The sequence below is a fragment of the Micromonospora halotolerans genome, from assembly GCF_032108445.1.
Classification (GTDB): Bacteria; Actinomycetota; Actinomycetes; order Mycobacteriales; family Micromonosporaceae; genus Micromonospora; species Micromonospora halotolerans.
Genome location: NZ_CP134876.1, coordinates 5,318,392 through 5,433,734 on the forward strand (window position 1 = coordinate 5,318,392; position 115,343 = coordinate 5,433,734).

Below are 115,343 nucleotides of genomic sequence, written 5' to 3' on the forward strand. Positions count from 1 at the left end.
AGAACGACTCCGGTGACCTGGTCACCGACCTCGACCTGGCCGCCGAACGGCTGATCGTCGACCGGATCCGCGCCCGCTGGCCGGAGCACGGGGTGATCGCCGAGGAGGGCGGCGAGTACGCCGCCGACAACACCTGGGCCTGGCTGGTCGACCCGCTCGACGGCACCAACAACGTGGCGATCGGGCTGGCCGCGTACGTGGTGGGGATCGCCCTCTGCGACCGCGGCTCGCCGGTGCTCGGCGTGGTGCACGACCCGGTAGCCGGCCGCACCTGGTCCGCCGTGCGGGGGCAGGGCGCCTTCGTGCACGAGTCCGGCCCGGCCGCCCGCCCGCTGCACGCGCCCCGCCGGCCGGTGCCGACCGCGCCGGTGCTGGCCTGGACCCAGGGGCACGGGGTGGCCCGCGACGACAGCACCGCCCGCGCCCTGAAGGTGGTGCTCGACACCACCGCGCGGCGGGTGCTGCAACTGTGGGCGCCGCTGCTGTCCTGGGTGATGCTGGCCCGCGGCGACATCGACGGCATCGTCGGCTACCGCCCCGAGGCGGTCGACCTGCCGGCCGGGATGCTGCTCGCCGCCGAGGCCGGCATGGCGGTCCGGGCCCTCGACGGGGGCTCCTTCGACGACCGCTACGGCTGCCCGGCCGACCGGCGCAGCTTCTTGGCCGGCCCGCCGGAGACCATCGACCGGCTGGTCAAGCTGGTCACCGCCGCACAGTGGATCGAGCCGCAGGTCCGCCAGCTCACCCCCATCAGCCTCACCACCGTCGGCTGGTGAGCCTCGGCGGGCGCAGCGCGAGAGCCGCCACCCGCCACCGGATCGTCAGAGGCTGCGCTGCCCAGCCGTGCTCGGCGTAAACGGCCAGACCCCGGTGCCCTCGCTGCGTCCCGCGATTCTCGTCGGTGTCTGCCATGCTCGGGGCGATGACGACCGGGCAGCCATCCAGACGCCGTGACCGGCGGCGCGCGGTGCGCGTCGGGCTCGCGGTCGGCGCGGTCGCGGCCGTACTCGCCCTCGCCGTGCTCGTCGTGCCGCTGCTGTTGCCGCCGGGCCCGCGCCCGCCGTTCCAGCTCCCCGTGTCGTGCGGCGAGACCTGGCGGCTGGGCACCTATCCCGGCCACGACGACTTCGACGTCGACCTGTTTCCCACAGCGGGCGAGGCGTGGGGGCGGCCGGTGCTCGCGTCGCATGACGGCACGGTCACCGTGGCGGGGATCAACGGGTCGCTGGGTGGGCGTACCCCGGAGAACCCGAAGGGTCCGCGCGGTCGGGGCGGAGGCTACTGGGTGAAGATCGACCACGGCGGCAAATGGGAGACGCAGTACCTGCACCTGCTCGAACCGCCGCTGGTCCGGGCCGGACAGCGGGTCGCCCGTGGTGAGCAGCTCGGGCGGGTGGGCAGCACCGGCGACTCCGGCGCGCCACACCTGCACTACGAGCAGCACCGGGGCTGGGAGAAGGTCGAAACCTGGTTCGACGGCTCACCTTCGGGCATCACCCAGGACGACACCGAGTACAGCGTCACGCTGACGAGCAACAACTGCCCCGCCCGCCAGCGATGAAAATCGCTGTCCGGTTGCCGGAGCGCGGTGCTAGACAGCCGGGGTGGACAAGCCCCTGGAGTTTCCCGATCTCCTGCGGCTGATCGACGAGCGGTCGACCGCCTTCTGAGCCGCGGTCGCCGCCGCGCCCGACCTCGACGTGCCGGTGCCGACCGGCCCTGAGTGGACGCCTGGTTCTCGCCCTGTACGGCCGCATTCCGGTGGACTCCCTGAAGCTAGACGGCGGCCCGCGTCTCTTCGACCTGCTCATCGGACTGGATGTGGTAGCCGTAGGGCGGGCCGTCCGCGGAGCGCCAGTCGTCCGGATCGGGCCGGGTCAGGCCTTCGGCGGTCATCTCCTCCACCACGATCGGCTCGACGCGTTCAGCCGGGCACGGACTCAGGACGCTCACGGCTGTTCCACCACAGGCGAGGAGTAGACAGCACCCCACCTCGCCGCGCCACCCCTTGTGATAGCTTCTGCGTCGCTGTGCGCTACTGCGAACTGAGGAGGTGAGACCGATCAACGCTGTGACAGGTCGGGGCTCCCTCCCTTGCATGGCCTAGGGAGTGCCCGCAGAAGGCATTCCGAAAGGCTTGGAAACGCTGTGCGCTTCACTTCTGAAACGTCGTTCGACGGCATCTCCGAACAGCTCTTCACCCTCGGCGACATTCCCGGCGTGCTGTGGACGCCGGAAGGTGCCACCGGCGCCCGTCCCCTCATCCTGATGGGGCACGGCGGCGGTCAGCACAAGAAGGCCCCCGGCATTCTGGCCCGTGCACGCCGCTTCGTCGCGGATCGTGGTTTCGCGGTTGCGGCGGTGGATGTGCCCGGCCACGGTGACCGGCCGAAGGACGACGAGCTCAACCGGATCGCGACCGAGAACCAGGCTCGCGCGGATGCCGGCGAGGACCTGGCCCCGCTGATCGCGGGTTTCCAGGCGCTCGTGGCCCGCCGGACCGTCCCGGAATGGCGCGCGGTCCTGGACGCGGTCCAGCATCTCGAGTACGTGGGCCCCGGTCCGGTGGGCTACTGGGGTGTGTCGTTGGGTTGCGGGCTGGGGGTTCCGTTCGTCGCCGCCGAACCGCGGGTCCGTGCCGCGGTGCTCGGTCTGGGCGGGGCGCTGGCCTCGGCGGAGGCCGCCGCGCGGATCACCGTCCCGGTGGAGTTCCTGCTGCAGTGGGACGACGAGCGGGTGCCGCGGGCCCAGGCCCTGGCGCTGTTCGACGCCCTGGCGTCGACCGAGAAGAGCCTGCACGCCAACCCCGGTAGACACGGGGAGATCCCGGCCTTCGAGCTGGACAGCACGCTGCGGTTCTTCGCCCGGCACCTGGGCTGACATCGGAGATCCGCGCTGCGCCGATCGGGATCCCGGTCCCGATCGGCGCGGTCAGCGGACCGGTCAGCCGCGAACACCGGCCGCCGTCTGCCCCAGCCGCTCGGCCAGGAACGCCTCCCAGGTGCGCACGCCGAGGGTGGCGTCGGGGCGGGCCAGGTTGTCCCCGTTCCGGTACGCCCGGCCAGCCTTGCCCGGCAGGCGGACCGGCAGCCGCAGCCGCCGCCGGCCCACGGTCGCCAGGTAACCGGTGACCAGCTCGTCCAGGCCGTACACGCGAGGGCCAGCCAGTTCGGGCACCAGGCCGGCCGGTGCACCCAGCGTCAGCGCGACCATCCGTTCCGCCACCTCGCGGGCGTCGACCGGCTGCAGCCGCAGCCCGCCGGGGACCGGTACGACCGGCAGCTTCGCCATCTTCTCCACCATCGTCAGCACCAGGTCGTGGAACTGGGCGGCGCGGATCGTCGTCCACGGCACGCCCGACGCGGCGACAGCCCGCTCGGCGTCCCGCTTGGACCGCAGCCAGGCCAGCGGCACCCGGTCCGCCCCGATTGCCGAGATGTGCACGAGGTGCCCCACGCCGGCGCGCCGGGCGGCGTCGACCAGGTGGCGGGTGGCCACGTCGTCGCCCTTCGGGCCGCCGGCCAGGTGCAGCACGGTGCCGACTCCGCGTACCGCCGGATCGATGCCCTCGCCGGTGAGCAGGTCGGCGGTCACGTGCGTGACGCCGTCGCCGGGCCGGCCCCCGTGGCGGCTGAGCACGCGCACCGGGTGGCCGGCCTCGCGCAGCAGGGGCACGACCAGCCGGCCGAGGGTGCCGGTGCCGCCGGTGACCAGGATGGGTGCGTTCATGTCGTCCTCCGTGTCGAAGAGCCGCTTCGTTTCGGCTTCACCGGCTCGACCCGCGGGAGGCGGCAGGTGTGACCGGAGTGAGCGGCGTCACCTCCGGTCACACGGGCGGGCCGGCCGGGGTCGGTCAACCGGAACCCGCGAGGAAGGATGGGGACATGGGCGAGGACACCTGGCTGGCCGAACGGTTCGAGCAGCAGCGGCCGCAGTTGCGGGCGGTGGCCTACCGGATGCTCGGCTCGGTGAGCGAGGCCGAGGACGCCGTGCAGGAGACGTGGTTGCGGCTCGCCCGCGCCGACACCGCCGACGTCGACAACCTGGCCGCCTGGTTGACCACGGTGGTCGCCCGGGTCTGCCTGAACACCCTGCGGGCGCGCGCCGCCCGCCGCGAGGACCCCCTCGACGTACGCCTGCCCGACCCGGTCGTCGAGGTCACCGGGGCGGACGGCGATCCGGCGCACGCCGCGGTGCTGGCCGACTCGGTCGGGCTGGCGCTGCTGGTGGTCCTGGACACCCTCACCCCGAGCGAGCGGCTCGCCTTCGTGCTCCACGACATGTTCGGCGTGCCCTTCGAGGAGATCGGCGCGCTGGTCGACCGGTCGCCGGCCGCCGCCCGGCAGCTCGCCAGCCGTGCCCGCCGCCGGGTCCGCGGCCAGGCGCCCGCGCCCGACCCGGACCTGGCTCGCCAGCGGGAGGTGGTCGACGCGTTCCTGGCCGCCGCCCGGGAGGGTGACTTCGACGGGCTGGTGGCCGTGCTGCACCCCGACGTGGTGCTGCGCTCCGACGGCGGGACCGCCCGGGCCCGGCACTCCACCGTGCTCACCGGCGCGCGGGTGGTCGCCGCGCAGGCCACCACGTTCGGCCGGTTCTCGCCGTTCGCCCGGCCGGTGCTGGTCAACGGCGCCGCCGGGGTGCTGGTCAGCGCGGCCGGCCGGCCGCTGTCGGTGATGGCGTTCACGGTGACCGGTGGGCGGATCGCCGCCATCGACGTGATCGCCGACCCGGAGCGACTGGCCGCTCTCGACCTCGCCGGCTGATCCCGGTGCCGACGGCCGACCCCGGTGCGCGGAGCCGGCCGGCCCGGGTCGGCGTCAGGGGACGATGACCAGGTTGGCCATGTCGACCACGGGCCGGAAGCCGAGCTTGGCGTAGATCCGGTTCGAGGTCGGGTTGGCCTGGTCGGTGAACAGGCACACCCGCGCCCCCTCGGCCCGCAAAAGCCCGGACACCTCGGCCACGGCGTTGCTGGCCCAGCCGTGCCCGCGCTGCTCCGGCGGGGTGTACACCGGGCCGATGCGCGCCACGCCGAACGACGGCGGGTTGGCGGCGGTGAGGTGCACCCGCCGACCCGCCTCGTCGGTCCAGAACCACAGCCGTCCGCCGCGGATCCGGCGCAGCAGCTCGGCGTGGTCGGGGGTCTCGTGCGCGCTGACCCCGCGCGGGCGGCCCGCCTGCTCGTCGGCGTCGGCCATGAACGCCTCGAACCACTCGGCGGCCAGGTCGACGTCGTCCTCGGTCGCGACGGCCAGGGAGCCGGGTACCCGCGCCGGTGCCACCAGCTCACCCAGCTCGTGCAGCCGGGTGTGCTGCGCGACCTCGACCCGACCGCCACCGAGCCGGGCCACCTCCGCCGCGCACCGCCGCACCGCGGGCAGCGCGCCGTTGACGGCGCGTACCTCCTCCCCGCGCTCGTGCCACTCCCGGGCCAGCGCCACGGCCGCCTCGTCGGGCATCGGCAGGAGGTAGGGCGGGCGCGGCGCGAAGGGCGCCGCCCGCATGCCGGCCCCGACGACCTCGCCGGAGGCGTCCCGGACCACCAGCCACCAGTCGTCCTCGGGCGGCGCGATCCCGTCGGCCCGCCGGGCCATCTGCCGATGCGCGACGGTGGCCACCACCGTGCCGACCACGGGGTTCGCCGCCAGGTGGTCACCGGCCGCCGCAAGGAACTCGGCCGGGTCGGTGTGGAAGTGCAGGGTCGGTGCGTCGCTCATCCGCGCACGGTAGCCCGCTCCCCGGGCGCGGCCGTACCGGATTTCCGGCGGCCATTTTCGTCTTCGCCGCCGGGCCCGCCGCCGGCCCGGTGATGCCAGCCTGGTACGCGGGCGGCGTGCCGGAGCGGGCCAAGCGCGAGCAGCAGGCGCAGCCGTCGGCTGATCAGCCGACGGCGGTTGGCCGGTGGTTCGACGCGAGAACACGGCTGAGGCGCCCGCATGACGCCGGCTGAGAAGGGCCGCGCGGGGGTGGCCTGCCGGCTCAGCCGAGGGCGAGCCTGCCGGTGATCCCCGCGGTGCCGCCGACCCGCACCAGCGTACCGTTCCGGCCGGTTCGGGCAGTGGCGATCACGGTTGAGGGTTGGCCGAGCGCGTCGCCCATGTCCACCGCCAGCGCGGACCCGCGGTGCTCGGCGAGGTGGGCGGCCAGGCAGGCCGTGCTGTTGGCGTTGGCGATGTCCTCCGGCACCCCGATCGAGGGGGCGAACATCCGGGCCGCGGCCCGCCCGTCACCGTCCGGCGTGCTGAACACGTAGCAGCCCAGCAGGCCCAGCCGCTCGCACGCCTCCCTCAGGCGGGTCAGGTCCGGGACCAGTTCCGCCAGGGCGGCGCGGTCGGGGACCTGCACCAGCAGCCGTGGCCGGCCCACCGAGGCGACCCGGCACGGCGCGTCGGCGCGGATGCCCAGGGCGGACAGCACCGCTGCGCGCTCGGTCGGGGTGGGGCTGCGCAGCTCGACCGGGCCGGGGTCGAAGGTGGCCTCGTAGCAGCCGGCGCTCCGGGTGGCCCGGCCGAGGAAGGTCCGGTCGCCGGACCGCAGGACGGTCTCGTACGCCCGGGTGTCGGCCCGGTCGGCGAGCACCGCCAGCGCCGCCACCGTGCCGTGCCCGCAGGCCGGCAGCTCCCCGGCGGCGGTGAAGAACCGCAGCGACACCGCCCCGTCGCTGCCCGTGCCGAGGAACACCGCGTGCGAGGTGCCGGCCGCGACCGGCACCGCGCGACGTTCGGCGTCGGTCAACGACGCCTCGTCCACCACCGCCGTCGGGCTCCCACCCCGCCCCGCCCGTCGGCAGGCGTGGACGATGGTGACCGCGAGGGTCACGGACCCACCAGCAGGGCGGCCACCGTGGCCGCGGTGGCCAGCACGGCGAGCGCGGCGCTGGTGGCCACGAACCGGCCCAGCGGCACGGACACCCCGGCGGCCCGGCAGCGCTCGTACCAGATCAGTGTCGCCAGCGAGGCCCACGGCGTGGCGAGCGGGCCGACGTTGGTGCCGACCAGCAGGGCGAGCAGCTGGGTGTGCCGGTCGGCGGCGATGACCGCCTCGCCGGCCACGTACGCGGGCAGGTTGTTGACCACGTTGGCGAAGAGCGCGCCGACGCCGCCGGCCCGCAGCGCGCCCTCCGCGCCCGGGTCGGCGCCGATCAGCGTGCCCATCACGGTGTCCAGGCCGTGCCGGCCGATGGTCTGCACCACGAGGAACAGCCCGGTCACGAAGACCAGCAGCCGCCACGGCACCAGCGCGAGCCGGAGGCTGCCCCGGGCGCGCACCGCGAACCCGGCGACCAGGATCGCGGCCGCCACCCCGGAGGCGAGTCCGATCTCGACCCCGGCCAGGATCCCGGCGACGAAGAGCAGGCAGGCGGCGAGCGCGGTGCGGTATAGCGCCCGGTCCGGCGGCACGTGCGGCGGCGGTGGGACGAACGGGTCGGCGCCCGCGCGGGCCGGCCGCCAGTACCACCACCACAGCAGCAGCATCGTGATCACGATGGCGACCAGCTGCGGCCACCACATCCGGGCCGCCCAGGGCACCGGCTCGAGGCCGATCCGGTCGCTGGCCAGGATGTTGGTCAGGTTGGACACCGGCAGCAGCAGGCTGGCCGTGTTGGCCAGCCACACGGTGGTCATCGCCAGCGGGGTCGGCGGCACGCCCAGCTTGCGGGCCAGGGCGATCATCACCGGGGTGAGCAGGACGGCGGTGGTGTCCAGGTTGAGCGCGATGGTGGTCACCGAGGCGAACCCGACGCACAGCCAGAACAGCGCCCGGTAGCTGCCCCGGGCGGTGATCGCCACCCGGGCGGCGAGCGCGTCGAACACCCCGGCCACCGCGGTCAGCTCGGCCAGCACCACCACCGTGCCGAGGAAGATCAGGATGGGCACGATCCGGCGTACGGTGGCCTCGGCGTCGGCCCGGGGGAGGAGTCCGGTCAGGACGCAGACGACGCCCACCACGGCCAGGCCCAGCGCGATCCAGTCCAGGACGTGCAGCCGGCCCCAGCGGGATCGGTCCGGTGCGGCGGACGGCGGCTCGCCCACGGTCTCCACGAGCGATGATCCTCGCACACCCCCGCCCGGCCGGACCGGCCCGACGCGAGCGGCCCGGCGGCTGCCGTGGGTGTCCACGGATTGACGGTCAGTGGCCATAATGATCGGGTGGCTGTAGGCGCGCACCCGACCCGGTCCGACCGCCCCATCGACTTCTTCATCAGCTACTCGCCGGCCGACGAGCGCTGGGCGACCTGGCTGGCGTGGGAGTTCGAGGCGGCCGGCTACCGCACCCTGCTCCAGGCGTGGGACTTCGTGGCCGGCACCAACTTCATCGACTTCATGGACCGGGGGGTCCGCGAGGCCGAGGTGGTCGTGGCGGTGCTGTCCGAACGCTACCTGCACTCCACCTACGGCAAGCTCGAATGGCAGGCCGCGCTGCGCGCCGACCCCGACGGCACCGGCAACAAGCTGGTCACCGTGCGGGTCGAGGACTGCCCGATCGACGGCCTGCTCGCCACCATCACCTACGTCGACCTGGTTGGCGTGAATGATCCGGCGCAGGCGCGGGGCCGGGTGCTCGACCGGATCCGGGAGGCGCTCGACGGCCGGGCCAAGCCGATGCGGCAGCCGGCCTTCCCGCACCATCCCGCCGACCCGGCCGGGGTGCTCGCCGCGCCCGCCACCGGCGCGCCCGCGCCGCGCCGCGCCCGGCGTACCCCGATCAACCCGCCGCCGTTCCCGCCGGCCGCCGCGGCCGTGCCGACGGCGCGCGGCGCCGTGACCGTGCTCCAGGTCGCCGGGCCGCGCTTCGGCCGCGGGGTGATCGAGCCGGGCGCGCCGGTCACGCCGGGCGAGCTGCAGGAACACCTGATGGGCGACCTCACGCTGCTGCTGAACGACGGGGTGCCGCGGCCGGACCTGCTGGTGGTGGCCGGCAACCTGACCGAGTCGGGCAGCCCCCGGGAGTTCTCCGACGCGCTGAGCTTCCTCACCGGGCTGCGGGTGCTGCTCGGCCTGGAGCCGCACCGCCTGGTGGTGGTGCCCGGCCCGCGTGACGTCACCATGGCCGCCAGCCGCGCCTACTTCGCCACCTGCGAGGCCGACGACGTCGACCCGCAGCCGCCGTACTGGCCGAAGTGGCGGCACTACGCGCGCCTCTTCGACGAGCTCTACCAGGGCCTCGACGACCGCATCTTCGACAGCGAGCAGCCGTGGACGCTCTTCCCGGTGCCGGACCTGCGGGTCGTGGTGGCCGGGCTGAACTCCACCGTGGCCATCACCCACCGCGAGGAGGACCGGTACGGCTTCCTCGGCGAGGCCCAGTCCACCTGGTTCGCCCAGCGGCTGCGCCACTACCAGCAGTCCGGGTGGCTCCGGCTCGGCGCCATGGCGCACGCCCCCGGCCCGCGCACCCCGTACGCCGACGAGATGGCCGTGCCCGACGGGGTGTCGCTGCGCGACCGCGGCTCGTTCAACCGGCTGGTCGGCCCGATGCTCAACCTGCTGCTCGCCGACGCCACGCCCGGCCCCCGGGTCGACCCGGTGGTGCCGCTGGCCACCGCCTCCCGGGACGGCCGGGCCCAGGTGCTGCGACTCGCCGCCGACGGGATGACCCGCTGGGTGCTCGGCCGCGACGACCGGCACGACGTGGGCGAGCCGACCCGGCTGAGCTGGCCGCGCGCCGACGCGACGTTCGGCGCGGCGGGCCCCGCCCAGGTGCCCGACCCGCGGCTGCCCACCGTGGTGGAGGGGCCCACCCAGGGCTCCGCCGAGGACCCGCCGGCGGTCCCGGCCGTGCCCGCGCCCGCCCCGCTGGAGCGCCTGCTCGACCGGCTCGCCGAGGTCTGCGAGGCCCGCCACGACCGGGTGGTGGTCCGCCGCGTCCAGGCCGACCCGCCGCACCTCTACGTCACCTACCGGGCCGACGGGGTGGTCCGGCAGCAGCGGGTCGGGGCGCACGTGGGCACGCCGTCCGCGGCCGACGTCGACGGCTTCGCCCGGCGGGTGCACGCCACCGACCCGGACATCCCGTCCGAGCTGGTCTACGACGGCGACCGGGTGCCGCGCGGGCTGGCCGAGGCGGCGCAGCGGCGCGGGGTGCGGCTGCTCCACCTGACCGAGTTCCAGGGCCTGCTCGACCTGCGCGACTACGTCGCCGCGCAGACCGCCCGACTGCAGGCCGACCGGCTCTACCCACCCGGCCAGTACGTCCCGCAGCGCTACCGGCACCTGGTCGGCGCCGACCAGCGGGTCCGCGAGGACGTGGTGGACGAGCTGCTGGAGCTGATCTCCGCGCCGGACGGCCGGTTCGTGCTCGTGCTCGGCGACTTCGGCCGGGGCAAGACCTTCGCGCTGCGCGAGGTGGCCCGCCGGCTGCCCACGGCCGCCCCCGACCTCATCCCGATCCTGGTGGAGCTGCGCGCGCTGGACAAGGCGCACTCGGTCGACGGGCTCGTGGCCGCGCACCTGGCCAACCACGGCGAGCAGGTGATCGACCTCAAGGCGTTCCGCTACATGCTCCGGCAGGGCCGGATCGTGCTGCTCTTCGACGGCTTCGACGAGCTGGTCGCCCGGGTGACCTACGACCGGGCCGCCGACCACCTGGAGACGCTGCTCCAGGCGGCCGAGGGCCACGCGAAGATCGTGGTGAGCAGCCGGACCCAGCACTTCAAGACCAACTCGCAGGTGCTGACCGCCCTGGGCGAGCGGGTGGGCCTGCTGCCGCACCGCCGGGTGCTGGCCATCGAGGACTTCACCCCCGGCCAGATCGAGACGTTCCTGCGGCACCGCTACGGCGGCGACGAGCGGGCCGCCCGCGAGCGGCTGGACCTGCTGGCCGGCGTGAAGGACCTGCTCGGCCTCTCCCGCAACCCGCGGATGCTCGGCTTCATCGCCAACCTCGACGAGGGGCGGCTGGCCGCCGTGGCCGGTGCGGGCGGCACGTTCAGCGCGGCGGCGCTCTACCGGGAGATCCTGGAGTCCTGGCTGGACTTCGAGGAGCGCCGCACCCAGGGCATCCCGGGCGCGCCGGTGAGCCTGCGCCGGCCCGAGCTGTGGCACGCGGTGAGCCGGCTGGCTTTCCAGCTCTGGGAGAGCGGCGAGTCCTACCTGCGGCTGGCCGAGCTGGCCGAGGCCGCCGGCCAGCTCGCCGGGCTGGCCGACTCCCGGCTGTCCGGGCCGCAGGCGATCCACGCGGTGGGCGCCGGCAGCCTGCTGGTCCGCACCGACGACGGGCTGTTCGGGTTCATCCACACCTCGGTGATGGAGTGGCTGGTCGCCGAGGGGGTGGCCGAGCAGCTCAACCGGGGGGAGGAGCCGGCCGCGCTGGCGGTGCGTCCGCTGTCCGCGCTGACCGTCGAGTTCCTCGGCGACCTCGCCGACCCGGCCCGCTGCACGGCCTGGACCGCCCGGGTGCTCGGTGACGAGGCGGCCGGGGAGACCGTCCGGGCCAACGCGCTGCGGCTCAGCGCCCGGCTGCGGCTGCCCGACCGGGCCGACCTGCGCGGCGCGGTGCTGCGCGGCGAGGACCTGTCCCACCGGGAACTCGCCGGGGCGGACCTGACCGGCGCCGACCTGACCGACACCCGGCTGGTCGCCACCAACCTCACCGAAGCGCGGCTGGAGCACGCCCGGCTGCGCGGCGCCCGCCTGGACCAGGCCCGCCTCGCCGGGGCGGACCTGCGCGACGCGGAGCTGGCCGGCGCCCGGCTGTTCCGCGCCGACCTGCGCGGCGCCCGGATCACCGGCAGCAGGTGGCACCGGACGGCGCTGATCGACGTGAGCGCCGACGCGGCGCTGCTGCGCGCGCCGGAGCTGCGCGGCGCCGTGGTTGCCCCGGGTCGTCCGGTCGCGCCGGGCCTGGCCCCGCCCGCCGTGGGCGTCGCGTACGGCTTCGAGGTGGGCCGGCTGCCCGTGCCCGTGGCGTACAGCCCGGACGGGTCGGTGCTCGCGGTGGGCAGCGACGACGGCGGTGTGCTCATCTGCGACACCGCCGCCGGGCTGCCGGTGCGGACCCTCCAGGGCCACCGGGGCCGGGTCTACGCGGTCCGCTTCGACGCCGCCTCGCACCAGCTGGTGACCGGAGCGGCCGACCTCACGGTGCGGCTCTGGGACGCCGACCACGGCGACGTGCGGCACGTCATCGAGGACGTCTTCGACGGCTGGGTGTGGCCGATGCTCACCGACGGCGCGCGCGGCCGGCTGGTGGTCGGCGACGCGGCCGGCGTGGTCCGCCTCTACGACACCCGGACGGCCCGGCTGCGGCAGGAGTGGCCCGGCCACGCCGCGCCGATCTGGGGCACCTCGTTCAGCCCGGACGGCCGGCGGGTCGTGGTGGTCGACAGCGCCGGCGTGGTGCGGGGCTGGGACATCCCCTCCGGCCGGCTCGCCTTCGAGGTGCGCGAGCCGGAGGTGGTCTACCGGGTGGTGCACAGCCCCGACGGCCGGCTGCTGGCCGCGGTCGGCCAGCACGGGCGGGTGTGGATCCGCCGGGCCACCGACGGGGAGCTGCTGCGCCAGCCGCGCGGCCACGAGGCCGACGTGTACGCCCTCGACATCCACCCCGACGGCACCCTGATGGCGACCGGCGACACCCACGGCGCGCTGCGGCTCTGGGAGCTGGAGACCGGCCGCCCGGTCCGGGTGCTCGGCCGGCAGCGCGGCGCGATCTACAGCGTCCGGTTCAACGCCGACGGAAGCGTCCTGGCCACCGCCGCCAGCGACGGGGCGATCCAGCTCTGGGACAGCGCCGACGGCCAGCTCCGGCACGAGCTGACCCGGCACCGCGGCTCGGTCTGGCCGGTGGTCTGGCGGCCCGACCAGGCCCAGGTGGCGACCAGCAGCAACGACGGCACCACCCGGCTGTGGGACGTGCGCTCCGGGCAGCTCCAGCACACCCTGCGGGGGCACGGCCGGCGGGTCACCGCGCTGTCCTTCCGGGACGACGGCGAGGTCCTGGCCGCCTGCGGCAACGACGGCGTGGTCCGGCTCTGGGAGCCGCGCACCGGCCGGCTGGTCCGGCAGCTCGCCAGCCCGGCCGACCGGCTGCTCTCCGTCGTCTTCTGCCCGGGCGAGTCGCTGGTCGCCGCGCCGAGCGGCGACGGCGGCGTGCACCTGTGGAACACCGAGACGGGCCTCGACGAGCGGGAACTCAACGTGGACACCGACCACGTGTGGGCGACCGCGTTCAGCCCCGACGGCGACGCCCTCGCCACCGCCAACGACGACGACACCGTGCGGCTGTGGTACCGGCGTACCGGCCGGCACTTCGCCACCCTCACGCCGCACCGGGGCCGGGTGCGCGCCATGGCGTTCAGCCCGGACGGCGAGACCATCGCCACCGGCTGCGACGACCAGCTCGTCCGGCTCTGGGACGCGGCCACCGCGACCTGCCGGCTCACCCTCGAACACCACACCGACCGGGTCTACGCGGTGTCCTTCAACACCGACGGGACGCTGCTCGCCAGCGCCAGCAACGACGGCGTCGCCGTGGTCTGGGACGCGCTCACCGGTGAGCGGCGCACGGTGCTCACCGAGCACACCGGCCGGCTCTGGTCCTGCGCGTTCAGCCCCAGCGGCAACCTGCTCGCCACCGCCGGCGACGACCTCGTCATCCGGCTCTGGGATCCGGGCACCAGCCGGCTGCACGGCACTCTGGCGGCACACACCCGGCGGGTCTGGTCGGTGGCGTTCAGCCCGGACAGCAGCCTGCTGGCCAGCGCCGGCGACGACGGGACCGTGCGGCTGTGGGACGTCGCCGACCCGGAGCACGCCCAGCTGCGGGCCACCCTGATCGGGCTGCCCGACGGCTGGGCGGCGGTGAGCCCGGACGGCCGCTACAAGCTGGACGGCGACCCGGGCGGCCAGTTCTGGCACGTCATCGGCACCTGCCGGTTCGAGGTGGGCGAGCTGGACCCGTACCTGACGCAGGTGCGGCGGCTGTCGGTCGACGCGCCGTTCTGACCCCGGCCGGCGGCCGGCGCCCGCGTGCGGGGACCATCACCAGCGTCGGTGCCGGCCGTTTCGTTACACGCCCCGAGGGGTTCTGGCTGACTGCTCAGTCCGGTCACGACGGTCGGCGAAACGGTGTGAGCCGATCATCCTGACGCTCTGTCACGATCTCGACACAGAAGTTGTGGGTCTCCTCCGCGATCGATGTGCTGGCGCGGGACCAGCGCCGTCGGTGACGGCCATCGAGGAAGAGGTGGCTCATGGTGGCTCTACGACGGCTGCTCGCCAGCCTGACGGCGGCGGTGGTGACCGCCGCGCTCGCCCTGGTGTGGACGGCGGCGCCGGCCCAGGCGGACGAGGCCTGGGAAACCGCGCTCAAGGCCCTGATGTCCCGCACGGCCACCTGGGCCGAGGGCGGGCTGTCCCGGGTCGGCCTGCTCGGCCAGCCGCTGCCGCTGCTCGGCGTCAGCCCGGGCTCGCTCGTGGACACCGACAAGCTCACCCGCAAGGCGTCCGACGCCCTGGCCGGCGGCCTCACCAAGGACGATGTGGACCTCGGCGGGGGCACCCGGTTGACCAGCACGGTCACCACCAGCGGCGGTGACCACCTGCTCGACGTGCTGGTGACCACCAAGCGGCAGGCCACCGCGAAGGACCTGGCGGTCGGCGGGGTGACCGTCGCCAAGGCGGTCGACGTCACCGGCTGGGCCACCCTGCACCTGCGCGCCCGGCACACCGCCGCGGGGGAGACCTACCTGGTCCGCGACGGGGACACCCCGCGCCTCGACGTCGACGCCGCGGCGACCCTCCGCACCGACCTGGACCAGGCCACCGCCTCGGTCGGCATCCTCGGCGTCACGCTCACCGCCGGAAGCACCCTCACGGCCCGTACCCATGTCAAGGTCACCGTGACCGACCCCAACGGCGACGGCCGGCTCGCCTTCGACACCGGTGCCGGGGCCGGGACCGGTGAGCTGGGCGCGGCCGGCTCCCTCGGCGGGCTCGTCCAGGTCGCCCTGGACAACTCCGGTGGTGGCCGGATCTCCGACACCGAGAGTGAGCCGGGCCCCGGCTCCGTGCACGGCCAGGTGAACCTCGGCGCGGCCACCGCCGGCGCCCCGTTCGACCTGCCCGCCGTCGCCGCCACCGTGAAGGTCGACTGGAACGACATCAGCGTGGGCAGCCCGACCGTCACCACCACCGGCCTCGACGAGACCATCGCCAAGTTCCGGAACATGAGCCCGCTGGACCTGGCCTCCGGTCTGGCCCAGCTTGCCACCCTGCTCGGCGGGGTGCAGCAGAGCGGGCCGGCCGGCAACCTGAGCCTGCCCTTCCTGCGGGGCACCTTCGCCGACGCTGTGAAGGTCAACGAGAAGCTCACCGGCTTCCTCAAGAAGTACGTGCACCCGAAGCCGGACGACCCGGAGTTCGACCCGGCCACCGACGACCCGGCCAAGGCGGGCCAGCCGAGGTTCAGCTCGATCCAGCAGCTCGTCGCGCTGCTCGCCGCCGAAGGGCTGCCGGTCGACAACCTCTCCTTCGCCGGCGAGAAGCTGGTGTTCCGGGTGAAGCTGGAGCGGGAGTCCACCGTGGCGGTGCCGCTGGACCCGGGCGCCGCCTCCGTCTCCGGCCGCGGCGCCACCTTCACGGCCAAGGGCTTCAGCGTCGGCCAGAACCGGTTCACCCCCGACGAGCTGGTCGGCCAGCGGGTCGTGGCGGGCACCTCGGCCGGGACCATCGCGGCGAACACCGCCACAACGGTCACCCTGGCGGAGAACTGGATCGGCGGCCAGCCCGGCCCGGACAGCGTCTGGGTGATCAGCGGCTCCAGCCCGAACATCGGCGCCGTCGAACTGGCCGGCACGCTCACCAAGCCGGCCGGCGGCGACAAGAAGGTCGGCCTGCGGGCCGCCAACGCCCAGGCCAGCTTCGCCACCGTCAAGCCCCGCTACAGCGCGGCGGTCACCCTCGTGCTCGACCTGCGCGACGACCTCGGCAGCCCGGAGGCCAACGCCGACCGGGTGCTGCTGCGCACCGACCCGGCCACGCCGCTGTTCGCCGCCGACTTCCCGATCGCCACCGCTGTCGACTTCTTCGCCACCGCCGGTTTCCTCAAGGTCCGGCTCGGCGGCGACCTCGCCGTCGGGCCGGCCGCCGCCGGCCAGCGGATGGTCCAGGTCAGCTTCAAGCAGGCGCAGGACGTCAGCCTCGGCGAGCTGTTCCGCCGGTTGCAGGCCGAGCCGGGCAACCTGCTCGCCGTCTCCTCCTCGGTGAAGACCACCGGCCGGGTCACCGTCAGCGTGCCGGGCGCCACCGGCGCCCTCGGCCAGGGCGTCGGCGTGGACGTGAGCTGGAAGGCCGGCGAGCAGCCGGTGGTGGACACCAGCAGCCTCGACGGGATCTTCGCCGTCGACTTCAACCCGGACGACCCGAAGGCCCTCTTCGCGGTTGTGATCGAGGCGCTGCGGCTGGTCAACGCCGCGCTCACCCAGCCCGGCGGCGGCAGCGGGCCGTTGAGCACCGAGATCCCGCTGCTCGGCCGCTCGGCCCGCGAGCTCCTCGGCGCCGACGAGAGCGGCGTCGGCAAGGGCGTCACGTTCGCCGCCGACGGAACGAACTTCCGGCTCAAGGACGCCAACCGCAGCGGAGACGCGGCCTTCGACCCCCGGCTCGCCGGGCGGACCCTGGTGATCGGCAGCAAGGCGTACCGGGTGCTGGACCGGGTGGACGGCCAGACCCTGCGGGTCGACGCGGCCGGCACGCCGAAGCCCGCGGACGGTACGGCGTACGCGCTGCGGCCCGAGCTTGCCGACGCGCTGGACAAGCTGCTCGCCGCGCCCCCGGACACCCTCCAGGACGCCCTCGACCAGCTCAACGGTGCGATCGGCGCGGACAGCGGGATCCAGTTCACGCTGGACGAGCGGGCCGGTGGCCCGTACCTGCGGGTAGGCCTGGACTGGAAGCGCAACGTCCGCGCCGCCGGGCCGCTCGCCTTCGCCTGGGACGGCGCGCGCGACCTGGTCAGCCTGGACAGCTCCGGCACCTTCGCCGTCGACGTGGACGCCCAGGCCAAGCTGGGCCTGCTGCTGCCGCTGAAGCTGAACGCGGCGCCCCTGCTGGACAAGAACTCCTCGGCCAAGGTGACGGTGAAGGGTGGCGTGGACGACGCGGCGCTGGCCGCCCGGGTCGGCCCGCTCGCCCTCAACCTCGGCAAGGACCCCGACTTCGCGACCGTCAAGGCGAACCTCAGCGTGGGCCTGGGCGGGCTCACCGCCGACGGGCCGGTCACCGACCTGCTCGGCCTGACGCCGACGTTCACCACCGCCGGCGTGGACTGCGGCGGCGGGGTCGGCAGCGCGACCACCCCCGTCTGCGCCCGCGCGCCACTGTTCGTCGACAACTGCGAACCCGCCGACGCCACGAACCTGCTCACCTTCACCATGGGGCTGGACCTGGCGCCGCACGCGCAGACCCCGGACCTCACCTCCTGCTTCGCCAACCTGTCGCTGAAGCTCACCGACTTCAACGTCGGCATCGACGGCTACCTGGCCAAGGTGGAGGACGCGCTGCGGCTGGCCAGCTTCGACGGCAAGCTGCCCCTGGTCGGCGACGACCTGCAACAGGGCCAGCGCTTCGTGGCCCAACTGCGCGCGGACGTCAAGGCCGCCATCGGCCCGGTGCTGGCGAACGCCACGCTCGACAGCGCCGGCGTGCAGAGCGGGCTCAACGACGTGCTGGCCGACCTCGACCCGGGCGTGAGCGCGGTGGTCGGCTGCCGCAGCGGGGTGGCCACCCCCTGCCAGCCGGAGGACTTCCAGTCCATCCGGATCAAGCTGACCGCCTCGCGCGGCGCGCCCTCGGCCGCGGCCGGCTGCGCCAACGCGAGCGACAGCGACACGTGCCTCGGCGTGAACGTCCCGCTCGACCTGGGCATCCCCGGCCTGTCGCTGAAGGCCAAGAAGGGCGCCCCGGACGGCATCCAGGCCAGGCTCGGCTGGAAGCTGCACCTGGACCTGGTCCTCGACCGGGACGAGGGCTTCTACGTCCCCACCCACGACGGGGACACCGCGCCCGAGGTGCAGATCGGCGCCACCTTCGACATGACCGGCGACCTGGCCGCCCAGCTCGCCTTCATCCAGGTGAACGCCACCAAACAGGGCACCGCGCCGCTCGTGCGGGCGTACTTCGGGGTCGACCTGAAGGGTTCGACGGGGGAGAAGAGCTGCTTCGACCCGGCGGTGGCCGGGGACTGCGCCGCCGACCCGGACGCCAAGCTCACCCTCGCCGAGTTCGCCGACCTGGGCTCCCTGCTCGCCACCGACCTCACCGCCCAGGTGAACATCGACTGGAAGCTGGCGGCGGCGGTCAACGCCGGCGACGAGGTGGGCTCCGCCCTCCCCGGCATCAGCGCCCGCTTCGGCCTGAAGTGGGGCCTGGAGCACAAGCAGGGCGGGCTGAGCGCCACCGGCGGCGGGGTCAACACGCCCCTACAGGTGACGTTCACCGACATCGCGCTGGACGCCGGCGCCTTCTTCAGCAAGATCCTCAAGCCGGTGGTGGAGAAGCTCAAGGCCGTCACCGGCCCGCTCCAGCCGGTCCTCGACACCCTGTACGCGCCGATCCCGGTGCTGTCGGACCTGTCGAAGGCCACCGGCGGGCCGGACATCACCCTGGTCTGGCTCGCCAAGACGTTCAGCACCCTCACCGGCGGGCCGAAGCTCGACTTCGTCGACACCGTCCGCGCCGTGGTGACGTTCGTGAACCGGATACCGGACTGCGACGACGAGGACGGCTGCTCGATCCCGCTCGGCCAGTTCCTCGTCGACCCGGCGAAGGCGCTCACCACCGAGGCGTCGCCGGCGTCCGCGGAGAGCCTGATCAAGCGGGACGACCCGTTCACGAAGGCGAAGACCGCCGCCGAGGTGAAGTCCGCGGTGGACGGCGCCGCCGGCAACGACGGGGAGAAGCTGTTCGCCGCGGGCTCCGACGGGAAGTCCAACGCCCAGAAGACCGGCTTCAGCTTCCCGATCTTCGACAACCCGGGCTCGCTGTTCGGCCTGCTCATGGGGCAGGACGTCGAGCTGGTCGGCTTCGACTCCGGGCCGCTGTCGCTCGGCTTCAGCTGGCGGCAGTCCTTCGGCCCGGTGTACGCCCCGCCGCCGGTGCTGGTCACCCTCTCCGGCAGCGCCTCGGTGACCGCCCGGTTCATCGCCGGCCTGGACACCGCGGGCATCCGGCACGCCGTGGAGGCCGCCACCGACGGCACCGGCCTCGACGCGGTCAGCCTCCTCGACGGCCTCTACTTCAAGACCGCCGACAGCACCGGCAAGGCCGTCCCGGTGGTCACCCTGCGCGGCGAGATCGCCGCGGGGGCCGAGGTCAGCGTGCTCATCGTCAAGGCGGGCATCGAGGGAGGCATCCGGCTGACCGTCGGGTTCAGCTGGAACGACCCGAACAACGACGGGAAGTTCCGCACCAGCGAGTTCCTCCAGGCGCTGCTGGTGAACCCGGTCTGCCTCTTCACCACCAGCGGGCAGCTCTCGGTCTTCCTCAAGGTCTACATCACCATCGACCTGTTCCTGTTCTCGAAGACCTTTGACTTCACCCTTGTCGACGCCACCCTGCTCGACTTCCGTGCGCAACCCGACTGCACACCGAAGCCACCCGAGCTGGGTGGCACGGTCGGGGACACCCTGGTCGTCTTCGCCGGTAAGTTCGGCACGGACGACGAGCGTGGCGAGACCGCGTGGGACAACACCAAGCCCACCTACGCCGGTGACGTGATCAAGGTGTACGCGGTGCACTTCGCGGACGACAACGCCGACTTCGACGGCTTCGCGGTCGAGGCGCTCGGTCGCAAGCAGGAGTTCCTCGACCCGAACCTGACCCGGGTCGTGGTCGACGGGCGGGGCTACAGCGTCGCCGACGCGGACAAGGTCGCCATGTCCGTGCTGCTGCTGGGCGACGGTGACACCGGCGGCGACGGCACGAAGACCTCCGCCTTCGACAAGGCGGCCGTGGTCATCGGCTCGGACGGCAAGGACCAGATCCGCACCGGCACCGGCCCGGCCTGGGTGGACGGGCGCGGCGGCGAGGACGTGATCGTCACCGCCGAGGCGGCCGGCCAGGTCAGCCGGGTGGCGGGCGGCGCCGGCAAGGACACCGTCACCACCGGCGACGGCAACGACGTGGTGGCCGGCGACAGCGACCTCGGCGCGGTCGACCGCCCGGGCGCCACGACCGTGCACACCTCGGTCGGGGACAAGAGCCTGACCGGCCTGGTCGACTGGACGAAGCTCAAGGACCCGACCGAGGAGACCACCGGCTCCGACGACCACGTCACCGTCGGGCACGGCGCCAGCACGGTCTACGGCAACGGCGGCGACGACGTCGTCGGCGTGGTGCTCGACGACCGGCCGAACGGGACGAACGTCATCGTCGGCGGCCCCGGCGCGGACATCCTCAACGGCGGCAAGGCCGACGACACCATCCACACCGCCGGCAGCACCGTCCCGGCAGACGCGGACGCGCCCGGCAGCGGCGACGCCGGGCTGACCAACCGGGTCGACACCGGCGCCGGCCAGGACACCGTGCACGGCAGCGCCGGCGCGGACCTGGTCGTGTCCCACTCGGCCAACGGCCAGACCGGCCACGTGTACGGCTACGGCGGGGACGACGTGCTGGTCGGCGGCTACGGCACCGACGAGCTGTTCGGTGGCCCGGACGAGGACTACGTGATCGCCGAGCCGTCCAGCGTGGGCGACCCGGACGGCACCGACGGGTACGGCCCGGCGCGTCAGGTCGTCCACCAGCCGCTGCCGGGCGGCACCGAGTCGCAGACCAAGCTGCTCGTCGGCGGCCTGGGCAGCGACCACGTGGTCGGCGGCGACGGCGGGGCCACCGTCTTCGGCGACCGGCGACTGACCGCCGAGACCTGCGCCGACGCCACGCTCGCCGGCGACCAGCCGGCCCCCACCGACCAGGGCTCGGCCGACCTCATCCTCGGCGGGGCCGGGGTCGAGGTGGTCACCGCCGGCAGCGGCGACGACCGGGCCGACCTCGGCGGCGGCGACGACCGGGCCTGCGGCCAGCTCGGCGACGACACCCTGCACCTGGGCGGCGGCGCCGACCGGGCCTGGGGCGGCCCGGGCGTCGACCAGCTGCACGGCGACGACGGGGTCGACCTGCTCTTCGGCAACATCGGCGACGACGGCCTGTACGGCGGCACCGGCGTGGACACCGCCGAGGGCGACGAGGGCGACGACCAGGTGCTCGGCGGCCCCGACGACGACGTGCTCTACGGCGGCGGGCGGGTGGCCGGCGTGACCGACGGCCGGGACTTCGTCTACGGCGAGGAGGGCGCCGACCGGATCGTCGGCGACAACGGCACCCCGCGCATCGGTGACGTCGGACCGTACCCGCTGGACCTGGCCGGGGACGTGCCGGCCGCCGGCGCCGGGGACGTGCTCTCCGGCGGGCCGGAGGGCGACGTCGCGTACGGCGGGCTCGGTGCCGACCGGGTCGACGGTGACGGCGGGGACGACCAGCTGGAGGGCAACAACGGCGCCGACGTGGTCCACGGCGGCATCGGGAAGGACGAGATCGTCGGCGGCTCCGCCCAGGAGCCCGTCGCCGGAACCGGCCGCCCGGACACCGGGGACCAGCTCTTCGGTGACGGCGACGCCGACCTGATCGCCGGGGACAACGCCCGGTTCACGCCGGCCACCGCCGACGCGACCCGGGTCACCCAGGCGCGGACCGTGCCGTCGCGCAAGGTCACCCTGCTCGACCTCGGGTTCACCCCGGCGGCCGGCACCGGCGGCGGTGACCTCATCTCCGGCGGCGACGCCGACGACGTCATCTTCGGCCAGGGCGGCCCGGACCGGGTGCACGCCGACGCGGGCGCCGACTTCGCCGAGGGGGGCCCCGATTCCGACTGGGTCGAGGGCGACGCCGGCGACGACGACGTGGTCGGTGGCTCCAGCACCGCGTACGACGGGACCGGCGCGGCCACGACGGGCCAGCCGGACACCGCGGACGCCCTGTTCGGCGGACCCGGTTCCGACGCGGTCATCGGGGACAACGGCGCGATGCTCCGCCCGCTGCCCGGTGAGCAGCCCACGGCCGTGACGGTCCGGCTCGGGGCGGACGGCAACCCGTTCGGCCCGCGGATCGTGGTGCTGCTGGACCGGGCGGCGGCCACCGCCAACCGGTTCGGCGCCGACCGGATCAGCGGCGGCGACGGCGTCGACACCCTCTGGGGTCAGGACGGCGACGACGCGCTGACCGGCGACGGCGACGGCGACTACCTGGAGGGCAACGGCGGCGCGGACGCGCTGCGCGGCGACACCGCTCTCGGCGCGGCGGGCCGGACCGCGGTCACCCCGCTGCCCGACCCGGGCTGGCCGGGTGACCCGGCGGCCACCGCCGACCTGGTCGGCGCCGGCGCGCCCGCCGGGCAGGACGACCTGATCGGCGGCAGCGCGGCCGCCGGGTTCCGGGACACCGGGGACGTCGTCGAGGGCAACGGCGCCGACGACGTGCTGCTCGGCGACAACGGCTCGCTGCTGCGCACGGTGACCACGGCCGGCGGCACGGCGGTCGAGCGGGTCTACTCGGAGCGGTACCCGACCGGCGCGGTGCCGGCCGACGCCACGGTGGCCCGGACGCACGACCCGGCGCTGCCCGGCCCGTCCACCCGGTTCTGCACCACCGCCCAGTCCACCTGCGAGCCGGCCGGCGCCTACGGTAACGACCAGCTCTACGGCGACGGCGGCAACGACGGGGCCTGGGGTCAGGACGGCGACGACCAGATCCGGGGCGGCGCCGGTGACGACGACCTCTTCGGTGAGCTGGGCGCCGACAGCCTCTACGGCGAGGACGGCCGGGACGCCATCCTCGGCGACCGGGGCGGCGTGGTGAACCAGTTCCTCAACGCCGACGACGTGGCGGCGCTGGGCTTCACCGCGACGCTCTCCTCGGTGCCGCAGGAGACGTACACCGGGTTCCGGGCCGGCGGCTACGACCGCCGGGTGGACCTGTTGCACGACACCGACGGGGACGCCTGGATCGGCAGCGCCACCTCGGCGCCCATGCCGTACGCCGGGCTGACGGCCGGGGCGGGCGACCTCATCCGGGGCGGGGCCGGCGCGGACAACATCCACGGCGGCTTCGGCGACGACGTGGCCAACGGTGACAGCGGCGGCGACGAGGTGTTCGGCGGCGAGGGCTCGGACGTGCTCTGGGGCGGCAGGGGCTGCGACCCGGCGCTCGACGCGGCCAACCCGCAGTGCCTGGTGAACGGCGTGTTCAGCGCCGCCGCCCGGGGCGACCAGGACCAGTACGTCGACCACCTGTTCGGCGGGGCCGGGGCGACCAGCGGCCCGGCGGTCACCGCGGTGCTCGGCTCCGACCTGCTGGACTTCCGGCCGCGCGGCTCCTACCCGGACAACTGTGCGGCGGGAGCCTGGCCGGTGGACCTGGCGGCCGGCACGGTCGACCCGTGCCGCTGGTTCGAGGCGACCAACCTGGACAACGACGTCCTCGCCGACAACCAGCACCACCACGGCACCGACTGGATCTACGGCGGCTGGGACCGGGACGTGCTCCAGGGCAACGTGACCCAGAACGGGCCGAACAACGGTGACCGGCTGTTCGACTGGAACGGCGCCTACAACCTGTTCACCCACTGCAACTCGGCGTACGGCGGGTTCAACGACATCCGCCAGCACAGCCCGGCCATGCAGGACTTCCTGACCCGGCTGGCCTGGGCGACGGGCGCCGGACGCAGCGCCGGCGACGTGACCACGGCGGGCACCTCCGCCTTCCTGGAGTTGTCCTACGTGTACCCGCGCGACAACAAGGACCAGGGGGCGGGGGCGGCGTTCCCGAGCACCCCGGGGCACTTCGACACACCGTCCTGCACCGACTGAGCGACGCGTCCGGGGCCCGGCTCTCCTTCGGGGAGCCGGGCCCCGGCGTCGGTCAGCTTCCCGGCATGACCACGGCGTTCCCGGCCACCCGGATGCCGCCGGTGGCCGGCACGTCGACCACCAGCAGACCGGGCCGGCCCAGGTCCGCCCCTTGGTGCAGGTGCAGCGTGGTCGGCGGCTCGACCAGACCGTGGGTACGCAGGTAGCCGCCCAGCGCCGCGGCGGCCGCCCCGGTCGCCGGGTCCTCGACGACGCCGCCGACCGGGAAGGGATTGCGGACGTCGAACCGCGTGCCGGAGGCGCGCCACACCAGCGCCACGGTGGTCCAGTCCCGCCGCCGCATCAGGTCGCGCAGCCGGTCGAAGTCGTAGTCGAGCGCGGCCAGCCGCTCCCGGGTCCCCGCGCCCAGAATCAGGTGGTACGCCCCGGCGTACGCGACGCGGGGTGGCAGCGACGGGTCGAGATCCGTCGCGGCCCAGTCCAGGGCGGCGAGCGCCTCGGCGAGATCGTCCGGCGCCACCGGCGCGTCCGAGGGCGCCACGCTGGTCAGGGTCGCGGTGGGCCGTCCGTCGGCGTCCCGGGCGGTCGCCACCCGGACCACGCCGGCCCGGGTCCGGAAGACCAGCTCGCCGGTGCCGGCGCGTTCGGCGACGGCCACCGCGGAGGCGATGGTCGCGTGGCCGCAGAACGGCACCTCGGCCTGCGGGCTGAAGTAGCGGACGTCGAACTCGCCCGGGCCGGCGGCGGTGAGGAACGCCGTCTCGGAGTATCCGACGTCGGCGGCGATGGCCTGCATCTCCGGGTCGGTGAGGGCACCGGCGTCGAGGACCACGCCGGCGGGGTTGCCGGCCGCCGGGTCGGTGGTGAAGGCGGCGTACCGCAGGACCTGCGTCATGGCGCCACCGTACGCGTCAACGCCCGGCGGGCCCCATCCACCGGATCTCGCCCTCGTGCCGGACGTCGGTGGGCGCCAGGCCGGCGGCGGTGGCGACGGCCGCGGAGGCCCGGTGCTCCGGGTGGATGTGGGCGACGACGTTCCGCACCCCCTGCCGCCCGAGCCAGGCCACCAGCCCCCGGGCCGCCTCGCCGGCGATGCCCCGTCCCTGCCACTGTGTGCCCACCACCCAGGCGATCTCCGCGACCCGTTCGTGGTCCGGCCCGGTGACGGTCGCCTGGACGGTCCCCACCAGGCGCGCCTCGTCGCGGAGCCGGATCACCCAGTTGCACCAGGCGACGGCCGGGTCGGGCGAGCCGGCGACGAGCCGCTCGTAGCGGGCCCGCAGAGCCGGCGGATCGACCGGAGCACCACCGATGTAGGTGTGTAGCTCCGGGTCGGCCAACACGGCCGCCATCTCCTTGGCATGCTCGACGAGCAGCGGCAGGAGGAGCAACCGCTCGGTGCGGATGGTGTCCGGGGTAATGGGCTTCATACGCCTGATCATGACGGTGCTACATGCCGACAGTCCCGTCGATTCGTTCGCGGAGCAGGTCGGCGTGCCCGTTGTGGCGGGCGTACTCCTCGATCAGGTGCACGAGGACCCACCGCAGCGAGACGCTGCCGCGCCAGGTGTCGTGACCTTCGATGTCGAGGTCGCGGGCGTCGGCGATGAACGTGTCGGCGAACGCGATCTCGTCGTGCCAGGCGCGGTGCGCGGCGGCGATGACGGTCGGCTCGGGAACCGCGTCGTCGAAGTCGCCGTCCGGGTTCGTCGCGGACGAGAACCGCGGAGGCGCGGGTTGCCCGGCCAGCACCTGGCGGAACCAGCGGCGCTCCACGTCGGCGAGGTGTCGGATGAGGCCGAGCAGCGACAGCGTCGACGGCGGCACCGCGCGCCGGGCCAGGGCTTCCGCGACGCCGGCGCACTTCAGTGCGAGCGTGTCGCGTTGGGCCCGGAGCATGTCGTGCAGCAGCTGCCGTTCACCGACGTTGGCGGGGCTGCTGAACCGGTGGTCCTCGACGGTGGGGAACAGCCCTGCCTTCCGGTGCGTTCTGCCGGCCTCTGCGCTGACCGGGGCCTCGGCGGCGTAGAGCGGGAGTCGCTTCGTCAGCGCGGTGATCCGGCTGCGCGGGCCGTACGCCGCGACGGCGACGTAGTCGATCTCGTTGGCGGGCGTCGTGGCGAGCGCGGCCAGGTAGCCGTCGTAGCTGCGGGCCTGCCGGGCGACCTCATTGAAGCCCACAGTGATCAGATCGTCGTCGGCACGAGCGCTGCGGTGCAGGTCGCGGAGCTGGTCGGCGGTGGCGCTCAGAATGGGCACGGGATGGGGGTTCAGCCCGGCGTGCCGCTCGCCGGAGCCGTCCTTGGCGTCCCCAGCCGGTGGGTCGGGTAGCCGTCCGCCGAGGCTCAACGCGAGCACCGCCGCGGCGTTGGCCGCCAGCGCGGCCGGCAGGTCGGCACGGATGACGATCACGAGTTTGGTGCTCAAGGTCATGCCGCTGTCTCCCGATCGGTCGGAGGTTGGGGCCGCGGATGCGTCGGCGCTCGATGGCGGGCACGGGTCATCGGTGGCCGTCCCGGATGCGCTGGCCGTCCCGGATGCGCTGGCCGGCCCGGAGGCGGGCGGCGGCGGCCGGGGTCGAGCCGGTGGCCCGGGCGGTACGCAGGACGCCGGTGAGGGTGTCGGCGATGCCGCGGACCCGGACGGCGGCTTGGTCGGAGGTCTCGCCGTGCAGTTCGACCGCGGTGGCATGGATGATGCCCCCGGCGCTGACCACGATGTCCGGCGCCCAGAGGATGCGCCGCTGGTGCAGCAGGTCCGCGGTGGCCGGGGTGTCGAGTTGGTTGTTGGCCGGCCCGGCGATCGCGGCGCAGCGCAGCCTCGGCACCGAGTGCCCGGTCAGCAGGCCGCCGAGAGCGGCGGGGACGAGGACGTCCACGTCGGCGGTGAGGCAGTCCCGCGGGCCGACCCAGGCGGCACCGGCGGCGTCAGCGAGCGCGCGCCGGCTGTCGTCGAGGTCGCTGGCCACCAGCGTCGCGCCGGTGCCGGCGAGCATCCGTAGCACGTGGCTGCCGACGCGGCCGAGGCCGAGCACGGCAAAGCTGCGCGCGGACAGGTCGGCCGAACCGAACCGCTCGGCGCACAACGCGCGCAGCGCGGCCAGGACGCCGACGGCAGTGTGCCCGGAGGAGTCGCCGCTGCCGCCGGCGTCAACCGGCCGGCAGAACGCGTGCGCGGTCCGCTCGGCGATCGTGACCATGTCGTCCGGTCCGGTTCCCACGTCCGGGCCGGTGGCGTAGGCGCCCGCCAGACCAGCGATGACATCGCCCACGTCGTGCAGGACGGCCCGGCGGGTGATCCGGTCGGGCTTCCGGCCCGGCGGAAGGGCGACGACGGTCTTGCCGCCGCCGTTGGGCAGCCCGGCCAGCGCGCACTTGTCCGACATCGCGGCGGAGAGTCGCAGTGCGTCGGTGAGCCCGTCCCGCCAGTGCGGGTAGTTCGCCAGCCGGCAACCACCGATGGCCTGCCCGAGCGCGGTCGAGTGCACCGCGACGATGATCGGCAGGCCGGATCGGGTGCCCCGCCTGACGACGACGTGTTCGTGTGGTGACTCGCTGTCGGAGTCGACTGTCATGATGATCGCTGCTCCTGTCGTTGGCTTGCTCGAACAGGGCAGACAGTAGCCATCTGACCGGTGCTGTCCGGCTCCCAGCGAACATCGTTCGGGGAACGTGCCATGATGTCGACCGTGGACGAACTTGATACGGCGATCATCCGGCATCTGCAGACACATGCGCGGCAGACCAACCGCGAGCTGGCCCGTGCCGTGGGCATCGCGCCGTCAACCTGCCTCGAGCGCGTGCGTGCGCTACGGGAACGCGGCGTGATCACCGGCTACCACGCCGAGATCAACCTGTCCGCGCTCAACCGCGGGGTGCAAGCCCTGTTGCATGTGCAGGTCCGCCCGCTGAGCCGCACCGTCATCGACGGCTTCAAGAAGTACGCCATGAGCCTGCCCGAGGTGGTGGCGGTGTTCGTCGTGGCGGGCGGCGACGACTTCCTCGTCCAGGTGGCCGTGCCCAGCGTGGACAGCCTGCACGCCTTCCTCATGGACAAGTTCAGCGGACGCCGCGAGATCGTCGGGTTCCGCAGCTCGGTCATCTACCGGCACGCCCGAAAGCAGGTCATCGAACCGCTCGACCTGTGACCATGCGAAACGTCCGGCGGCGCGAATCCGCGGATGATCATTGCTCGCGCACGGGCGAGGCCGGCTCGCGCACCATGAACACGTCCACCGGATCCTCGGCCTCGAGGGTGAACCCGTGCCGTTCGTACAGCCGCCGGGCCGGACTGCCCTGCAACACGTTCAGCCGGACCACGGCGCCCTCGCGGTCACACCGCGCCAGCAGCCCGCGCAGCACGGCCGTACCGATGCCGCTGCCCTGCACGTGCGGAGTGAGGTAGAAGTGCTCCAGCCAATGGGCGTCCTCGGCCGGCCGCAGCGACACGCAGCCGGCGAACGCGCCGCCCACCTCGACCACCCAGGTGTGCGCCGGGGCGAACCCGTTCCGCAGTCGCTGCCGCACCCGCTGCTCGTCGTACCGCCCGAGTCGCTCCAGGTCCGCCCGCAGCACCACGGCCCGCAACTCGACCGCCGCCTCGACGTCCGCCGCCGAAGCCGGCCGAATCTCCCAGTCCGCCACGATCGTCAAACTACTTTGCCGCGGTGGTCGCCGGTGATGCCGGGGCGGACGGTCCCGACCGTCCGCCCCGGTGTCAATCCGGCCGGCAGGTGCGGGGCGGTCAGCGGCGCCATTTCTGGTTGGCGCCGCCGGTGCAGTCCCAGATCTGGAGGCGGGTGCCGTCGGCGGAGCTGGCGCCCGTCGCGTCCAGGCACTTGTTGGCCTGCGGGTTCACGATGTCGCCGGTGGCGCTGAAGACCCACCGCTGGGCGCCGCTGCCGTTGCAGTCCCAGAGCTGCACCTTCGCACCGTTGGCGGTCGACCCGCCGCTCACGTCGAGGCACTTGCCCAGGGCGCGGACCGAGCCGTCGGTGTTCCAGGCCCACCGCTGGGCGGCGGTGCCGTTGCAGGTCCAGAGCTGGACGGCCGTGCCGTTGGCGGTGTTGGCGCCGGCCACGTCCACGCACTTGTTGCCGACCCCGACGATCTGCCCGCCGGTGCCACCGCCCCCGCCGCCACCGTTGTCCCAGGCCTGCACCCGGACGTAGTCGATGGTCATGGTCTGCGGGAAGGTGGTGCTGCCGTCCGGCGAGCCCGGCCAGTTGCCGCCGACCGCCACGTTCATGATCATGAAGAACGGGTGGTCGAAGACCCACCGGTTGCCGCCCGCGTCGGCCGGCGTCTTGCGGGAGTACGCGACGCCGTCCAGGTACCAGGTGATCGAGTCGGGCGCCCAGTCGACCGTGTAGGTGTGGAAGGCGTCGGCGAGCGCCTGGCCGCCGGGCAGCGAGGTCTGCCCGGTCAGCGGGTTGCCGCCGGAGTAGCCCGGCCCGTGCAGGCTGCCGTGCACGGTGGACGGTTCACGGCCGATGTTCTCCATGATGTCGATCTCGCCGCTGTTGGGCCACGGGTTGGTGGCGATGTCGTTGCCGAGCATCCAGAACGCCGGCCAGATCCCTTGCCCGCGCGGGATCTTGATGCGCGCCTCGAAGCGGCCGTACGCCTGGCTGAACGTGCCGTTGGTGAGCAACCGGGCCGAGGTGTACTGGCAGCTGCCGTACCAGCAGGAGAAGCCGGACGGGTTCTCCCGGCGGGCGGTGATGACCATGTTGCCGTTGCCGTCGAGGGCGGCGTTGCGGGTGCTGTTGGTGTAGTACTGCAGCTCGTTGTTGCCCCAGCCGCTGCCGCCGATGTCGTACCGCCATCGGCTGGCGTCCGGCGGCGTCCCGGCGGCGCCGTTGAAGTCGTCGGACCAGGTCACCGCGCCGGGCGCGGCCACGGCGGGGGTGTCGGTGACGGTGGTGAGCGCGGCCGTGAGGCCCACGGCCGCGAGGGCCACGGCGGCGATGGTGCGGATCCTGCGCACGGTGCCTCCCTGCTGTTAACAAGACATAAAGATAAGCTTCGATGAAGTTATGAACGAAGTGCGGAGCTGTCAAGAGAGCGCTCCCTGAGCTGGCGTGACGGTTCCGGAACCGGCCGGAAACATTGACGTGACGCGATGCGGTTCGGAAGGATCCGGAACCGGGACGTGGGCGGACCCGGGCCGACGGGGCACCGGGCGACCGGTCCCGTGGGAGGCGCGAGATGAGACTGCCCAGACACGCCACGCTCGGCGCGGTCGGCGCCCTGGTGGTGGCCCTGACGCCGGCCCCGCCCGCGGCGGCTGCCGACGCCGGCACGGTCACCGTCACCGCCGGCCGGCCGGTCTACGCGGCGGCCGAGGGGAGCCGGGTGCCGGTCGACCTCGCGGTGTCCACCTCCGACGGACGCCCCCTCGCCGCCGCGGTCACCGTGCGCTGGGCCACCGGCTCCGGCACGGCCACGCCCGGCGCCGACTACACCGCCGCGTCCGGCACGCTCACCTTCCCGGCGGGCAGCCCGTCCGGCGCCACCCGCTCGGTCACGGTCGCGCTGCGCGCGGACGGCGTGGCGGAGACCGCCGAGACCGTGCCGCTGACCCTCGCCGCCGACGGGGCCACGGTCGCGGCCCGGCCCACCGTGGTGGTCGACGCGCACGGCCTGCCGTACCTCGATCGGCGGCTGCCGGTGCGGCGGCGCGTCGCCGACCTGCTGGGCCGGATGACCCTCGCCGAGAAGGTCGGCCAGATGACCCAGGCCGAGCGGGCGGCCGTCGCCGACGACCCGGCCGCCGTCGCCCGCTGGCAGCTCGGCTCGGTGCTCTCCGGCGGCGGCTCGACCCCCGCCAGCAACACCCCGGCCGCCTGGGTCGAGATGGTCAACGGGCTCCAGGCGCAGGCGCTGAGCACCCGCCTCCAGATCCCGCTGATCTACGGGATCGACGCCGTGCACGGCCACGGCAACGTCGTGGGCGCCACCGTCTTCCCGCACAACGTCGGGCTCGGCGCCACCCGCGATCCGAAGCTGGTGGAGCGGGTCGGCCACGCCACCGCCGCCGAGGTACGCGCCACCGGCATCCCGTGGAACTTCGCGCCCTGCCTGTGCGTGTCCCGGGACGAGCGGTGGGGCCGCAGCTACGAGAGCTTCGGCGAGGACCCGGCGCTGGTGGTGTCGATGGAGACGGTCATCGACGGCCTGCAGGGCCGGCCCGGCCGGCTCGACGACGCCGACCGGGTGCTCGCCACCGCGAAGCACTACGCGGGCGACGGCGACACCGACTACGACGAGGCGGTCGCCGCCGCGAACGAGGGCAAGCCCTGGTGGGAGCAGAAGTACCCGATCGACCAGGGAGTGACCGTCACCGACCGGGCGCACTTCGCCCGCGTCGACCTGGCCCCGTACCTGCCGGCCGTGCGGGCCCACGGGGTGGGCAGCGTGATGCCCTCCTTCTCCAGCGTGGACTGGACCGAGGACGGGCTCGGCAACCCGACCAAGATGCACGCCCACCGCGAGCTGATCACCGATGTGCTCAAGGGCCGGCTGGGCTTCGACGGGTTCCTGATCTCCGACTGGGAGGGCATCCACCAGATCCCCGACCCGGCCGAGCCGACCAACGGCGGGCTGACCGCCTACAAGGTCCGCGTCGGGGTCAACGCCGGCACCGACATGTTCATGGAGCCGAACAGCGCCGAGCAGTTCGAGCAGCTGCTCCTCGCCGAGGTGACCGCCGGCCAGGTGCCCACCGCCCGGATCGACGACGCGGTCCGGCGGATCCTCACCAAGAAGTTCGAGCTCGGCCTCTTCGAGCACCCGTACGCCTCGGCCGACAACCTCGACCAGGTCGGCAGCGCGGCGCACCGGGCCGTCGGCCGGGAGGCCGTGGCGAAGTCCCAGGTGCTGCTGAAGAACAGCGGGCGGGCCCTGCCGCTGCGCCGGGACGCCAAGCTCTACGTGGCCGGGCGCAACGCCGACGACCTCGGCAACCAGGCCGGCGGCTGGACCGTCACCTGGCAGGGCGTCTCCGGCGCCGACGCGGTACCCGGCACGTCCATCCTGGACGGCATCCGTCAGGTCGCCCCGGGCGCCCAGGTCACCTACAGTGCCGACGCCTCCGCCCCCACCGACGGCGCGGAGGTCGGTGTCGTGGTGGTCGGCGAGACCCCGTACGCGGAGGGCTACGGCGACGTCGGCGGCCCGGAGTGCGGGTGGTGCAGCGTGCCGCAGCAGGAGGAGAAGTCGCTCCGGCTCCAGCCCGCCGACCGGGCGGTCGTCGACAAGGTCTGCGCGGCGCTGCCCACCTGCGTGGTGCTGGTGGTCTCCGGCCGGCCGCAGGTGCTCACCGACCAGCTCGGCGAGATCGACGCCCTGGTGGCGTCGTGGCTGCCCGGCAGCGAGGGCGCCGGGGTGGCCGACGTGCTCTTCGGCCGCCGTCCGTTCACCGGCCGGCTGCCGGTGAGCTGGCCGCGGGACGAGGCGCAGGTGCCGGTCAACGTGGGCGATGCCGACTACCGGCCGCTGTACCCGTTCGGTTGGGGCCTGCGGACCGTCCCGGGCCGGGGCGACCTGGCCGCCGTCGCCGCCGACCGGCCGCAGGTGCGGGCGGCCCTCGCGCCGGCCAGCTGGAACGCCGACGGCTCCCTGCGTGACGCCCCCCGGGTGCTGGACCGGCTCGGGCGGCAGCTCGGCGCCGACCACCGGGACGGCGCGCTGGTCGAGGCCATCCTCGGGGTGGTCCGGGACGCCGCCCAGGCGGCCGTGGTGCGGGGGAGCGCGCCGGACAACTGGGCCGCGCTGATCGCCGACGCCGACCACGCCCAGCTCACCGGCGACCCGGTCCGGGCGTTCGCCCTGCTGGCCCGCGTCGCCGCCTGACCCGCGCCGGTCGGCCTCCCCGGCTCACCCGGGGAGGCCGACCGGCCGGTCGTCACTCCGTCGTGGCGGCGGCGGCCGCCGGCGCGCGGTCCGGGCGGGCCGGTTCCGTGGCCACCGGTCGGCGCAGGTCCCGCCACGGGCCGCCGAGCAGCGGGGTGAGCACCACCAGCAGGTAGCCGGCGCCGATGGCGACCAGGGTCGTGGTGGTGCCCAGGTGGTCGGCGGCCAGTCCGGCGCCGAACGCGCCCACCGGCATGGCCGCCCAGGCGCCCGCCCCGATCACGCCGTAGACCCGGGCGCGCATGGTCGCCGGGACGCGTTCCAGCTCGACCGCGCCGATGAGCGGGTTGATCGCACCGGCGGCGAGACCGGCCACCGCGCAGACCGCGGCCACCACCGGCAGCGGCGGGGCGGCGGCGAGCGCCCAGAAGGGCGGCGCGCCGGCCACGGCGAACGCCGTGACGAAGGTGGCGCGGCGGGGCAGCCGGTGCCCGATGGCGCTGAAGATCAGCGAGCCGACCAGCGCGCCGCCGCCCATGGCGCCGACCAGCAGGCCGAACGCGGCCGCCCCGCCGAGGTCCCGGGTGGCGACGATCGGCATGAGCACGTTGCTCTTGGTGGCGTCGAAGAGGTTGGTGACCAGCACCAGCAGCACCATGGCGCGCAGCAGCGGCTCGCGGACCAGGAAGCGCAGCCCGGCGGCGAAGTCGCGCCAGTAGCCGGCCGAGGGGGCGTCGTGGTCGGCGGGCGGCCGCAGGCTCGCCGGCACCAGCACCGCCACCACCAGCGCCGAGACGGCGAACGTGGCCGCGTCCACGGCCAGCACCGGGAGCGCGCCGAGCATGCCGACCAGCAGGCCGGCCACCGGCGCGCCGATCAGGCGGGCACCGCGCTCGGTGGCCCCCAACCAGCCGATCGCGCGCTCGATCGGCACCCCGGCCTCGGTCGCCGCCTCGGGCAGCAGCGCCGTCCGGGCGGTCTGGCCCGGGGTGTCGAGCAGGCCGCTGACGAAGACCAGCCCGAGCAGCGCCGGGAACGGCAGCCCCACCGTGGCGTGCAGCAGCGGCACGGCGGCGACCGTCACGCCGGAGACCAGGTCGGCCAGCACGCTGGCCCGGCGGTAGCCGATCCGATCGACGAGCACGCCGCCGAAGGCGCCGCCGAGCACCACGGGGGCGGTGGCGAACGCGCCGGCCAGCCCGGTGGCGGCGGGGGAGCCCGTCTCGGCGAGCACGTAGAGCGGCAGCGCGATGAGGGTGAGCATGTTGCCGGTGAGCGAGACCGTGTGCGCGGCCAGCAGCCCGGCGAGGGGTGCCCGCCGGCGGCTCACTGCGGCCCCCGGTAGGCCTGCCAGATCAGCGTGACGGTGCGCGCGTCCGGCCGGTCGGGGTTGCTGCGGGCCTGCCAGCGCTCGCCCAGCTCGGACAGCTCCCGCCGCAGCTCCACGAGCTCGTCCGGGGTGAGGTGGAGGAAGTTGTCGCTGCTGGTGGTGCCCCGGACCCAGGCTGGGTCGAGGGACGCCTCGGCGTCGAGGTACGCCTCGAACCGGGCCACGTAGCGCTGGAGGAAGGCCCGGCGCAGCAGGTCGGAGGCGAGCCGCCGCTCCGGGTCGTCGAGCAGCTCCACCGGCTCCCAGTTGGTGCGCGCGTGTGCCGCCCGCCACCACCGCTCCCGGCGGTTGCGGGCCAGCTCGGGCGCCTCCACGACGAAGCCGTGCTCGGCCAGCTTGCCCAGGTGGTAGCTGACCGAGCCGACCGCCTCGCCGGTGACGTCGCTGAGGATGCCCACGGTCTGCGGGCCGCGGATGCGCAGCTCGCCCAGGAGCCGGATCCGGGTCTCGTGGGCCAGCGCCCGCATGGCCTTCGGATCGGTGAGGTGCAGGGTCTTCGGCTCATCCGCCATGCTGCTGAGGTTAGACCCACAACGAATGATGTACAAGAAGCCTTGTATATATGCGCCCGGCGCGGGCCGGTCAGGAGGGGCGGTGGATCAGGCGGGGCGGCGGCCCTTGAGGCGGCGGCCCAGCTCGCGGGCGATCTCCCGGTTGGCGTCCCGCTCGGCGAGCGCCTGGCGCTTGTCGTACGACCGGCGGCCCCGGGCCAGGCCCAGCTCGACCTTGGCCCAGCCGTTCGAGAAGTACATCGACAGCGGCACCAGGGTGACCCCGCCGTCGCGCAGCTTCTCCAGGATCCGGGCGATCTCGACGCGGTTCAGCAGCAGCTTCCGGGTGCGCCGGGGCTGGTGGTTGGTCCAGGTGCCGAAGCCGTACTCGGCGATGTGCAGGCCGTACAGCATGATCTCGCCGTCGCGCTCCTGGGCGAACGCGTCGACCAGCGACACCCGCCCCTCCCGCAGCGACTTCACCTCGGTTCCGGCCAGCACGATCCCGGCCTCGTACGTCTTCAGGATCGTGTAGTCGTGCCGCGCCTTCTTGTTCGAGGCGACGAGCTTGCGCCCCGTCTCCCTGGTCACGCCCCACCTCCTCGCCCGTCGACGCGGAGCACGATACCCGGTGCCCGCCGGGATCCCGGAGCGAAATTCGGCCCGGCCGCGGGTGCCGGGCCGGCGCCGCGCCCCCTAGCGTCGGGGAATGGACCGACTCGACGAGATCGCCTTCCGCCTGCCCCGGACGCCCGCCGCGCGGACCTTCCTCGACCAGGTCCGCACCCTGCTCGCCGACGTGCCGTACGCCGAGCCGGACGCCGTCCGCGGGCCGGTGGAGCGCCTGGTCCTCACCCCGCCGCGGCCGGACGGCGCCCGCCCGGTGACCACCATCGGGCTGGCCGACGTGCCCGCGCCGGTGGTCACGTTCGACCCCGGGCCGTCCCTCGGCGTCGAGGGCGCCGGGCCGCCCGCCGGGCCCGCGCCCACGGTCGACGTGGCGGAGCTGGCCCGCCGCCTCGCCGGGCACGTGCGGCGCGTCGACCACACCGGCGTGAACCTGCCCGCCGGCACGACGTCAGCCGAGGCGTGGCGCGGCCTCCTGCGGGCGCTCGCCGCGACGTCGACCATGTACCGCTACCCGACCGGCGAGGAGTGGCCGTTCATCCTGCCGTCGACGCCGGCCGAGCTGCGCGCCGACATCCGGAGCTTCGTCGTCGGCCGGGAACCACGGTTCGAGCTGGTCCACGACGCGTGGCGCAACCGCACCGAGTGGCAGTTCGCGCTCTGGACCGACCTGACGCGGACGGAGCTGGCGGAGCTGTTCCCCGAGCCCGAGGGGCTCACGTTTCCCGGGTTGGACGACATCTTCCGTGTGGTCCCGGTCCGCCACCCCTGGTGGCCGGAGCTGGGGATCCGGTTCGACCTGTGCTACCGGGTGGTGGGCGGGCCGTCGGACTGGGAGACCGGCGAGTGGTTGGTCACCGCCGGCGGCCGGATCGGCTGAGGCGGCTCCTCGGGAACCGCCGTGCCGGCGCGGCGGAGGTGAGCGTCGAGGTCGCCGAGCCAGCCGTCGACCTCCACGAGGGCCAGCACCTCCGGCCGGTCCTCGCCGTCGCGCACCATCCCGTGCACCTGCCGCGCGACGTCCCCGGGCGGGTCCGTCGGCGCCGGCGGCCGGTCGACCCGGCCCCGCGTCACCTGGCGGCCGAGGCCGGCGTAGCCGTCGCGCAGCCGCCCGGCCCACGCGACCAGCGCCGCCGCCGGGCCGGGCCACCGGGCCAGCACCCCGGGCCGGCGGTCGGCGAGCAGCGCCTGCCCGCCATAGGTGGCCCGGTGCGCGGCCGCCAGCACCGCGTCCCAGTCGATGTGCGACAGCCGGGGGTCGTGGCGCTCCCCGTGGTACTGGACGAAGGACGCGGTGGCGAGCGCCTCCGCGCGCCGGGCGGCGGTGACCGCGGCGCGCGCGTCCGCCGTACCCGCGAACGCCTCGGCGATCCTCTCGGCGGCCCGCCCGCTCGCCGCCAGGTAGGCGCCCGCGTTGCGGCACAGTTCGGCGCCGCTGCCGCGCGGCCAGAGCAGCAGGCCGGCCAGGACGCCCACCACGGCGCCGATCGCCACGTCCACCACCCGGGCGCCGGCCAGTTGCCAGGACGCGGGGTTGAGCTGGGCGAACACGACGATGAGCAGCAGGGTGAGCAGCGCCTGGGCCCAGCCCAGGCCGAGCAGCGGGCCGACGCCGAAGGCCAGCACGAGTGCCAGCGGCAGCAGGGCGGCGTACGCCTGCCGTTCGGGCGACACGAGCAGCAGCAGGCCGCCGGCGGCGCCTCCCGCGACGGTGCCGACCAGCGCCGGACGCAGCGTGGTCCGGGTGTCCGACGCCGAGGCCCGCATCAGGCTGAGCGTCGCCAGGAGCACCCAGAACCCGTGCTGCAGATTGACGATCCCGGCGATCACCCGCGCGGCGGACAGGGCCACGGCGAGCCGGACGGCTCCCTCGAGGTACACCGACCGCGGGGTGAGGTGTGCCCGGAACTGTCGCCGGTACAGCGACCAGGTGCTGCGCCCCGCGTACCAGAACCGGTCCGCGCCCGCCTCGACGGGCCGCGCGGCGCGGCGACCGCGCGGACCGGTGGCGATCCCGATCGCCGTCGCGTACGTCCCGGCCTGGTCGGCGAGCGTGCGGACCGCCGCGTCCACGCGCAGCCGGACCGGACCGGCGGCCCGCCACGACGGCGGCGGGGTGGCCGGCTCCGGCCCGCCGGCGGCCGGCGTGCCGGGTCGACGGACCGTGCGGTCGGCGGACCGCCGGAGCGCGGCCGCGCACCGCCGGAGCGCGCCGGCCAGGTCGGGGTCCCCGCTGCCCGGGACGTCCGGCCGGGACGCGAGGGACTCGGCGACCGCGAGCATCTCCTGGGCGGCGGCGGCCGCGTCCCGCCAGGCCCGGTCGTGGCGACCGGCCGACGTGGGGCGTGCCGTCACCGGCAGTCGCGACATCCGCACCTGGTCGAGCAGCTGTGCGGCCCGGGCGTGCCGGCGCGCCGCCGCCCCGGCCGCGCCCGGCCGCCCGACCAGCACGTCCGCGAGCGCGTCGAGGAGGTCCGCGAGGCCGCCCGCGGCGGCGTCGAGGCGCTGCGGGAAGGAGACCGGCGCCGGGTCCGGCCAGAGCGTCACCTCGGCGAGCGCGACCAAGGCGACGCCCAGGGTGACGCCGGCCAGCCGGGCCGGGAGGGTGTCCGGCTGGTACGGCGGGAAGCAGGCCAGGATGTAGAACAGCTGGAGCGCGTTGGCCAGCCCGACGAGGCGTGGCCCGCCGACGCCCGCGAACGCCACGGCGAACCCGATGACGAGCATCCCGGCGGCCGCGGCCGCGGTGTTGACCGCCAGGACCGTGCCGACCGCCACGAGCGCCCAGGCCACCGGTAGGGCCGCCAGCAGGGTGCGCGCCCGCACGGCGGCCCGCCCCGGCAGCTGGGCGAAACTGCCCGTGGCGACCGTGGCGAACAGCGCGTACGTGGCGAGGGTGACGCTGCCGAGGCCGTAGCGGCAGCCGTAGAAGGTGAGGGACGCGACCACGGTCAGCCGGGCCGCCCGACGGATGAGGCGGTAGCCCGGGTCGCGCCGGCGCAGCCGGTCCCGCAGCTCCCCGCCGGGCCGTCGACGCATGCCCACACCGCTTTCCACCAGTCTTCCCGGGGGGCGGGCCGTCTGCTTCCGGGACTCTATCCGGTCCGGGACGGCGGCGGTTCCCGGTTGAACCGACGAGGGCGTGTCCGCGATCGGGATGCCGCCCCCTGTCCGTGCGCCTAGGCTGCCGGGTAGGCGAGGCGGGGGAGCGGCGGATGACGAGGGTGGCGGTGCTCGGGCTCGGCGGCATGGGTGCGCCGATGGCGGCGAACCTCGTCCGGGCCGGCTTGACGACGGTGGTGTGGAACCGGCATCCGGAGCCGGCGCGTGCGCTCGGCGACCGGGGCGCCGAGATCGCCGCGGACCCGGCCGAGGCGGTACGCGGGGCCGACGTGGCGGTGACCATGGTGACCGACGCGGACGCGGTGCGCGCGATCGCCGTCGACCAGGGCATGCTGGCCGCGCTGCCCGACGGGGCGGTCTGGGCGCAGATGAGCACCATCGGGGTGACCGAGACCGCGCGCCTGGCCGAGCTGGTCGGCGCCGAGCGACCCGGGGTGACCCTGGTGGACGCGCCGGTGGCCGGGAGCCGGGGCCCGGCCGAACAGGGCCGTCTCGTCGTCCTCGCCTCCGGCCCGGAGCAGGTGCGCGACCGGGTCGCGCCCGTCTTCGACGCGGTCGGGCAGCGGACCGTCTGGGTGGGGCCGGTCGGCGCCGGGTCGCGGCTGAAGCTGGTCAACAACCTGCTGCTGGCCTTCGTGAACGAGGGGCTCGCCGCGGCGGTCGCCCTCGGCGACGCGCTGGGCCTGGACCGCGCCACCGTGCAGGGGGCCCTGCGGGGCAGCCCGCTGGTGTCGCCGTGGGCGGCCGAGAAGCTGGACCGGATCGCCGGGGACGACTACACGACGCAGTACTCCCTGGCCCTGGCCCTCAAGGACGTGGACCTCGCATTGCGCGAGGTGCCGTCCGGCCGGTTCCCGGCCGCCGAGGCCCTGGCCGGCGAGTGGCGACACGCGGTCGAACAGGGCCTCGGCGGTGACGATCTCACGGTCGTGACGCGGGCCCTCGCCCGCTGACCCACCGCCGTCCCGGGATCAGGGGACGGGTTGGGTGGCCTCGGCGGGCGACGGCGGGCGGGCCGGTCGCGCTTCCGTGGCGGCGGCCCAGCCGGTGGTGATCAGGAGGAGCGCCGCCGCGTAGGTGGTCATGACGACGAGGTCCCGGCCGGGAAAGTCACTGCCCGCCGCGCCCACCCCGATCAGCAGGTCGGACACGAGGAAGAGCGCCCCGCCGGCCGCCGCGCGCCGGGACACCCCGGTCGCGGCGGCGGCCATCAGGGACAGCGCCAGGCTGTAGCCGAGCACCGGCAGCCGCAGCGGACCCAGCGCGCCCCAGAGCAGCGCGTTCGCGCCGGCCCAGGCGAGCAGGTAGCCGGCCACCGCCGGCACCGGCGGCCGGCGGCGGCGCAGGAAGGCCGTGAGGAACGCGACCTGGGTGACGAGGAAGCACCCCATGCCGGCCAGGAACGCGGCCTGCCCGGACAGGAGCAGGGCCACGTCCCCGGCGGTTGCGGACACGAGCCCGACCGCGACGCCGTCGAGCCTGCGGCGGGCCGTCCAGAGGTACGCCAGCAGCAGCGGCGCCAGCAGCGGCTTGGCCAGCCACTGCGTCGGCGTCGAGTCGAGCGCGACCCCGACCAGCTCGACCAGGGCGACGGCCCCGAACAGGCCCAGCCAGGGTCGCCTCACCGGGCCGGCTGCCAGCCCGGCCGGCCGAAGACGTAGCCGAGCCGGGCGCGCCACGAGGTGGCGTGCCGGACGTCGGACCAGATCGCGGCGAACTCGTGGGTGGCCACCCGCAGCGGGTTGTAGGTCTGGATGTTCTTGGTCAGCCCGTACCGGGCCGGGGCCCGCTCGGGCTCGAAGGAGCCGAAGAGCCGATCCCAGACGATGAGGATGCCGCCGTAGTTGCGGTCGAGGTATTCGGCGTTCGAGCCGTGGTGCACCCGGTGGTGCGAGGGCGTGTTGAAGATGAGCTCGATCGGCCGCGGCAGCACGCCCACCCGCTCGGTGTGCAGGAAGAACTGGTAGAGCAGGCTGACCGACTGCTGCAGGAAGATCATCCACGGCGGGATGCCGAGCAGCGCCAGGGGCAGCCAGAACGGCAGCGACGTCATCGGCGTCCAGCTCTGCCGCAGCGCCGTGGAGAGGTTGTAGTAGACGCTGGAGTGGTGCACGACGTGGCTGGCCCACAGCACGCGGACCTCGTGGTGCAGCCGGTGGAACCAGTAGTAGGCGACGTCGTCGGCGAAGAAGACGATCACCCAGGTCCACCAGTCGCCGGGGGAGAGGTGCACGGGCGCGACCACCCACAGCGCGGCGTAGATGCCGACGGTGAGCAGCTTCCAGGGGAAGCCGATGATCTGGCTGCCCAGGCCCATGGAGAGGCTGGTGGTGGTGTCGCGCAGCTCGTAGCCGCGTTCCTCGTCGTCGGGGAGGAACCGGTAGGAGACCGCCTCGATGATGATGAGCAGCAGGAACGCCGGGACGGCGTAGAGCACGGCGGGAATCATGCTCGGGCTTCCCTTCGGGTGGCGGGGGTGGCGGGGGTGGTGACCGGGGCGGTCAGCAGGGCCCGGGCGTGCCGGGCGGCCGCGGCGCCCTGACCGGCCGCGATCGCGGCGGCGAGCCGGCGGTGGCCGGCGACGTCGAGCAGCTCGGCGGCCCGGGCGTCCGGGGGGACGTCGCCCACGGCGAAGGTGCCGGCCACCAGGCTGTTGAACGCCAGCAGGTAGGCGGTGTTGCCGCTGCCCCGGACGATCAGCCACCAGATCGCGATGTTGGCCTCGTTCATCCGGTCCAGGTCGGGAGCGAGGGAGCCGTACTCCTCGGCGGCCCGGACCAGCGCGTCGGTGACCTCCGGGTCGCCGCGCTCGGCGCAGAGCCGGGCCGCGTCGATCCCGACGCAGGACCGCATCTCCAGCATGTCGCGGACCAGGTTCTCGACCGGGAGCACGTCGGCCGAGCGGGCCAGCGACAGCGCCAGGTCAAGGCCGGCGTGGACCCGCCAGTCGAGCACCCGCGTGGCGCCGCCCTGGCTGACCCGGACCAGCCCGAGTTGCTGGAGCCGGCGCAGCGCCTCGCGGACGGCGTGCCGGTTCACGGCGAACACGGCGGCCAGCTCCCGCTCGCCGGGCAGCGTCTCCTCCGGCCGGTAGCGGCCGCTGACGATCGCGTCGCGGAGCTGACCGAAGACGTGGTCCGAGACCGAGGCGCGGGGCACGGGAGCGAAGGCCATGGGCAGCAGTGTGGCCCCGCACACATCAACACGTCAACTGGTTGGACCAGACCCGATTCGACCACCCTCCGGTGCCCCCGCGCGCACGCCTCGTATCCTTTCCGCCGGAAGCCCGCGAACTGGAAGGGAGTCGGTGTGAGCGATCGGGTCGAGACGTTGGAGTTCCAGGCCGAGGCCCGTCAGCTGCTCCAGCTGATGGTGCACTCGATCTACTCCAACAAGGACGTCTTCCTGCGCGAACTGATCTCGAACGCCTCCGACGCGCTGGACAAGGTGCGCCTGGAGTCGCTGGTCGACAAGGACCTCCAGGTCGACACCACCGATCTGCACATCGAGATCGAGGTCGACCGGGAGGCCCGCACGCTGACCGTGCGGGACAACGGGATCGGCATGTCCCGCGACGAGGTGGTCGGGCTCATCGGCACCATCGCCAAGTCCGGCACCGCCGAGCTGCTGCGCACGCTGCGCGAGACGAAGGACGCCGCCGCCTCGCAGGAGCTGATCGGCCAGTTCGGCGTCGGCTTCTACGCCACCTTCATGGTCGCCGACAAGGTGACCCTGCTGACCCGCCGCGCCGGGCAGGCCGGCGGCACCCGCTGGGAGTCCACCGGCGAGGGCACCTACTCGGTCGAGGCCGTCGACGACGCCCCGCAGGGCACCTCGGTGACCCTGCACCTCAAGCCGGCCGATGCCGAGGACAACCTGCACGACTACACGGCCGAGTGGACCATCCGCGAGATCGTCAAGCGCTACTCCGACTTCATCGCCTGGCCGATCCGGATGACCGTCGAGAAGTCGGGCGAGGACGGCGCCACCACGCGCGAGGAGCAGACGCTCAACTCGATGAAGGCGCTCTGGGCGCGCGCCAAGGACGAGGTCGACGAGGCCGAGTACAAGGAGTTCTACCGGCACGTCGCGCACGACTGGGCCGACCCCCTCGAAACCATCCACATGCGCGGCGAGGGCACCTTCGAGTACGAGGCGCTGCTGTTCCTGCCGTCGCACGCCCCGCTCGACCTGTTCGCCCCGCAGGGCCGCCGGGGCGTGCAGCTCTACGTCAAGCGCGTGTTCATCATGGACGACTGCGACGCGCTGATGCCCAACTACCTGCGCTTCGTCAAGGGCGTGGTGGACGCGCACGGCCTGTCGCTGAACATCTCCCGGGAGATCCTCCAGCAGGACCGGCAGATCCGCGCCGTGCGCCGCCGCCTGGTCAAGAAGGTCCTCGCCACGCTCAAGGACCTCTCTTCCGAGGCGTACCGGACCTTCTGGGGCGAGTTCGGCGCGGTGGTCAAGGAGGGCCTGCTGGAGGACCCGGACAACACCGAGGCCCTGCTCGACCTGGTCCGCGCGGCCAGCACCCACGACCCGGCCGAGCTGACGACGCTGCGCGACTACGTCGAGCGGATGCGCGACGGCCAGACCGAGATCTACTACGCCACCGGCGAGAACCGGGCCACCATCGAGAACAGCCCGCACCTGGAGGCGTTCCGCGCCAAGGGCTACGAGGTGCTGATCCTGACCGACCCGGTCGACGAGGTATGGGTCGAGCGCGTCGGCGCGTACGACGGGAAGACCCTGCGCTCGGTCGCCAAGGGCCAGGTGGACCTGGAGACCGACGAGGAGAAGGAGCGGGCCGAGGCCGAGCGGCAGGAGTACGCCGACCTGCTCACCTGGATGAGCGGCGCGCTCGCCGACAGCGTCAAGGAGGTCCGGCTCTCCACCCGGCTCACCACCTCACCGGCCTGCGTGGTGGGCGACGCGCACGACATGACGCCCACCCTGGAGAAGATGTACCGGGCCATGGGTCAGGAGGTGCCCCGGGTCAAGCGGATCCTGGAGCTCAACCCGGCCCACGCCCTCGTCACCGGGCTGCGCAAGGCGCACGAGCAGGGCGGCGACAGCACCGCGCTGACCGAGACCGCCGAGCTGCTGTACGGCATGGCGCTGCTCGCCGAGGGCGGCGAGCTGGCCGACCCGGCCCGGTTCACCCGGATCCTGGCCGACCGGCTCGCCCGGAACCTCTAGCCACTGTGTGTAAGGAGGGGCCCCCTGTTAACGCCAGTCGTTAACAGGGGCCCCTCCTTACGGCAGGGCCGGGTAGAGGGCGGCCACGCCGCCGGAGAGGCCGGCGAGGACCTGGCGGGAGGTCTCGTCGGCGACGATCTCGTACCGGTCGGTCTCGATCCCGTCGACGGCGAGCCGGGCGATCTCTGCCGGGTCGGACTTCGGCGCGGTCACCCGCGCGGTCATGTCGGTGTCCATGTAGCCGACGTGCAGGCCGGCCACGCGCACGCCCCGGCCGGCGAGCTGCGCGCGGAGCGCGTTGGTCATCGACCACTCGGCGGCCTTGGCCGCGCCGTAGGCGCCCACCTCGGGGAACGTGATCCAGGACAGGGCGGAGAGGATGTTCAGGACCGTCCCGCCGCCGTTGGCGGCGATCCTCGGCGCGAAGGCCCGCACCACGGACAGCGTGCCGAGGTAGTGGGTCTCCAGCTCCAGGCGGATCTCCGCCAGGTCGCCGTCGAGCAGGTCGGCCCCGGTGCTCACCCCGGCGTTGTTGACCAGCAGGGTGACGTCGCCGGCCAGTTCCGCGGCGGCGGCCACCGAGGCCGGGTCGGTGATGTCGAGCCGCACCGGGGTGACGCCCGGCAGGTCGACGGTGTCCGGGTTGCGCGCGCCTGCGTAGACGGTGGCGCCGCGGGCCAGCAGCTCGGCGGCCAGGTGCCGGCCGAAGCCCCGGTTGGCCCCGGTGACCAGGGCGGTGCTTCCAGCGATCTTCATGCGGTGCTCCTGAGGGTGGGAAGGGTGGGTCGTCAGGACGGCAGCAGGCCGGGCCCGGGCAGCAGGTCCACCTGGTCGGCGGGCACGTCGTGCCCGGCCGCGCAGCGCAGCGCCACGTGCACCGCCGCGCCGCAGTCGTGGTGGGCCAGCCGGACCGACGGCTCCTCGACGGCGTACGTGTCGCCCCACTCACGCAGGGCGGCGAGCACGGGCAGCAGGTCCCGCCCCTTGGCGGTGAGCACGTACTCGTCGCGGGTGCGCTGCCCGGGCTCCCGGTAGGGCCGCCGGTCGAGCAGCCCGTCGGCGACGAGCTGCTTCAGCCGGGCGGCGGCCACCGGCTCGCTGACGCCGACCCGGCGGGCGAACTCGTCGAAGCGCCGGGTGCCGAACGACGCCTCGCGCAGCAGGAGCAGCGTGGTGCGGTTGCCGACCACGTCGAGCGCGCCGGCGATCGAGCAGTTGGCGGTGGACCAGGAGTCCCGCCGCGCGAGGAAGTCCGTCATGGGGGCGACGCTACCCGGCTGACTTAGGAAAACAAAAGCCAGCTATCTCACGCCGGACCCGGGAATAGCCGCCCTCAGAGCTGGCCGGCGTAGAAGCCGTGCCGCGCGAGGGGCTCGACGATCTCCCGCTCCTCGTACGACAGGTGGGACAGCAGGGTGTCGGTGAGCAGGTCCACGGCCGCTTGGAGCTGGGTGAAGTCGCCCGGCTCGCGGATCAGGTCCACGAGCGCCCGGTCCACGCTCTCCACCACCCCGTGGATCACCACGTGCTCCTCCTCGAGGCGGTCCAGCACCGCCGCCAGCCCCGCGTCGGCGCGGCGCAGGTGCGGGAAGATGGAGTTGTCCTCCAGACCGTGGTGCTGGGTCACCACGGTGCAGTACGCCGCGCAGTAGGCGCCCAGCGTCCAGTTGTTCTGCCGCATGGTCATCTCGTTGAGCACGGCGCGGGCGGCGCCCGGGGCCACGGCGCCGCGTTTGACCTGTTCCAGCAGGTCGCGCACCTGCGCGAGCTCCTGGCGCAGGTGGTCGTGCACGTCCACCAGGTGCTGCCCGGCGGCCTGCCCGTGCGGCGTGTAGACGTGCCCGGCCGGTGCGGGCGGCGCGGCCGGCCGGGTGGCCTCGTCCCACAGCCGGCGCGCGCTCAGGCGTACCCCCGGGTCGGGGGTGGGGGTGACCGCGAGCGCGGTCGACCCGCCGGCCGCGACGGCGGCCTGCTGCTCCTCGACCGCGCGGGCGCGGCTGCCCGGCGTGGTGCGTTCGGCGGCGACCAGCTCGCGGACCGCGGGCGCCACCTCCTGGGCGAAGAGCTGCACGGCGCGCGGCTCGTCGCTGCCGAGGATGAACGTGGCGACGCCGTGGTCCAGGGCGAGCCCGGCCAGTTCCTCGACCCACTGCTCCGGCGGGCCGTCCAGGAAGCCGCCGGAGGACCGGGCGAAGGTGCCGGTGACGTTGAGCAGCCGGCGCACCGCGCCGGGCTCCCGCCCGGCCTCCGCGGCGGCCTCGTCGATCAGCGCGTTCAGCGCCGGCAGCTCCGCCGCCCCCTTCGGCAGGTACGCCAGCGACGGCAGCCAGCCGTCCGCCAGGCGGCCGACCAGCCGCAGCATCCGCGGCTTGTACGCGCCGACCCAGACCCGCACGGGGTGGGCCGGGGCCGGCCCGCGCTTCGCCCCGACCACCCGGTAGTGCTCGCCCTCGACCCGGACCATGCCGCGCCGCTCGGTGTCCCAGACCTCGCGGATCACCCGGATCGCCTCGTCGAGGGCGTCCACGGCCGCGCCCGGGGAGAGCCGCCGGCCCCCGACCGCCTCGATCGCCTCCCAGAAGGCGCCGGCGCCGAGCCCCAGCTCCACCCGGCCGCCGGTGAGCAGGTCCAGGCTGGCCACGCTGCGGGCCAGCACCACCGGCTGGCGCAGCGGCAGGTTGAGCACGTTGCCCGCGAGGGTGATGCGACTGGTGGCCGCGGCCACGAAGGACATCAGCGTCCACGTGTCCAGGAACCCGGGCTGGTACGGGTGGTCCTGGAAGGTCACCAGGTCCAGGCCGGCCTGCTCGCACAGCTTGGCTCGCGCCACCACCTGCTCCGGCCGCCCGGCGCTCGGGGTGAGGAAGCCGCCGAAGGCCAGCTCGTGTCCGTGGTCGCTCATGCCTCGCCGCCTCGTGCCGATCTTGCGCGAACCTGCCCACGGTAGCCCCCCGTGTTGCCCGGCGGCCGGGGAACCCACCGGCTCCGGGGTCCACGACGCCCGGCGCGGCCACTCGCCACGGTGGACCCGGCGCCGCTCGGCGTCCTCTTCGGCCGGAACGCGAGAAAACTGCTGTGAGCTGGGAAAATTCGCCCACGGCCGCGCCGCTACGACAGATTCGACGGTTCCGCAAGCCGACGGACGGGGTCGTCGCTCGGCCGGGTGAAGAACTTCACAAGAAGTGGGCGTTCGGGACAAACCGTTCCTAACGTCGAGTCCGTTCGCGATCGCGGACACCACGGGCCGGCAACGCCTAATCCCGCCGCCGGCCCGGTGGTACCTGAACTCGGGCGGGAGCGGGGGACCCATACGTTCCTCGGTGCACGACACCTCGGGGTGAAGCCGCCTGCGGCGGCCGGGCTCCTCGGCCCGAACCCGACAGCTCACCTCGTCGGCGTGGAGGAAACCCACATGGCAACTGAACACGTCGCCCGTCATCGACGAGTCGCGCAGCGTCGCACCGCCGTCGGGGCGCTCGTCGTCGGCGCCGCCACCGGCGCCGCCGCCCTCCTCGGTCCGGCCGCACCGGCCAGCGCCGCCGGCGTCAACTGGGACGCCGTCGCCCAGTGCGAGTCCGGCGGCAACTGGCACATCAACACCGGCAACGGCTACTACGGCGGGCTCCAGTTCACCCGGAGCACCTGGAACGGCTACGGCGGCCAGAGGTACGCCAGCCGGGCCGACCTGGCCAGCCGCGGCGAGCAGATCGCCATCGCCGAGAAGGTCCTCGACGGACAGGGCATCGGCGCCTGGCCGGTGTGCGGCAAGAAGGGTGGCTCGACCAAGAGGTACTCGGCCAGCGACTCGGGCTCGAAGAAGGCCGCGACGAAGAAGGCCGCGACGAAGAAGGCCACGACGAAGAAGGCCACGACGAAGAAGGCCACCTCGGAGCGGTCGTCGCGGGGCGACCGGCCGGCCGCCCACGGCGAGCGGCGCACCACGCCGAGCACCGGCGGCGCCGGCAGTTACCTCGTCCGGCCCGGAGACACCCTCTCCGAGATCGCCGACGCGAAGGACGTCGCCGGCGGTTGGCGCGCCCTCTACGAGCGCAACAGGGGCGTGGTCGGCCACGACCCGGGTCTGATCTTCCCGGGCCAGAAGCTGCGCCTGCGCTGAGCCCCACCGGACCCGGCCCGCGCGGGCCGGTCCACCGCACCACGAACGCCCGGCCGGGGTTTCCCGGCCGGGCGTTCCACGCCGGGGCCGGTTGCTATCGTCACGGTGCTCGGAAAGACGTGAAGAAAGCGCGGATATGACCAACGACTCGTTCTCCGCGGCCGCGAGCCTCGACGAGCTGCTGACCAGGACGCAACAGGCGCTCTCCGCGATGCGGTCCCGGGCCGTAGAGCACGCCGACGGCGCGCCGGCCCAGCTGCTCCGCGCCGAGGGCGATGCGGCCGGCGGCCGGGTTCGCGCCGTCGCCGTCCAGGGTGGCCGGCTGGAGTCCCTCACCGTCGACCCGGAGCTGGCCGGGGAGCCCCTGGAGACCCTGTGCGGGCACCTCGTGGTGGCCGTGAACGCCGCGCTCACCGAGCTGGACGCGCGGGTCGGCGCCTCGGCCCGGGCGGACGTGGACGCCCTCGCCGCTCGGCTCGGCGGCCTGCCGGAGCAGTCCGCGCGGGACATGGAGCGGTTCAGCCGGGCCATGGAGGGCGTCGCGGCCCGGATCCGCCGCGACGGCGCAGCCGGCCCCCGCGCGACCCACCCGGTCTGACCGCGGTCGCGATCGACCGGCCACGTCCCGCGGGCGGAGACGACGAAGCGGCCGGCCGTCGGGAGGACGACGGCCGGCCGCTCCGGTGGCTCAGCTCAGGGTGAGCGAGGTGTCGTCGACGACGAAGGAGGTCTGCAGGGAGCTGTCCTCCACGCCGCTGAACGAGATGGTGGCGGTGGTGCCGGCCAGCGACGAGACGTCGAAGGACCGCTGCACGTAGCCGGTGGCCCGGTTGAGGTTGGAGTAGGTGGCCAGCGTGGTGCTGCCCGCCTTCACGGTCAGCTTGTCGTAGGCGGTGGTCGTGGTCGACTCCGCGCTGTCGATGTGCAGCCAGAAGCTCAACGTCGCCCGGCAGCCGGCGGGGATCGACACCGACTGGGTGAGGGTGTCGGTGTGCGTCGAGCCGTAGCCGTCGAGCCAGGCCTTGTACGAGCCGCCGTGCGCCGCCTGGCCGGTGTCGTTCGTGATGACGCCGGAGCTGGCGCTCCAGCTCACGTTGCCCGACTCGAAGCCGGGGTTGGCCAGCTTCTGGCCGGTGCAGCTGCCCGACGGCGGGGTGGTCGTGGCGGTCGGCGTCGGGGTGCTGCCCGTGCACGTCGCCTCACCGGTCTGCGCCGGCACGCTGATCGCGTTCCAGGCGGCCTTGACCGCGTTGAACTCGGTGCAGCTGGTCGGGTAGAGGTTCTTCGCGGCCTGCAGCGTCCAGACCCGGTACTTCAGGTACGACGAGGACGAGGTCTTCAGCAGCATCGCGTTGTACATGATCTTCATGGCCTTCTGGATGCCCAGGCCGGTGACGCTGCTGCCGTTGCAGGTGGAGCTGGCCGGCTGGCCGTTGGTCGGGCTGCTGCCGTTGGCCAGCAGGTAGAACCAGTGGTTGCCGGGGCCCGCCGCGGCGTGCACCTCGGTGCCCGGGATGCTGCTGGAGTAGCAGTTCGGGTCGCCGAGCGCCGACGGGTTGTACATGTTGCGGATCGGGCCGCTGCCCACCAGGTTGACCTTCTCGCCGACCAGGAAGTCGGGAGCGTCGTAGCTGGACGGCTCGTTGGCGAACCACTCGGTGGCCGCGCCGAAGGTGTCGGCGACGAACTCCTGCGTGCCGCCCCCGGAGATGCCGCCCGGCGTGTGGTCGTCGATGCCGTGGCCGATCTCGTGGGCCACCACGTCGAGCGAGCCGATCCACTGGCCCGAGGTGTTCTTGCCGATCTGGACCTGGCTGCCGTCGTAGTAGGCGTTCTGGTCGTTCAGGCCCACCCGGATCGGCCAGTAGCCGCCGCTGCCGTTGGCGCCGTTGCGGCCCAGCCACTGCGCGAGCATCTTGTGCTCGGTCTGCGCGGCGAACAGCGCGTCGACGCAGCCGGTCTCCTTGTTGGTGGCGGTGCCGTTGCCCCAGACGTCGTCGGAGCCGCTGAACGTCGTGTTGTTCGCGGCGTCCTGGCAGCTCAGGTTGGTGACGGTCGGGTCCTTCATGGAGTACGTGCCGCCCGACTGCGTGGTGTTCAAGGTCAGCGGGTTGGGCCCGTTCCACGCCCCGGTGCCGGTGCCGTGCACGACGTGCTCCTGCGTGCGCAGCACCGCGCCGGTGACGGCGTCGACGTCGACCGTGAGCCGGCTCGGGCCCTCGGCGCCGGTGCCCCGCACCGTGGTCTCCCAGGCCAGCGCCGGCCGGGCGCCGAGGGTGTAGACGACCAGGTTGGTGCCCTCGACGGTGCTGACCGTCTTGAGCTGGGCGCGCGCGGTCTTCGTCGCGGCTGCCGAGGTCAGCTTCGGCGTGGTGGCGAGGCTGCCGATGGCCTGCTGCTGGGCGACGGAGGCGTACTTCAGGTTGCCGGCCGTGTCGGTGGCCAGCACGAAGTCACCGCCGACCACCGGCAGGCCCTTGTAGGTGCGCTCGTAGGGCACGTACTGGGTGCCCTCGGAGGAGATGACCGCCTTCTGCACGAACGCGTCGTCCGAGCTGGCGTGGAGGTAGGCGGGCCGGCCGGCGACCAGCGCGCGCGCCGAGTCGGCGGCGATCGCGCGGGCCTGGGCGGCGTCGGGTGCGGCGGGGCCGGGCGGCGCGGCCTGGACGGCCGCGGCGGTGCCGGCGGCGAGCAGACCGGCCGCCGCCGCGCCGGAGAGCGCGACGAGGCGAGGTGAGAGCTTCAAGGGGGTTCGCTCCTGTTCCTAGGCGCGCCGCACGGAGCCCGGTGGGGACGGGCGGCGCGGTGTGGTGAGGCGGGGTGACGGCCGTTCTCCGAGGCTGCCGGCGTGGCCCCGGTTCGACAGATCGACCGTCGTGAGTCGCCGGGTCGGCGACTCGCTGGGGGCACAATCACACGGGCCCGGGCCGGGATCAATGGGTGACCCGGGCAACCGACGCCGGGCGGTCGCCGCTCCGTCGCCGGAATTCAGGAAGCCATGATCTTCAATAGCCCCTGATCAGGCCGAATGTTCTCGGTGGCGCACGGGGCCTATCCGCTCTGCACCTATTGCCGCTGTGCGCACAAGGCGCACATTGACCCCTGACTATGTGCTGCGGTCGACCCGTGCGACAGGCGTAGGAGCCGGGGGCGACCTTCTTCCACAGGTGTCCGAAGACGTGGACGTCCGTCGATCCGTAGGTTCGGGGCGACCGTCGCGGCGGCGTGTCCCCTGTGCGCGCCGACCGCTCGGCGGACGGCGCGGGGAGGAGGAGCACGCGGATGCGAAGCGGAAGACATGCCTGGCGGGCCTCGGTGGTGGCCCTGGCGATAGCGGTCACCGGCCTGCCGGCGACCGGCGCGCTGGCCCGGCCGGGCGCGAACGAGCGCCCCCAGCTGGTGGTCGAGGACGGCGTCACCCAACCGGTGTTCGGCTACGCCGACGCCGTCCGGGAACGGGTCTTCGTCACCTCGGACGTGGACACCGACGACGACGGCGCGCGCGACGTCGTGGCCATGGACATCATCCGTCCCCGGGCCAGCGAGAACGGCCTCAAGGTGCCGGTGGTGATGGACGCCAGCCCGTACTACTCGACGGTCTGCCGGGGCAACGAGAGCGAGTGCAAGGCCGACGTCGACGGCGACGGGCTGAACGACACCTGGCCGCTGTTCTACGACAACTACTTCGTGCCGCGCGGCTACGCGGTGGTCCTGCTCGACATGATCGGCACGAACAACTCGACCGGCTGCCCGGTGACCGGCGGCCGGGCCGACAACATCAGCGCGCCGACCGCCATCGACTGGCTCAACGGGCGCCGGCCGGGCGTCGACGCCGCCGGCCGGACGGTCGTGGCGAACTGGCACAACGGCCGGACCGGCATGATCGGCAAGTCGTACGACGGGACCCTGGCCAACGCCGCCGCCGCCAGCGGCGTACGGGGGCTGACCACGATCGTGCCCATCTCGGCCATCTCCAGCTGGTACGACTACTCCCGGAGCAACGGTCTCGTCACCCGGGCGAACAACTACTCGGGCAGCCTCGCGAACACGGTCACCGATCCGGCCCGCCGGGCGCACTGCGCGCCGGTGCGGACCGCCCTCGGGGAGGGCGGTGACGACGTCACCGGTGACTACAACGACTTCTGGGCGGAGCGGGACTACGTGCCGCACGCCGACCGGGTCCGGGCCAGCGTCTTCGTGGTGCACGGCATCAACGACGACAACGTCCGGCCGGACCACTTCAGCAAGTGGTGGGCCGCGCTGGGCGAGCAGGGCGTGCCCCGCAAGCTCTGGCTGACCGGCACCGGCCACGTCGACCCGTTCGACTTCCGGCGGGGCGCCTGGGTGGACACCCTGCACCGCTGGTTCGACCAGTGGCTCCAGGGTCTCGACAACGGCATCATGCGGGAGCCGGCCGTCGACATCGAGCGGGCCCCGGACGTCTGGGAGACCGCGCGCGCCTGGCCGCTGCCGGACGCCCGGCCGACCCAGGTGTTCCTCCGCGCGCCGGCGGACGGGAACGCCGGTGGGCTCGCCCTCCGCTCCGGCCCCGGCAACGCGTCGGCGACCTTCCAGGACACCCCCACCATGAGCGCGGCCAACGCTATCCGGCACCCGTCGGACCCGGCGGCCAACACCGCGAACCGGCTGGTGTTCCTCTCCGGGCCGCTGGCGGCGCCGCTGCACCTCTCGGGCACCCCGGTCGTGAAGATCAACGCCACCGTCGACGGGGAGGACACCAGCTTCGCCGGACTCCTCGTCGACTACGGCACCCGCCCCCGGTTCAGCACCAGCGGCGACGGCATCCGGACGCTGACCGAGGAGGACTGCTGGGGCGCGACGGCGACCTGGGGCGGCTTCGCCGAGGACGCCTGCTACCGGAAGACGGAGAAGACCGTCGCGACGAACCCGCAGGAGCTGGTCACCAAGGGGATCATCGACGGCCTCAACCTCGACTCCCGGTCGGTGTCGACGCCGCTGGTGCTCGGGCGGAAGACCGCGGTCGACCTGAACCTGCTCCCCGAGGACTACGTCTTCGCCGCCGGTCACCAGATCGGCGTGGTCCTGCTCAGCTCCTACTCCGGCTACAGCAGCCGGGCCAAGCAGAACCGGGCCCACATCACCGTCCACTTCGATCGCAGCCGGATCACCCTGCCGGTGGTCGGCGGCCGGGCCGCCGCGGCGGCCGCCGGCCTGTAGGAGAGTCCGGGGCGGGGCGCCGACGGCGTCGCCCCGCCCCGGCTACCGGGCCGGCTGGTACCGGCCGGTGAGCCGGCCCAGCTTCAGCGCCAGGTGCAGGCAGAGCCGTTCGTTGCCGTCCTTGAGGTCGGTGCCGGCGAGCAGCTCCACCCGTTGCAGCCGGTAGTACAGCGTCGTCCGGTGCAGGCGCAGCCGCTCGGCGGTGGCGTGGGCGTTGCCGGCCAGGTCCAGGTACGCCTCCAGGGTCTCCAGCAGCACCTGGTGCGCCTCGTCGCCGAGCAGCCGGCCCAGCCCCGGGTGCACCCGCGCGACGTCCTGGTGCCCGGCGTCCACCCCGGACAACAGCCGGTAGATGCCCAGGTCGGCCCAGGGCACCACCGGGCCGAGGACGGGCAGTTGCAGGCCGACCCGGGCCGCCTGGAACGCCTCCTGGTAGGACAGCAGGCTGTCGTACAGCCGGGGGCGGCCGTCGCCGACCCCCAGCACCGTACGGCTCACCGACGCCAGCCCCCGGGTCGCCGCCCGCAGGGCCTGGTCGAGGTGCGCGGCCGCGTCCTCCGCCGCCACCCGGCCGGTGGCCCGGCCACCGCACAGCAGCAGCACCCCGTGGTCGTGCCGGACCAGGTGCAGGGTCTCGCGCGACCCCACCCACTGCCGGGTGGCGACCAGCGCGTGCTCCAGGGCCACCCGGGCCGCGTCGTCGAGCACCTCGTCCCGGGCCACCGCGAGCTGGGCGACCAGCGCCGTGACCTGGCCGTCGCGGGCCACCACGCCGTCGGTCAGCAGCGACCGGACGGCCTCCCGGCGGGCCTCCGGGGACTCGACCAGCAGCGTCCGGGTCGCCTCCGCCTCCCGCTGCGAGGTCAGCTCGCCGAGCAGGTTCTCCCGGTAGAGGGCCAGCGACAGGTCCGGCATCGCCTCGGTCACCACGGAGATGTCCTCGTCGCTCATCCCGTCGACCGCGTCGATGAACCAGACGAAGCCCAGCAGCAGGTCCTGGTGCCGGATCGGCACGCAGACCCGGGGGAGCAGGTCCAGGTCGGGGCGGGCCGGGGTACGCACGGGCTGCCGGGCCTCCATGATGCCGATCTCCCGGGCCCAGGCGATCACCTCGGGCGTGGTGTGCCGGCGCAGGATCGAACTGCGGCGCACCCCGTCGATCACCCCGGTGTGTTCGCTGTAGACGACGACGCGCTGGCGCCGGTCCTCGATGAGTGCCGGACGCTTCACCCGCGCCGCGACCCGATCGACGATGCGTTGCAGCTCCATGCGCATGCGCTTCCCCCGGACCGGCCCGGGTCCCGGCGGGGTCCCCGCACGGCGCGGGCCGGACGTGTGCTGGTAGGACCCTCGGCCTACCTTCCGATGATGTTGGCGGGCGCGCAATACCCCGCGACAGCCGTACCTTCCACCGGCGGCGGGGTTCCGGCATCTGTCGGAAGACCGCCGGCCGGCGCGCCCCTAACGTGTGCGAGGCCGGGTCCCGCCGAGAAGGGAACACCGTCGTGGCCGCAACCAGGCCCTGGCAGGGTGTCGTCGTCGCCCTCCCCACGCCGTTCCGGAACGACCTCTCCGTCGACTACGACCGGCTCCAGGAGCACGTGCGCTGGCTCGGCGACGCCGGCTGCCGGGGCGTCACCCCGTGCGGCCCGCTGGGGGAGTACCCGGCCCTGTCCGAGGGGGAGCGCGCCGACGCGGTCCGCGCCGCCGTGGAGGCCGCGCCGCCCGGCTGCGCGGTGCTGCCGGCCGTCGGGGGGTACGGCAGCCGGCAGGCGCGCCACTGGGCCGAGCAGGCGCGGGCCGCCGGGGCGCAGGCGGTGCTCGCCCCGCCGCCGGTCGGCTACCCGGGTGGCCCCGCCGAGGTGGTCGCCCACTACCGCGAGGTGGCCGCCGTCGGGCTGCCGGTGGTGGTGTGCCGCGATCCGGCCGAGACCACCGTGGACCTCACGCCCGACCTGCTGGCCCGGGTCGCCGAGACCGACGGCGTGGTGGCGGTACGGGAGGACGACGTCCGCCGGCTGCACCGGATCCGGGACCTCTGCCCGCACCTGGACGTGCTGGCCGGCGCCGACGACGTGCTGCTGGAGCTGACCGTGTGCGGCGCCACCGGGTGGCTCGCCCGCTGCCCCAACGCCCTGCCCCGGCTCTGCCTGCGCCTGCACCGGCTCTGCGCGGCCCGGGACCTGGCCGCCGCGTTGCCGCTCTACGCCCGGTTGCATCCCCTGCTCGGCTGGGGCGCCCGGACCGAGGCGGTGCAGGCGGTGAAGCTGGCCATGGGCCTGGCCGGCCGGTACGGCGGCCCGTGCCGGCCGCCGCGCGGCGCGCTGCCGCCCGAGCTGGAGGAGCGGCTGTGCCGGGACCTGCGACGGGCCGAGCGGGCCGACGCCGGTCCGGTGCCCGCGGCGTGACCGTCCTGCACGTGTCGGAAGTCGCCGGGCCACCTGCCGACATCTGCACGGTGACCGTCGCGCCGGCCGGCTCCTAGGGTCGAGATCGGGCGTGATCGATGCGGACGGGTGAACGCCCCCTGAGCACCCCGCCCCCTCCGCCCGGACCTGAGAGGTGACTCCATGCGCCTTCTGCTCACCAGGCGTGCGGCGTGGCGCTCGGTGCTGGCCGCCGCCGTCACGACCGTCCTGGTCGCGACCGGCTCCGCCGGGCCGGCCGCCGCCGCACCGGACGGCCCGCCGGGCGGGCCCGCCCCGTTCCAGCCGCTCGACCCCCAGCGCTGGCAGAACCCGGACACGATGACCTGGGACGACTACCGGCAGGTGCCGAACCGGAACTGGGCCGACCCGACCGTGCGCGGGTCGGTCCGCAACTTCAAGATCGCGCTGGTCACGCTGGACTACGTGGACCAGCCGTTCGTCATCACCCAGCCGGCCGGCTCGACGGTCTTCGGCAACCCGCAGGCGACCGCCGCGAACGTGCCCCGGAACCAGGTCGCGGGGTTCTACACCGACTTCCTCAACAAGCCCGGTGACCTGAACCGCGGGCACACCCTGCACGAGTACTGGATGCAGGACTCCAACGGCCGGTACGGGGTGGACCTCAGCGGCTTCGGCCCGTACGAGATGCCGGCGAAGTCCTACCAGTACGGCATCGACAACGGCTTCAACCCCGGGGCCTGCCCGGCCGGGGAGACCTGCGCCAAGAACATCCGCACCGACGGGCTGGGCGCCTGGCGCGCGGCGGTCGGCGACGCCGTGGCCGACAGCTTCGAGCTGGTCTTCATCCTCTCGGCCGGCCAGGACGAGTCGTCCACCTGGCAGGAGTTCGGGCAGATGATGTTCCAGACCAAGGAGGACGTGCCGGACGCGTGGGGCCCGCCGGACCCCGCCCTGCCCAACTATGCGAAGACCCGGTACGTCGAGTGGACGTCATGGAAGGCGGCCGCCACCATCTGGCCGAACGCCGGGGGCGGCTCGTCCACCCAGGCGGAGAGCTCCGGCCAGGGCGTGTACGCCCACGAGCTGAGTCACCTGCTGAGTATCGGGGACAACTACAACAACCCGTACGGCACACCGTTGCGCCGCGCGTACACCGGCATCTGGAGCATGATGTCGCGCGGGTCGTTCAACGGGCCGGGCGGGCCGCACACCCGCTGGCAGATCCCGCCGGTCAACGGCGGCTCCATGGGGTCGCTGCACATGCTGCGGGACAAGCTGAAGATCGGGCTGCTCGGTGAGGAGCACGTGCTGCGGCTGTCCCGGGAGGGCCTGGCCACCTCGGGGATGGTGGTCGCCGACGTGACCGCCCGTGCCGTGGACGCCGGACCGGGCGGGCTGACCGGTCTCAACATCGCCATGAACGCCGACCGCGCGCCGGCGTGCAGCGCCACCACCGACCCGCTCTGCGACGGCGGCCGGTACAACAACTACACCGTCGAGGTCGTCGACCGGCTGGGCGCGGACTCGTTCACCCCGGACAACGGCGTGCTGATCAGCAAGACCAAGAACGCCGACAGTGCGCCGTTCGTGTGGGTGGTCGACGCCAACCCGCAGGACATCGACATGGTCGACTTCTACCAGCCGAACGGCACCCCGCAGAAGATCACCATGGGTGACTACCGGCAGCTGTCCGACGCGCTGTTCCACGCCGGGGCCAACTCCGGCAGCGAGTACGAGTACGTGGACGAGGCCAACCGGCTGCACTTCTACGTGCTCAACCTGCGCCGGGACGGCGACGGGGTGCTGTCGTACACGGTGGCCGTGCGGTCGCTGGACGGCGCCGGGCCGAGCGTGCACGGGGTGGCGCTGTCCAAGGGCCACCTGGTGACCCAGGGCAAGCCCACCGGCAAGGGCGCCACCTGCACGTTCGACCTGACCAACACGGGGACGTACGTGGCCGGCGGACAGCCGCACCCGGAGGACGCCGGGGCGTACCTGCGCTCCGACGTCTACCGGCTCTCGGCGACCGTCGGCGGCCGGGGCTGGCGGGTGGAGCTGCCGAACGAGCTGGCCACGGCCGAGTTCGGGGCCCGCACCCCGGTGGCCGTCTCGGTCGGCGCCGGCTCCGACGCGACCGCGACCACCCTGGTGACGCTCACCGCCACCTCGGAGAGCGACCCGAGCAGGACGGTGACCAGCCAGTGCCGGGTCGAGCGGCCCCGCGCGCAGCTCGGCTGACCACGTCCGGGGCGGTGCGGCCCGCGTGCCGCACCGCCTCGGCACCACCCCCGAACGCCCAGGAGGACAGATGCGGCGCCTGCTGGCAGCGCTCGTGCTGCCGTCGCTGCTCACCGGCGCGCTGGCCGCGTGCGGTGACGCCGAGGAGGCCCGGAAGGCGATGACCGTGCGGGTGCTCGTCCGGGACATCAACATCCGGCCGGCGGGCGTCGAGTGCGCCGGCACCGGCCCCTACACGCACTTCCACAACCGGGCCCGGTTCCAGGTGGTCGACACCGGCGGCCGGACGCTCGCCGAGGGGTCGCTGTCCCCGGGCCGGTCGGTGGCGACCTTCGCCGAGGACCTGGAGGTGACGCGCGTGCCGACGTACTGCGAGTTCGCCGTGCCGGTCGACCTGGCCGCGCGGGACGCCTACCGGCTGGTCGTGGACGGCCACCCGCCGGTCGACCTCACCCCGAACGACAGCGAGGGGCCGGCGCTGGTCGCCGTGGTGCCGTCGTGACCCGGGGGTACGCGGTGCGGCTGGCCGCCGTCGCGCTGGCGGCGGCGCTCGCGGTGACCGGCTGCTCCGGCGGCGACGAGGCGCCCGCTCCGGTGGCCGGTGGGGCTGCGGCGCTGCCCGGGCCGGCGCCGGCGGACCTGGCGCTGCGCCCGGCGCCGTCCGGGGCGCCCGGCGCGCCGGCCGTCACCGGCGCGCTCACCGACGGCAGTCCGGTCGCCCTCGCCGAGCTGTGGGCCGAGCGCCCGGTCGTGCTGGTCTTCTTCACCTCCTGGTGCACGCTCTGCGCCGACCGGCAGGCCGCTCTGAGCGAGCTGGCCCGCCGCCACTCCGACGAGGTCGTCCTCGTCGGGGTGGCCACCGAGGACAAGCCCGAGGACGTCCAGCGCTACCTGCGGGAGCACCGGGTCGGGTACCCGGTCGTGCTCGATGCCGACGGCACGATCTGGCGGTCGTACGCGGTCCGCGAGCCCCCGGCCGTGGTGGTCGTAGCCAAGGGCGGCGCGCTGCTGCGCGGCTGGCCGGGCGGGGTGGACGCGGCCACCCTCGACACCGAGCTGGCCAGGCTCGTGCTGGTGCGCTGACCGATCGCTCTCCTCCGCCGCTCGGCGCTCAGCGGGCCAGCCAGGCCGCCGCGTCGGTGCCCCACCGCGTCGGCGGGCTCGCCCAGTCCGGCCGGCCGCCGGGCACCGTGACCGGCGGCAGGGCGTACCGGAGGCGGCCGGCGGGGGCGTCCCGCTCGGCGCACCAGGGGTCGGGGTCCGGCGGCGCGGCGGCAGTGACCGGCGCGGCCAGCAGGTCGTGCCGCAGCCACCGGGCGGTACCGGCCAGCGACAGGTCGGCGGTCCAGGCGCCCCCCTCGTGGGCGCGCCGCGCCAGCGCCCGGAGCACCGCCGCGGCGAGCAGGTAGCCGGTGCCGTGGTCGAGCGCCTGGGCGGGCAGCACACCCGGTGCGCCGTCCGGCCGCCGCTCGATCACGGCGATGCCGGCGGCGGCCTGCACCAGGCTGTCGAAGCCGCGCCGCCCGGCCCACGGGCCGGTGCCGCCCCACGCGGACAGCCGCGCCACCACCAGGTCCGGGCGGTGCCGGCGCAGCGCCTCCGGCGAGAGGCCCCACCGGTCCAGCGCCCCCGGCCGGTAGCCGGTGACCACCACGTCGGCGTCGGCCAGCAGCGCCGCGAAGCGGGCCCGGTCGGCGTCCCGGCCCAGGTCGAGCAGGGTGGAGCGCTTGCCGGCGTCGGTGTCCAGGTGCTGGGGCTCCAGCTCCGGCAGGCCGGGGGAGTCGACGCGCAGCACGTCGGCGCCGAGCAGGGCGAGGAACCGGGTCGCCACCGGGCCGGCGATCACCCGGGTCAGGTCGAGCACGCGTACCCCGGCGGCCGGGAGCCCGGGCGGCGCGGGTGGCGTCGGGCGGGCCGCCGTCGGAGCGTCGGCGCCCAGCCGGACCAGGGGTTCCGTCGCGACCGCCGCGGCCTGCGGGTGGGCGTCCCACTCCGCCGGCGTGCGGGCGGCGACGGCGAGCCCGCCGGCCGCGGTGACGCGCTCCTCGACCTCGGCGGCCGGTCGCGCGCCGACCCGCTCGCCCACCGCCGCCGCCAGGGCCTCGTCGTCGGGGCGCGCCGGGTCCAGGTCGAGCGCGGCCAGCAGCCGCCGCCGGTGGTGCGGGTAGTTGGCGTGGGTACGCACCCAGCCGACGCACGCGACGGCCAGGTCGGTCACCGGCAGCCGGGCCGGCAGCACCCCGTCCGGGCCGGCCGCCCGCACCGCCGCGACGGCAGCCGGGTCCCCGCCCAGCGCCGTCCAGGCCGACCGGATCGCCGCCGTCGTCGTCGAGTTCACCACCGGTCGATCATCGCACCGCCGGTGGCGGCCCGACGCTCACCGGGGTTTGCGGGTCTTCGACGGTGTCAGGCTCGGCAGCGGGCTGAGCGAGGGGGAGATGGTCGGCAGCGTGGTCGGCCGCCTGCTGGGGCTGGGGCTCGGGCGCGACGGGGTGGTGCTCGGCGTCGGCCGGGCCGACGGGGTGGGCGAGGACGTGGCCGGCGGCGGCGTCGGGGTGGTGGTCTCCGGGGCGTCGTCCGGGAACGCCGGTTCGGCGAACCGGTACTTGTCCGGGTCGAGCTTCAACGCCGCGGTGGCGTCGGCCATGAACTGCCGCCAGATCGGCCCGGGCCCGGTGGAGCCGTAGACCTCGTAGCTGCCGCCGGTCGTCCTGAGCGGCTTGCCGTCGGTGGTGCCCAGCCAGACGGCGGAGGCGAGCGCCCCGGTCCAGCCGACCATCCACGTGTGCACGTTCTGGGTGGTGCTCTGCCCGGCCTGCCAGGTGCCGGTCTTGCCGGCGGAGTCCCAGTCGTTGTCGAGCTTGGCCGCCCGGACCCGGCGCAGCGTCCAGTCGAGCTGGTTGATCGCCTCCTGGTCGAGGCCCAGGTCGGTCTGCTTGAGCTGCTCGCCCCACACCTTCTCGTCGCCCTTGGTGACCGACCGCACGAAGTGCGCCTCGGCGCGCTTGCCGCCGGCCGCGAAGGTGGCCATCCCGTTGGCGTGGTCCTGCACGCTGATGCCGTACTGGCCGATGCCGACCTCGGTGGAGAACCGCCGGGCCACCTCGTCGGCCGGCTCGGTGCGCAGGTCCACCCGCTGGGGCTGCGGGTTGCCCTTGACGGTCTCCCACATCGACTCGACGCCGGCCCGCTTCGCCATGTCGATGACCTTGGCGGTGCCGAGCTTCTCGGTCAGCTCGAAGTAGGTGACGTTCAGCGACGCGACGGTCGCCTCCCACAGCGCGCAGTTCGGCTGGCACGGGGCGTGTTCGGCGTTGCGGATGGGGCCGGCCGCACTGCCCTTGGTCCGCCCCGACTCGGGGAACTCCTTGGTGTCCGGCGAGTCGAACCGCTGCTTCACCGAGATGCCGTCCTCGACGGCGGCGGCCAGGTCGTACACCTTGAACGACGAGCCCGGCGGGTGCTGGCCGAACCCGCGGGCCTGGCCGTTCTCGTCGCGGTACCAGCCGGCGTAGTCGGCGCCGGAACCGCTGCTCCCGCCGTAGTAGCCGAGCACCCGGCCGGTGCCGGGCTCGACGGCGACGAGCGCGGCCTGCCAGTTCTTCGGCTGGCCGCGGACCGCCTCGGGCGCGGTGTCCCGGCGGATGTCGGCGGCGGCCTCCGCGGCGTCCTGCACGCGCTTGTCGATCGTGGTGACGATCTTGTAACCGCCGTCGCGGATCACCTCGTCCGGCTTGCCGCGGAACGGTTCGGTCTGCCGCAGCTCGCCGAGCACGTGGTGGACCACCAGGCCGGTGGGCCGGTCCAGGCCCGAGCGGCCCGCCGTGGGGTCGATCGGCCGCACCGAGTCCGGGTACGCCAGGTTCGCCGCCTGCTCGGAGGTGAGGTAGCCGAGCTTCACCATGCCGTCGCGGATGTAGTTCCAGCGGTCGATCGAGTTCTGCTTGGCCAGAGCGTTGCGCCGGGGGTCGTAGCCGGGGGAGCCCTCGGGGTCGGCCGGGTCGGCCTCCGGCTGCTTCACCATGGCGCAGAGCACCATGGCCTCGGCCTGGGTGAGCTGTTGCTGCGGCGGGGCGTCCCGGCGCACCGTCTTGCCGAAGAAGGTCTGCGCGGCCGCCTCGATCCCGTACGCGCCCCGGCCGAACGGGACGGTGTTCAGGTAGAAGCCGAGGATCTCCTCCTTGGAGTAGGTGTCGTCCAGCTTCCAGGCGACGACCGCCTCGCGCAGCTTCCGCGAGTAGGTCACCCCGCGCAGGTCGGCGGCGACCCGCGCGTACTGCTGGGTGAGGGTGGAGGCGCCCTGCCGCTGCCCGCCGGTGACGTTCGCCCAGGCCGCCCGGAGCACGCCCTTGAAGTCGACGCCCTTGTTGGTCCAGAAGGTCCGGTCCTCGGCCGCCACGATGGCCTGCTTGGCCGAGTCGTTCATCTGGTCGTACGGGACGATGGTGCGGTTCTCCGCGCCCAGCTTCGCCATCGGCGTGCGCCCGTCGGCGTAGTAGACGGTGGTCGACTCGGGCAGCTTGAGGTCGGTGGGGGTCGGCACGCTGTCGAAGTAGTAGCCGCCGGCCACCAGGCCGGAGCCTGCCAGCAGCGCGAACACCGCCAGGAAGATCAGCAGGCGGTTCCGCCGGCGCCTCCGCCCCGGAGTGGGGGTCGTGGAGCCGTCGGCATCGTGGTCACCGGTTGGACGCATCCGCACCCGATACCCTCCGTCTGCTCGGCCGAATCGTGTCCCTGCCCGGCTCGCAGGCTAGCGGAGCTGCGGCGACGGCACCGGCCTCCGGCGTTCTTTCCCGCTGCGGCCACCGCGCCCCACCGCCGGAAGACATTGACAGCCGCGGCTGCGCCAGGCAGGCTCTGACGAGCTGCGGGAACGCTCCCATCACCCGTTCCCCCGTCCCTTCAGGAGCATGACGTGGCCCTGACTCCCTTCCGGCGGCGCGCCCTGACGGCTGTCGCCGCCGTCGCCGCGACCCTCGCCGCGGCGGTGCCCTTCTCGCCCGCGCCCGCCGGCGCCGAGATCCGCGACGGCGTGCGGTTCTCCACCCCCCGACCGGACCACGGGGCGGTGGCCCAGATCGCCCGGCTGACCGCCACCGGACACCACCGGCAGGCCGCCGCGCTGCGCACCATGATCCGTACGCCCCAGGCGGTCTGGGTGACCGGCGGCTCCGCCGCCACGGTCACCCGGACGGTCAACGCCGAGGTGCGCCGAGCGGCCGGCAAGAAGTCCGTGCCCGTGCTCGTGGCGTACAACATCCCGTTCCGCGACTGCGCGCAGTACTCGGCCGGCGGCGCCACCTCGGTGGCCGAGTACGAGCAGTGGATCGACGCGTTCGCCCGGGGCATCGGCGGCCACGAGGTGGCCGTCATGCTGGAGCCGGACGGCCTGGGCATCATCCCCTGGTACACGACGATCAACGGAAGCCAGGACTGGTGCCGCCCCGCCGAGGCGGACCCGGCGACCGCCGCCGCCGACCGGTTCGCCATGCTCACCTACGCGGTCGACAAGCTGAGCGCGCTGCCCCGCACCAGCGTCTACCTCGACGGCACGCACAGCGCCTGGCTCGGCGTCGGCGACGCGGCCGACCGGCTGGTCAAGGCCGGCGTCGGCCGGGCCGACGGCTTCTTCCTCAACGTCTCCAACTACGAGACCACCGAGCGTCAGCTCAAGTACGGCAACTGGATCGCCAAGTGCGTCCACTACGGCACGGCGGGTCCCGAGTGGGCGCGCGGCCACTTCGAGTGGTGCGCCAGCCAGTACTACCCGGCCGACCCGGCCGACTTCAGCACCTGGGTCCGCACCGACGAGTGGTACGCCGAGAACGTCGGCGACGTGCCGGCCGACCGGCTCGCCCACTTCGTGGTGGACACCAGCCGCAACGGGCAGGGGCCGTGGACCGCGCCGGCCGGGGTGACCTGGCCGGATCCGCAGACCTGGTGCAACCCGCCGGACCGAGGGCTGGGCCTGCGCCCCACCACGGCCACCGGTGACCCGCTCGCGGACGCGTTCCTCTGGGTGAAGACGCCCGGCCAGTCCGACGGGCAGTGCGACCGGGGCACCGGCACCGGGCGGGACCCGGCGCGCGGCGGCATCGCCGACCCGCCCGCCGGCGCCTGGTTCGCCGAGCAGGCCCTCGAACTGGTGCGGTACGCCAACCCGCCGCTGCGCTGAACCGACCCGGCCGGGGCGGTCGACCGCCCCGGCCCGGATCCAGCTCAGCGCAGGGCCCACCCGGTGGCCCGGCCGTTGCGGGTCCTGGTGATCCGGCGCGTCGGCCAGCGGCCGTTACCGGCGGACCGGTTGGCCCAGAACGGGGAGAGCCGCCACATCGGGTGGGTGGTGGTGTCACCCGGTCCCGCGAAGGCCTCCCGGTCGGCGTACCCGTGCTGCCGGAACAGGTCCCGGTCGGCCTCGGTGAACACCTCCGCGTACGTCGGCAGGCTCAGCGTGTCCATCCAGCGCTGCGCGCCGACGAGCACCGCGGCGGCCCGGCGGGCGGCCGCCGGGCCGGGCGCGGCCAGCAACGCGAGATGGTTGTGCGCCTCGGCCGGTCGCCGGACGGCGAGCGCCTCGTCGAGCTGGAGGAAGCGCTCCTCGTCCGGACCGGCGGCCGCGGCGAGGCGGTCGGCGTACCGGTTCGGCGCCGGGATCGGCCGGTAGCGGTGGAACCATACGGTCGCCGCCGTGCCGTCCCGGAGCAGGAACGCGTCGCCGAAGAGCATCGCGTGTTCGGTCCAGATCCGGGCCACGGCGCCCAGGACGGCGGTGCGGCGTTGCGTGTCGGGGACGAGCCACGCGGCGAGCGCGGTCGGGGAGAGGGCCTCGGCGACGAGATCGGCGATGCGGCCGATGTCGCACCACCGGGCCCGGACGACGGGTGAGGCTGTGCTCATGAAGACTCCTGGTCACCAGGGTGATCGCGTACGTGGGAGGGCGCCAGGAGCGGTCGTCGTCCGGCGCGGGCCGTGAGCGGCCGTGCAGCGTGTGGCAGGAGGAAGCCGGGTGCGGTGCGCGGCGGCGGCCGCCACCGCGGGCCGGTCAGGCGGGCCGGGTGCCCGGGCGGGGCGAGCGCGACGCCGGCGGTGGGCCGTCGGCCGGGCCGCTGCGGTGGCCGACCAGGGCCGGCGGGGCCCAGGGGGTGGGGCCGGTGACGGCCGCCGCACCGTGGGCGCCGCCCGGCGATCCGGCCGCACCGCTGCCCGCCGGGCCGGCCGGGGCGGCCGGGGTGGCCGGGGTGGTCGGGACCGGGTCCCGGTCCGAGCGACCGGGCTGCGGCCGGGAGGACGGGCCGGAACCGCCGTCGGCGGGCCGCGCGGCACCGGCGGTGTCCGACGGTCCGTCGCTGGTGGTCGCCGGGCGCGCGTCCGACCCCGCGGTGTGGCCGGTGGCGTCGGCCGGGGTCCTCGGGACGTCGGCGGGCCGGTCCGGCGCCGGGCGGTCTGCGGGGCCGCCGGCGGCCGGTGGCGACGTGCCGGGCGGGGTCGTCGCGGGTGGCGGCGTGGTCACCGGGCCGGTGGGCGGGTCCAGCAGGTCGGTCACCGGGGTCAGTGGCCTCAGGGCCGGGCCCAGCGGCCGGCGCACCGGCTCCAGGGCGCGCCACACCGGGGAGAGGACCGGGCCGAGCGGCCGGGTCACCGGCGCGAGCACGCCGGCCACCGGGGTGAGCACGCCGTCGCGCAGCGGGTCGGTGACCGGGCGCAGCGTGCCGGCGACGGGCGCGAGCACGGAGCCCCGCAGCGGGTCGGTGACCGGCCGCAGCGCCTCGGTCAGCGGGTCGAGCACCCCCGCGCGGACCGGGTCGAGGGTCGCGTCGAGCGCGCCCCCGCTGCCCGCCGGCCGGCCCGGCCCGCTCGGGGTGCGCCGCGCGTCCGCCGGTCGCCGCGCGTCGTCGCGGGCCGCCGGAGCGGGGTGCCGGCCGGCCGGGCGGGCGCCCGGTGCGGCCCGGCGGTCGGGGGCCGACCCGGGGCGGGTGGCGGGAGCGGCGCGGCGGCCCTCCGGCCGGGTGGCCGCCCGCTGGCCGGCCGTCCCGTCGGCGCGGGCGCCGGAGGCGGTCCGGCCGCCGGTCGCGGTCCGGCCGCCGGTTGTGGGCCGGTCGCCGGTCGCGGACCGGTCGTCCGGAACGGGTCGGTCGCCGGTCACGGGCGGCGGCTCGGAGGTGGCGTCGTCGGAGGGCGGCGTCACCACGCCGAGGACCGGGCTCAGCGTGTCGGTGAGCAGGTCGACGACGGCGGTGAGCGGGGCGGCGGGCGGCCGTTCGGCGGCCTGCGCGGCGGTGCCCGTGGCGACCTCGTGCACGCCCCAGGCCGCCACGACGCCGCCGAGCAGCAGGCCGACGCGCAGCACCACCCGCGTCAGCCGTCCGCCGCGTCGAGTCATCCCGGGCATCCCTCCGACCACCGGGCAGCGCCGGCGATCGCCCGTACTCTACCGAACGAGATCGGTCGATCACAGTACGCTGCTGATCGAAATCGGGCGCGTCGCCGGGCCGGCAGGCGTGGGAGATCGGCCGGCGGGGTACCGAGGGCTGTCATGACCACGCGCGCCGCCGAGCACCCCGCCACCGACACCGGCACGCCGCCCGCCGGCGTCGTCGCGGTCGTCGCCCACCGGAAGAAGACCTTCGGCGGCGGCCTCGACGAGCTGCGCGCCGGGCTGGTCGCCGCCGGGGTCGGGCGGCTCCTCTGGTACGAGGTGCCGAAGAGCCGCAAGGCGCCGAAGAAGGTCCGCAAGGCGCTCGACAAGGGCGCCGAGCTGATCCTCGTCTGGGGCGGCGACGGCATGGTGCAGCGGTGTGCCGACACCCTCGCCGGATCGGACGTGCCCATGGGCATCCTGCCCGCCGGCACCGCCAACCTCTTCGCCACCAACCTCGGCATCCCCGCCGACCTGCCCGAGGCGCTCCGCATCGCCCTGCACGGCCGGCGGCGCGAGCTGGACCTGGGCCGGCTCAACGGGGAGCACTTCGCGGTGATGGCCGGCGCCGGTTTCGACGGCGACCTGATCCGCGACGCCGACCGCCAGCTCAAGGGCCGGCTCGGCCGGATCGCGTACGTCTGGACCGGGCTGCGGCACGTCCGCGGCGAGTGCGTCCGGACCCGGATCACGGTCGACGGCGCCGACTGGTTCGACGGCGACGCGAGCTGCGTGCTCTTCGGCAACGTCGGCACGATCACCGGCGGCATCCCCGCCTTCGACGACGCCCGGCCCGACGACGGCGCGCTGGAGATCGGCGTCTCCACCGCCAGCGGCGCCGTGGACTGGGCCCGCACGCTCGGCCGGATGGCCGCCGGCCGGTCCGACGAGTCGCCATTCGTGCGGATCACCCGGGGGCGGAAGGTGCGCGTCCGGTTCGCCGAGCCGAAGACGTACGAGCTGGACGGGGGCGCGCGGGGCACGGCGAAGAAGCTGAAGGTGACGGTGGTCCCGGGCGCGCTGACCGTCTGCTGCCCCGACCCGGCGGAGTGACCCCGGCCCGCGTCGCCGTGGCACCGACCGGCAGGATGCCGGCATGGACGACGACGTGCGCCGCTACCTCGACGAGCTGGTCGGGCAGGCCCGGGCCGTGCTCGGTGACGACCTGGTCGGCGCGTACGCGGCCGGCTCGGTGGGGCTGGGCGTCTACCAGCCGGGACGCAGCGACGTGGACGTGGCCCTCGTGGTCGACCGGCCGGTCGACGGGCCCACGAAGCGGGCGCTGGTGGACCGGCTGCGGCACGAGGCGCTGCCCTGCCCGGCGCGCGGCCTCGAACTGGTGGTCTACCGGCGGGACGTGGCCGGTTCCGGCACTCCCGAGCCGGGCTTCGAGGTCGAGCTGAACACCGGCGCCACCATGCCCTTCCGCGCCACCTACGACCCGGCCGACCGGCCCGCCGCCGACGGGCGGTTCTGGTACGCGCTGGACCGCAGCATCCTGCGCCAGTCGGGGCTGGCCCTGCTCGGCCCGCCCGCCGCCGAGGTCTTCGCCGACCCGGGGCCGGCGGAGCTGCGGGGGCTGCTGGTCGAGGCCCTGCGGTGGTGGCTGGCACTGCCCACCCCGCCCGGCGACGCCCCCGCCCCCGGCGCCGAGGACGCGGTGCTCGGTGCCTGCCGCGCGCTGGTCCGCTGCCGCGACGGCGTCTGGCTGGGCAAGGTGGACGCCGGGCGGCGGCTCGCGGCCGACGACGCGGACGCCGAGCTGATCCGCCGGTCGATCGCGGCCCGCCGGGGTGGGCCCCCGCCGGCCGGACCCGAGGCCCGCGCCTTCCAGCAGCGGGTGCTGGGCCGGATCGCCGCTACGCATTGACGCAGGTCGTCGGTCTACTGTAAACAAGGCGTACTGATCAGTCGGGGAGGTCCCCATGCGACGCTCGGTACTCCTGGCCGCGTTCCTGCTCGTCCTCGCCACCACGGGTCCGGCCGTCGCCGCGCCCCGGCCCGCGCCCGCGCCGCTGGCGGCCACGCCGGTCCAGGTCTACGGCGCCTGGCACTGCGGCAACGACTTCTGCACCTGGGGCACCGCCCGCACCGTCGCCCAGTTCGACAGCCAGAACCACTGGCTCGTTGACCGGGGCGACGGCCGTCCCTCGGTCAACCTGGTGGTGCTGAGCTTCGTCAACCCGCTCGACCTGCTGCACCAGACCACCGACGCCACCACCCTGGACGGGGTGCCGCGCGGCATGACCAGCGAGATCGTGCAGTACTTCACGGCCCGCGGCATCCGGGTGATGCTGTCGATCGGCGGCATCACCTACACCGACGACTGGGACGCGGCGCTCGCTGAGAACCCCACCCTGCTCGGGCAGCGGGCCGCCGCGGTGGCCACCCGGCTCGGCGTCGGCATCGAGATCGACTACGAGCAGAACACCGGCCCCAACCTGGCCGGCCTCCAGTCCTTCATCGACGCCTACCGGGCGGTCCACCCCTACGACGCCACCGGCGCCCGCCCGCCGGCCCGGCTCACCATCGACGTGGCCGCCGGCGACCGCTGGCTGATCGACCTCAACCGCAAGGCCACCGCCGAGTGGCTGCGCACCGACGTCCCGGTGCTCGACTACGCCAACGCCATGGTGACCGCCCGGCCCGCCTCGGCCGGCACCGCCCAGGCGGACTGGCAGGAGCACGTCGACGGCAAGTCGCAGTACAGCCCGCCGGTGCCCCCGCTCGCCCCGGCCAAGTTCACCGGCGCGGTCTACCTGGCCTACGGCGGCAAGCCGCTGCCCGAGTGCGTCAACTACGCCAACTCGGTGCAGAAGGCCGCCGCCCCGTACGTGCAGAGCGTCGCCCCGCACGGCGCGGGGAGCACCGCCGGCATGCTCGGTTTCATGTTCTGGGCGGCAGAACGGCCCGCCACCCGGGGCATCGGCACCGTCCCGCCGAACACCTGCGAGGGGGGCGCGGGCGCCGGGGCCACGGCGCTCGCCGTGCCGGTGCCGATGCCGGCGCTGCGGCAGAGCTGACCGGACCTGTCACCCACGGCCGGGGCGCCAGGACCGCCGTTGGACATCTCGGACCGAACTCGACTATCCGCCGGCGTTTCGGGCACAGTGTCCCGGGTGGGCGACGTACGGGATGGAACGGTGGCCGCGCCGGTGCGGGTGGCGGTGGTCGCCGAGCCGGGTCTGCTGCGGACGGTCGTGGTCGCGGTCCTCGCCGCCACGCCGGACTTCGAGGTGGTCGGGGAGACCGAGCCGGACCGGAGCGTGCCGGCGCTGCTCGCCGCCTGCCGTCCGGACCTGCTGCTGGTGGACCTCGACGCGGTGGATGACCCCGGCGCCGTCGCCGGACCGCCCGGTGCGGACGGGTGCGCGGTCGTCGTGCTGACCGCGCGGCGCACCGCTCGGGCGCTGCGCCGCGCTCTCGGCGCCCGGGTCCGCGGGGTGGTGGCCACGGACGTCCCGCCGGAGGAACTGGTCGAGCTGTTGCGGGCGGTCGCCCGCGGGCAGCGGATGATCGACCCGCTGACCGCGCTCGCCGCCCTCGACGCCGTGGTGAACCCGCTCAGCGAACGGGAGCGGGAGGTGGCCGCGGCGGCGGCCGAGGGCTTGCGCACCGGGGAGATCGCGAAGCGGCTCCACCTGGCCCCGGGCACCGTGCGCAACCACGTGTCGAGCCTGTTGCGCAAGACCGGGGCCCGCAGCCGCTGGGAGGCGGTCCAGCGGGCCCGGGACGCGTGCTGGATCTGACGACACGCGGAGCACGGCTGTTGCGTAGCGGTCACCTTCGATTAAATTCCTGACGGTGCGTCACCAGGCGCGCACGTGTTGTCAGGGATCGGGGGGTCATGTCCGGGAGTCGCCATGGTCCGCACGCTGCTCGCGCTCAAGGGTGGGTTGATCCGAGGGGCCCTCGCCCACCTGCTGGCGGCCGAGGACGACATCGACGTCGTCGGCGAGGCGGCCACGGCGCACGCGTTACGGGACGCGCTGGCGGGTGACCGGCCGGACGTGGCCGTCGTCGACGCCGACCTCGTACCGCTGCACCAGCTCGCCCGGATCGCCGCGGCCGGGCCCGACGGCGGGGGCCGGCTGCTGGTCCTGGTCGAACAGCGCCGCGCCGCCCGGGTCCGGCCGGTGCTCGCGGAGCACGGGCGACGGATCGGCTTCCTGAGCCGGGACGTGCCGCCGCAGCGGATCGCCGAGGGCGTACGGCTGCTCGCCCGCGGTGCGGTGGTGCTCGACCCGGACCTGGTGGTCGCGGCGCTGGAGGTCGCCGACAGCCCGCTGACCCGCCGCGAGCGGGAGGTGCTCGACGTGGCGGCCGAGGGACATCCGGTCCGGGACATCGCCGAGAAGCTGACCGTCTCGGCGGGGACGGTGCGCAACCACCTGTCCCGGATCATGGCGAAGACCGGCGCGCGGACCCGGTTGGAAGCGGTGCGGATCGCCCGGGAGTCGGGCTGGATCTGACCGGCTCCGCCCCGCCCTCCCAGTAGCCCACCAGCTCCCGGTAGGCGGACGAACGGGCCAGCAGGCCCTGGTGGTCGTCGAGCAGCGCGTCGTGGCCGTCGAGCAGCAGCACCCGGCGGGCGCGCAGCGCCGAACTGACCCGGTGGGCCACCACCACGAGCGTGCCGGCCCGCTCGGCGAACGCGGTCTCCAGCCGCGCCTCGGCGGCCGGGTCGAGGTGGCAGGTGGCCTCGTCGAGGATGACCAGCGGGGCGGGCGAGAGCCAGGCGCGCAGCAGGGCCAGTTGCTGACGCTCCCCGGCGGACAGGCCGGCCGGGCGGAGGGCCGCGTCCAGGCCGCCGAGGCGGTCCACCAGCCCGGACAGGCCCAGCCGGGCCGCCGCCCGGAGGATCGCCGGGTCCGCCAGGTCGGGCCGCAGATAGCGGAGGTTGTCCCGGAGGCTGCCGGTGAAGACGTAGGCCTCCTGCGGGATCAGCACCCGTCGCCGCGCCAGCTCGGCGGCCGTCGCCCCGGCCACTGGCGTCCCGCCCACCTCGACCGTGCCGGACTGCGGACGCAGCACCCCGGCGATCAACGCGGCCAGGGTGGACTTGCCGATCCCGCTGGCGCCCACCACCACCAGGTGGTCGCCGTCGGGCACGTCGAGGTCGAAGCCGTCGAGCACCGGGTCGGCGTGCGGCCCGTACCGGAACGTCACGCCGCGCAGGGACAGCGCCGGCGGGCCGGGTCGCGCGGGCCGCGCCGGGCCGGCGGGCGTGGCCGCCCCGGCCACCGGGACGCCGGTGCGCAGCAACCGGTCCAGGGTGACGGTGAACCGCAGGCCTCCGGCGGCCACTCCCTGGACGAGGGTGTGCAGGGCGGGTTGCACCCCGCGGACGACGTAGACCAGGGCGCCCAGCACCGCGCCCGGCCCGAGGCCCTGCCGGACCAGCCAGGGGGTGGCGAGCACGACCACCGGCACCGGCAGCCAGCCGCCGACGGCCAGGCTCAGGCCACGGGTGACGGCCATGCCGGCCAGCCGCCTCTCCACCCGCGCCTGCGCGTCGACGTGCCGGCCCAGCCACCGGGTGACCTGGTCCCGCGCGCCGCTGACCGAGACGTCGCGGTGGCCGGCGATCGCCGTGACCGCGACCCGGGTGAGGCGTTCGTCGGCGAGCACGTACTCCCGCTGGCGGGCGATCATCGCCGGTACGGCCGCCGCGAACAGGACGAGCCCGGCCAGCACCGGCACGGTGACGAGCAGGGCGACCGGGGCGGCGAGGGAGCACAACCCGACGATCGCGGCGCAGGCGGCGAAGAGGAAGCCGCGGACCACCGTCAGCAGGCCGGCCCAGGTGTCCCGGACGATCTCCACCTGATGGGTCAGGCGGCCCACCGCCGCGTCGTCCACCCGGCCGTCGTTCGCACCGGCCAGCGCGCCGGCCACCACCCGGCGCAGCAGGTCGTCCCGGAACGGCTCGACCACGTCGCCGAGGCACGCGTACGCCCGGTTGGTGCCCACGGCGCCGACGAGCACGGCGGCCGCGAGCAGTGCCAGCCAGAGCAGCCCGACCGCCGGGCGGCCGGCCAGGAAACCGGCGTCCACGGCCCGCGCGGTCAGCAGCCCGGCCAGCGCCGCCGGCAGCGCCTCGGCCACCGACCAGGCCGCCAACCGGGCGAGCGCGGTCCGCCGCTCCCGCAGCGCGGCCCGGGTCACCGCACCCACCGTGGTCACGACCGGAACACCGCCCGGTAGTCGGGGTCGTCCCACAGCACGGCGTGCGGGCCGACCCCGCGGATCCGTCCGCCCGCCACCCAGGCCACCAGGTCGGCCCGGCCGGCGGTGCCGACCCGGTGGCTCACCACGATCCGGGTACGCCGGTCCGCCCGGTCGGTCAGCGCCCGGCTCACCCGGTACTCGGTCACCGTGTCCAGGCTGGACGTCGCGTCGTCGAGAATGAGCAGCCGCTCGGCCCGCAGCGCGCGGGCGAGGCCGAGTCGTTGGCGTTCCCCGCCCGACATGGCGACCTCGGCCAACGGCGTGCCGTACCGGTCGGGCAGCCGCTCGACGAAGTCGTCGATGGCGGCGGCCCGGGCCAGCGGCACCGGGTCGGCTCCGCACCCGACCGCGGCGCCGACCGTCTCGCCGACCAGCACGGGCCGTTCGAACCCGTAGCCGACCGCCGCGTGCAGCGCCGCCGCCGACAGGTCGGGCAGCGGCACCCCGTCCAGCCGCACCTCCCCGGCGTCGGGGTCGCGCAGCCGGCCGGCGACGGCCGCGAGCAGCGACTTGCCGGCGCCGGACGGGCCGACGACGGCGAGCAGCGCGCCGCCCGGCACCCGCAGGTCCACCCCGTCGAGCAGCGGCCGGCCGTCGTCGGCCCGCACGCTGACCCCGCGAAGGTCCAGGTGGCCGGGGCCGGGCGGCAGGGCCCGGTCGCCGTACCGGCGGGCCGGTTCGGTGAGCACCTCGGCGGCGCGACGACAGCCGGCGCGTACCCGGACGGCCTTGTTGAGGGCGCTGACCACGGTGCCCAGACCAGCGCCGAGCGCGGCGTACTGGAGGGCGGCCAGCAGGTCGCCCGGCGTCAGCCGCCCGGCGGCAAGGGAGAGCCCGCCCACGGCGACGACCGCCAGTTGCAGCATGGGGCTGAGCACCGCGCCCCGGGTCGCCGCCCCGGCCAGCACGGTCCACGTCCGGGTGCCGTGCCGTCGCAGCTCGGCCACCGGGGTCAGGACCCGGTCGACCTCCCGCCCGGTGGTGCCGGCGGCGGCGATGGTCCGCGCTCCGGTCAGCGCCTCCACCAGCAGCCCGGCGAGGTGTCCCTGGGCCCGCTGGTAACCGGCGACCGCCGCGGACGCGTCAGCGACGAACCCGCGCAGCAGCACGCCCAGCAGCACCAGCCCGACGACGAACGTCGCGCCGAGCCACGGATCGATCATGGTGAGGGCCACCAGGCTGCCCACCGGCGGCAGCAGCACGGTGGCGGCCAGCACGACGGCCGGGGCCGCCTGCCCGGCGTCGGCCACCTGGCCCACCAGGCGACCGACCAGGTCACCCACCGGGTGACGGGCCGCGGTCCGGGGATCGAGGGCGAGGAGGTGTCGGATCAGGGTGTGGCGCAGGCCGGCGACCGAACGCGCGCTCGCCGCACCGGTGCCGTAGTCCCGCACCACGCCCGCGACGACCAGCAGGGCGACGAGGCCACCCACCGCGGCGAGCCAGCGGCCGGCGGACTCCCCGGCGGTGGCGCCGACGGCGGCGTCGACCGCCCGCCCCAGCGCGGCGGGCAGCGCCAGCTCGGCCGCCGCCCCGGCCACGGTGACCAGGGCCAGCACCGGGGTCCACCAGCCGGCGGACCCGACGGCGCGCCACAGGAGCCGGTCGGCCGGGGTCATGGCACCTCCACGGGCGCGGCCCCGGACCGGCGTGAGCCGGCCCGGGGCCAGGCGAACCGATCGTCAGTTGCAGGTGGTGATGCTCAGCGAGCTGTCGCCGCAGAGCAGCAGGCTGGCCTGGCTGCCACCGCCGGTACGCTCGGCGGCCGGCAGTTCCATCCCCTGGAGGTCGAGCAGTGCCATGACGTTCCCCTTTCGCTGGTGATGAGGTGTCGCTCGGGTTGGTTGACTGGTCATCGCTGTCGATGACGATCGGGTCAGTTGCAGGTGGTGACGCTCAGCGAGCTGTCGCCGCACAGCAGCAGGCTGGCCTGGCTGCCACCGCCGTGACGCTCGGCGGCCGGCAGCTCCATCCCCTGGAGGTCGAGCAGGGCCATGTCGTTCACCTCCTTCCGTACGAGTCGGGTCGGACCGCCCCGGAGTGACCCCCGGGGAGCTCGGTGGGCCGGTCAGTCACCGGCCGGTGGGGTGGGCCCGGCGGGCGTGGCGCCGGGCAGGGGCGCGAGGAACGGCAGGCCGGGGCCCGCCGGCCGGGTCGCGGCGAGGGCGCTCAGCACGCCGGCGGTGCCGGTGGCCAGGTCCATGGACAGCCGCAGCAGCTGGTCGCCGGGAAAGGCGGTCAGCCCCCGGTACGGCAGGGCGTGCCAGCTCAGCAGCCGGGCCTGCCGGCGAGCGGGCTCGCGCTCACCCCGCTCGGCCAGGTAGGTCACGATCCCGGCGCGGCCGGCGAACAGCCCGGACTGGGCGTAGAACGGGAAGTCGGCGCAGCGGCGGATCCCCGTGGCGGCGGTGCGCAACGTCTCGTCGCCGCGGTGGCGCAGGTACTGGTCGAGCACCAGGCCGATGCCCACGCTGCCCTCGGCGAGGTAGGGCATGGTCCGCCAGCCCTCGTTGACCTCCAGGTGGCCGGCGTCGCGCCGGACGCACCGGCGCAGGTCCTGCCGCAGCGCGGTCGCGGCGTGGTCGAGCAGGCTCCGGTCGTGGTCCAGTTCGTACATCCGCAGCAGCATCAGCGCCACGCCGGCGCCGCCCCGGAACAGCCCCGCGTACGGGTGGCGGCCACCGCTGACCTCGGCGACCGATTCGACGTCGCCGAGCCGGCCGACGACCAGGTCGACGGCCCGCCGGGCGGCGTCGGCGTACCGCCGGTCGCCGGTGCGCCCGGCGAAGTGGGCCAGGTTGAGCGCGACGCCGGACAGGCCGCTCATCAGGTCGTCGCCGAGTTCGGTCCACGGCTCGTCGAGGCAGCGCTCCAGCAGCCGCAGCGCCTCGGCGCGGTGCCCGAGCAGGTCCAGCACGTACGCGACGCCGTGCAGCCCGTCGTAGAAGCCGAGCCGGCTGCCCGACGCCGGTTCCCGTACCCGGTCGATCAGCCACCGCTCGTGGTCGGGGTCGGTGCCGGCGCCGCCGGCGTGCAGCGCCCAGAGCACCCCGGCGGCGCCGTGGGCCAGGTTCAGCCCGCCGTCGGCCCCGGCGAACTGCCGGATGTCGCCGGGGAAGAGGCGGTCGTCGCGGTGCGGGGTGGCGCTCGCGGTGATCGCGGCGGCGAGCCGGTCCCGCAGTGCCGGCCAGTCGTCCGGGTCGATCCGCGACGCGTCCGGGCGGCCGGGCGTGTGGCGGGTCCCGGTCTCGCCGAGGATCACGGCGACCGCCTCGTCGAGCAGCTCCCGGGGGACGGGGAACTGTTCCGCCACCACGTCGGCCAGGTGGGCCGCCTTCTCCGGCGCCAGCCGGAGCATCGCGGTCAGCGGCAGGAAGAGGGCCAGCCGCAGGCAGGCCAGGGCGTACCGGTCGACGTCGAAGCCGGTCCGGTCACGGGGCGCGGCGAAGGCCTGGTTGCGCAGGGCCGGCCGGGCGGCGGCCGCGGCGGGGGTCGCGACCTCGAAGTCGACAAGCGTGACGGCCCCGTCGTCGCCGACCATGATGTTGAACATGTGCAGGTCGCCGTAGACCACTCCATGGGCGTGGATGGCGTCCACCGCCTCGGCGACCTGCCGGTGAAGGTCGAGGGCCCACCGCGTGTACGCCTCCCGGTCGGCGTCGAGGTGGACCAGCGGGTAGCGCTCCACCACCAGCTGGTTCAGCGGGCGGCCGGCGACGAATGTCAGCGCCAGGAACTCATGCCCGCCGAAGCTGAACTCGTCGTGCACCCGCACCAGGTGCGGCACCCCGGCGAGCCGGCGCAGCGTCTCGGCCTCCCGGCGCAGCCGGGTCACCGCGTCCGCGCCGGTGGCGTCCAGCCCGGCGTGCGGGCGGGCCTCCTTGAGCACCACCCGGTCCCCGGTGCGGGTGTCCCGGGCCTCGTAGAGACCGCCGCCGTTGGAGAAGTGGATGACCTTCTCGATCCGGTAGGGCAGGTCGGTGGTGGTGGCCGCATTCCGGGCGGCCAGGTGCGGGGCGAGGAAGTCGGGCAGGGTGACCCAGTCGGGCACGTGGAAGACCGGGTCGCGCCGGTCGGGCACCAGGGTGCCGGTGGCGTCCTCGACGGCCGGCACCACCTGGCCCTCGGGGGAGAGGCAGTACCGGGCGGCGAAACCGCCGTAGCGCAGGTACACCGGGCCGTCGCCGTAGCGCAGGTCGCTCAGGATGTACGGCCCGGTCTCGCCGTCGAGCAGCGCGGCCAGTTCCTTGGCGGTCAGCTCCAGTTCCGCGTCGTCGCGGGGGTAGACCGTGATGAACTTGCCGCTGGCGGCCCGGCGGGCGTACTTGCTGTTGCGCATGAGCAGCATCCGCGGGCCGCGCAGGTGCTTGAACGGGATGCCGCGGGGCTCGCAGTAGTCCATCACCCGGGCCAGCACCCGCTCGGCGTTGTCCAGCCGGGCCGACACGTGGATCTTCCACCCCTGCGGCGGGAGGGAGCCGGCGACCGGACCGTGCACCAGCCAGTCGTCCTTGACCTCACACTCCCAGCCGGGCGCCGGCGGGCGGTCCGCCGCGTAGCCCGGGGTCTCGACGTCGGAGCTGGCGAGCGAGTCGTAGAACAGCGGGTCGACCGCGCAGTACGAGTCGTACCGTTCGTCCATGTCGTCTGCCTCCACCGGCTGATCGGTTGAGGTCCATCCTTCGGACGGCGGAGGGGGGAGCAAAGTGTGCTGAGTCATGAGCCGGGCGTGATTTTCACACCCCGAATTCGTGACAACGGCGGAGTTTGAACTCGCGAATACCGCACCAGCGGTGCGGCGGAGCCCCGGTCGGACGCGCGAAGACCCGCACCGGCGCGCGGCCGGTGCGGGTCTCCCGGTGCCGGCCGGCGGCCGGCGGGTGGACTCAGTAGACGGTCACGCCGTACGCGCTCGCCGCCTCGGTGACCGGCTGGAAGAAGGTGGTGCCGCCCCGGCGGCAGTCACCGCTGCCTCCCGAGGTGATGCCGATCGCCTTGGTGCCGTCGTAGAGCGGGCCGCCGGAGTCGCCCGGCTCGGCGCAGACGGTGGTCTGGATCATGCCCCGGACGGTGCCGCCGCCCTGGTAGCGGACGGTCACGTTCAACGCGGTCACCGTGCCGCTGTGGGTGCCGGTGGTCGAGCCGGTGCGCTTGACCGCCTCACCGACGAACGCGTTCGCGGCGGTGTAGCCGCCCGGGTGGCTGAGCGCGGCGTTGTCGTAGCGGACCAGGGCATAGTCGTTGCCGGGGAAGCTGGAGCTGATGGTCGGCCCGATCAGCGTCTTGAGGCCGGAGTCGGTGTACCAGGTCTTCGCGACGTTGCCGCAGTGCCCGGCCGTGAGGAAGTAGTAGGCGTTCGACTTCACCACGTTGAACCCGAGCGAGCAGCGGTAGCCGCCGCCGTAGATGGCGTTGCCGGCGGACAGCAGCGGACGGAACGTGCCCCGGGCCCGGTCGACCCGGATCGCGCCCGCCGCGGCCCCGGCGTTCTTCTTGAGCGCCGCGACCTCGGCGGCGGACACGCTGTCGTCGGCGGTCACCACGACCCGGCCCGCCTCCACGCGCCAGGCGATGCCCTGCACGCCGGAGGCGGCGACGGCGGCGTCGACCCGGGCCAGCTGGTCGGCGGTGAAACCCGGGGCGGCGGCCGAGGCGGCGCCCGGTACGGCGAAGGCGCCGGCGGCCACGAGGCCGACGGTCGCGGCGAGCAGGGGGGTGAATCGGCTTCGGCGGATTCTCACGGTCTTCTCCCTGACGGTGAAGGCCGCCGGTTGCGTCGGCGTCCATGCCGTGTCGACGGGGTCTGCTCGGGGTGTGACCTCGACGAACGCTGTAGCGGCGAGTATCTACCTGGGTCGATGTGGACGCAAGGGGTGGGCGGCGCGTCGTCCGCTGCTGACTAGGGTGGGCTCGGGGAGGTGCGGCGAGCATGGTGGAGCTGAGCGACGACGCGCGGGCCGGACTGGAGGCGGTGGTGCCCGGCGGGGTGGCCACCCGGGCGGCGGACCGGCTCCGGCTGGCCCACGACGCGTCGCACTACCTGCTGCATCCGAGCGCGGTGGTCACGCCGGCCGACGCCGACCAGGTCGCCGCCCTGCTGCGGCACAGCCGAAGCACCGGCACCCCGCTGACGTTCCGCTCCGGCGGCACCAGCCTCAGCGGCCAGGCGGTCACCGACCGGCTGCTCGTCGACACCCGGCGGAACTTCCGCGACCTCGACGTCCTCGACGACGGCCGGCGGGTGCGGGTGCAGCCCGGCGTGGTGCTGCGGCAGGTCAACGCCCGCCTCGCCCCGTACGGACGGAAGCTCGGCCCGGACCCGGCCAGCGAGTCCGCCTGCACGGTCGGTGGCGTGGTCGCCAACAACTCCAGCGGGATGACCTGCGGCACCGAGTTCAACACCTACCGGACGCTGGAGTCGCTGCTGCTGGTGCTGCCCAGCGGCACCGTGCTCGACACCGGCGCCCCGGACGCCGACGCCCGGCTGCGCACCGCCGAGCCGGACCTGCACGCCGGCCTGCTGCGGCTGCGCGACCGGGTCCGCGGCAACCCCGACTCGGTGCGCCGGGTCCGCGCCCAGTACGCCATGAAGAACACCATGGGGTACGGGGTGAACGCCTTCCTCGACCACGACGACCCCGCCGACCTGCTCACCCGGCTGGCGGTGGGCAGCGAGGGCACCCTCGCCTTCGTGGCGGCGGCGACCTTCCGCACCGTACCCGTGCACCGGCACGCCGCGACCGGCCTGCTGGTCTTCGACACCCTGGCCGCGGCGATGGCCGCCATGCCGGCGCTGGTGGCCGCAGGGCCGGCGGCGATCGAGCTGCTCGACGCCGCCGCCCTGCGGGTCGCCCAGGGGGACCCGAGGGCGGACGCGGCGCTGCGCGGCCTGGCCGTCCGCGACCACGCGGCGCTGCTGGTCGAGTGGCAGGAGTCCGACCCGGAGGCGCTGGCCGACCGCGTCGCCGCCGCCCGGCCCGTGCTGGCCGACCTGCCGCTGACCACGCCCGCCCGGCTCAGCGGCGAGGCCGCCGCCCGCGCCGCGCTCTGGCACATCCGCAAGGGTTTGTACGCGGCGGTGGCCGGTGCGCGCCCGTCCGGCACCACCGCGCTGCTGGAGGACATCGCCGTCCCGGTCGGGGCCCTCGCCGACACCTGCGCCGCGCTCGCCGTCCTCTTCGACCGGCACCGGTACGAGGAGAGCGTCATCTTCGGCCACGCCAAGGACGGCAACCTGCACTTCATGCTGAACGAGCGGTTCGCCGGCGGGGCGGCCCCGGAGCGCTACGCCGACTTCACCGAGGAGATGGTCGACCTGGTGCTCGGCCACGGCGGCACGCTCAAGGCCGAGCACGGCACCGGCCGGGTGATGGCCCCCTACGTGCGCCGCCAGTTCGGCGACGAACTGTACGCGGTGATGCGCGAGGTCAAGGCGCTCTGCGACCCGGACGGCGTGCTGAACCCGGGTGTGCTGCTCAGCGACGACCCGGAGATCCACATGCGGCACCTCAAGACCGTGCCGACCGTGGAGGAGGAGGTGGACCGCTGCGTCGAGTGCGGCTACTGCGAGCCGGTCTGCCCGAGCCGCGACCTCACCACCACCCCCCGGCAGCGGATCGTGCTGCGCCGGGAGATCGCCGCCGCCCGCGCCGCCGGTGACCCGGCCCTGGCCGGGGAACTGGAGGACGCCTACGACTACGACGCGGTGGACACCTGCGCCGTGGACGGCATGTGCGCCACCGCCTGCCCGGTCCTCATCAACACCGGCGACCTCGTGAAACGGCTGCGGGCCGAGCGCAACGGCGGGGCCGCGCAGGCCGGCTGGCGGGGCGCCGCACGCCGCTGGGGCGCCACCACCCGGGGCATGGCCCGCGGGCTGGACCTGGCCGGCGCGCTGCCGCCCGCGCTGCCCGAGGCGGCCACCAAGGCCGCCCGGGCGGTCCTCGGCGCCGAACGGGTCCCGCAGTGGCGGCGTGACCTGCCCCGGGGCGGCCGGCCGCGCCGGCCCCACCCGGTCGGCGAGCCGGACGCCGTCTTCGTGCCGTCCTGCCTCGGCACCCTGTTCGCCCCGGCGCAGGGCGGCTCCGGCGTGGCCGCCGCCCTGCTCACTCTCGCCGACCGGGCCGGCGTGCGCCTGCTCGTGCCCGACGGGATCGCGAGCATGTGCTGCGGCACCCCCTGGTCGTCCAAGGGCCTCACGGCCGGCTACGAGGCGGTACGCGACCGGGTGCCGCCGGCGCTGCGCGCGGCCAGCGGCGACGGCGCGCTGCCGGTGGTCAGCGACGCCGCCTCCTGCACCGAGGGCTTCACGAAGCTGCTCGCCGGGGCCGGCGACCTGCGGGTGGTCGACGCCGTCGGGTACGCGGCCACCGAGCTGCTGCCCCGGCTGACCGTGCGCCGCCGGCTCGGCTCCCTCGCGCTGCACCCGACCTGCTCGTCCACCCGGCTCGGGCTGGACGAGGCCCTGCTCACCGTGGCCTCGGCGATCGCCGACGAGGTGGTGGTGCCGGAGGGCTGGCAGTGCTGCGGCTTCGCGGGCGACCGGGGGCTGCTGCACCCGGAGCTGACCGCGTCGGCCACCCGCGCCGAGGCCGCCGCCGTCACCGACCGCTCCTTCGACGGGTACGCCTCGGTGAACCGCACCTGCGAGATCGGCATGGCCCGGGCCACCGGGCGGCCCTACCGCCACCTGCTCGAACTGCTGGCCGACGCGACGGCCTGACCGGGACGGGTAGCATCCCGCTCCGTGCTGCGTAGTTGGTGGATGGCCGGCCTGATGCTGGTGTGCGGGGTGTTCGTCGCGGTCGGCGCGGCCACCACGCCGGTGGCCGTCGTCGAGTTCCTGGTCTTCGCCGTGCTGGCGGTGCTCTTCTCGCCGCTGGCGTTCCCGCGGTCGCTGCCCGCCGCCGAGGCGCGGCGGCGCAGCGCGCGCGACGGACGGCCGGTCGTCTACTGGCGGCCCGGCTGCCGCTACTGCCTGCGCCTGCGGTGGCGGCTCGGCCGCCGGGCCGGGCGGGCGTACTGGGTGAACATCTGGCGCGACCCGGACGGGGCGGCGGCGGTGCGGGCGGTCACCGGCGGCGACGAGACGGTACCGACCGTCGTGCTGCCCGGCGAGGCCGTGGTGAACCCGGAGCCGGCCTGGCTGCGCGAACGCCTGCCGGCCTGACCGGCAGGCTGCCCGCCGGGTCGCCTGATGATCGGGTCGACGGCTCGCCCAGCCGAGCCGGGGTGGCTCTCGCGCGGTGCGGGCGCGGGGCGCGCGGGTGTGGCGGCCGGTGGGCGGGCAGACTGGTGCCGTGGACGGGATTCGCGAACTGCTCGGGGTGGACCTGCCGGTGGTGGCCGCGCCGATGGCCGGTGGGCCGACCACCACGGGGCTGGCGACGGCGGTGGGCGCGGCCGGCGCCTTCGCGTTCCTGGCCGCCGGCTACAAGACGCCGGAGGCGGTCGCGGGGGAGATCGCCGAACTGCGCCCCGCCGGGCGGCCGTTCGGGGTGAACGTCTTCGTGCCCACCCCGGTGCCGGTGACGGAGGCTGACTTCCGCCGCTACGCGACCCGGATCGCCGCCGAGGGCACGCCCTACGGGCTCGACCTGGCGGCCGCCGCGCGCACCGAGGACGACGACCACTGGGCGGCGAAACTCGACCTGCTGCGCGCCGAGCCGGTGCCGGTGGTCAGCTTCACCTTCGGCCTGCCGCCGGCGCCCGTGGTCCGGGACCTGCGACGGGCCGGCACCCGGGTGCTGGTCACGGTGACCGACCCGGCCGAGGCGGCCGCCGCGGCCGACCTCGGGGTGGACGGGCTCGTCGCGCAGAGCGGCGCCGCCGGTGGGCACCTCGGCACCTTCACCCCCGACACGCCACCGCCGCCGCGACCGCTGCCCGAACTGGTCGCGCTCGTCGCCGGCCGCACCGGACTGCCGGTGCTCGGCGCGGGCGGGATCGGCGGCCCCGGTGACGTCCGGGCCGCCCTCGCCGCCGGCGCCGTCGGCGCGCTGGTCGGCACGCTGCTGCTGCGGGCCGACGAGGCCGGCACCGGCCGGACCCACCGGGACGCGCTGGCCGACCCGCTGCGGGACCGGACGGTGGTCACCCGCGCCTTCACCGGCCGCCCGGCGCGCGGGCTGCGCAACGACTTCATCGACCGGCACGAGGCGGCCGCCCCGCTCGGCTACCCGGCGCTGCACCACCTGACCCGGCCGCTGCGGGTGGCCGCCGCCGGGGCCGGGGACGCCGACCGCCTGCACCTGTGGGCCGGCACGGGCTGGCGTGCCGCCCGCGCCGCCCCCGCCGCCGAGACCATCAGCAACCTGACCCAACCCCTCTGACCCACCCACCCGACCCCCCCGCCCCACCAGCGGGGTTGATCAAGAGGTTTGCGTCAGGAACACGCCCGGAGCCGACGCAAACCTCTTGAGAGACGCGGCGAGGGCGGCTGGGTGGCGGTGGCGATCCCCGGGCGGGGTGGGTCGGTCCGGTCTACGGTGCGAGAGGGCGCCGTCGACGGGCGGCGGAGCGGGGGGTGGGTTCGATGTCCGCAGCGCCGCTGTCCGGGCGGGTCGCCGTGGTCACGGGCGCGGCGCGCGGGATCGGCCGGGCCGCCGCCGTGGCGCTCGCCGAGGCGGGCGCGGAGGTGGCCGGGGTGGACGTGGCCGGGCCGGTCAGCCCGATCCTCGACTTCCCGCCCGCCACCCCGGAGGACCTGGCGGAGACCGGCCGGCGGGTCACCGCCGCCGGGGCGCGCTGGGCGGCGCACGTCGCCGACCAGCGGGACATCGGGGCGGTGCGCGCGGTGGCCGCGGCGGTCGAGCGGGACCACGACGGCGTCGACGTGCTCTTCGCCAACGCCGGCATCCAGGCGTTCAAGCCGCTGCTGGAGATGACCGACGCCGACTGGCACGACCAGATCGACGTCAACCTGACCGGGACCGCGAACGTGCTGCGGGTGTTCGCCCCGCTGCTGGTCCGCCGCGGCGGCGGCCGGATCGTGGTCACCTCCTCCACTCAGGGGCAGCACGGCACGACGAACGGTGCGGCCTACTCGGCGTCGAAGTGGGGGCTCATCGGGCTGGTCAAGTCGGCGGCGCTGGAGCTGGGAGCGCACGGGATCACGGTGAACGCGGTGATCCCCGGCCTGGTCGACACCGCCCTGACCCGGCACCAGGACCGGTACGCGCAGGCCCTCGTCGAGGGCGGGAAGTCGCCGTCCGGTGACCCCGCCGCCGACGAGCGGAGCGCGGTCGAGGCCCTGCGGGCGAAGACCCCGCTGGGGGTGCCGTGGATCCAGCCGGAGGACGTGGCGCCGCTGGTGGTGTTCCTCGCCTCGGACGGCGCGCGGATGGTCAGCGGCACGTCCTTCGCCGCCACGGCCGGCGACAGCGCCCACGTGACCGCCTGAGCGGCCGGCGCGGGCCGGGAGCCGCCCGGGAAGCGGCCCCCGACCGTCGGGCGGTCAGCCGGCGACCGCGGCCAGGTAGCGCTCGGCGGCGTCCGGGGTCAGGAACCAGTCCCGGAAGTCGTTCGGGTCGCCGAACCCGTTGGCGAACCGCCGGGCCACCGCCGGGTTGCCGGCGGCGGCTCCGAGCAGCTGCTGCACGTGTGGCGGCAACGGTTGCAGCATGGCGTTCGTCCAGCCCGTGACGGCCTCGCCGGTCCCGGCCCAGAAGCGCTCGAAGGTCTGCGTCATCCACTCCCGGTCGAAGGGCCGGTCGCCGTGCTCCAGGATCGACCCCAGGTACGCGTACGCGCACTTGGCGGCCGTGTTGCTGCCCTGGCCGGTGATCGGGTCGTTGGCCACCACCACGTCGGCCATGCCCAGCACCAGCCCGCCCGAGGGCAGCTCCGCGACGGGGTGGCGCACGGTCGGCGTGTAGCGCCCGGACAGGGTGGCCCGCCCGTCGGTCAGCTCCACCTCGGCGCACCGCTCGTAGATCCACGGCGTGTAGCGGCGGGCCAGGTCGAGGGTGAGCTTCAGGTGTTCGGCCGGGTCGCGCCGCTCGGTCCACAGGTCCAGCGGCCCACCGGGCACCGCCTCCCAGAACAGGATCTCGCAGGGTCCGGAGTGGGTCAGGGCGGGGATGACGAACAGCTCACCCAGCCCGGGCACGGCGTTGAAGCTGACGTGCGGCACCGGCAGCAGCGGGTCGGGGGTCATCCCGTGCACGTACGCCACGGCCAGCCCGCGCTGCGGCGCGTCGTACACCGAGCGGGCCGGGTCGCGGTCGAAGACGCCGACCAGGTCGCCCTTGCCGGCGGCCACCACGGTCAGGTCGTAGCGGCCGAGCCGGGCCAGTCCGTCGAGGTCGCTGGTGGTCACCGTCTGGTAGAGCACCGTCCCGCCGCGCTGCTCGAACAGCCCCAGCCAGTCGGCCATCTTGATCCGCTGGTCGGTGCTCTGCGCCGGCTCGTCCAGCGGGCCGACGATGCGCAGCGCCCGCTCGCCGGGCGGCGCGGAGAGCGACACGTGCAGCCCCTCGATCCGGGGCGCCCGGTCCTGCCACAGGTCCAGCCCGTAGCGGCGTTCGGTGGCGAGCGCGGGGCCGAACATGGCCTGGGTGCTCATCACCCAGCCCCGCCGGATCTCGTCGGGCGTCCGGGCCGACATCACGGTGACGTCGTACCCCTCGGCCTGCAGGCTCAGGGCGAGCTGGAGCCCGGACTGTCCGGCCCCGACGATCAGGATTCTGCGCATGGTTCCTCCAGGGGTTGGGCTACCGCGCCGCGAGCGCGCCGGCGGCGGGCCGGGGGGTGCGGGACATGGCGTGTTCCACGACCGTGAGCAGCGCCCGCGCCACCGACGACGGGTCGCGGGCGTCGCAGGCGGTCAGGGGTACGTGGGCCGGCAGCGCGAGCGCGGCGCGGACGTCGTCGAGCGGGTGGTGCAGCACCCCGTCGAAGAGGTTCACGCAGACCACGAAGGGCACGTCGCTGTCCTGCTCGAAGTAGTTGACCGCCGGGAACGAGGCGCCCAGGTCGCGGGTGTCGGCGAGCACCAGCGCGCCGACCGCGCCGCGGCACAGGTCGTCCCACATGGGCCAGAACCGGGGCTGGCCGGGTGTGCCGAACAGGTAGAGCACCAGGTCGGGGCCGATGGTGAGCCGGCCGAAATCCATGGCCACGGTGGTGGTCGTCTTGTCGATGCCGGGGTCCAGCCGGTCGACGGTCTCGCTGGCCGCCGTCATCCACGCCTCGGTGTTGATCGGCGGGATCTCCGAGATGGACCCGACGCAGGTGGTCTTGCCGACCCCGAAGCCGCCGGCGATGACGATCTTCGCCGAGGTCAGCAGGGGGCTGTCAGGCAAGTTCGCGGAGGCCATCGCGCAGTCTCTCCAGGAGGCGGAAGTCGACGTTGTGGTGGTCGTTGTGCACCAGCAGCCGGTCGGTGGCGGCCAGGTCGTCGACGACGACCCGGGTGACCCCCAGCGAGATGCCGCACACCGCGGAGAGTTCGGCCACCGAGCGGGCCGACCGGCGGGCCTGCTCGTAGAGCGAGCGGGCCTCGGGCAGCAGCCCGGCGGCGAACACGGCGTCGTAGTAGGGCACCGACACCAGGGTGTGCACCAGCAGCGGCTGCCGGGTGCGGGTGCGGCCGGCGGTCAGCACGTACGGCCGGACCTTCCAGTACCTCATCTGCATGGTCGTCGTCCTCCGGCCGTCAGCGGGCCTGCGCGGCGGTCATCCGGTGCAGCTCGTGCCGGACGGCCGGCGTGAGGGCGTGCCACACGGCGCCGACGAACTGCGTCATCCGGTACGACACGACCCGCAGGTCGCAGCCGGGCGCGGCGGCCACCGCCAGGCCCGCGGACTCGCCCACCCGCATGAAGAGCAGGTGCCCGCGGGGCAGCCGGACGGTCAGGTACTCGGCGGAGCCCAGCTCCAGCAGGGCGGCGCTGCGGTCGGCCATGCTGAGCAGGCCGGCGGTCAGCGCGGCGAGCTGGTCGCCGAGGTCGCGGCCGACGCCGTGGGAGGCGGCCAGCTGCAGGCCGTCCAGTGACACCAGCATGGCGTGGTTGACCCCGGGCACGTCCTCGACGAACTGCCGGATCAGCCAGGCGCAGTCGGGCAGCCCGTTGCCCGTGCCGGTTCCCGGGTACGCGTGGTTCATGGCTGCCGTCCTTCGTGGTCGGTGGGGGTGCGGGCGTCGCTCACGCCGGCCGCGAAGGCGGCCGTCTCGTCCGGCCACGCCTCGGGCGGGGAGCCCCCCGCACCGGGGTCGGCGGGGGGTCGGGGCGCCGGGACCTGGTCGCGGACGCTCTCGGGCACCCGTCGGGGCAGTCCGGTGGTGGCCCGTGGGTCGCCGGCGGGCCCGTCGAGGGTGGTGAGCCGGACGGTCGGCCCGTTGGTGCCGTCGTGGGTCGCGGCCATCGGCGTACTCCAGGGGTCGGTCCCGCGCCGGCCGGGTGGCCAGGCCGGCGGCGGCGCGGGCGCGGCGGTGGCCGGCTCCGGGGCGGGGATCTCGCAGAGCAGCGCGCCGGGGACGGCCACGGAGGCGGTGGTCCCGCCGGCGGGCCGGGTGGTGAGGGTGACCCGCAGCTGGTGGGCGACGGCCAGGTGGGCCACCACGGCGAGCCCGAGGTGGGCCGCGGGGTCGAGGGTGACCGGGGTGGCCGGCCGGCCGCTGAGCAGCGCGTTGAGCTGGCTGAGGTGGTCGGGGTGCAGGCCCACGCCGGCGTCCTCGATCCGCAGCAGGACGCCGCCGTCCTCGGTGACGAACGCCGACACGGTGACGGCCGCGGTGGGCGGGGAGAAGCGGGTGGCGTTGTCGAGCAGCTCGGTGAGCACGCGGATCACGTCGTCGGCGGCGAACTCGACCACCGCCAGCTCGACGACGTGCCCCACCCGGATGCGCGGGTAGTGCTCGACCGCGGAGGCGGCGGCGCGGACCACGTCGACCAGCGGGACGGTCTGGGGATCGGCGTCCTCGACCCGGCGGCCCAGCAGCACCTGCAGGTTCTCCGCGTGCCGCCGGATCCGGGTGTTCGCGTGGTCGATGCGGTAGAGCCGCTCCAGACGTTCGGGGTCCTGCTCGTCGGCCTCGACGGCCTCCAGGTGGGCGCCCATCTGGTACGCCGCGGCGAGGATCCGCAGGGCGAACTGGTCGCAGATGGCGGGCCACGGTCCGGGCCCCGGGTCCTCCCGGGGTGGTGGTTCGGGTGTCTCCGGCGGCGCGACGTCCCACCGGGCGACGGTGGGATCGAGCCAGCGGGCCGCCCGTTGCCGCCAGGTGGCCCGCGGTGGGGTGATGTCCATGCTTCTCACGAAAGAACCGACCTGTTCATGATTTTCGGCTCTGGCATGGTGCAGCAGTCAACCATCCGATGTGCGCCAGTTGCAACGTTGGAGGGCAACTTGGGGAGGTTTTCACACTCCGGTCGCCGCGCTGTCACGGTGGTGTGATCGGTCCCGGGCCACGAAACGCAACAGCCGGACGGCGGATTTTTCCGGCGGGTCGGCCGGCCGTGGGGCGGCGACCGGCGTACGGCATGATCATGGAAACGGCGTGACGCGGGAGGGGACGGGCGGATGACGGTGGAGCTGCCACGCGGCGGCCGGGTGCTCTTCATCGGCGACAGCATCACCGACGCCGGCCGGGACCGCTCCTGCGGCGACGACCTCGGCACCGGGTACGCCATGATGGCCTCCGCCTGGTTCACCGCCCGCCACCCCGGCCACCGGGCCACCTTCCTCAACCGCGGGATCAGCGGCGACCGGGTACGTGACCTGCGGGCCCGCTGGGAGGCCGACTGCCTGGCCCTCGCCCCGCAGGTGGTGTCGGTGCTGATCGGCATCAACGACACCTGGCGGCGCTACACCCGCGACGACCCGACCAGCGCGGCCGACTTCGCCCGCGACTACCGGCACCTGCTCGAGGCCACCCGGCCACTGGGCGCCCGGCTGGTCCTCGTCGAGCCCTTCCTGGTCCCGCTGGACGACGCGCAGCGCGCGTGGCGGGAGGACCTGGACCCGAAGGTCGAGGTGGTCCGCACGCTCGCCGCCGAGTTCGGCGCGACCCTGGTGGCGGTGGACGAGCTGTTCCAGGCCGCCGGCGTGGACGGCCGCGTCTGGACCCGCGACGGGGTGCACCCGACTCCGTTCGGTCACGCGCTGATCGCCCAGGCCTGGCTGCGGGCGGTCAGCCCGCCGGCCTGAGCCGGTCATCGACGCCGATCGTGGTTAGGCTCGGCGGATGCATCGCTCCCGGCTGTACGCCCTGATCCTCGACGCGCCCCGCGACGCCGCCGCTCCGGCGGTCGAGTTCTGGTCCGCGGCGCTCGGCGCGCCGACCCGCACCGACCCGGCCGAACCGCAGTTCACCGGCCTGGCCGGGGTGGTGCCCGGCCTGGTCACCGCGGTCCAGTCGGTGGACGACGCGCCCCGGCACCACCTGGACATCGAGACCGACGACGTGACCGCCGAGGTGGACCGGCTGGTCCGCCTCGGCGCCACCCCGGTCTCCCGCTGGCTCGACTGCCACGTGCTGCGGGCGCCGGGCGGTCACCTGCTCTGCGTGATCCCGGTGGCCAGCGACCCGGAGCTGTTCGCCGCGACGGCCACCCGGTGGGACTGACGGCCGGGAGCGGGGGTGTCGGCGCCCGTCCTCCGGGTAAGCGCCCGGGATGAAGTTCCTCATCGCCGCAGCCGACACCGGCACCTACGGGTTCACCCTGCTCGGCGACGACGGCCAGGTCGTCGCCACCGGCCGGCAGTACCCCGACAAGGCCGCCGCCCTCGCGGTCGTCGCGGACATGATGCGCGAGATCGGCGACGCCGAGATCGAGGAGCGGACCGAGCCGGCCGAGCGGGTGGCGACGCCACCGAGTCGGACGGTCGACGGGGAACCCGACCTGGCCCGGATCGGGCGGTCCGGCATCCCGCCCGTCTGACCGCCGGGCGCTCAGGCGTCCAGGGTCCGGGCGGCCAGCTCGTCCAGGACCGCCCGGACGTCCCCGTCGGTGTCGGCCAGGATCCGCCGCTGCCGGGTCGCCCCGTTGCCCTCGCGGCGCAGGCGGTCGAGCTGCCGGGTCACCAGGTCCAGGTCCCCGTACCCGGCCAGCGCGGGAGTCACGGTGGCGACCAGGTCGTCGATCAGCTCCCAGGCCGGCCGGGACCCGCCGGCGCGCAGGTCCACCAGGTCTCCGTCCACCCCGTCGTGCGCGGCGCGCCAGTGCGCCGCGGCCACCAGGCAGTCCCGGATCCGGGGCGCGGGCCGGCCCGCGCGGACCTCCTCGACCGACGTGGCGACCAGTGCCCGCAGCAGGGCGGCGACCAGCACGGTGTCATCCACCGTCGGGCAGACGTCGCCCACCCGGACCTCCACGGTGGGATAGGCGATGGACGGGCGGGCGTACCAGTAGACCATCTGGGGGTCCAGCATGATGCCGGCGTCGACGAGGTCCCGCACCGTCCGGTCGTAGTCGGCGGCGGACTCGAAGTGCGGCGTCGGCCCGACGCTCGGCCAGCGGTCGAACTGGATGGCACGCCAGCTCGCGTGCCCGGTGTCCCGCCCGTCGTGCAGGGGCGAGTTGGCGGTGAGCGCCTGCACCACGGGCAGCCAGGGCCGCAGGTGGTTGCAGACCTGCACGGCGAGTTCCCGGTCCGGCACCCCGACGTGGACGTGACACCCGCAGACCGCCGGGTCGTGCGCCACCGGCCCGTACCGGTGCGACATGGCCCGGTAGCGGTCCTTGTCCGGCACCGAGCGGTGCGGTTCGCACACCGGCGTCGCGGCGACCGCCACCAGCCGGGCCCCCGCCGCCTCCGCCGCCCGGGCCGCGGCCCGGCGGAGCACCACCAGGTGCTCCCGCAGCGCGGCCAGGTCGGTGCAGACCGGTGTCACCATCTCGACCATGCTGTGCCGGAACTCCTGCCGGCTCTGCTCCCGGCTCGGGCCGGAGAGCGCGGCGAGCACGCGGTCGGCCACCGGCAGGCTCTGCCCGGTCACCGGGTCCAGGAGCAGGTACTCCTCCTCCACGCCAAGCGTGCAGACCGCCGGGACGGGGGCCACAGGCTCACCTCCGGTTGCGGCGGGCACGCGGCGCGGCGGACGCGTGCCGGCCTACCGCGCGGGGCAGGGCACGACCGGCGCACCGGAAACTGCGCCTGTCGCCTCACCTCACGGTACGGTCCGTGCCCGGAGCCCGGCGGCCGTTCGCCCTGATCACCGCCCTGCCGCCCCGGCGGTGCGGTCAGGCGGCGCGGACGGCGAGCCGCTCGGCGCCGCCGGTCGGCCCCTCGTCGGTGGACCACCCGGTCGCGGCGTCCCGGCCCGGCTCGGCGGGCGTGCCGGCGGGCGCCGGCGCGGGACGCGGCATTTGTGCGGCGCGCAGGCCCTCCTGCGCGTTCTCCCAGGCGGCGCACGGCCAGGCGGCGCCGACGCAGCTCGGGCTGACGCAGGCCTGCTCGTCGTCGGGCTGGTGGGCGTCGGCCACCGCTGCGGAGAGGCCCCACAGCAGCGGGTCGGTGACCTCGGCCGGACGCTCGGCGCGGTCGGTGGTGGTTTCGGACATGGTCAGGTCCCCCCTCGTTGAGCCGCCCCTCTGTTTCCAGAACGCCCGCACGGCAAACCTGGTCACGCCGAATCTTCTCCGTTGGCCCGCGCCCGGCCCGGCGGCATAGGGTGACGGACGTGGCGAGGTACTACGACCTGCACCCCGACAATCCCCAGCCGCGGGTGCTCCGGCAGGTCGGGGACCTGCTGCGCGGCGACGGTCTGATCGCCTACCCGACGGACTCCTGCTACGCCCTCGGCTGCCAGCTGGGCAACCGTGGCGGTGTCGAGCGGATCCGTGAGATCCGCCGGCTCGACGAGCGGCACCCGTTCACCCTGGTGTGCCGCGACTTCGCGCAGCTCGGCCAGTTCGTCAAGCTCAGCAACGCGGTCTTCCGCCAGGTCAAGGCTGCCATCCCGGGCAGTTACACGTTCATCCTGCCGGCCACCTCCGAGGTGCCCCGGCGCCTCCAGGACCCGCGGCGGCGGGCCGTCGGGGTCCGCGTACCGAAGCACACGGTGACCCAGGCGCTGCTGGCCGAGCTCGGCGAACCGCTGCTCTCCAGCACCCTGCTGCTCCCCGGCGAGGAGGAGCCGCTGACCCAGGGCTGGGAGATCAAGGAGCGGCTCGACCACCTGGTCGACGCCGTGGTCGACGCGGGGGACTGCGGCCTGGAGCCGACCACCGTGGTCGACCTGACCGGGTCGGAGCCGGAGATCCTGCGCCGCGGGGCCGGGGACCCGTCCCGCTTCGAGTAGCGATCGGCCGTTCCAGCCCGTCGCGGCCCGGTGGTGCGGCACCGTGGATCCGGCGGACGGTGACGGGGGTACGGCGTGAGCGCACTCGTGCTGATCACGGTGCTCGGCGCCACCGTGCTCGTCGGCACCACCATCGGCGGCCGGTACAGCGTCGCGCCGCCCGTGCTGCTCATCGCGATGGGCGCGGGGCTCGGCCTGCTGCCGATGTTCGACAACGTGATCCTCGACCCCGAGGTGGTGCTGCTGCTCTTCCTCCCGGCGATCCTCTACCGGGAGAGCCTGGTCGTCAGCCTCCGCGAGATCCGGGCCAACCTCGTCGTGATCGCCCTGCTCGCCGTGGCGCTGGTGATCCTCACGATGGTCGCCGTGGCGTACACGGCCCAGGCGCTCGGCGTCGAGCCGGCCGCCGCCTGGGTGCTCGGCGCGGTGCTCGCGCCCACCGACGCCGCCGCCGTGGCCGGCCTGGCCAAGCGGATGCCGCGCGGCATCCTCACCACGCTGCGCGCGGAGAGCCTGGTCAACGACGGCACGGCGCTGGTCCTCTTCTCGGTGGCCGTGGGGGTGATCGCCGGCGGGACGGTGCCCGACGCGCTCGAGCTGGGCGGCCAGTTCGTCGGCAAGGCGCTCGGCGGGGTCCTCGCGGGTCTGCTCGTCGGCGGCGTGGTCGTCCTGATCCGCAAGCACGTGGACGATCCGATGCGTGAGGGCGGGCTGAGCATCCTCACCCCCTTCGTCGCCTTCCTGCTGGCGGACGCCGCGCACGCCAGCGGGGTGCTCGGGGTCGTGGTGGCCGGCCTGCTGCTCTCGTACGCGGGACCCCGGGTGATCCGGGCCCGCTCCCGGGTCACCGCGTACGCGTTCTGGGACCTGTCCACCTTCATGATCAACGGCAGCCTCTTCGTGCTGCTCGGCATGCAGGTGCCCCGGTCGCTGCGCAGCATCACGAGCCACTCGCCGCTGGAGTCGTTCGGCATCGCGGTGCTGGTCGTCCTGGTCGTGGTGGCCACCCGGATGATCTGGGTGCAGGTGGCGGTGGCGGGGTTGCAGGGCATCGACCGCCGGGAGTCCCGCCGGGCCCGCCGCTTCGACGCCCGCGTGCGCGCCGCCGCCGGCTGGGCCGGGTTCCGCGGCGCGGTCTCGCTCGCCGCCGCGCTCGCCGTGCCGGTCACCGCGCGCGACGGGTCCCCGGTGCACGAACGCGACCTGATCATCTTCGTCACCGTGGTGGTGATCGTGCTGATCATGCTGGTGCAGGGCACCACCCTGCCGGCCGTGGTCACCTGGGCCCGCCTCATGGGGGACCGGGAGAAGGAGCACGAGGTGCGCTGGGCCCGGATCCGGGCCACCGAGGCCGCCCTGGCGGCGCTGCCCCAGGTCGCCGCCGAACTCGGCGCCGACTCGGACACCGTGGACCGGCTCCGCGCCGACTACCAGGGCCACCTCGTGGACGTCCGCTCCCCGCGCAGCGACGAGGCCGACGAGCAGCGGGAGATGATCCGGCGGTTGCGCCTGGGCGTGCTGGACCGCAAGCGGCAGGAGGTCACCCGGCTGCGCAACAGCAACCAGATCGACGACGTGGTCCTGCGGGAGATCCAGTCGGCCATCGACATCGAGGAGATCCGGCTGCTGGGCCCGGAACCGGAGGACTGAGCTCCGGCCGCCGGACGGCGGGGCCCGGCGCGGCGGCGCCGCGCCGGGCCCCGGACGGTCAGCCCGCGGTGCAGGTCGGGGCGCCGGAGGGGGCGGTGCCCGTGCCCTGGAAACCGAACTCGGTGCTGCCGCCCGCGCCGACCTGGCCGTTGTAGGCCACGTTGCGGAAGGTCAGCGCGCCGCTGGTGCCGCTCGGCTGCGCGTTCCAGGTGTTGGTCAGGCTCGCGCCGCCCGGCAGCGTCAGCCCGACGGCCCACCCGTTGAGCGCGGTGGCGCCGGCGGTGACCCGGACGGTGGTGACGAAGCCGCCCTGCCACTGGTTCGTGGTGAGCGACGCGGTGCAGCCGTTGCCCGACGGCGGCGGGGTGGTCGGCGGGTTGCTGGTGGGCGGCGGGGTCGTCGGGGTGGTGGGCGGCGGGGTGGTGCCGCCCGCGTTGAGCGCGTCGAGCACCGCCGTGTACGCCGGCTTCTTGTTGCCGCTGCCGTCGAAGAGCAGCGGGGTGCCGCTGGCCCGCCACGAGTCGGTGTCCCGGATGCCCCACACCGTGATGCCGGTGCAGCGGGACACGGCCAGGCAGTCCCGGACGACGTTGCCGTAGGTGGTGGCCTGGGTGCTGCCGGAGCCCTCGATGTCCAGCTCGGTGATCTGCACGTCCACGCCGAGGGCGGCGAAGTTCTGCAGGGTGGTGCGGTAGTTGCTCGGGTACGGCGAGCCGCTGTTGAAGTGCGACTGCAGGCCGACGCAGTCGATCGGCACGCCACGTGCCTTGAAGTCCTTGACCATGTTGTACACGGCCTGCGTCTTTTCCCAGGTCCAGTTGTCGGTGTTGTAGTCGTTGTAGCAGAGCTTCGCGGCCGGGTCGGCGGCGCGGGCGGTGCGGAACGCCACCTCGATCCAGTCGTTGCCGGTGCGCTGGAGGTTGGAGTCCCGGCGGCCGCCGCCGCTGTCGGCGAACGCCTCGTTCACGACGTCCCAGGCGTAGATCTTGCCCTGGTAGTGGGTGGCGGCCTGGGTGATGTGGTTGACCATCGCCTGCCGCAGGGCGGTGCCGGACAGGTTCTGCGCCCAGCCCGGCTGCTGGGAGTGCCAGGCCAGGGCGTGGCCGCGGACGCGCATGCCGTTGGCCTGCGCGTGGCTGACGATCCGGTCGGCGTTGGTGTAGTTGAACTGGCCCTGGGACGGCTCGGTGGCGTCCCACTTCATCTCGTTCTCGGGGGTCACCATGTTGAACTCGCGGTTCAGGATGCCGACGTACGTGGCGTCCGACAGCTTGTTCGCGGCGACCGCGGTGCCGAAGTAGCGGCCCTTCTCGGCGGCCGACGCGCCGAGCGTGGTTCCGGCGCTGGCGCTGGTCGCCACCGCCACCGTCGCGGCGATCATCGCGGCGCCGGCCATCATCGACACCACCGCGGTCCGCGGGCGCGACCGGGCTGCCGCGCTCATGCTCCCGCTGCCGCGGGCGAGCACCTTGTCCATCTGGAAGCCTCTCCTAGCCGTATCGGTGTGGACAGCCCGCCCCGACCACTGCCCGCCACGGTGGTCGGCTCGGTGCGCGGCCGCCCGGAGGCCGCGCGGGGTGGGGAGGGCGCTCCCCGCCACCGTGAGTTGATCGAAGCGAATCTCTGGAGCGAGACTACCGGAACGGTTCCGAAAACTTAACCGCATCGATGGGGATGTGTTCGCCCGTGCGGGCTCGGTGGCGTGCGGACTCGGCGCGCACGGAGGGCCCGAAAGTTCCAGACCCGGTTGCGACACCGTCACGGGCGTCGACCTCGCCGCGCTGCGGCGCGCGGCCCGGGCCGGTGCGGTGCGGTGCTCCGCCACGAACCCGGCCGGCTGCGCACCCTGATCGCGGGTGGCCGGGCGATCTACGGCGGGGGAGGCCGCTGCTCGCTCGGCGCGACCGTGCGCAGCGGCAGCACCTACACCTGGTCACGGCCGGGCACTGCACCAACCTGGCCGGCACCTGGTACGCCGACAGCGCCCGCACCACCGTGCTCGGCAGCCGTACGTCGGCCGGGCGGTCTGCCGCAGCGGCGCCACCACGGGCGTGCGGTGCGGTTCGGCCTCACCATTCCCTGAGCGCGCCGGGCGGGGGCGCCGAGAGGGCCCCCGCCCGGCCCGTCCGGTCAGCCGGCGCAGTTGTTGTTGCGCGCCGGCTGGGTGAGCTTCTCCTGCGTGCCGAACTTCGCGTACAGCCGCAGGTAGCACGGCAGCTCGACGTCGCCGTAGTAGCTGACGACCTGGTTGTCGTAGTGCGTCGTGCCGCTCTCGGTGACCTGCCAGCTGCCGCCGTCGCCGGACTGGATCTCCCAGTAGACGTCGCCGGAGCAGCCCTCCAGGCCCCGGGCCCAGGCGATGATGTTGGCCCCGTTGTAGATCTCGGACTGCACCAGGGTGCAGGCCGCCGCCTGCGCCGGTGCGGCGCCGACGAACAGTCCCGCCGTCAGCAACGCCCCCGCACCGACCGCCGACATCAGCTTGCGCATGGTCCGACCCCTCCAAGGTGGATAGTGGATCACTTCCGTGGAGGGTATCCGCTGATGCAAACAAGCTTCAATATTGAGCGTGATGATTGGTGGAAATTTTCAGGGCTTGAGCACCACCTTCAGGCAGTCGTCCTGCTTGTTCTTGAAGATGTCGAAGCCGTGCGGCGCGTCGTCGAGGCCCATGGTGTGGGTGATGATGAAGCTCGGGTCGATCTCGCCCTTGCGGATGCGCTCCAGCAGCGGGCGCATGTAGCGCTGCACGTGGGCCTGCCCGGAGCGCAAGGTCAGCGACCGGTTCATGAACGAGCCCATCGGGAACTTGTCGATGAACCCGCCGTACGCCCCGATCGCCGAGACGGTGCCGCCGTTGCGGCAGGCCAGGATCGCCTCGCGCAGCGCGTGCGGCCGGTCGGTCTCCGCCTTCACCGCCTGCTTCGCCCGGTCGTACGCCTGCAGCGCCGCCGAGGGGTGGTGCCCCTCCATGCCGACGGCGTCGATGCAGACGTCCGGCCCGCGGCCGGCGGTCATCTCGCGCAGCGTGTCCAGGACGTCGGTCTCCTCGTAGTTGATGGTGTCCGCGCCGGCCCGGTCCCGCGCGATCCGCAGCCGGTACGGGAACCGGTCGATGACCACCACCTGCTCGGCGCCGAGCAGGAAGGCGCTCACCGCGGCGAACTGGCCGACCGGCCCCGCGCCCCAGACCGCCACCACGTCGCCGGGCTTGACGTCGCCCATCTCGGCGGCCATGTAACCGGTGGGCAGCACGTCGGACAGGAACAGCACCTGCTCGTCCGGCAGGTCGTCGCCGACCTTGAGCGCGCCGACGTCGGCGTACGGGACCCGGACGTATTCGGCCTGCCCGCCCGCGTACCCGCCCATCAGGTGCGAGTAGCCGAAGATGCCGGCCGGGGTGTGGCCCATGGCGGTCTCCGCGATCGCCGCGTTCGGGTTGGAGTTCTCGCACACCGAGTAGAGGCCGCGTTGGCACGAGGCGCAGTCCCCGCAGGCGATGGGGAAGCCGACGACCACCCGGTCGCCGACGCGCAGCCCGTCCCGCGCTCCCGGGCCCAGCTCGACGACCTCGCCCATGAACTCGTGGCCCAGCACGTCGCCGCGCTTCATGGCCGGGATGAACCCGTCGAGCAGGTGCAGGTCGGATCCGCAGATCGCCGTCGAGGTGACCTTGACGACCGCGTCGCGCGGGTTGAGGACCGTCGGGTCCGGTACCTCCTCCACGGCCACCCGGTTCGGAGCCATCCAGCAGTTGGCCTTCATGGTGCCTCCCTCACGCGGTCCGGTGGGTCGCCAGCGGGCGCGCCGGACGCTGCTTCGCCTGGTTCTGGATGCTCGTGCCGTCGGGTGTCCCGTCCGACCGGGTCAGCTCGCCGGTCTCGATGACCTGCTTGAACCGCCGCAGGTCGTCGCAGATCTGCTGCTGTGGGTTCTCGCCGAACGCCTTCGCGACCAGCGTGCCCACCCGGCGGCCGGGCACCGCGTACTCCAGTTCCACCCGCACCTCGGTGCCGTTGCCGCCGGCGGCCGGGGTGAACCGGACGGTGCCGGAGTTGGGCACCCGGGCGCCGTCGACCGAGCGCCACCGGATGAGCTCGCCGGGGCGCTCGTCGACGATCTCCGCCTCCCACTCGACGGTGCGGCCGGCCGGCGCCTTCGCCGACCAGCGGGAACGCCGCGGGCCGCTGCTGGTCACCGACTGCAGGTGGTACATGAACCGCGGCAGGTTCTCGAAGTCGTGCCAGAAGCGGTAGGCCTCCTCGCGGGTGCGGTTGACCGTCACGGAGCCGTGCGCGAAGCCCTCCGGGCTGACCCGCCGGTTGCGGATGGCACGCAGCGAGGCGTACAGGTCGACGGCGGTGATCCCGCCCAGGACGGCGAGGGTGAGACCGGCCCGCCGGCGCCGCTCGCCGCACCGGTCGCGGTACGCGCGGCCGGTCGCGACCAGGTCCAGCACGTCGCCCGCCACCCGGGTCCAGGGCCCCAGCCCCGCCCGGCGCGGCACCAGCAGCACCGCGGCGTGGCCGATCTCCCGGACCCCGGCGGCCCGCAGCACCGTCCGGGCCGTGCGCGAGTCGTCCACGCCGGCCGCCCGGGCCACCCGCGACCCCGCCGCGAGCGCGGTCACGCCGAGGCCCAGGCTGAACCAGCCCAGGAGGCGGGCCAGTCCCTCCGACCCCTGGTCCCCGGTCGCCCGCTGGATCCCGAGAGTGTCGGTCACCGAGCGGACCCCCATGGTTGTCTCTCGTGTCATCCGTCGTCACCCCGTGTCCGAGAAGGTGTCGGCGACCGGTCGAGGGAGCGGGCCGGGTACCGACAGGCCGGCGTGCCTTTCCCGCTAATCCCGGCCCCACACCCCTCGGGCCCCGGTCAGTCGCCCTCGGGGACGGCCATCTCGCCGAGCCGCGACCAGTCCTGCTGGGGCACGGTCGTGTTGACGATCCGGGGCGTCTCGGCCAGGTGCGGCGGGAGGGTGCGCTGCGCCTCGCGGAAATGCGCGGACCCCACGTGCGCCGCGCCGGCGTCGTCGTCGCGGAAGGCCTCGACCAGCACGTACTCCGTCGGGTCGTCCAGGCTGCGGGACCAGTTGAACCAGAGGCAGCCCGGCTCGGCCCGGGTGGCCGCGGTGAACTCGGCGGCGATCTGCGGCCAGCGGTCGGCGTCCTCGGGTCGGACCCGGAACTTCGCGGTAATGAAGATCATGCGCTTCAGGCTACCCAAGCCGGTCGCCGGCGCGCGGCCGTCGCCGGTCAGCCCTTCGTGACCGGCGTGAGCAGCTCCGACGCCCGACGGTCGGCGAACGCGGTGACCGCCTGCTGTCCGGCGCCGAAGACGATGGCGACGCCCAGCAGGGCGGCGGTGCTGTTCACCGTGGTCTCCACCAGACCACCGATCACCAGCATGATCCCGACGACCGCGACGAGGGGACCGATGGCCAGCTTCAGCAGACCCTGCTGGAAGGGCAGCTTGTAGGGCAGGCCGCCGGAGCGCGAGGTGATCATCGAGGGCAGGGCGCTGATGAACGCGCCGAGCGCCCCGGCGATGAGCACGAAGAACAGCAGCCGCCAGGCCGGCACGCCGGGCGCGTCGGTCGGCGGCTTGAGCAGCTGCACGTCCCGGCTGCGCCACTGCACCAGCACCATGAGCACCTCGGCGACCAGCGCGAAGACCGACAGCCCCAGCATCCGGTTGCGCAACCGGCGCACCGACTCGTGGAACTCGTCCGACGCCGCGTGGTAGCGCAGCAGCAACGCCTGCACCTTGGCCTGGAACCGGGCCGGCGCCGCCGCGTCCGCCGACGCGTCGAAGTCGGTCAGCACCTTGTCGTCGGCCTTCAGGAACTGCGCGGCCGCGCCCTGGTACGCCGGCAACAGGCCGAGCAGCTCCTCCGGCGTCCGCAGCCCCACCATGGCCCGTTCCACCGAGTGGATGGTCTGCCAGGCGTACTCCAGGTTGCCGCCGCGCAGCCACTCGACCACCCCGCTGCGGCCGAGCACGGACTCCACACCGGACAGCTGGGCGCGCAGCGTGGCGACCCGGTCGGGGCTCGCGCTGCCGGCCTCCAGGGCGCTCAGCTGCTGGTACAGATCGTCCAGCTTGGTGCGTACCCGCACCTGCCAGACCGCGGTGGGCACGGTGGACCCGGGCGGCGCCGGCGGTGGTGTCTCCGGTGTGGTCCCGGGTTGGGTCTCCTGGTCGATCATGGTGACTGCCCCCCAAACCGGCACAGCTCGGCGGCTGGCCTCCGGTCCAGTATCCGCAGGTCAGAGGCGATATGGCCAGGGCGGTTCGGGCAGTTGACAGCTTCCGTGCCGCAGGGGTTCCCGAGCCGTCCGGGTCGGCGGGGCGCGCCGGGCGGTGGATGTCGGGAAGAAATCCACCTCGGACGATGGTCTGAGGTGGAGCGGCGACGACCGGCGCGGGGAGGACGGCGTGCGCGGACAGGACAGGCTCCGGCGGGTGATGGGCGGCGACGGTCGTGGTGGTGGTCGGGGGTCCGGGAGTGGCGTCGCCGGCCGCCGCGGCGGCGCCGGGGTCGCGGCCCGTCGTCGTGCACTACGACTCGGCCGACCTGGCCGAGTACGAGCGGAAGTGGTCGAACATCTACGGCCCGCTGGACGGGGCGACCCGCGCCGTCGAGGACGGGGTGCTCACCGTCAGCGACGTGCCGTTCAAGACCGGTGTGGACTACAACGTCTACGACCACCTCAAGTACATGGCCGTCAGCAACCGGACCTTCCCGGTGCCCCGGCAGGGATCGGTCGAGTTCTCCGTGGACATCACGGCGCGCACCCCGGGCGCGACCGGCGGGCACGTGGTGCACGGCCGGTACGGGCCGCCCGGTTCGGCCGCCGCCGCCGGCCCCGCCGCCCGCCCCTACGCCAGCGCGGTGCTGGAGGGGCAGCAGGCGGCCGTCGTGCTCAACATGATCGACTTCTGCACCGGGCAGCTCTTCGACTGGTTCGTCTCCGGCACCCGCGCGTTCCCGCTGATCGAGCGGCTGCCCAGCACGGTCACCGGCAACACCACCGACCCGGACTGCCCGGGCGCCACCGAGGTCGGCCCGGACCGGGCGTACACGCAGATCATCCGCGAGGTGCCGATCACGCCGGGCGTGCCGCACCGGGCCGCGATCCGCTACCGCGAGGCGGGCGGGCACGCCAGCGTGACGTACCTGCTGGACGGCGTGGTGGTCGCCCGGGTCGGGCAGGTGGGCGTGCCGCTGGACCGGCAGGGCGTCCCCTACACCGGCACGTACCCGTCGCTGGGCCCCGGCGAGCCCCTGGCCGGGAAGATCCGGTCGTTCTCCCTGGCGCACGGCCTGTTCAGCCTGCTCGACGCGTTCCCGTTCCAGTATGGCTGCACCCCGCCGGACGCCACCGGCCCGGGCGTCTGCGACCCGCGGTACGCGCCCTACAGCGTCTCCATCCCGCCCGCGGAACGGGCCTTCGGCCAGGGCGCGATCGGCTCGTACCGCAACTTCACCGTCCGCACCGTCGGCCGGTAGGCCGCCCCGTGCCGCCGGGCCGGGGGACACCGACGGCGCGTACCGGTGAGTAGCCTGGGCCGGTGACCGTCTACGCCCTCGCGCAGATCACCGTCCACGACCGGCAGCGCTACGACCGGTACGTCGCCGCCTTCCTGCCGGTCCTGGCCCGGCACGGCGGCCGGTTGCTCGCGGCCGACCCGTCCCCGCTGGTGGTCGAGGGGAGCTGGCCCCACGAGAAGGTCGTGCTCATGTCCTTCGACAACCGGGAGGACTTCGAGCGATGGTCCACCTCGCCGGAATATCGGGAGATCTCCCGGGACCGGGAGGCCGCCACCGAGGGAGTCGTCCTCCTGCTCGACGGGATCGGTCACGCCTGGCCGGCCTGACCGTCGGCTGTCACAGCCGGTGCCGCACCCACACGTTCGGCTCGACGTAGGCGGCGTGGTCGTGCGCCACGTCGACCAGCACGGGCGCCAGCGCGCCCGGCACGTGCACCGGCCCGCTGGTGTCGAAGGGCAGCCCGGTCCACCGCCGCCAGTCGGCGAGGGTGCCGGTGACCGCCATCGACCGGGGCGCCACCCGCTCGATCACCCCGCCGGCCCGCACGTGCACCCGCAGCCACGGGTCGACCGGCAGGCCGTCGGGGCGCACCCGCGCCGCGTACCCGCTCATCGGCAGGTCGGGGACGGCGGCCTTGCCGTTCGGGCGCACCGGCGCCACCAGGGTGTCGAAGCCCAGCCGGGCGACCGCCGCGCGCATCGCCGCCAGCATCAGCCCGGACACGCCGCCGCCACGCCGGTCCGGCCGCACGCAGATCTCCAGCGCCGAGACCAGGTTCGGGGTGGCGCCGGTGAGTCGGCCGACGGCCGCCCGCTGGATCATCCGGTCCCAGCCGCCGTCGGGCAGCTCGTCCTCCGTCCAGCGCAACGGCACGGCGTACGCCCGGGCGACGGCGCGGCCCGGCTCGGCCGGGTCGACGGCGGCGAAGACGAACTCCGGGTAGAGGTCGTGGGCCACGCTGTAGTACACCGAGCCCATCGGGTCCCAGAGCATGAACTGGGGCCAGGCGCCGTCGAAATCCTTGTCGAGCAGCGGCGCCAGCTCGGGGCGTTCGGCCAGGCTCACGATGTCCAGGGTCACGCCGGGCACGGTAGAGCGGTCACCGCCTGATCCGCACGCGCTTTTCCGCTCCGGCGGCGGCCGGTGCCGGCGGGCACCGGCCGCCGTTCGAGCGGGTGTCGGCCCCGGGTCAGGTGCCGAAGACCTCGACCTCGTAGAGGCGGGCGGCCGCGTCGCTGGTCTGGGTGGGGGTGAGCACCCTGACCTGCACGTACCTGCCGTCGACGGACATCGGGTGGCTGCTCACGCCCGCCGTGTTGCCGCGGACCTGGGCGACGGTCGTCCACGTCGACCCGTCGGGGGAGACCTGCAGGTCGAAGTCCCGGGTGTTCCAGGCGGGGTCCTCGCCACCGGCGGCGGCGTGGTGGACGGTGACGGACTGGATGTGGTGGCCGGCGCCCAGGTCGACGCGGAGGAACTTCGTGGCGCCGGTCGAGCACCACTTGTCGGAGTTGCCGCCGGTGGTGCTGCCGTTGACGGCCTTCTCGGGCCCCTCCGTGCTCGCGCACTGCGAGTCGGCGGTGGCGGGCCGGTTCAGCGCCAGGTTGGTCGCGCCGGCGCCGCCGTACACCTCGAACTCGTCGATGCGGGCGGCGGTGTTGCCGTTGTTGGTCGGCGTGGTGATGGTGAGCCGGACGTACCGGGCCGTCACGGCCGGGACGGGGTGGTAGGTGCGGCCCGCGCGGTTTCCGGTGCCGGTGGCCCGGGTCGTCCAGGTGCTGCCGTCGGTGCTGGTCTGGATGGTGAAGTCACCGGTGTTCCAGCCGGTGCTCTCCCCGCCCAGCCCGGCGTGCTTGACGACGACGGAGCGGACGGTCTGGGTCGCGCCCAGGTCGACCTGGAGGAACTTCGTCCCGGAGGCGAGCGAGCACCACTTGCTGGCGCTGCCCAGGCGGCCGTCGAACGCCTTCTCCGGGCCCTCGGCCGAGTTGCACGCCGCCGAGCCGCTGGCCGGCTTGCCGGCGGCCAGGTTGGCGCCCAGTTCCGGCGCGGCGGCCGGTGGGGTGGCCCCGTCGGTGAACGACGGCGGCGCGTCGGCGGGGCTGGTGCCCCACGAGGACGGCGCGCCGCCCATCGTGTACGCCAGTGTGGCGCCGCCCGCGAGGTCGCCGTAGCGCAGCCAGGTGCGCTGGGTGGTGGCCCCGTTGACGGCGAGGCTCTGCACGTACTGGTTGCCCTGGCCGGCGTTGGCGGCGGTGATCTGGACGTCACCGGCCGGCCGGTCGACGAGGATCGACGGGAACATCGGGCCGTGCAGGGCGAGGGTGTCGGCCCCCGGGGTGGGCGGATACATGCCCAGGGCGGACCAGACGTACCAGGCGGAGGTCGCCCCGAGGTCGTCGTTGCCGGGCAGGCCGCCGGGGCCGGTGGTGAACGACTCGTTCATGATCCGCCGGACCGCGGCGCTGGTGCCGGCCGGCGCGGCGGCGAAGTGGTAGGCCCAGGGGACGCCGTGCTCCGGCTCGTTGCCGATGTAGAAGTACGGCTGGGACTGGCCGCCGTTGGTCTGGGTGAAGTGGTGGTCGAGGCGCTGCACGGCGGTCTGCCGCCCGCCCATGAGGTCGATCAGGGCCCCGAGGTTGTAGGGGACCATCCAGGTGTACTGCGCGGCGTTGCCCTCGACGAAGTTCGACTGGCTGGCCGGGTCGAGCGGCCACGGCCAGGTGCCGTCGGCGTTGCGCGGGTGGACGTAGCCCGACTCGGGGTTGAACGTGTTGCGCCACCACTGGGCCCGCGCCATGTGCGTGTCGTAGGTGGCGGTGTCGCCCAGGGCCCGGGCGAACTGGGCCACCGCGAAGTCGCTGGCGGAGTACTCCAGCGAGTCCGACGGGTCGCCGTCGATGTAGTGGCGTTGGACGTAGCCGCTCTGCCGGCCGCGGATCGGGCTGCCCTGGGTGGTGCCGCCGGCGGAACTCTTCTTCATCAGGGCCAGCGCCGCCGCGGTGTCGAAGCCGCGTACGCCGAACTGGTACATGCTGTCCACGATGATCGGGCCGGGGTCGCCGGTCATGACGAAGGTCTCGTTGGTGTTGTGCGACCACTTCGGCAGCAGGCCGCCCTGCTGGCCGTCGAGCACCATGGACCGGGCGATGTCGGCCGCCTCGGCGGGCGCGAGGAAGGCGATCAGTGCGGCCCAGGACCGGTAGATGTCCCAACCGGAGTAGTTCTGGTAGACCGGGTGGCCGGCGGTGTGGACGGCGTTGTCGAAGCCGCGGTACTGCCCGTCGACGTCGCTGGCCAGGTTGGGGTTGATGAACACCCGGTACAGCGCGGTGTAGAACTTCTGCAGGTCGGCGGCGGCGCCGCCGGTGACCTGCACGCGGTTGAGGATCGCGTTCCACTGGGCGTCGGCGTTGGTGCGGACGGTGTCGAAGGCGAAGCCGGACTGCTCGGCGGCGAGGTTGGCCTGTGCGCCCGCCGCGCTGACGAGGGAGATGCCGACCTTGACCTGCACGACCGGGTTGCCGGAGGTGTCGAAGGTCAGGTACCCGCCGGAGTTGGTGCCGCTGGCGCTCGTGGAGCCGGCCGTCACGGTGCCGCCGAGCCAGGTGCCGACGCCGCTGGGGGCGCGGTCGAACTCCATCCGGTAGAAGATCTGGTACGTCCTGCTGTTGCCGCAGAACCCGCCGCCGGTGACGCTGCCGGTCACGGTGGAGCCGCTGATCTGGATCGAGCCGGCGCGGCTGCCGGTGGCGCTGCGACTGGTGTTGATCAGAACCCGCGCGGTGCTGGTCGCGGGATAGGTCAGGCGCAGGACGGCGCTGCGCTGGGTGGCCGACGCCTCGACCCGGGTGCTGCCGTAGTTGCTGAGCACGGCCCGGTAGTAGCCGGGGCGGGCCTGTTCCTGTGCCTTGTCCTGGGTGGCGCGGTAGGAGGTCCACGAGCTGCCCGGCGAGGCGCCGAGCGCGCCGGTCACGGGCAGGATCCCGAGGTCCTCGTTGTTGGCGCAGCCGGCGCCGTTGAAGTGGGTGAGGCTGAACTCCTCGATCTGGGTGTCGCTGAACCGGTAGCCCGACGGTGAGGCGGTGGGGGTGTCCGGGCTCAGCTGCACCATGCCGAAGGGCTGCACCGGGCCGGGGACCGTGCTGCCGCCGGCGCCGCCGCCGACGGGGTTCGGCGCGTTGCTGTCGTCGGTGCCGATGAACGGGTTCACGTACGGGGTGAGGGTGAGCGGCGCCGCTGCGGCCGGCGAGGCGACCGCGACGAGTGTGGACGCTCCGGTGACGGCGGTGGCCACCAGGGTGAGCAGACGGGACGGGCCTGATCGGAGCATGAGGCGATCCTCCTTGAGGCGCGGACGACACTCCGTGACATCGTTGTCATCGAGAGATGTCATTGTCCTGTGTAGAGCCCAGGAAGGCGCCTGTCAATGGCGAGCTAGGAGCCGGTGATTCCCGCCGGGGCCGGTGGCCGTTCGCCGGAACCGCGGGCCAGCAGCCGGGTCGGGATCACCACCTGCCGGGCCGGGCCGCGATGGCCGTCGATCCGGTCGAGCAGCAGTCCCGCCGCACGCCGGCCCATGTCCTCCGGATCGTGTGCCACGACGCTCACGCCCAGCACGTCACCGACGTCCACCTCGTCGAAGCCCACGAGCGCGGGCGGAGCGGGGTGGCCCCGCAGGGCCCGCAGGGCGCCCAGCGTGATCCGGTTGTTCATGGTGAACAGGGCGGTCGGCGGGTCGGGGCGGCCCAGCAGCCCGCGCACGGCCTCCTCGGCGGCGTCGACGTCGTGCGCGTTCTCCACCAGGTAGTCCGTCCAGTTCGCCACGCCCACGGCGCGCATGGCCTCGGCGAAGCCGTCCAGCCGGTCCCGGTGGGTGCTCAGGCGGGCGAGGTCGCCCACCACCCCGATGCGGCGATGGCCCGCCGCGGTCAGGTGGACGCCGGCCTGCCGGGCGCCGTGGTGGTTGTCCAGCAGCACGGTGTCCGCGCTCAGCTCGACCGGCGGCCGGTCCACGAAGACGAACGGGATGCCGTGGCGGTGTTCGGCCGCGAAGTGGGCGTGTTCGGTCGCGGTCGAGGCGATCACGAGCCCGCGGACCCGCCGCTCCAGCAGCGCGTCGGCGAGCCGCCGCTCCCACTCCGGATCCTCGTCGGTGCTCGCAGTGATCAACTGGAGGCCGCGCATGCGCAGGTCACGCTCCAGGCCGCCGGCCAGCCGCGAGTAGAACGGGTTCGCGAGGTCGCCGATGAGCAGGCCGACCAGCGTCGACGTGCTCGCGCCGCGGCGGAGCTCGCGGGCCACCCCGTTCAGCCGGTAGCCGAGCTGGTCGGCGGCGTCGCGTACCCGCGAGCGGGTCTCCGGGGCCACCCGGGGCTCGCCCCCGAGGGCCCGGGAGGCGGTCTTCACCGACACGCCGGACAGCGCCGCGACCTGCGCGAGGCTCGGTCGACCAGCCTTCCGGTCAGCGGTCATGGCGGGAATTATGACACCGGCGTGTCGGGGGATCGCCGGCTCGGGCCGGCGGCCGGCCTCCCCACCCCACCTCGGCCGCCCCGGGTCGTGAGGGTCGCTCGGGAACCGCGGTATACGATTCGCGTCAACGATGTCATGGGCTGGTCGCTAGCACCCCGGCCGCGCTTGTCCGCAAGCCGAGGGGGCGTCGCGAACGTCACTCAGCGTGGCGGTCGATATTACCGACTTGTTACGCAAAAGAGCGACTTGGGCACTTGCGGAAGCGTCTCTGGCGAGATTTCCTTGCCCACGACAACGAAAAGTGAGCGAAGGTCATAACCCGCGGAGGCGGCCATGGCGTTGGCAAGGCGGTGGGAGCGATGAGCGATTTGCCCGTCCTCCTGGAGATGCGCTCCATCACCAAGGAGTTCCCCGGCGTCAAGGCCCTGGCCGACGTCAACCTGGTGGTCCGCGCGGGCGAGATCCACGCGATCTGCGGCGAGAACGGTGCGGGCAAGTCGACGCTGATGAAGGTCCTCAGCGGCGTCTACCCGTACGGCAGCTACGACGGCCAGATCATCTACCAGGGTGCCGAGACCCGCTTCGCCGACATCCGGGCGAGCGAGAACGCCGGCATCGTGATCATCCACCAGGAGTTGGCGCTCATCCCGGGCATGTCGATCGCCGAGAACATCTTCCTCGGCAACGAGCCGCGCAAGCACGGTGCGATCGACTGGAAGGCCGCCAACCGGATGGCGCTGGACCTGATGGCCCGGGTCGGCCTGCGGGAGGACCCGGACACCCTGGTCAAGGACATCGGCGTCGGCAAGCAGCAGCTCGTGGAGATCGCCAAGGCGTTCGCCAAGGACGTCAAGCTGCTCATCCTGGACGAGCCGACCGCCGCGCTCAACGAGGCCGACTCCCGGCACCTGCTGGATCTGCTGCGCGGATTCCGCTCGCGGGGCATCACCTCGATCATGATCTCGCACAAGCTCAACGAGATCGAGGCGATCGCCGACGAGATCACCATCCTGCGCGACGGCCGGACCGTCGAGACGCTGGACGTCCACGCGGACGGCGTCGACGAGGACCGGATCGTGCGGGGCATGGTCGGTCGCGAGCTGCACAGCCGGTTCCCCGACCACACCCCGAAGATCGGCGAGGTCTTCTTCGAGGTCCGGGACTGGAACGTCCGGCACCCGATCTCGGCGGAGCGGCAGGTCTGCAAGAACGAGAGCTTCGTCGTACGCCGCGGCGAGATCGTCGGCTTCGCCGGCCTGATGGGCGCCGGCCGCACCGAGCTGGCGATGAGCGTCTTCGGCCGCTCCTACGGCGTGTACGAGTCGGGCACGATCATCAAGGACGGCAAGGAGATCGTCCTGAAGTCGGTGGCCGACGCGATCGCCCACGGGCTCGCGTACGTCAGCGAGGACCGCAAGGCGATCGGCCTGAACCTGCTCGACGACATCAAGGCGTCGACCGTGGCCGCCAAGCTGTCGAAGATCTCCCGCCACGGCGTCCTGGACGAGGTCGCGGAGTACAAGGCGGCCGAGTCCTACCGGCGGGAGCTGCGCACCAAGGCGCCGTCGGTCGACGAGAGCGTCTCCAAGCTCTCGGGCGGCAACCAGCAGAAGGTCGTCCTGGCGAAGTGGATGTTCACGGACCCGGACCTCCTGATCCTCGACGAGCCGACCCGCGGCATCGACGTTGGCGCGAAGTACGAGATCTACGGCATCATCCAGCGGCTCGCCGACCAGGGGAAGGGCGTCGTCGTCATCTCCTCGGAGCTCCCCGAGTTGATCGGGCTCTGCGACCGCATCTACACCGTGTTCGAAGGCGCCATCACCGGTGAGATCGCCCGGCAGGACGCGGACCCGGAAACCCTCATGAAGCAGATGACCTCGACGAAGAAGATGCAGACACGATGAGCCGAATCAAGGACCTGCAGAAGAACCTCTTCGGAGGGACCACGTCCAACGCCCGCCAGTTCGGGATGATCTTCACCCTGGTGGCGATCGTCGTCCTGTTCCAGATCCTGACGGACGGACTGACCCTGCGGTCGGACAACCTGATCGCGTTGTTCAACCAGAACTCGTACATCCTCATCCTGGCCATCGGCATGCTGATGGTGATCGTCGCGGGGCACATCGACCTCTCGGTCGGTTCGATCGCGGCCTTCACCGGCATCCTGGTGGCCAAGGCGATGGCCGAATGGTCGCTGCCCTGGCCCGTCGCCATCCTGTTCGGCCTGGTGATCGGCGCGGTCATCGGCGCGTGGCAGGGCTTCTGGGTCGCCTACATCGGGGTGCCGGCGTTCATCGTCACCCTGGCCGGCATGCTGCTCTTCCGGGGCGGCAACCAGTTCATCGGCAACGCGAACACGATCTCCGTGCCGGAGGGCTTCCGGGTGATCGGCTCCGGCTTCCTGCCCGAGGTCGGCCCGAACACCGGCTACAACAACCTGACGCTCCTGCTCGGCCTCGCCGCGTGTGTGGCGGTGGTGTGGCGGGAGTTGCAGGCCCGCAAGACCCGCCGGGACATGGACGCCGAGCCGGCGCCGATGTGGATCTCGGTGCTCCGGATGGCCGTCATGGTCGGTGTGATCGTCTTCGCCGCGCTCCGCTTCGCCAGCGGCCGGGTCGGCACGAGCTTCCCGGTCTCCGGCATCATCCTGGTGGCGCTGGTGCTCGCGTACTCCTTCTACACCCGGAACACCGCGGGCGGCCGGCACATCTACGCCGTCGGTGGCAACTCCCGGGCCGCGGAGCTCTCCGGTGTGAAGCTCAAGCGGGTCAACTTCTTCGTCATGATGAACATGGCCGTCCTGGCCTCCCTGGCCGGCATGATCTTCGTGGCCCGTTCGGCGGCCTCCGGCCCGCAGGACGGCAACGGCTGGGAGCTGGACGCGATCGCCGCGGTCTTCATCGGTGGCGCGGCCGTCTCGGGCGGCATCGGCACCATCAGCGGCTCGATCGTCGGCGGTCTGGTCATGGCCGTGCTCAACAACGGCCTGCAACTGCTCGGCGTCGGCACCGACCGGGTCCAGATCATCAAGGGCCTCGTGCTGCTGCTGGCCGTCGCGCTCGACGTCTACAACAAGAAGCAGGGCCGGTTCTCCGTCATCGGCAGCCTCACGCGCTCGTTCCGCCGGGACACTCCCGCCCCGCCCACGGCACCACCGGACGCGGACCGGGAGACCGCCCGCACGGCCGTGCCGAGCTGACGTTTCACCCCGCCTCACACCCCGTATCACCTCTCCAGAAGGGCACCATCCAGCCATGCGTAAACTGATCGGCAAATCGATGGCCATCGGCGCCATCGCCGCGCTGGCCCTGACCGCCACCGCCTGCGGCAACGGCCGCGAGGGCGACAGCGGCGGCGCCAAGGGCGACACCAAGGGCTTCGCGGCCGACTCCCTGATCGGCGTCGCCCTGCCGGCCAAGACCTCGGAGAACTGGGTCCTCGCCGGTGACCTGTTCACCAACGGCCTCAAGGAGGCCGGCTTCAAGAGCGACGTGCAGTACGCCGGCGCGTCGACCACCGTCGCGGACCAGCAGGCCCAGATCACCGCCATGGTGACCAAGGGCGCCAAGGTCATCGTCATCGGCGCGACCGACGCCGCGCAGCTGTCCACCCAGGTGGCCGCCGCGCACGCCGCCGGCGCGAAGGTCATCGCGTACGACCGGCTCATCAAGAACACGCCGGACCTCGACTACTACGTCGCGTTCGACAACTTCAAGGTCGGCCAGCTCCAGGGCCAGGCCCTGCTCGACGGCATGAAGGCCAAGAAGCCGAACGGCCCGTACAACATCGAGCTGTTCTCCGGCTCGCCGGACGACAACAACGCCGGTGTCTTCTTCGACGGCGCGATGAGCGTCCTCAAGCCGGAGATCGACAAGGGCAACGTCGTCGTCGCCTCGAAGCAGGCCGACGTCAAGCAGACCGCCATCCAGGGCTGGAAGGCCGAGGGCGCCCAGGCCCGCATGGACCAGCTGCTGACCTCGACCTACGGCAGCAAGACGCTGGACGGCGTCCTGTCCCCGAACGACACCCTGGCCCGCGCGATCATCACGTCGATCAAGGGTGCCGGCAAGCCGATCCCGGTCGTCACCGGCCAGGACTCCGAGGTCGAGTCGGTCAAGTCGATCATGGCTGGCGAGCAGTACATGACGATCAACAAGGACACCCGGAACCTGGTCAAGCAGACCATCGAGATGGTGAAGTCCCTGCAGGCCGGTAACACCCCCGAGGTGAACGACACCAAGTCGTACAACAACGGCTCCAAGGTCGTGGACACCTACCTGCTGCCGCCGGTGGCCGTCACCAAGGCCAACGCGGCCGAGGCGTACGCCAACGACCCGAAGCTCTCCGCGCTCACCAAGTAATCCCGCTCGCACGACGAAGGGCCCCGGAGTTCGCTCCGGGGCCCTTCGTCATGCGCGGCGCGGTCGGGGCGTTGGCCGCCGACCGCGCCGGGCGGTCACCGCAGGTGCGCCTCGATGGCCTCGATGACGCGCGGGCGGAGTTCCGCCGCGCGGATGACGGCGTCGACCGAGCCGACCTCGACGGCGCGCTGGATGCTGTGCACCCGGTCGAACTCCGTGGCCACCTCGCCGACCTTCTCCGCGCGGACCGACGAGCGGAGCTCGTCCAGTTCCGCGGTCAACGCGGCGCGGTCGGCGCCGGCGGCGGCCGCCACCCGGGCCTCCAGGTCCCGCACCCGCGGGTCGGCGGCCGTGCGGGCGTTGACGTCGCCGGAGAAGACCACCGCGGCGGCCGGGGCGCCGCCCAGCACCGAGGCGAACGAGCCCTCCAGCGCCAGCACGGTCATCTTCGGGTTCAACGCCTTCGAGAACACCACGAACGCGCCGCCGTGGTAGCGCGAGATCACGCAGAACACGATGGGCCCGCGGAAGTTCACGATGGCGCGGCCGATCTCGGCGCCGTACTCCAGCTGGAGCTTGCGCATCGACTCGGGCGAGCCGTCGAAGCCCGACAGGTTCGCCAGCACCACCAGCGGCCGGTTGCCGCTGGCCGCGTTGATCGCCCGCGCGGCCTTCTTCGACGAGCGCGGGAACAGGGTGCCGGCCGTGTAGGTGTCCGGACCGTCGGTGGGCGGGAAGCCGCGGCGCGGCACCGACCGGGACTCGATGCCGAGCAGGCACACCGGGATGCCGCCGAGGTGCACGTCCTGCACCACCGCGGTCTCCGCGTCGGCCATGCCCGCCCAGCGTTCGAGCACCGGGTGGTCCTGGTCGGCGAGCGCCCGCATCACGGTCCGGATGTCGAACGGCTTCTTCCGGTCCGGGTTGGCCGCGGTGGAGAAGATCTCGCCGACGGTGGTGAAGTCGCTGCCGGCCACGGTGTGCGGGAAGTCCGAGATGTCCCGGTCGACGGGGTCGCTGGTCGTCGCCCGGCGCGGCGCCGACTCGCCCGGCGCCACGTACGTGTGGTCGTAGTGCGCCATCAGCACGTCGCGCGCGCCGGGAAGGTCGGGCGCCCAGTACTGCGCCTGCCCGTTCGGGCCCATCACCCGGTCGTAGCCGCCGATGCCGAAGTTGTCCTCGGCCGACACGCCGCCGGAGAAGTCGAGCGACTGCTTGCCGGTCAGCACCATGGCCGAGTCCGGCGTCATCACCAGGACGCCCCGGGTGTGCATGAGCATCGTCGCCTCGGCGTTCCAGTACGGCTGCGCGCCGACGTTGATGCCCGCCACCACGATGTTGATCTCACCGCCGTCCTGGGTGAACTCGACGATCCGCTTGAGCGCGGCCGCCACCCAGTCCATGTTCTCCGTGCCGGAGGTCATGGAGATCCGGGCGCCCGCGGACAGCGCGTACCACTCCAGCGGCACCCCCATCCGCTCGGCCAGGTCCAGGGCCGCGATCACGCGGCGGCACTCCGGCTCGGACAGCGCCCCGAGCGCCTTCGTGGGGTCGCCGAGCAGCACGACCCGGGTGACGCCCTGCGGGTGCCGCGGGGTCGGCGTGGTGACCACGCCCGCGACGATCGCCGCGGTGTTGCGCCCCCGGGGCCGGTCGACCGGCACCAGCGCGTGCCGGTCGTCCAGGTCGTGCTCGACGAAGTCGCCGAGCAGGCCGGTCAGCTCGTACGGGTACACCGTGTTGCGGCTGCTCGCGCGCAGCACCTTCAGCCGGTAGTCGTCCAGCGGCTCGACCGGCTCGACCGGCGGCTCGCCGACGCTCAGTTCGGCGCCGCCGGTGGCGTTGAACGAGATCCGTACGGCGATCTTGGTCAGCTCGCCGGTCCTCCGGTCGCGCTGCCGCGCGATGAACAGGATCTCCTCCAGCCCGGCGCCCGCGGTCGTCGGGCGGACCCGCCCGGCGATCATCTCCATCTCCTCGCGGGTCAGCTCGCTCGGCGGCCAGACGTAGATCACGATGCGGTTGGTCTGGAAGCGCGTCTTCGCCGGTCGCTGCGACTGGGCCCGCCGGATCGAGTCCAGGCAGGCGGCGACCGTGTCCTCGGTCGTCGGCAGGGCGACCAGCCGCCCGTCGTGCTCGCGCAGCGCGGTCAGGTCGCGCACCTGCGCGAACGCCACCAGCCGCTGGTCCGACGGGTTCTCCCGCGCCACGCACTGGAAGAGGTAGACCTCCTCGTCCGACGACGGCAGGCGGGTCAGGTCGAACTTGTGCAGCCGCTCCAGCTGCATCCGCTGGGCGATGTACGGGTGCAGGCCGCGGATCAGCCGCTCCTCGGCCATCCCGCCGCCCGACGGGCGGAAGGTGAAGTGATGGTGCATGACCGCGCCGGCCCGGCCCGCCACGGTGGTGGTGACCCGGCGGACCTGCGGGGGAAGCGGGTGCGCCTCGATGACCTCGTGCAGCGCGGCGGCCAGCCCGTCGAAGTCCTCGGGCTGGTCCTCCCACGCCAGGTAGATGTCGGCGTCGATCGGGTCCGGGCCGCTCGCCAGCTCGACGAGCCCGCGCAGGGCGCCGCCGAGCGCGTCGAAGCGCACCGCGGCGGAGACCACGCGCGAGTCGGCGCGCTCGGCGACCACGAAGGTGCACCCCGCGACCTCGCGGGTGCCGACGCCGGTGAGCCCCTTGTTCCCGTAGTACCGCCGGGTCAGCACCTCCAGCATCACCGCGTTGTCGAGGTGGTCGCGGACCAGCCGCTGGCCGAGCAGCCGCACCAGCGGCTCGGTGCTGCGTACCATCTCGGCGACGCGGTCACCGCGGTCCGGGGCGTCCGGGTGCGCGTCCAGGTGGCGCAGGTGCCTGCGGACCTCGGCGTAGACGCGGGCCCGGTTGCGGCGCAGCAGCGGCTGGGCGAACCAGGCGAACACCACGCCCCGGGCGAGGTCGGCGACCACCGGGAAGCGGACCTGCGTGGCGGCCACCAGCCGCTCCAGCGCGAGGCCCGCGGGCTCGCGCAGCGAGTCGTCCGGCGGCGGCTCCCGCAGCCACGACCGCAGCAGCGTCGCGATGACCGTGGCGTCGGCCGACGCCCGCTGCTGGGCGAGGAAGATCCGGAACACGGCGGCCTCGAGCGCGGGGGAGCGCTCCAGGTCGCCGACCCCGTAGTGGCCGAGCGCCTTGGCGAGCTTGGCCTGGAACGCGTTCGGCAGCCCGGCCCGCTCGATGTCGAGGCTCTGCAGGTAGGTGTGGAAGTACTCGCGGGCGCTCGGGACGTGGCCGTCGCCGTCCTCGCCGGTCGGCCGGTTGCGGCTCAGCTCGGCCAGGTCCGCGAAGACGTTGACGAGCTCGAGCTCCTCGGCCAGCGGCCGGTGGCCCTCCTCGGTGGCGGTCCGGCGGGCGACGAGGTAGTCGTCGATCACCCGGCGGTCGTTGTGCGGGTCGACGTCGAAGCCCAGCAGCAGGCCGCGCAGGTCCTCCTGGCCGCGAGCGGCCCGCGTGCGGGCCGGGACCTCAGCGGGCTCGACGGGCAGGTCCAGCTCGACGGCGGCAGCGGCCGGGGCGTCGGCGGCCTCGGCGTCCTCGTCGGCGACCGGCTCCAGCCGCAGCAACGGCGCCCCGGCCTCCACCTGGCTTCCCACGGAGACGGCGCACTCCTTCAGTCGCGCCCGGAACGGCGCCCGCAGCACCGTCTCCATCTTCATGGCCTCCAGCACGAGCACCGGCGCGCCCGCCTCGACCTCGGCGCCGACGGCCAGCGGGGTGGCCACGACCAGCGCCGGCATGGGGGAGCGGAGCACCCCGCCCTCGTCCCGGCTGACCCGGTGCGTGACGCCGTCCACCTCGACCAGGTGGATCGGACCGTGCGTGTCGGTGAGCAGGCGGTACCGGGCGCCGTTGACGACGATCTGCCCGGTGTGCCGGTCGAAGCGGTCCAGCTCGACGTCGGCCGTGCGGACGCCGCCGGCCGTCTCGATGCCGACCCGGAACCGGTGCGCCCCCACGCGGGCCACGCGCATCCGGTAGCCGACGCCGCGCAGCTTGAGGTCCAGCGGCCGGCCGCTGGAGTGCTGCACCTGCGGGCGGCCGCCGGCCGCCGTCGACAGCAGCCGCTGCCGCTCGACGCGCTCCTCCTCCTCGTACGCCTCGATGGCGGCGGCGGCCAGCGCGACGGCGGAGTGCCGGTGCGCGACGAGGCGGCCCTCGCCGCGGACCCGGTCGATCCAGCCGGTGTCCGCGCTGGCGTCGATGACCTCGGGCTGGTCGAGCAGGTCGAGCACGAAGCTCTTGTTCGTCGCGCCGCCCTCGATGATCACCGTGGTGTTCGCCATGGCCCGGCGCAGCCGGCCGAGCGCCTCGTCGCGGTCGCGGCCGTAGGCGATGATCTTCGCGATCATCGAGTCGAAGTCGGCGGGAATGGTGTCGCCCTCGCTGACGCCGGTGTCCACCCGGATGCCCGGCCCGGCGGGCAGGTCCAGGCGGGCGATGCGACCGGGGGAGGGCGCGAAGTCGCGGTCCGGGTCCTCGGCGTTCAGCCGGGCCTCGATGGCGTGGCCCCGCTCCACGGGCGGCTCGCCGTCGAGGCGCCCGCCCGCGGCCACGTGCAGCTGCGCCTTGACCAGGTCGAACCCGGTGGTGGACTCGGTGATCGGGTGCTCCACCTGCAGGCGCGTGTTGACCTCCAGGAACGCGAACAGCCGGTCGCCGGGGTGGTAGAGGAACTCGACGGTCGCCGCGCCCCGGTAACCGACCGCCACGGCCAGCCGTTCGGCCGACGCCTTGAGCTCCGCGGCCTGCGCCGGGCTGAGCACCGGCGACGCCGACTCCTCGATGACCTTCTGGTTGCGCCGCTGCACCGAGCAGTCCCGGACCCCCAGCGCCCACGCGGTGCCCTGGCCGTCGGCGATCACCTGG

The 115,343-nt window shown here is 74.2% G+C and carries 88 protein-coding genes, 1 pseudogene and 1 riboswitch (2 of these 90 only partly in view); of the genes and pseudogenes, 38 read left to right on the forward strand and 51 right to left on the reverse strand.

Annotation, left to right across the window (positions count from 1 at the left end; translation table 11 throughout):
• Positions 1-776: the 3' portion of an inositol monophosphatase family protein gene (locus RMN56_RS25080; RefSeq protein ID WP_313720015.1), read on the forward strand. Its footprint begins 127 nt before the window's first position; 776 of the gene's 903 nt are visible here — the last part of the coding sequence; its start codon lies beyond the left edge, outside the window; its stop codon occupies positions 774-776.
• Between the two features lie 146 nt (positions 777-922).
• Positions 923-1,561, forward strand: coding sequence for a M23 family metallopeptidase (locus RMN56_RS25085; protein ID WP_313720016.1), 639 nt, complete (start codon positions 923-925; stop codon positions 1,559-1,561).
• A 215-nt stretch (positions 1,562-1,776) separates the two neighbouring features.
• Here the strand turns inward: RMN56_RS25085 and RMN56_RS25090 are convergent, their stop codons facing one another.
• Positions 1,777-1,953, reverse strand: a complete 177-nt coding sequence (locus tag RMN56_RS25090; RefSeq protein WP_313720017.1) for a hypothetical protein — start codon at positions 1,951-1,953, stop codon at positions 1,777-1,779.
• Between the two features lie 195 nt (positions 1,954-2,148).
• Between RMN56_RS25090 and RMN56_RS25095 the strand changes: the two genes are divergently transcribed.
• Entirely contained in the window at positions 2,149-2,880 is a 732-nt protein-coding gene (locus RMN56_RS25095) for a dienelactone hydrolase family protein (protein WP_313720018.1), read from the forward strand.
• Between the two features lie 63 nt (positions 2,881-2,943).
• Here the strand turns inward: RMN56_RS25095 and RMN56_RS25100 are convergent, their stop codons facing one another.
• Positions 2,944-3,729, reverse strand: a complete 786-nt coding sequence (locus RMN56_RS25100; protein WP_313720019.1) for an SDR family oxidoreductase — start codon at positions 3,727-3,729, stop codon at positions 2,944-2,946.
• Positions 3,730-3,884: 155 nt separating this feature from the next.
• Here RMN56_RS25100 and sigJ point away from each other — a divergent pair, with 155 nt between their 5' ends.
• Positions 3,885-4,763 (forward strand): RNA polymerase sigma factor SigJ, encoded by an 879-nt coding sequence (gene sigJ / locus RMN56_RS25105; protein ID WP_313720021.1) that lies wholly within the window; start codon positions 3,885-3,887, stop codon positions 4,761-4,763.
• A 54-nt stretch (positions 4,764-4,817) separates the two neighbouring features.
• On the opposite strand, the gene RMN56_RS25110 is transcribed toward sigJ, so the two are convergent.
• The 3 genes from RMN56_RS25110 to RMN56_RS25120 all read right to left on the reverse strand — a co-directional run bounded on the left by RMN56_RS25110 (position 4,818) and on the right by RMN56_RS25120 (position 8,042).
• Positions 4,818-5,717 carry a GNAT family N-acetyltransferase gene (locus tag RMN56_RS25110; protein WP_313720023.1) on the reverse strand — a complete coding sequence of 300 codons (900 nt, stop codon included), beginning with the start codon at positions 5,715-5,717 and terminating at the stop codon, positions 4,818-4,820.
• Between the two features lie 262 nt (positions 5,718-5,979).
• Entirely contained in the window at positions 5,980-6,819 is an 840-nt protein-coding gene (locus RMN56_RS25115) for a PhzF family protein (protein ID WP_313720024.1), read from the reverse strand.
• Positions 6,816-8,042 carry an ArsB/NhaD family transporter gene (locus RMN56_RS25120; protein WP_313720026.1) on the reverse strand — a complete coding sequence of 409 codons (1,227 nt, stop codon included), beginning with the start codon at positions 8,040-8,042 and terminating at the stop codon, positions 6,816-6,818. The genes RMN56_RS25115 and RMN56_RS25120 overlap by 4 nt, the downstream gene beginning before the upstream one ends.
• Positions 8,043-8,150: 108 nt before the next feature.
• Here RMN56_RS25120 and RMN56_RS25125 point away from each other — a divergent pair, with 108 nt between their 5' ends.
• Both RMN56_RS25125 and RMN56_RS25130 read left to right on the forward strand, forming a co-directional pair.
• Positions 8,151-13,946, forward strand: coding sequence for a WD40 domain-containing protein (locus tag RMN56_RS25125; protein WP_313720027.1), 5,796 nt, complete (start codon positions 8,151-8,153; stop codon positions 13,944-13,946).
• Between the two features lie 248 nt (positions 13,947-14,194).
• Positions 14,195-23,866 carry a calcium-binding protein gene (locus tag RMN56_RS25130; protein ID WP_313720028.1) on the forward strand — a complete coding sequence of 3,224 codons (9,672 nt, stop codon included), beginning with the start codon at positions 14,195-14,197 and terminating at the stop codon, positions 23,864-23,866.
• 52 nt (positions 23,867-23,918) lie between these two features.
• Here the strand turns inward: RMN56_RS25130 and RMN56_RS25135 are convergent, their stop codons facing one another.
• The 5 genes and pseudogenes from RMN56_RS25135 to RMN56_RS25150 form a co-directional block, all read right to left on the reverse strand.
• Positions 23,919-24,761 (reverse strand): PhzF family protein, encoded by an 843-nt coding sequence (locus RMN56_RS25135; protein ID WP_313720030.1) that lies wholly within the window; start codon positions 24,759-24,761, stop codon positions 23,919-23,921.
• Between the two features lie 16 nt (positions 24,762-24,777).
• Entirely contained in the window at positions 24,778-25,296 is a 519-nt protein-coding gene (locus tag RMN56_RS25140; RefSeq protein WP_313720031.1) for a GNAT family N-acetyltransferase, read from the reverse strand.
• 19 nt (positions 25,297-25,315) lie between these two features.
• Positions 25,316-25,765, reverse strand: coding sequence for a DinB family protein (locus RMN56_RS32755; RefSeq protein WP_376787336.1), 450 nt, complete (start codon positions 25,763-25,765; stop codon positions 25,316-25,318).
• 138 nt (positions 25,766-25,903) lie between these two features.
• Positions 25,904-26,299: pseudogene (locus RMN56_RS32760) on the reverse strand (DUF2000 domain-containing protein); the annotation flags it as partial.
• Between the two features lie 67 nt (positions 26,300-26,366).
• On the reverse strand, positions 26,367-27,440 hold the full coding sequence (locus tag RMN56_RS25150; protein WP_313720033.1) for a Glu/Leu/Phe/Val dehydrogenase dimerization domain-containing protein: 1,074 nt from the start codon (positions 27,438-27,440) through the stop codon (positions 26,367-26,369).
• Between the two features lie 105 nt (positions 27,441-27,545).
• Here RMN56_RS25150 and RMN56_RS25155 point away from each other — a divergent pair, with 105 nt between their 5' ends.
• A complete protein-coding gene (locus RMN56_RS25155; RefSeq protein WP_313724855.1) occupies positions 27,546-28,013 on the forward strand; it encodes an Lrp/AsnC family transcriptional regulator in 468 nt (155 codons plus the stop codon).
• A 37-nt stretch (positions 28,014-28,050) separates the two neighbouring features.
• Here the strand turns inward: RMN56_RS25155 and RMN56_RS25160 are convergent, their stop codons facing one another.
• Positions 28,051-28,509 carry a GNAT family N-acetyltransferase gene (locus RMN56_RS25160; protein WP_313720034.1) on the reverse strand — a complete coding sequence of 153 codons (459 nt, stop codon included), beginning with the start codon at positions 28,507-28,509 and terminating at the stop codon, positions 28,051-28,053.
• A gap of 100 nt (positions 28,510-28,609) precedes the next feature.
• Entirely contained in the window at positions 28,610-29,854 is a 1,245-nt protein-coding gene (locus RMN56_RS25165) for an RICIN domain-containing protein (RefSeq protein WP_313720035.1), read from the reverse strand.
• A gap of 221 nt (positions 29,855-30,075) precedes the next feature.
• Here RMN56_RS25165 and RMN56_RS25170 point away from each other — a divergent pair, with 221 nt between their 5' ends.
• Positions 30,076-32,721, forward strand: coding sequence for a glycoside hydrolase family 3 N-terminal domain-containing protein (locus RMN56_RS25170; protein WP_313720036.1), 2,646 nt, complete (start codon positions 30,076-30,078; stop codon positions 32,719-32,721).
• A gap of 52 nt (positions 32,722-32,773) precedes the next feature.
• Here the strand turns inward: RMN56_RS25170 and RMN56_RS25175 are convergent, their stop codons facing one another.
• The 3 genes from RMN56_RS25175 to smpB form a co-directional block, all read right to left on the reverse strand.
• Entirely contained in the window at positions 32,774-34,051 is a 1,278-nt protein-coding gene (locus RMN56_RS25175) for an MFS transporter (RefSeq protein ID WP_313720037.1), read from the reverse strand.
• A complete protein-coding gene (locus RMN56_RS25180; RefSeq protein ID WP_313720038.1) occupies positions 34,048-34,623 on the reverse strand; it encodes a helix-turn-helix domain-containing protein in 576 nt (191 codons plus the stop codon). The genes RMN56_RS25175 and RMN56_RS25180 overlap by 4 nt, the downstream gene beginning before the upstream one ends.
• Positions 34,624-34,710: 87 nt before the next feature.
• The gene (gene smpB / locus RMN56_RS25185) at positions 34,711-35,193 is read right to left on the reverse strand and encodes an SsrA-binding protein SmpB (RefSeq protein ID WP_189196879.1); all 483 of its coding nucleotides are present in this window, start codon (positions 35,191-35,193) and stop codon (positions 34,711-34,713) included.
• Between the two features lie 118 nt (positions 35,194-35,311).
• On the opposite strand from smpB, the gene RMN56_RS25190 reads away from it, so the two are divergent.
• Positions 35,312-36,109: a hypothetical protein gene (locus RMN56_RS25190; RefSeq protein ID WP_313720039.1), complete on the forward strand. Its 798-nt coding sequence runs from the start codon at positions 35,312-35,314 to the stop codon at positions 36,107-36,109.
• On the opposite strand, the gene RMN56_RS25195 is transcribed toward RMN56_RS25190, so the two are convergent.
• The gene (locus RMN56_RS25195) at positions 36,034-38,268 is read right to left on the reverse strand and encodes an FUSC family protein (protein WP_313720040.1); all 2,235 of its coding nucleotides are present in this window, start codon (positions 38,266-38,268) and stop codon (positions 36,034-36,036) included. The two genes, RMN56_RS25190 and RMN56_RS25195, sit on opposite strands and share 76 nt — an antisense overlap.
• 176 nt (positions 38,269-38,444) lie before the next feature.
• On the opposite strand from RMN56_RS25195, the gene RMN56_RS25200 reads away from it, so the two are divergent.
• Positions 38,445-39,305, forward strand: a complete 861-nt coding sequence (locus RMN56_RS25200; RefSeq protein ID WP_313720041.1) for an NAD(P)-dependent oxidoreductase — start codon at positions 38,445-38,447, stop codon at positions 39,303-39,305.
• 18 nt (positions 39,306-39,323) lie between these two features.
• On the opposite strand, the gene RMN56_RS25205 is transcribed toward RMN56_RS25200, so the two are convergent.
• Genes RMN56_RS25205 through RMN56_RS25215 form a run of 3 tightly spaced genes read right to left on the reverse strand, consistent with a single transcriptional unit; the run spans position 39,324 to position 41,526 of the window.
• Positions 39,324-39,977, reverse strand: a complete 654-nt coding sequence (locus tag RMN56_RS25205; RefSeq protein WP_313720042.1) for a lysoplasmalogenase — start codon at positions 39,975-39,977, stop codon at positions 39,324-39,326.
• Positions 39,974-40,801, reverse strand: a complete 828-nt coding sequence (locus tag RMN56_RS25210; RefSeq protein ID WP_313720043.1) for a sterol desaturase family protein — start codon at positions 40,799-40,801, stop codon at positions 39,974-39,976. Before RMN56_RS25210 ends, RMN56_RS25205 begins: the two co-directional genes overlap by 4 nt.
• On the reverse strand, positions 40,798-41,526 hold the full coding sequence (locus tag RMN56_RS25215; protein WP_313720044.1) for a FadR/GntR family transcriptional regulator: 729 nt from the start codon (positions 41,524-41,526) through the stop codon (positions 40,798-40,800). The genes RMN56_RS25210 and RMN56_RS25215 overlap by 4 nt, the downstream gene beginning before the upstream one ends.
• Before the next feature lie 135 nt (positions 41,527-41,661).
• On the opposite strand from RMN56_RS25215, the gene htpG reads away from it, so the two are divergent.
• Complete coding sequence (gene htpG, locus RMN56_RS25220) at positions 41,662-43,554, forward strand: molecular chaperone HtpG (protein WP_313720045.1); 1,893 nt, start codon at positions 41,662-41,664, stop codon at positions 43,552-43,554.
• Between the two features lie 57 nt (positions 43,555-43,611).
• On the opposite strand, the gene RMN56_RS25225 is transcribed toward htpG, so the two are convergent.
• The 3 genes from RMN56_RS25225 to RMN56_RS25235 form a co-directional block, all read right to left on the reverse strand.
• Positions 43,612-44,310 carry an SDR family oxidoreductase gene (locus RMN56_RS25225; RefSeq protein ID WP_313720046.1) on the reverse strand — a complete coding sequence of 233 codons (699 nt, stop codon included), beginning with the start codon at positions 44,308-44,310 and terminating at the stop codon, positions 43,612-43,614.
• Between the two features lie 32 nt (positions 44,311-44,342).
• Complete coding sequence (locus RMN56_RS25230) at positions 44,343-44,813, reverse strand: winged helix-turn-helix transcriptional regulator (protein WP_262281965.1); 471 nt, start codon at positions 44,811-44,813, stop codon at positions 44,343-44,345.
• A 74-nt stretch (positions 44,814-44,887) separates the two neighbouring features.
• A complete protein-coding gene (locus tag RMN56_RS25235; RefSeq protein ID WP_313720047.1) occupies positions 44,888-46,456 on the reverse strand; it encodes an LLM class flavin-dependent oxidoreductase in 1,569 nt (522 codons plus the stop codon).
• 349 nt (positions 46,457-46,805) lie between these two features.
• A riboswitch (cyclic di-AMP (ydaO/yuaA leader) is annotated at positions 46,806-46,961 on the forward strand.
• A gap of 5 nt (positions 46,962-46,966) precedes the next feature.
• Here RMN56_RS25235 and RMN56_RS25240 point away from each other — a divergent pair.
• Positions 46,967-47,671, forward strand: a complete 705-nt coding sequence (locus tag RMN56_RS25240; protein ID WP_313720048.1) for a transglycosylase family protein — start codon at positions 46,967-46,969, stop codon at positions 47,669-47,671.
• A 136-nt stretch (positions 47,672-47,807) separates the two neighbouring features.
• Entirely contained in the window at positions 47,808-48,269 is a 462-nt protein-coding gene (locus tag RMN56_RS25245) for a YbaB/EbfC family nucleoid-associated protein (protein ID WP_313720049.1), read from the forward strand.
• 90 nt (positions 48,270-48,359) lie between these two features.
• Here RMN56_RS25245 and RMN56_RS25250 read toward each other — a convergent pair whose 3' ends face one another.
• Positions 48,360-50,417, reverse strand: a complete 2,058-nt coding sequence (locus RMN56_RS25250) for a M4 family metallopeptidase (RefSeq protein ID WP_313720051.1) — start codon at positions 50,415-50,417, stop codon at positions 48,360-48,362.
• Between the two features lie 536 nt (positions 50,418-50,953).
• Between RMN56_RS25250 and RMN56_RS25255 the strand changes: the two genes are divergently transcribed.
• Positions 50,954-52,870, forward strand: coding sequence for a Xaa-Pro dipeptidyl-peptidase (locus RMN56_RS25255; RefSeq protein ID WP_313720052.1), 1,917 nt, complete (start codon positions 50,954-50,956; stop codon positions 52,868-52,870).
• 42 nt (positions 52,871-52,912) lie between these two features.
• Here RMN56_RS25255 and RMN56_RS25260 read toward each other — a convergent pair whose 3' ends face one another.
• Complete coding sequence (locus tag RMN56_RS25260; RefSeq protein ID WP_313720053.1) at positions 52,913-54,139, reverse strand: PucR family transcriptional regulator; 1,227 nt, start codon at positions 54,137-54,139, stop codon at positions 52,913-52,915.
• 236 nt (positions 54,140-54,375) lie between these two features.
• Between RMN56_RS25260 and RMN56_RS25265 the strand changes: the two genes are divergently transcribed.
• The 4 genes from RMN56_RS25265 to RMN56_RS25280 all read left to right on the forward strand — a co-directional run bounded on the left by RMN56_RS25265 (position 54,376) and on the right by RMN56_RS25280 (position 58,581).
• The gene (locus RMN56_RS25265) at positions 54,376-55,278 is read left to right on the forward strand and encodes a dihydrodipicolinate synthase family protein (RefSeq protein ID WP_313720054.1); all 903 of its coding nucleotides are present in this window, start codon (positions 54,376-54,378) and stop codon (positions 55,276-55,278) included.
• A 162-nt stretch (positions 55,279-55,440) separates the two neighbouring features.
• The gene (locus RMN56_RS25270) at positions 55,441-57,498 is read left to right on the forward strand and encodes a M6 family metalloprotease domain-containing protein (RefSeq protein WP_313720055.1); all 2,058 of its coding nucleotides are present in this window, start codon (positions 55,441-55,443) and stop codon (positions 57,496-57,498) included.
• Between the two features lie 70 nt (positions 57,499-57,568).
• Positions 57,569-58,000 (forward strand): hypothetical protein, encoded by a 432-nt coding sequence (locus RMN56_RS25275; protein ID WP_313720056.1) that lies wholly within the window; start codon positions 57,569-57,571, stop codon positions 57,998-58,000.
• Complete coding sequence (locus RMN56_RS25280; protein ID WP_313720057.1) at positions 57,997-58,581, forward strand: TlpA family protein disulfide reductase; 585 nt, start codon at positions 57,997-57,999, stop codon at positions 58,579-58,581. Before RMN56_RS25275 ends, RMN56_RS25280 begins: the two co-directional genes overlap by 4 nt.
• A 28-nt stretch (positions 58,582-58,609) precedes the next feature.
• Here the strand turns inward: RMN56_RS25280 and RMN56_RS25285 are convergent, their stop codons facing one another.
• Both RMN56_RS25285 and RMN56_RS25290 read right to left on the reverse strand, forming a co-directional pair.
• On the reverse strand, positions 58,610-59,839 hold the full coding sequence (locus RMN56_RS25285; RefSeq protein ID WP_313720058.1) for a CoA transferase: 1,230 nt from the start codon (positions 59,837-59,839) through the stop codon (positions 58,610-58,612).
• Between the two features lie 36 nt (positions 59,840-59,875).
• Positions 59,876-62,191 carry a transglycosylase domain-containing protein gene (locus RMN56_RS25290; protein ID WP_313720060.1) on the reverse strand — a complete coding sequence of 772 codons (2,316 nt, stop codon included), beginning with the start codon at positions 62,189-62,191 and terminating at the stop codon, positions 59,876-59,878.
• 222 nt (positions 62,192-62,413) lie between these two features.
• Between RMN56_RS25290 and RMN56_RS25295 the strand changes: the two genes are divergently transcribed.
• The gene (locus RMN56_RS25295) at positions 62,414-63,673 is read left to right on the forward strand and encodes a glycoside hydrolase family 6 protein (protein WP_313720062.1); all 1,260 of its coding nucleotides are present in this window, start codon (positions 62,414-62,416) and stop codon (positions 63,671-63,673) included.
• Positions 63,674-63,717: 44 nt separating this feature from the next.
• Here the strand turns inward: RMN56_RS25295 and RMN56_RS25300 are convergent, their stop codons facing one another.
• Together RMN56_RS25300 and RMN56_RS25305 are read right to left on the reverse strand one after the other, a co-directional pair.
• Positions 63,718-64,395 carry a hypothetical protein gene (locus RMN56_RS25300; protein ID WP_313720064.1) on the reverse strand — a complete coding sequence of 226 codons (678 nt, stop codon included), beginning with the start codon at positions 64,393-64,395 and terminating at the stop codon, positions 63,718-63,720.
• A gap of 145 nt (positions 64,396-64,540) precedes the next feature.
• A complete protein-coding gene (locus RMN56_RS25305) occupies positions 64,541-65,878 on the reverse strand; it encodes a hypothetical protein (RefSeq protein WP_313720065.1) in 1,338 nt (445 codons plus the stop codon).
• A gap of 153 nt (positions 65,879-66,031) precedes the next feature.
• Between RMN56_RS25305 and RMN56_RS25310 the strand changes: the two genes are divergently transcribed.
• The 5 genes from RMN56_RS25310 (at position 66,032) to RMN56_RS25330 (ending at position 70,386) form a co-directional block, all read left to right on the forward strand.
• Positions 66,032-66,967 carry a diacylglycerol/lipid kinase family protein gene (locus RMN56_RS25310; RefSeq protein WP_313720066.1) on the forward strand — a complete coding sequence of 312 codons (936 nt, stop codon included), beginning with the start codon at positions 66,032-66,034 and terminating at the stop codon, positions 66,965-66,967.
• Between the two features lie 43 nt (positions 66,968-67,010).
• The gene (locus RMN56_RS25315; RefSeq protein ID WP_313720067.1) at positions 67,011-67,784 is read left to right on the forward strand and encodes a nucleotidyltransferase domain-containing protein; all 774 of its coding nucleotides are present in this window, start codon (positions 67,011-67,013) and stop codon (positions 67,782-67,784) included.
• Between the two features lie 55 nt (positions 67,785-67,839).
• Complete coding sequence (locus RMN56_RS25320; protein WP_313720068.1) at positions 67,840-68,937, forward strand: glycoside hydrolase family 18 protein; 1,098 nt, start codon at positions 67,840-67,842, stop codon at positions 68,935-68,937.
• Between the two features lie 96 nt (positions 68,938-69,033).
• Positions 69,034-69,663, forward strand: coding sequence for a response regulator transcription factor (locus RMN56_RS25325; protein WP_313720069.1), 630 nt, complete (start codon positions 69,034-69,036; stop codon positions 69,661-69,663).
• 114 nt (positions 69,664-69,777) lie between these two features.
• Complete coding sequence (locus RMN56_RS25330) at positions 69,778-70,386, forward strand: LuxR C-terminal-related transcriptional regulator (RefSeq protein ID WP_313720070.1); 609 nt, start codon at positions 69,778-69,780, stop codon at positions 70,384-70,386.
• Here the strand turns inward: RMN56_RS25330 and RMN56_RS25335 are convergent.
• The 6 genes from RMN56_RS25335 to RMN56_RS25360 form a co-directional block, all read right to left on the reverse strand.
• Complete coding sequence (locus RMN56_RS25335) at positions 70,316-72,100, reverse strand: ATP-binding cassette domain-containing protein (RefSeq protein ID WP_313720071.1); 1,785 nt, start codon at positions 72,098-72,100, stop codon at positions 70,316-70,318. The two genes, RMN56_RS25330 and RMN56_RS25335, sit on opposite strands and share 71 nt — an antisense overlap.
• The gene (locus tag RMN56_RS25340) at positions 72,097-73,764 is read right to left on the reverse strand and encodes an ABC transporter ATP-binding protein (protein WP_313720072.1); all 1,668 of its coding nucleotides are present in this window, start codon (positions 73,762-73,764) and stop codon (positions 72,097-72,099) included. Before RMN56_RS25340 ends, RMN56_RS25335 begins: the two co-directional genes overlap by 4 nt.
• A gap of 63 nt (positions 73,765-73,827) precedes the next feature.
• Positions 73,828-73,947 (reverse strand): SapB/AmfS family lanthipeptide, encoded by a 120-nt coding sequence (locus RMN56_RS25345; protein ID WP_109816733.1) that lies wholly within the window; start codon positions 73,945-73,947, stop codon positions 73,828-73,830.
• A 74-nt stretch (positions 73,948-74,021) separates the two neighbouring features.
• The gene (locus RMN56_RS25350) at positions 74,022-74,141 is read right to left on the reverse strand and encodes a SapB/AmfS family lanthipeptide (protein ID WP_313720073.1); all 120 of its coding nucleotides are present in this window, start codon (positions 74,139-74,141) and stop codon (positions 74,022-74,024) included.
• Positions 74,142-74,213: 72 nt separating this feature from the next.
• Positions 74,214-76,787, reverse strand: a complete 2,574-nt coding sequence (gene lanKC / locus RMN56_RS25355; RefSeq protein ID WP_313720074.1) for a class III lanthionine synthetase LanKC — start codon at positions 76,785-76,787, stop codon at positions 74,214-74,216.
• A 244-nt stretch (positions 76,788-77,031) separates the two neighbouring features.
• A complete protein-coding gene (locus tag RMN56_RS25360; RefSeq protein WP_313720075.1) occupies positions 77,032-77,886 on the reverse strand; it encodes a S1 family peptidase in 855 nt (284 codons plus the stop codon).
• A gap of 188 nt (positions 77,887-78,074) precedes the next feature.
• On the opposite strand from RMN56_RS25360, the gene RMN56_RS25365 reads away from it, so the two are divergent.
• From RMN56_RS25365 to RMN56_RS25380, 4 genes are all read left to right on the forward strand, one after another.
• Complete coding sequence (locus tag RMN56_RS25365) at positions 78,075-80,867, forward strand: FAD-binding and (Fe-S)-binding domain-containing protein (protein ID WP_313720076.1); 2,793 nt, start codon at positions 78,075-78,077, stop codon at positions 80,865-80,867.
• 24 nt (positions 80,868-80,891) lie between these two features.
• Positions 80,892-81,314, forward strand: coding sequence for a glutaredoxin domain-containing protein (locus tag RMN56_RS25370; RefSeq protein WP_313720077.1), 423 nt, complete (start codon positions 80,892-80,894; stop codon positions 81,312-81,314).
• Positions 81,315-81,444: 130 nt separating this feature from the next.
• Complete coding sequence (locus tag RMN56_RS25375; RefSeq protein ID WP_313720078.1) at positions 81,445-82,476, forward strand: nitronate monooxygenase; 1,032 nt, start codon at positions 81,445-81,447, stop codon at positions 82,474-82,476.
• 203 nt (positions 82,477-82,679) lie between these two features.
• The gene (locus RMN56_RS25380) at positions 82,680-83,546 is read left to right on the forward strand and encodes an SDR family NAD(P)-dependent oxidoreductase (RefSeq protein ID WP_313720079.1); all 867 of its coding nucleotides are present in this window, start codon (positions 82,680-82,682) and stop codon (positions 83,544-83,546) included.
• Between the two features lie 54 nt (positions 83,547-83,600).
• Here the strand turns inward: RMN56_RS25380 and RMN56_RS25385 are convergent, their stop codons facing one another.
• The 5 genes from RMN56_RS25385 to RMN56_RS25405 are packed head-to-tail and all read right to left on the reverse strand — an operon-like array spanning position 83,601 to position 87,397.
• A complete protein-coding gene (locus RMN56_RS25385; protein WP_313720080.1) occupies positions 83,601-84,839 on the reverse strand; it encodes a styrene monooxygenase/indole monooxygenase family protein in 1,239 nt (412 codons plus the stop codon).
• Between the two features lie 19 nt (positions 84,840-84,858).
• On the reverse strand, positions 84,859-85,449 hold the full coding sequence (locus RMN56_RS25390; protein WP_313720081.1) for a GTP-binding protein: 591 nt from the start codon (positions 85,447-85,449) through the stop codon (positions 84,859-84,861).
• The gene (locus RMN56_RS25395) at positions 85,442-85,783 is read right to left on the reverse strand and encodes a DUF742 domain-containing protein (protein WP_313720082.1); all 342 of its coding nucleotides are present in this window, start codon (positions 85,781-85,783) and stop codon (positions 85,442-85,444) included. The genes RMN56_RS25390 and RMN56_RS25395 overlap by 8 nt, the downstream gene beginning before the upstream one ends.
• A gap of 19 nt (positions 85,784-85,802) precedes the next feature.
• Complete coding sequence (locus RMN56_RS25400; protein WP_313720083.1) at positions 85,803-86,252, reverse strand: roadblock/LC7 domain-containing protein; 450 nt, start codon at positions 86,250-86,252, stop codon at positions 85,803-85,805.
• The gene (locus RMN56_RS25405; protein WP_313720084.1) at positions 86,249-87,397 is read right to left on the reverse strand and encodes a sensor histidine kinase; all 1,149 of its coding nucleotides are present in this window, start codon (positions 87,395-87,397) and stop codon (positions 86,249-86,251) included. Before RMN56_RS25405 ends, RMN56_RS25400 begins: the two co-directional genes overlap by 4 nt.
• A 273-nt stretch (positions 87,398-87,670) precedes the next feature.
• Between RMN56_RS25405 and RMN56_RS25410 the strand changes: the two genes are divergently transcribed.
• The 3 genes from RMN56_RS25410 to RMN56_RS25420 are packed head-to-tail and all read left to right on the forward strand — an operon-like array spanning position 87,671 to position 89,031.
• The gene (locus tag RMN56_RS25410; RefSeq protein WP_313720085.1) at positions 87,671-88,297 is read left to right on the forward strand and encodes an SGNH/GDSL hydrolase family protein; all 627 of its coding nucleotides are present in this window, start codon (positions 87,671-87,673) and stop codon (positions 88,295-88,297) included.
• Positions 88,298-88,334: 37 nt separating this feature from the next.
• On the forward strand, positions 88,335-88,715 hold the full coding sequence (locus tag RMN56_RS25415; RefSeq protein WP_313720086.1) for a VOC family protein: 381 nt from the start codon (positions 88,335-88,337) through the stop codon (positions 88,713-88,715).
• Positions 88,716-88,764: 49 nt separating this feature from the next.
• Positions 88,765-89,031 carry a YegP family protein gene (locus tag RMN56_RS25420; RefSeq protein ID WP_313720087.1) on the forward strand — a complete coding sequence of 89 codons (267 nt, stop codon included), beginning with the start codon at positions 88,765-88,767 and terminating at the stop codon, positions 89,029-89,031.
• A gap of 11 nt (positions 89,032-89,042) precedes the next feature.
• Here RMN56_RS25420 and RMN56_RS25425 read toward each other — a convergent pair whose 3' ends face one another.
• A complete protein-coding gene (locus RMN56_RS25425) occupies positions 89,043-90,152 on the reverse strand; it encodes a carboxylate-amine ligase (protein ID WP_313720088.1) in 1,110 nt (369 codons plus the stop codon).
• 181 nt (positions 90,153-90,333) lie between these two features.
• Entirely contained in the window at positions 90,334-90,654 is a 321-nt protein-coding gene (locus RMN56_RS25430) for a hypothetical protein (protein WP_313720089.1), read from the reverse strand.
• A 119-nt stretch (positions 90,655-90,773) separates the two neighbouring features.
• On the opposite strand from RMN56_RS25430, the gene RMN56_RS25435 reads away from it, so the two are divergent.
• The gene (locus RMN56_RS25435; RefSeq protein WP_313720090.1) at positions 90,774-91,394 is read left to right on the forward strand and encodes an L-threonylcarbamoyladenylate synthase; all 621 of its coding nucleotides are present in this window, start codon (positions 90,774-90,776) and stop codon (positions 91,392-91,394) included.
• Positions 91,395-91,469: 75 nt separating this feature from the next.
• Positions 91,470-93,044: a Na+/H+ antiporter gene (locus RMN56_RS25440; protein ID WP_313720091.1), complete on the forward strand. Its 1,575-nt coding sequence runs from the start codon at positions 91,470-91,472 to the stop codon at positions 93,042-93,044.
• Between the two features lie 58 nt (positions 93,045-93,102).
• Here the strand turns inward: RMN56_RS25440 and RMN56_RS25445 are convergent, their stop codons facing one another.
• The 6 genes from RMN56_RS25445 to RMN56_RS25470 all read right to left on the reverse strand — a co-directional run bounded on the left by RMN56_RS25445 (position 93,103) and on the right by RMN56_RS25470 (position 99,250).
• Entirely contained in the window at positions 93,103-94,521 is a 1,419-nt protein-coding gene (locus RMN56_RS25445; RefSeq protein WP_313720092.1) for a glycoside hydrolase family 10 protein, read from the reverse strand.
• A gap of 653 nt (positions 94,522-95,174) precedes the next feature.
• Positions 95,175-95,534 carry a hypothetical protein gene (locus tag RMN56_RS25450; protein WP_313720093.1) on the reverse strand — a complete coding sequence of 120 codons (360 nt, stop codon included), beginning with the start codon at positions 95,532-95,534 and terminating at the stop codon, positions 95,175-95,177.
• A gap of 99 nt (positions 95,535-95,633) precedes the next feature.
• The gene (locus RMN56_RS25455; protein WP_313720094.1) at positions 95,634-96,809 is read right to left on the reverse strand and encodes a zinc-dependent alcohol dehydrogenase; all 1,176 of its coding nucleotides are present in this window, start codon (positions 96,807-96,809) and stop codon (positions 95,634-95,636) included.
• Between the two features lie 10 nt (positions 96,810-96,819).
• Complete coding sequence (locus RMN56_RS25460) at positions 96,820-97,767, reverse strand: SRPBCC family protein (RefSeq protein ID WP_313720095.1); 948 nt, start codon at positions 97,765-97,767, stop codon at positions 96,820-96,822.
• 149 nt (positions 97,768-97,916) lie between these two features.
• Positions 97,917-98,249, reverse strand: coding sequence for a putative quinol monooxygenase (locus tag RMN56_RS25465; RefSeq protein WP_313720096.1), 333 nt, complete (start codon positions 98,247-98,249; stop codon positions 97,917-97,919).
• A gap of 47 nt (positions 98,250-98,296) precedes the next feature.
• On the reverse strand, positions 98,297-99,250 hold the full coding sequence (locus RMN56_RS25470) for a hypothetical protein (protein ID WP_313720097.1): 954 nt from the start codon (positions 99,248-99,250) through the stop codon (positions 98,297-98,299).
• 281 nt (positions 99,251-99,531) lie between these two features.
• Between RMN56_RS25470 and RMN56_RS25475 the strand changes: the two genes are divergently transcribed.
• Positions 99,532-100,554 carry a DUF6081 family protein gene (locus RMN56_RS25475; RefSeq protein WP_313720098.1) on the forward strand — a complete coding sequence of 341 codons (1,023 nt, stop codon included), beginning with the start codon at positions 99,532-99,534 and terminating at the stop codon, positions 100,552-100,554.
• A gap of 62 nt (positions 100,555-100,616) precedes the next feature.
• Positions 100,617-100,922: a DUF1330 domain-containing protein gene (locus tag RMN56_RS25480; RefSeq protein WP_313720099.1), complete on the forward strand. Its 306-nt coding sequence runs from the start codon at positions 100,617-100,619 to the stop codon at positions 100,920-100,922.
• Between the two features lie 10 nt (positions 100,923-100,932).
• Here RMN56_RS25480 and RMN56_RS25485 read toward each other — a convergent pair whose 3' ends face one another.
• The 3 genes from RMN56_RS25485 to RMN56_RS25495 all read right to left on the reverse strand — a co-directional run bounded on the left by RMN56_RS25485 (position 100,933) and on the right by RMN56_RS25495 (position 106,071).
• Positions 100,933-101,676, reverse strand: coding sequence for an N-acetyltransferase (locus RMN56_RS25485; RefSeq protein ID WP_313720100.1), 744 nt, complete (start codon positions 101,674-101,676; stop codon positions 100,933-100,935).
• Positions 101,677-101,785: 109 nt separating this feature from the next.
• On the reverse strand, positions 101,786-104,929 hold the full coding sequence (locus RMN56_RS25490) for a GH92 family glycosyl hydrolase (protein WP_313720101.1): 3,144 nt from the start codon (positions 104,927-104,929) through the stop codon (positions 101,786-101,788).
• 104 nt (positions 104,930-105,033) lie between these two features.
• Positions 105,034-106,071, reverse strand: a complete 1,038-nt coding sequence (locus tag RMN56_RS25495) for a LacI family DNA-binding transcriptional regulator (RefSeq protein ID WP_313720102.1) — start codon at positions 106,069-106,071, stop codon at positions 105,034-105,036.
• 359 nt (positions 106,072-106,430) lie between these two features.
• On the opposite strand from RMN56_RS25495, the gene mmsA reads away from it, so the two are divergent.
• From mmsA to RMN56_RS25510, 3 genes are read left to right on the forward strand one after another with little or no spacing between them, the layout of a single operon-like run.
• On the forward strand, positions 106,431-107,978 hold the full coding sequence (mmsA, locus tag RMN56_RS25500) for a multiple monosaccharide ABC transporter ATP-binding protein (protein ID WP_313720103.1): 1,548 nt from the start codon (positions 106,431-106,433) through the stop codon (positions 107,976-107,978).
• Positions 107,975-109,273: a multiple monosaccharide ABC transporter permease gene (gene mmsB, locus RMN56_RS25505; protein WP_313720104.1), complete on the forward strand. Its 1,299-nt coding sequence runs from the start codon at positions 107,975-107,977 to the stop codon at positions 109,271-109,273. The genes mmsA and mmsB overlap by 4 nt, the downstream gene beginning before the upstream one ends.
• 55 nt (positions 109,274-109,328) lie before the next feature.
• Complete coding sequence (locus RMN56_RS25510) at positions 109,329-110,435, forward strand: substrate-binding domain-containing protein (RefSeq protein ID WP_313720105.1); 1,107 nt, start codon at positions 109,329-109,331, stop codon at positions 110,433-110,435.
• Positions 110,436-110,530: 95 nt separating this feature from the next.
• Here the strand turns inward: RMN56_RS25510 and RMN56_RS25515 are convergent, their stop codons facing one another.
• On the reverse strand, positions 110,531-115,343 hold the 3' portion of the coding sequence (locus RMN56_RS25515; RefSeq protein ID WP_313720106.1) for an ATP-binding protein. The gene runs 647 nt beyond the window's last position; only the last 4,813 of its 5,460 coding nucleotides appear in the window; the start codon falls outside the window, past its right edge; the stop codon is at positions 110,531-110,533.

Coding starts and splice junctions, on each gene's coding strand:
- RMN56_RS25085 (WP_313720016.1), top strand. CDS start 923: ATGACGACCGGGCAGCCATCCAGACGCCGTGACCGGCGGCGCGCGGTG.
- RMN56_RS25100 (WP_313720019.1), bottom strand. CDS start 3,729: ATGAACGCACCCATCCTGGTCACCGGCGGCACCGGCACCCTCGGCCGG.
- sigJ (WP_313720021.1), top strand. CDS start 3,885: ATGGGCGAGGACACCTGGCTGGCCGAACGGTTCGAGCAGCAGCGGCCG.
- RMN56_RS25110 (WP_313720023.1), bottom strand. CDS start 5,717: ATGAGCGACGCACCGACCCTGCACTTCCACACCGACCCGGCCGAGTTC.
- RMN56_RS25130 (WP_313720028.1), top strand. CDS start 14,195: ATGGTGGCTCTACGACGGCTGCTCGCCAGCCTGACGGCGGCGGTGGTG.
- RMN56_RS25135 (WP_313720030.1), bottom strand. CDS start 24,761: ATGACGCAGGTCCTGCGGTACGCCGCCTTCACCACCGACCCGGCGGCC.
- RMN56_RS25140 (WP_313720031.1), bottom strand. CDS start 25,296: ATGAAGCCCATTACCCCGGACACCATCCGCACCGAGCGGTTGCTCCTC.
- RMN56_RS32755 (WP_376787336.1), bottom strand. CDS start 25,765: ATGCTCCGGGCCCAACGCGACACGCTCGCACTGAAGTGCGCCGGCGTC.
- RMN56_RS25150 (WP_313720033.1), bottom strand. CDS start 27,440: ATGACAGTCGACTCCGACAGCGAGTCACCACACGAACACGTCGTCGTC.
- RMN56_RS25155 (WP_313724855.1), top strand. CDS start 27,546: ATGTCGACCGTGGACGAACTTGATACGGCGATCATCCGGCATCTGCAG.
- RMN56_RS25170 (WP_313720036.1), top strand. CDS start 30,076: ATGAGACTGCCCAGACACGCCACGCTCGGCGCGGTCGGCGCCCTGGTG.
- RMN56_RS25180 (WP_313720038.1), bottom strand. CDS start 34,623: ATGGCGGATGAGCCGAAGACCCTGCACCTCACCGATCCGAAGGCCATG.
- RMN56_RS25190 (WP_313720039.1), top strand. CDS start 35,312: ATGGACCGACTCGACGAGATCGCCTTCCGCCTGCCCCGGACGCCCGCC.
- RMN56_RS25195 (WP_313720040.1), bottom strand. CDS start 38,268: ATGCGTCGACGGCCCGGCGGGGAGCTGCGGGACCGGCTGCGCCGGCGC.
- RMN56_RS25200 (WP_313720041.1), top strand. CDS start 38,445: ATGACGAGGGTGGCGGTGCTCGGGCTCGGCGGCATGGGTGCGCCGATG.
- RMN56_RS25210 (WP_313720043.1), bottom strand. CDS start 40,801: ATGATTCCCGCCGTGCTCTACGCCGTCCCGGCGTTCCTGCTGCTCATC.
- RMN56_RS25215 (WP_313720044.1), bottom strand. CDS start 41,526: ATGGCCTTCGCTCCCGTGCCCCGCGCCTCGGTCTCGGACCACGTCTTC.
- RMN56_RS25225 (WP_313720046.1), bottom strand. CDS start 44,310: ATGAAGATCGCTGGAAGCACCGCCCTGGTCACCGGGGCCAACCGGGGC.
- RMN56_RS25230 (WP_262281965.1), bottom strand. CDS start 44,813: ATGACGGACTTCCTCGCGCGGCGGGACTCCTGGTCCACCGCCAACTGC.
- RMN56_RS25235 (WP_313720047.1), bottom strand. CDS start 46,456: ATGAGCGACCACGGACACGAGCTGGCCTTCGGCGGCTTCCTCACCCCG.
- RMN56_RS25240 (WP_313720048.1), top strand. CDS start 46,967: ATGGCAACTGAACACGTCGCCCGTCATCGACGAGTCGCGCAGCGTCGC.
- RMN56_RS25245 (WP_313720049.1), top strand. CDS start 47,808: ATGACCAACGACTCGTTCTCCGCGGCCGCGAGCCTCGACGAGCTGCTG.
- RMN56_RS25255 (WP_313720052.1), top strand. CDS start 50,954: ATGCGAAGCGGAAGACATGCCTGGCGGGCCTCGGTGGTGGCCCTGGCG.
- RMN56_RS25260 (WP_313720053.1), bottom strand. CDS start 54,139: ATGGAGCTGCAACGCATCGTCGATCGGGTCGCGGCGCGGGTGAAGCGT.
- RMN56_RS25270 (WP_313720055.1), top strand. CDS start 55,441: ATGCGCCTTCTGCTCACCAGGCGTGCGGCGTGGCGCTCGGTGCTGGCC.
- RMN56_RS25275 (WP_313720056.1), top strand. CDS start 57,569: ATGCGGCGCCTGCTGGCAGCGCTCGTGCTGCCGTCGCTGCTCACCGGC.
- RMN56_RS25290 (WP_313720060.1), bottom strand. CDS start 62,191: ATGCGTCCAACCGGTGACCACGATGCCGACGGCTCCACGACCCCCACT.
- RMN56_RS25300 (WP_313720064.1), bottom strand. CDS start 64,395: ATGAGCACAGCCTCACCCGTCGTCCGGGCCCGGTGGTGCGACATCGGC.
- RMN56_RS25305 (WP_313720065.1), bottom strand. CDS start 65,878: ATGACTCGACGCGGCGGACGGCTGACGCGGGTGGTGCTGCGCGTCGGC.
- RMN56_RS25310 (WP_313720066.1), top strand. CDS start 66,032: ATGACCACGCGCGCCGCCGAGCACCCCGCCACCGACACCGGCACGCCG.
- RMN56_RS25315 (WP_313720067.1), top strand. CDS start 67,011: ATGGACGACGACGTGCGCCGCTACCTCGACGAGCTGGTCGGGCAGGCC.
- RMN56_RS25320 (WP_313720068.1), top strand. CDS start 67,840: ATGCGACGCTCGGTACTCCTGGCCGCGTTCCTGCTCGTCCTCGCCACC.
- RMN56_RS25330 (WP_313720070.1), top strand. CDS start 69,778: ATGGTCCGCACGCTGCTCGCGCTCAAGGGTGGGTTGATCCGAGGGGCC.
- RMN56_RS25340 (WP_313720072.1), bottom strand. CDS start 73,764: ATGACCCCGGCCGACCGGCTCCTGTGGCGCGCCGTCGGGTCCGCCGGC.
- RMN56_RS25345 (WP_109816733.1), bottom strand. CDS start 73,947: ATGGCACTGCTCGACCTCCAGGGGATGGAACTGCCGGCCGCCGAGCGT.
- RMN56_RS25350 (WP_313720073.1), bottom strand. CDS start 74,141: ATGGCCCTGCTCGACCTCCAGGGGATGGAGCTGCCGGCCGCCGAGCGT.
- lanKC (WP_313720074.1), bottom strand. CDS start 76,787: ATGGACGAACGGTACGACTCGTACTGCGCGGTCGACCCGCTGTTCTAC.
- RMN56_RS25365 (WP_313720076.1), top strand. CDS start 78,075: ATGGTGGAGCTGAGCGACGACGCGCGGGCCGGACTGGAGGCGGTGGTG.
- RMN56_RS25380 (WP_313720079.1), top strand. CDS start 82,680: ATGTCCGCAGCGCCGCTGTCCGGGCGGGTCGCCGTGGTCACGGGCGCG.
- RMN56_RS25385 (WP_313720080.1), bottom strand. CDS start 84,839: ATGCGCAGAATCCTGATCGTCGGGGCCGGACAGTCCGGGCTCCAGCTC.
- RMN56_RS25395 (WP_313720082.1), bottom strand. CDS start 85,783: ATGCAGATGAGGTACTGGAAGGTCCGGCCGTACGTGCTGACCGCCGGC.
- RMN56_RS25400 (WP_313720083.1), bottom strand. CDS start 86,252: ATGAACCACGCGTACCCGGGAACCGGCACGGGCAACGGGCTGCCCGAC.
- RMN56_RS25405 (WP_313720084.1), bottom strand. CDS start 87,397: ATGGACATCACCCCACCGCGGGCCACCTGGCGGCAACGGGCGGCCCGC.
- RMN56_RS25410 (WP_313720085.1), top strand. CDS start 87,671: ATGACGGTGGAGCTGCCACGCGGCGGCCGGGTGCTCTTCATCGGCGAC.
- RMN56_RS25415 (WP_313720086.1), top strand. CDS start 88,335: ATGCATCGCTCCCGGCTGTACGCCCTGATCCTCGACGCGCCCCGCGAC.
- RMN56_RS25420 (WP_313720087.1), top strand. CDS start 88,765: ATGAAGTTCCTCATCGCCGCAGCCGACACCGGCACCTACGGGTTCACC.
- RMN56_RS25430 (WP_313720089.1), bottom strand. CDS start 90,654: ATGTCCGAAACCACCACCGACCGCGCCGAGCGTCCGGCCGAGGTCACC.
- RMN56_RS25445 (WP_313720092.1), bottom strand. CDS start 94,521: ATGGACAAGGTGCTCGCCCGCGGCAGCGGGAGCATGAGCGCGGCAGCC.
- RMN56_RS25450 (WP_313720093.1), bottom strand. CDS start 95,534: ATGCGCAAGCTGATGTCGGCGGTCGGTGCGGGGGCGTTGCTGACGGCG.
- RMN56_RS25455 (WP_313720094.1), bottom strand. CDS start 96,809: ATGAAGGCCAACTGCTGGATGGCTCCGAACCGGGTGGCCGTGGAGGAG.
- RMN56_RS25465 (WP_313720096.1), bottom strand. CDS start 98,249: ATGATCTTCATTACCGCGAAGTTCCGGGTCCGACCCGAGGACGCCGAC.
- RMN56_RS25470 (WP_313720097.1), bottom strand. CDS start 99,250: ATGATCGACCAGGAGACCCAACCCGGGACCACACCGGAGACACCACCG.
- RMN56_RS25490 (WP_313720101.1), bottom strand. CDS start 104,929: ATGCTCCGATCAGGCCCGTCCCGTCTGCTCACCCTGGTGGCCACCGCC.
- RMN56_RS25495 (WP_313720102.1), bottom strand. CDS start 106,071: ATGACCGCTGACCGGAAGGCTGGTCGACCGAGCCTCGCGCAGGTCGCG.
- mmsA (WP_313720103.1), top strand. CDS start 106,431: ATGAGCGATTTGCCCGTCCTCCTGGAGATGCGCTCCATCACCAAGGAG.
- mmsB (WP_313720104.1), top strand. CDS start 107,975: ATGAGCCGAATCAAGGACCTGCAGAAGAACCTCTTCGGAGGGACCACG.
- RMN56_RS25510 (WP_313720105.1), top strand. CDS start 109,329: ATGCGTAAACTGATCGGCAAATCGATGGCCATCGGCGCCATCGCCGCG.